Genomic DNA, 107668 nt, shown 5'->3' on the forward strand with positions numbered 1-107668 from the left:
GCCGCCGGCCACGTGGACGTACGCGATGGCCTCCACCGGCAGCTCGTCGAGGGCCGTGGCCGGGTCCTCGCCCCGGTTGACGTGGTTCGTATGCAGATTGGCCACGTCGATGAGCAGCCGCACCCCCGTGCGGTCGACCAGCTCGGCGAGGAACTGGCCCTCGGTCAGCTCCTCGTCCGGCCAGGAGATCAGCGCCGCGATGTTCTCCAGGGCCAGCGGCACCGGCAGCGAGTCCTGAGCGATCCGTACGTTCTCGCACAGCACGTCCAGTGCCGCCCATGTACGCGGGATGGGCAGCAGGTGTCCCGCCTCCAGCACCGGTGAGCCGGTGCGCGCGCCGCCCGCCCGGACGAACGCGATGTGCTCGGTCACCAGGGGAGTGCCCAGCAGGGCGGCGCGAGTCGCGAGGCCTGCGAGTCGGCCGGGGTCGGGGCGGTCCGCCCCGCCCAGGCCCAGTGAGACCCCGTGCGGCACCACGGTGACGCCGCGCTCCCTCAGCCGGACCAGGGACGCGGGCAGATGGTCGGCGCAGAGGTTCTCCGCCACCGCTTCCACCCAGTCGATCCCCGGCAACGCCTCCACCGCATCGGCGATCTCCGGCCGCCAGCCGATCCCGATTCCCAGCTTCATGGTGTCCCCCTCCTCCGCTCCGTGCAGGGGTCATGGCCCCGCCGCGCAGCGGTGAACCCGAAGAGGGGGACGTTCAGAGCTCGATTTGAGGTTCCGGAGCTCCGGCGGCCGGGTGACCCGCCCTCGGGGTCTTCAGGGCATCGGCGCCGTGGAGGGACGCGAGGTGAAGGACTGGTCCCCGGTCGGCGCCGCGGGAACCGGCTGCGGCAGGACGGAGCCGTTCGGCGCCACCGGGGGTCCCGTCGGACTGGCCGTGGCCGCCCCGGCCGCCTCGCGGGCGAGGGCGTCGAAGTCCACGAAGCTCGTGCTCTCCAGCATGGTGATGTGGTCGAGCACGGTCTGGTTGGCGTCGGTGGCCAGCTGCCGGATCAGCGTGTTGCGGGTGGTGTGCCGGACCTGGGCGATCAGCGCGAAGACCTTGCCGTGCGCGTTGCGCAGCAGATTGGCGAACTTCCGCTCGTACTCCTCGCCGCTCGCCGCGGTCAGCTCCCGCAGCCAGCCCTGCTGCTGCTCGGTCGGCTGGTTCGGCAGCTCCACACCGAGCTTGGCGGCCACGTCCCTGGCCCGGCGGTCGAGATCGGTGTGTCCGACGACCAGATGGTCCCCGGTGGCCTTGATCGCTTCGGTCGGTGCCCGCTCGATGGCCTGCTGCCCGGCGGGCAGCTCCCAGAGCCCGGCCAGGCGCACCTTCACCAGGAAGTCCCGGTCGGTCGCGGAGAGCGGACCCCACTGGGTGGCGGTCGACGACGCGTCGAGGTTCGCCTGACCGGTGCCGGAGCGGTCGGCGTACGACCAGACCGGGTAGGCCAGTGCGCCGAGCGTGGCGACGAGCGCAGCGATGATGAGGGCCGTTCCGTTGATGCGTCGCACAGAGGTCTCTCCCGGGCCGAGGCGTGACGGCGTCCAAGCAACCGCCGGTCGCAACGGCCGTGGACTGACCGGCCGTTCAACCTACCGGGCAGTATTGCCAGTGCGGCGGCATCAGGGGATACGTATCGGCGGACCGGACCATTCAACGGTCGGAACCATTCAGCGGACCGAACGATTGCGTCGGACCGGACCATTGCGTCGGACCGGACCATTGCGTCGGACCGGACCTCTCAACGGTCCGGGCAGAGACCTGTGTACGGGTGCGGACGGATCAGCGGCGCAGTGCCGGATGGTCGGCGACCACAGTGCACGACCCGGGGGCGATCTCGGTGAACCCGGCGTCCTGCACCACCGGCAGCCCGCTCACCGTGAGTTCCTGCCAGCGGTCCGCTCCCGGGGTCGCGACCGAGAGCGGGAAGCCCGCCTCGCGCCACGCCTTGCGTTCCGTGTCCGACAGCTCCCACCAGGCGAGCTGGGCCCCGTGCCCCGCCTGCGCCATCTCCTTGCCCGCCGACATGTCGAGCTCCGGGTTCAGCCAGAGGACCGGCCCGGCGAGGTCGGGCGCGGCGGGCGGCTCGGGGTCGTCCAGGTCCGTTCCGGAGACCTGGAGCTTGGCGAGCTCCTTCGGCCAGCCGTCGAGCGGCACCGGCGGGTAGACCCGCACTTCGGCCTCGTCGCCCGTGACCGTGATCCCGGGCAGCGCGCAGGCCTTGCGCCACTCCGCGCCGCGCGCCCGCCGCACCACCTTGCGGATCCGGGCGTCCTGCCAGTCGCGCATCACCTGCGCCCACTCGCCCTCGCCCGTCGACCGCTCGTCGGAGAGCATCACCAGCACCGCCCGGGCGGCCGTGCGCAGCGCGTCGGTGCGGGCCGGCGGAGCGCTCTTCTCGATGTGCACCACCAACGGCAGTACATACTGAGTTGCTTCGTCCCGGTTCGTCCGCTCGGAACGGAAGGGGCTGTCCGACGGCAGGGCTGCGGGAACGGACGGGGACTCGGGGGTGTCGTTGCTGCTCACTCGTCCAGTCTGCCAGGCGCCCCGGAACCCGTTCTTGGCGGAATGAAACCCTCCGGGTGAGGATGCACCGCATGAAGAGCGATCTCTTTTCCAGCGAGCACATGGCGCAGCAGGCCACCGCCCCCGGAATGACCCTGCAGAACGCCAAATCCATCAAGTACGCGGTCAACGGCGAGATGCACGCCCGCCAGGGGTCGATGATCGCCTTCCGCGGCGATCTCCAGTTCGAGCGCAAGGGTCAGGGCCTCGGCGGCATGCTCAAGCGTGCCGTCACCGGTGAGGGTCTGCCGCTGATGGCGGTGCGCGGCCAGGGTGAGGCGTGGTTCGCGCACGAGGCGGCCAACTGCTTCATCGTGGAGATGGAGCAGGGCGACGTCCTCACCATCAACGGCCGTAACGTCCTGTGCTTCGACGCCACACTCGCGTACGAGATCAAGACCGTGAAGGGGGCCGGGATGACCGGTGGCGGACTCTTCAACAGTGTCTTCACCGGCTACGGGAAGCTCGGCCTGATGTGTGAGGGGAACCCCATAGTGATCCCCGTCACGCCCCAGCAGCCGGTGTGTGTGGACACGGACGCGGTCGTCGGCTGGAGCGCCCACCTGAACACGTCGCTGCACCGTTCGCAGAGCGTCGGCTCGATGCTGCGCGGCGGCTCGGGCGAGGCGGTCCAGCTGCGCCTGGACGGCGAGGGGTTCGTGATCGTACGTCCCAGCGAGCTCAAGACCGAGAAGGCGTCGTCCAACTGAGTGCAGGACAACCGGGTGCCGAAGTCCTGCGGCTGAGCGGGGTCGGCCGACGGTACGGCCTCGCCGGACCATGGGTGTTGCGCGGGGTCGACCTCGGTCTCCCCGCGCGCTCCCTCGTCCGCGTCGAAGGGGCCAACGGCACCGGAAAGTCCACCCTGTTGAGGCTCCTCGCCGGGGTCGACGCCCCCACCGAGGGCCGGATCACCGGCGGTCGGCCGCGCACGGCGTACGTCCCCGAGCGGTTCCCGGCGGCGCTGCCCTTCACCGCCGCCGGCTACCTCGTCCACCTGGGCCGGATCCACGGGCTGCGCCCGGCCGAGGCGGCCGAGCGGGCGCGGCAGTGGCTGAGCCGCTTCGGGGCCGCCGGGCACGCGCGCACACCGCTCGCGGAGCTCTCCAAGGGCACCAGCCAGAAGGTCGCGGTCGCCCAGGCTCTCCTGGCCGAACCGGAGTTGCTGGTGCTCGACGAGGCCTGGACCGGCCTGGACGCCGCGGCCCGGGACGAACTGGACCGGGCCGTCGCGGCACGCGTGGCCGCGGGCTCCACCGTCGTGTTCGTCGACCATGACGCGCGACGGCTCGCGGGCGCGGTCGGCATGGTCCTGCGCGTCGAGGGGACCGGGCTGGTCGCAGCACCCCTTGCCCCTGCCGGGACGACGGCCGGCCCCCGGGTACGGATCGAGGTCACGGGCCCGCCCGGCACGACACTCCCCGCAGGACTGCCCGGCGCCCCCGTGCGGGCGGCCGCCGGGGACGGAGCGCTGCGGCTCACCGTCGCGGCCGTGCACTCCGATGCCCTGTTGGGCGCCCTGCTCGCCGCCCGTCCGCCCTGGCACATCAGCCACCTCTCGACTCTTCCCGGCAACCCCGACGAGACGGCATGACCGCACTGATCCGCTACCAGGCCGCCCTTCTGCTGCGCTCCCAGCGCTGGCTCGCGCCCGTGCTCCTGTACGTGGTCTCCCTCGGCGTCGGGGTCCGCCCGGGACAGCCGGTGCTGGACTCGCTCGGCTACACGGCGGCAGGGCTGCTGCCCGTCACGGCGTGGCTCGTGCAGGTCTGCGCCACCCAGGAGCCGGCCGCCGCCCGGACGGTCGTCGCCGCGGCGGTGGGCGGGCAGCCGAGAGCCCACCTGGCGGCCCTGCTCACCGCGCTGGGGTGCGCCGGGCTGCTCGGCGCGGCCGCCACCCTGTTCGTGCTGCTGATCAGCGAGCCGGCCAGTACGGACCACGCGGTCGAGGTCCCACTGCCGTCCGCCGGGCTCGCCGGGCTGCTCGCCACCGCCTGTTGCGTCCTGCTCGGGGCGGCGGTCGGCGCGTTGTGCACCCGGCCGCTGCTGCACCGGCGCGGCTGGTCGATCGCGGCGACCGTGCTCGCGTCGCTGCTGGCCCTGGTGACCAGCGGATCGCCCGCGAACTACGCGGTGGCGGGGTTGGTCACCGGTTCGCTCACCGGCACCGTCCCTGTGCCGGTCCTGCCGCTGCCCGGCGCGGCGGCCGTGGCGGCCGCGGCCGCCACGCTCGCCTGCAGACTCACGTCGGTGCGCGGCTGAGTAGGCTCGTACACATGGATGAGAGCAGGGACGAGCCCGCGAACGAGACCTACTGCGAGACTCCGGCCGCCTCCCCGGACAGGGCCGCAGGCCCCCCGTACGCCGAGTGCGTGCTGTGCCGGAAGCCGACCGAGTACGCCGAGTCTGTCAAGGGCATCACGCTCTGCCCGGTCTGCGAATGGCAGGAGGCCCAGCGCACGGCCTGCTCCGGCTGAGGTGCGTCAGCCGGACATCAGCTCCGACACCTTCACGAAGCGGTATCCGCGCTTCCGCAGCTCCGGAACCACCTGGTCCACTGCCTCATCAGTGACCGGTGCCGCACTGCGGGTGCAGTGCATGACGACCAGCGATCCGGGCTTCACCCCGTCCAGCACCTGCTGCGCCACCGCGTCCGCGTCCGTCGCGAACGCGTCACCGCTGACGACGTCCCACTGCACCGCCGTCACCTTCTCCGGCGCGAGCGCGCGCAGCGAGGCGTCGTCGTAGCAGCCGCCGGGGAAGCGGAAGTACGGCACCACATGGCGGGCGCCGGTCTTCCGGATCGCACCGAAGGCCCGTTCCACCTCGCCGCGCATCGCGTCGTCCTCCACGGTCGGCAACCCGTAGCAGGGCGAGGTGAAGGCGTAATGGCTGTAGGAGTGGTTGGCGATCTCGAAGAGCGGGTCCGTGCCGATGGAGCGGGCCTGGGCCGGGTACTCCTCGGCCCACCGGCCGGTCATGAAGACCGTCGCCGGCACCTTCAGCCGGCGCAGCAGGGCGATCAGTTCCGGATTGTCGAAGCGCTCACCCTCGGCCGCGCGCGGCCCTTCGTCCGCCGTCATGTCGGCGTCGAAGGTGAGCGCCACGACCTTCCCGGTACTCCTGAGGCCGCGCTTGAACACGGGTGTCAGCCCGGCGGGGCCGGGCGCCATGGTGGGCGGCTTCGCGGCCGGGGGTGCTGCCGGGGGTGTTGAGGACGGGGGGTGGGCCGGTGCGTGGGCGGCGACCGGTGTGCGCCCGGCCGAGGGCGTCTTCCCCCGGGAGTCGCCCGAGCTCCCGCAACCGACGAGGCCACCGCCGAGCACCGCGCCCAGAACGGTCATAATCGTCAGTGTCCTTACATAATTGGTCACTCTCGGAAGCTAACCGATCAATCCGCAGGGCCCCGTCTGCGGCACCTCCTCTGCCGGGAAGCGCCCCCCGGATTCACTCGGTCGTCGGGGACCGGCTCAGTCGTCGAGCAGATGCTCCGCGGTGAAGCCGAACAGCCGCACGGCCGCCGTGGTGTCGACCGGGGCGGTGCGCCCGGGCAGCGGACGCAGCAGCTGAGTCGTCGGGTGGTAGCGGCGCATCAGCTCCTCCGTCGGGAACGGCACGAGGGTCTCGGGAGCGCAGACATGGACGGCGTGGGCGCCCGGGCCCCGGACGCCGAGGGCCTGCAGAGCGGCCCGTGCCGCGTCCCGCACCTCCAGATAGGTCCACAGGTCCCGGGCGCCCGCGGCCGGTTCGGCGGTGAGCCGCGCCGCGTGCGCGCGCAGCCGTTCGTCGAATCCGCCGACGAACGGATAGCGCAGAGAGATCACGCTCATCGCATGCCGCCGCGCCATCGTCGCGGCCGTCAGCTCGTCGACCTGTTTGGACAGTCCGTAGGCGTCCGCCACCTGGGACTCCATCGCCTCGTCCACCGGGACGTACGCGGGGTGCGGCGACGGCTGCGCCGTCCAGGGCAGACCGGTGATCCCCCAGGAGCTGGCGACCACGGCGTGCCGCACACCGGCCGACCCCGCCTCCTCCAGGACGGTGAAGGTGGTGAGTGTGTTGGTGGCGAAGACCTCCTGCGCGCTGTTGCGCTCCGGCGTGGGGATCGCCGCCAGATGGATCACCCCGTCGGCGCCGTCCAGCGCCGCCCGCACCGTCGCCGGGTCGGCGGCGTCCCCGGCGACGACCAGCCGGGCGGTCAGGTCGCCCGGGTCCTCCAGGACGAGTGCGTTCGCATCGACGGAGCGCTCGGCGAGCAGTGCGAGGACCGCCCGGCCGATCCGCCCGGCCGCCCCGGTGACCAGGACTCGTGTGACCACGCTCTGCTCCTATGCGTATGCGCGTACGGCGACGATGTGCGCCGACGCGGCTCCGTTGGTCGACTCGACGACGATCCTCACCGCTGCGGTGGTGACCGGCTCGTCCGGAGTGTGCACCTGGCGGCGGCGCCGGTTGTCCGAGGTGCGCGACAGGACGTGCCAGCTGCCGTCCGGCCTGCGCGCCTCGACGCGGTAGTCGCGCAGCAGGGTGGGCAGCGTGTCGAAAGGTGTCCTGTGGTGGTGCAGATTGATCAGGTCCTCGTTGACGTCGTCGTCGGCGAGTACATCGATCCGCGACAGGGTGACCGGCCGGGGCCAGGACAGCTGCAGCCACTCCTCCTCGCCCTCCCGCAGAGGCTCGGAGACCCACATGTGCGGTCCCGCGTACGGGCGGGCGTACCCGTCCACGGCCTTGGCGGGGGCGTACGCCGAGGTCTCTCCCGTACGGAGGCAGAAGGTGCGGCGCTGCAGTCCCGCGTCGGTCCATTCCCGCAGCGGCTGCGGCGACTCGTCCTGTGGGCGCAGCGGCACCCGGGTGAGACACAGGACGCCCGGGGCCGGTCCGCCGGCGCTGTACAGGGCGAGGTCCTCGTTGGCGCGGACGACGACGAAGGCATTGCGGGCGGTGGGAGGCGACCAGCGCAGCCCGGTGCGAACCCACTGCTTCGGCCCGGCGGCCACCGGGACGGTGACGGAGGTGACGAGGCGCCGCGGGACGTAGTTCTGGCCGAGCTCGGGGTCGTACAGCTCGACCACGAGTTCCGTGTCCCGGTCGGCGTCGACGAGCAGGTCCAGCCCGGTCAGTTCCGGGTCGACGGGCAGCAGAAGACCCGCGTCGGCGGTCAGCGGCCACCGCTCCCCGGGCGTCGGCGCATCCGGCCCCGCCAGCGCCGACGACGCGGTGGCCTCGGCTTTCAGGGCGAGGTCTTCCGGGTCGGCGGAGGGCAGGCCGATCACCGAGGCGTCCTCGCGCAACAGCGTCCGCTGCAGCTCGGCGGCCTCCAGCGCGCGCGGCGCGACACCGCCCGCGGCGCACAACGCGGCGGCCGTGCCCGCGGCCTGCCCGATCGTGGCGCAGGTCGCCATCACCCGGGTCGAGCCGAAGGCGACATGGCTGGCGGAGATGTTGCGCCCGGCGAACAGCAGATTCGTCGTGTTCACCGAATAGAGGCTGCGGTACGGAATGTGGTAGATCCCGTCCGCGTACCGCTGCTTGGCCCCGTCCTCGGTGGCGTACACACCCTTCGGCGGATGCAGGTCGATGGACCAGCCGCCGAAGGCCACCCGGTCGGCGAACTCGGTCTGGCCGAGGATGTCGCCCTGGTGGAGGACGTAGTCACCGAGGAAGCGCCGGTACTCGCGCTTGCCGGGCACCGAGCCCACCCACTCCAGCGTCATGGTCCCGGCGTCGAACTCGCCGGAGTTCTTGATGTGGTCCCAGATGCCGTAGATGACCGCCCACAGTTCGTCGCGGATGCGCTCGTTGTCGTGCACCGTGTCGAGCTCGCCGCCGAACTCGATCCACCAGTAGGCGCAGCCGTTGTCACCGGACTTGATGATGCGGCGCTGCGGGATGGACGTCTCCGCGATGTTCCTGGCGAAGTCGGGCGGCACGAACTTGACGGGGCGTCCGGCGTCCTTCGTGTAGAAGAGCAGCGTCGAGCCGAGCGTGAGCGAGTCGGCGGTCACGGGTGCCCACGGCTCGTCGTACTCCGCCCGGGACTCCCGCCCGATACGGTGCCGGGCGCCGGCGAGATATCCGATGAGCCCGTCCCCCGAACAGTCCAGGAACACGTCGCTCTCGAAGCGGATCCGCCGTTCGGAACCCATCATCCAGCCGGTGACGGCGGTGATGTGCCGGGCGTCCTCGGGACCGTCCGCGTCCACTTCGCGCACATCGGTGTTGAGGTAGAGGGTGATGCCCGGTTCGGCGCGGACCGCGTCCAGCACCACGGTGTCCCAGTAGTACGGGTTGCCGTCAGGGTTGCGGAACTGGTTCTCGACGAACAGCTCGCCCATGATGCCGCCCTCACGGGCGTAGTGGTTCTTCCCGTGCCCGGTCGCGCCGCACACCCAGACGCGGACCTCGCTGCTCGCGTTGCCGCCGAGGACGGGCCGGTTGTTGATCAGGGCGACGGTGCGGCCCAGCCGGGCGGCGGCGATGGCCGCGCTGACCCCGGCCAGGCCGCCGCCGACGACGGTGATGTCGTGCCGTGCGGTTTCGTTCCTCATGGGAGGCTCTTACTTCCAGTCGGGGTTGGCGGCGAGGCCGTAGTAGATGCGCGGGGCGCCGTCGAGGGTGAGAGTGACCTTGCCGCCGGACGCGGTGAGGGTGCGTTCCTGCCCGATGCAGTTCAGCTCCTTCACCGTGCCGCCGACCGCCGCGGAGTGGGCGACGACGGCGGTCCTGGTCGTCCAGGTGTCGGTCCACGGCTCGGGCGAGGCGTACCAGGGGTCCTCGCCGTGATCGGCGTTGAGGATGTAGCCGTCCTTCCGGCTCCACAGGATCGAGACCGGGCCGTCCGGGGTGGTGAAGAGCAGGCCCTTGACGTCCGGGTCGGCGAAGACGAGCGGCCGGACGTAAGCGGCGCGGTCCAGTACGCGTGCGGCCGTGGCGAAGGCGAGCAGCGAGGGCTTGGGGCTCGTGTCGCGGTTCATCAGGCCGTAGTGGTACTCGGGGTTCGCCGGGTCCGCCTCCTGCGGGTGCAGGACGGTGGAGTCGTGCAGCTGGTACCAGTTGACGCCCCGGACGCCTTCGGCCTTGGCCAGGGCGAGCGTCAGCAGCACGTTCTCCGCCGCGTGCCGGTAGGTGTCGGCCCACCAGGCGTTGGGCTTCGTCGGGGCGTACGCCTCGGTGAGCCACAGCTCCTTGTTCCCGCCGTACTCGGCGATGAGCGCGTTGGCCTTGCGGACCGCGCCCAGGAAGTTCCAGTACGTGCCGGACGATCCCTGGGTCCACTCGGCGGGGTCCGGTGCGTAGTCGGGTGTGAAGTTCCCGCGGCCCGGATGGACGGCGAAGGCGTCGATGAGGTCCCAGCCGCCCGCCGCCCGGAAGTTCTCGGTCCAGACGTAGTCCATGCCGCCGAGGCCCGCGTTCATCACCTTCATGTCCGAACCGGCCGCGGCCAGCCGGTCGGTGACCTGCTTCAGACCGTCGCGTACGTACAGGTCGGCGCCCCTGCCGGACATCCACGGCTGGTTGACCTCGTTGCTGACCTCGAAGTACCGGGCCTGCGCTGCCAGGGCCTTGGCGACATTGGTGTCCGCCCAGGCGGCGATCTGCTCCGCCGTGCCGCCGGTGGGAATGCCGCTGAGCTCGACGTTGTGCGCGATGCCGTTGGCGTCCAGGGTCGCGATGTCGATGCCCGGGGCGCCGGCGTACGCGATCCGCACCCATTTGACGCCGAGCGTCTTCAGCAGGCCGAGAACCGCCTCCTTGCCCGGCTTCAGCAACCAGGGGTAATTGGCGATCCCGAACATCGACTCCGTACCGGCCTTGTAGGCGAAGTCGGGGAGCACGGCGAGGTTGGTGCGGGCGAGCGCGCTGTCGCTGCCCGAGACGACCTCCACCTCGGTGAAGACGATGCCCTGGGACGGCGCGGTGACCGGGAAGGACACATCCCAGGAGCCGCCCGCCGCCACCGTTCTGCGGACCGTGGAGCAGCCGAGCTTCGTGCCCGCGAAGTCGCGCGCCCACCACTTCAGGGTCACCGGCTTCGGCGCGGCGCCGCCGTTGACCACCTGGGCCTTGAGCAGCATGGACTGCCCGGCCGCCCGGTACAGGTTGAACGGCTGGTCGGTCCACACCTCGACGCCCAGCGGACGGCCCGCCGCCAGCGCCCCGGCGGCCCGCGGCCGCAGCTCGCCGAGCACGAACTCGGCCTCGGTGACGGCGGTGTCCGCGCCGGTCGACGTACCGGGGGAGTGGATCCAGGTCGCGTTGGTGTAGGCCGGGTTGGTGGACGTGAGGCAGAAGAATCCCTTGGTGCCGGTCCAGGTGCCGGCGTAGACACCGCCCGCGTTCCGCTCGTACGGGATGCCGCCGCGCGCGTCCCGCTCCCAGACGGTCAGCGCCTCGTACGACTCCGGGGCACTCGCCCCCTGGAGCGTACGGGCGAACATGAAGCCGGTCGGCGTCAGCGTGCCGGAGCCACCGGCCTCCCACTTCATGTGCACCGTGCGTGCGGTGACGTCGAACGTGCCGCGCACGGTGATACCCGGCGCGTCACTGCCCATGGCGTACGTGACCTGGAGTGCGGGCCGGCCGTCGGGCAGCGTGATCTGCGCGGGTGTGCCGCCGAAGGTGCGCTTCTGGCCCAGCACACTGTCCTTGATCATGAAGTGACTGAGCAGGACGTGGCCGGTGCCCGAGCCGTCCTGGACGAGCACGTTGCCGTCGCTCTGACCGACGATCGTGACGCCCTCGGCGGAGAGGGTCACCGGGGCCGCGGCGTGCGCGGCCCCCGTGGGGAGCAGGGCCGCGCCGGTGGCGGCGGCCGTGCCCTGGAGGAATCTGCGGCGGTGTACGGACATGGTGGTGCCTTTCTCTTGTCCCGAAGAGAAGGTGCGGGGGGCAGGGCGGAGTTCAGCCCTTGACGCCGGTGAAGCCGAGTCCGGCGACGATGTACTTCTGACAGACGGCGAAGACGAGCACGGGCGGCGCGACGGCCAGCACCATCGCGGCGATGAGCTGGTCCTGCGGGGCCTGGGTGGCGAGCTGGGCGAGCGCGACGCTGATCGGCTGCTTCTCCGGGTCGGTGATCGCGACCAGCGGCCAGATGAAGTCCTTCCAGCTGTGCATGACCGCCAGCAGGCTGATCACGGCGATCACCGGCCGGCTCATCGGCAGGACGATCTTCGTCAGCAACTGGCGGGTACTGACGCCGTCGACCCGCGCGGCGTCGAACAGCTCCCTGGGCAGCGCGTCGAAGAACTGCTTGGCGAGCAGCACCGTGAAGGCGTTCGTTCCTGCGGGGAGCCAGATCGCCCAGTAGGTGTCACCGAGGTTGAGATGGAGGAACGGCACATCGATCACTGTCATGAAGAGGCTGACCATGTTCACGGTGTACGGCACGAACATCGTCGCGAGGATCGCCCCGTAGACGACCTTGCCGAACCGGGGCTTGAGCACGGAGAGCGCGAAGCCCGCGGTGGCCGAGACGAAGAGCTGGACCAGCCACGAACCGCCGACCACCAGGAAGGTGTTCATCAGGTAGTGGCCGACACCCAGGTCGGTGTACGCGGTGGAGAAGTTGCCGGGCACCGGCCGGTCGGGCCAGAGGGCGAGCGGCTGTGTCGTGAGCTCGGTCGGCGGCGACACCGCGCCCTTGACCATCCAGTAGAGCGGCCCGATGCCGATGAGCAGCAGCAGGATCAGCGTGAGGACCTGGACGGAACGCACCGCCGCCCGGACGGCGGGCCGCTGCCGGTCGTTGGTGGAGACGAAGGTGGTGAGGGAGGTCATGTCTTGCTCCAGCTGCGGGTGGCCCGCAGATAGACCGCGGAGAGCAGGGCGAGGGCGAGCACCATCAGGAAGGAGAGCGCGGCCGCCTGGCCGTACGCGCCGTCCTGGAAGGCGTACCGGAAGATCAGCAGCAGCACAGTGAGGGTGGAGTTCTCCGGACCGCCGCCGGTGAAGACGTACGGCTCGGTGAAGACCTGCACCGTGTTGATCAGCTGCACGAGCAGCAGCAGCCCGATGACCGGCCTCAGCTGCGGAAGCATGATGTGCCAGAGCCGGCGCCAGATCCCGGCTCCGTCGACCTCGGCGGCCTCGTACAGTTCGCCCGGGATGCCGACCATGGCCGCGAGATAGATCAGGACGGCGCCGCCCATGCCCGCCCAGGTCGCCTCCAGGACGAGCGACAGCATCGCGCTGTCGGAGGATTCGAGCCAGGGGTACGGGCCGAGCCCCACCTTGCCGAGGGCGCTGTTGAAGAGTCCGCTGCCCGGGTCGTAGAACCACTTCCACAGCAGGATGGCGACCACCGGCGGGATGACCACGGGCAGATAGACGAGGAAGCGGTACACCCCGGCGCCGCGCCGGACCGTGGACATGATGGCGGCCAGCACCAGAGGTGCGGGGAAGCCGATCAGGATGCCGAGGCCGACGAAGAGCAGCGTGTTCTGGACGGCGGTGCCCAGCAGCGGATCGTCGAAGACCGCCCGGAAGTTGTCGAGCCCCACCCAGACGGCGGGATCGACGAGATTGGTCCGCTGGAAGCTGATCAGCAGGCTGCGGAGGATCGGCCACCAGGCGAAGAGACCGAAGATCAGCAGCGTCGGGACCAGGAACAGCCACGCGGTGACCTGCTTGCGCAGGGCCCCGGTGCGTGGACCGGAACGGCCGGCGGACGCCGCGGGCGGCTCCTTGTGCACGGCGGCGGGGCGCCGGGAAGAGGTGAGCAGGCTCATGGCGGGCTACTTCTGACCGGCGGAGAGCTTGGTGTTGACGTCCTTCTCGGCGGCGGCCAGCAGAGCGTCGACATCGGCGTCCCGCTTGGTCAGCACCGACTGGACGACCGAGTCGAGCGCTGTGTAGAGCTGCTGCGCCTGGTACGGCGGCTCGGGCTTGAGGTCGAGCTTCGACAGGCCCTCGGTGTACGGCCGGAAGTTCTCCGGCTTCACGTTGACGTACGGCTCGATGGCCGCGTTGATCCTCTTCTGCCGCTCGGCGTCGAACACCGGGAGGGTCGGAACGCCCACCGCGGACTTGGGATCGGCGGACAGCGCCTTGGCCTGCTGCGCCGCGATCTCGGTGCTGTACTGCGGCTGCGCGTACGCGAAGGTCAGCCACTTGACCGCGGCCGCCGCGTGCTTCGCGTCGGCCGACTTCGGGACCATGTAGATGTCGCCGCCGGTCAGCGTGGCATTGCCGCCGGACTGCGGCATGGCGCCGACTCCGAAGGCGTCGGTGTCCTCCATGCCGAACTGCATCTTGGCGAGCCGGTAGGTGCCCGGGCTGCCCATGAACATCCCGACCTGCCCCGCCGCGAACTGCTTGACGACATCGTTCTGGTTGTTGAGGAGGTTGCGGCCCAGCGAGTCGTCCTTCCAGCGCATGTCCTTCAGCAGACCGAGCGCCTTCTTCGTCTCCGGGCCGGTGAGGGTGGCGGTGTACGTGCCGCCCTGCCGCGTCTGCAGCTCGCCGCCGAACGCGTACGACAGCATCGTCAGCTGCCAGCCGCCCTGGTTGTCCTTGGACTCGTGGACGAAGCCCGCCTTGCCGGTCTTCTCGCTGATCTTCTTCGCGGCCGTCCGGACCTCCTCCCACGTCGTCGGCGGCTTGTCGGGGTCGAGACCGGCCTTCTCGAACAGGTCCCGGTTGTAGACCAGGCCCTGGGCGTACGGATTCTGCGGTACGCCGAAGACGTCGCCGGAGCTGTCGCTGACAGGCTTGAGGACCTGCGGGTTGAACTCCTTGAAGTGGTCCCACTCCTGGAGCTGCCCGGTGATCGGCTGGACCTGCTTCTGCTGGATGAGCCGCTGCGGCTCGGTCAGCGGCACCTTGATGACGTCCTCGACGTTGCCGCCCGACAGCTTGGCGGAGAAGGTCAGCGGGTCGAAGACGGTGGTGGACCCCTTGACCCGGATCCCCGGGTTGGCCTTCTCGAAGTCGGTGATCTGCTGCTTGAACAGAGCCAGGGCCGGCTTGTCGGTGGCCGGGGGCATGCCCTGGACCCGCAGGACGAGATCGCCGCCCGAGCCCGCCTTGCCCGGGGTGACGGAGGAACAGCCGGTGAGGGTCACGGCCACGGCTATGCAGCCGAGTACGGCCGCACGTCGGGAGGTTCTGGACATTTCTTCTCCAAGGAGGGCGGGGGAGGGTAGGGAGAGGGCTCGGGAGAGCTCAGAGGTCTCGGCGGCCGGAGATGTTCAGTGGGCGGGCGCGGGGCCGGTGGAGGCGCGCGGGACCAGGCGGGAGCCGATCTCCACGCAGGGCGCGTCGCCGTCGCCCGTACGGCCGGCGATCGTCTCGATGAGCAGATCGCCGGCCCGGGTGGCGATCTCCTCGGGGTCGATCCTGATGGTGGTCAGGCCGGGCGTGGAGACGGAGGCCAGCAGGGTGTCGTCGATGCCGACGACGCTGACGTCTCCCGGGACGCTGATGCCCAGGTTCGACAACTGGTGCAGCACGCCGAGGGCGACCAGGTCGTTGTGGGCGATCACCGCGGTGGCGCCGTGCGCGCCGACGAGTGTGGCCGCGTGTACGCCGGTTTCGAACCGCGGTTCGTACGGGCCGAGTTCCACGAGTGAGATGTCCAGGGCCTCGAAGGACTCCTGGATGGACTTGCCGCGGCTGAGCTCGGCGCGCGAGGCGTTGATGAACACGCAGCGGCGGTGGCCGTAGGCGCGCAGATGCTCGACGGTCTGCGCGATTCCGGCCGACAGGTCGATCCGCACCTCGGGGATGCCCGGCACATGGCGGTTCACCACGACCACCGGCATCCGGTCCGACAGTTCCCGCAGCCGGTCCTCGGTGAGCGTGGAGGCCCACAGCACCAGGCCGTCGACCCGCTTGGACACCGCCGCGATCGCCTCCAGCTCATCGGCCTCGCGCTCGTCGCTGTCGGCGACCAGGACCGTGTACCCCAGCCGCCGGGCCCGCGCCTGCATCGCCTTGACGATCGGCGGGAAGAACGGGTTCGCGATGTCCGGCACGATCAGCCCGAGCGTCCCCGTGCCGCCGCCCCGCAGGCTGCGCGCCGCAGGGTTCGGGGAGTAGCCCAGCTTGGCCGCGGCGTCCAGGATGCGCTGCCGGGTCCTCGGCTGGACCTGGTCGGGTGCGGTGAACGCACGGGACACCGTCGACACCGAGACGCCCGCGGCGCTCGCCACCTCCCGGATTGTGACTGCCACGGACGGCCTCCTCGTTGATTCCTGCTGGATGCGGTGGATCCTTGCGAACGTTCCCGGACGTGTCAAGGGTGTTTCCACAAGGAAAATCTGCTGTCTGCAAGGGGCTTGTGCAGGGCGGTTCCCAGTGCGGATGATGCGTTCTCATCAATGATGCTGAAATTGCGGGAACGTTTTCATAGAGGAGTGGCATGAAGATCACCGGCCTGGAAGTGCTGACTCTGCCCGACCACGGCGACAGCATGATGCTCGTGGTGGTCGACACCGACGAGGGCATCCACGGCCTGGGCGAAGTCGGCATCAGGTCCCGGCAGAAGGCGGTCGCCGGGGGGCTCGAGCATCTGGCCGAGCTGATCACCGGTGAGGATCCGCGGCGCATCGAGCACCTGTGGCAGGTGATGTTCCGCCGCGGCTTCTTCCCCGCCGACCGGATACTGGGCGCCGCCATCGCCGCGGTGGACGTGGCGCTGTGGGACATCCGCGGCAAGGCGCTCGGCGTACCGGTGCACGAGCTCCTCGGCGGCCGGGTGCGCGACCACGTACCCGCTTACGTGCACGTAGGCGACGGCTACCACGACCGCGAGTGGTTCCTCGACCGCTGCCGCGACCTCGTCGGGGCCGGCTGGCGCCATCTGCGCTTCGCCGCTCCGCACGACGCCGACGACGTGCTCGACGCCCGCCGCTGCCTGCGCGACACCGTCGAGCTCTTCCACCAGGTACGGGACGCGGTGGGCCACGAGGTGGAGCTCATCCTGGACGTGCACACACGGCTCGATCCGCCCGAGGCGCTGACCCTGTGCCGGGAGATCGAGGCGGCCCGCCCGTACTTCGTCGAGGACCCGTTGCGCTGCGAGAACACCGACAGCTACCGCATGCTCCGTGCGCGCACCGGCGTCCCGCTGGCCGCGGGGGAGCAGTTCGGATCCAAATGGGAGTTCAGGTCCCTGATCGAGGACGAACTCATCGACTACGCCCGGGTCGACGTGGGCGTCGCCGCCGGTCTGACCGAGGCGAAGAAGATCGCGGCCATGGCGGAGGCCCACCACATCAAGCTCGCCACCCACAACCCGCTCGGCCCGGTCACCGCGGCCTCCTCGCTCCAACTCAACCTGGCCTGCCCGAACGTGGCGATCCAGGAGCACCAGACCGACCCCGAACCTGCCATCGCCGCGCTCTTCACCCACCGCCCGGTGGTCGCGCCGGGCCGGATCGAGCTCAGCGAACTGCCCGGGATCGGGGTCGACATCGACCGTGAAGAGGCCCGCAAGTACCAGGCCACCGCCGCCGAGCGCCCCCATCTGCGCACGGCGGACGGGGCGTTCACCAACTGGTAGGAACCGCTGCGGCGGAGGCGGGGGCGGAGGCGGGCCGGTGCCGCACGCCCCCGCCCCCCGCCCCTCGCTCAGCCGGTCAGCGCCACGGTCCCGTCACCGCGAACGTCGTCCCCGGCGTGTAGCAGTTGACGAACATCGTCTCCTGGTCCGGTGCGAAGGTGACCCCGGCGAACTCGCCCCACTCCGGCTCCTCGGCCGTGCCGATGTTCTGCCGGCCGCGGGCCATCGCGTACACCTCGCCGCGCCGTGTCAGACCGAACACGTGCTGGGCCCCGCCGCCGTCCTCGCACACCATCAGCCCTCCGTCGGAGGCCAGACAGATGTTGTCCGGGGACTCGCCGGGCAGCTGGATGTCGGTGTCCGGACCGAAGACGACGACCAGCGTCAGCCGGCGCCGCGTCGGCTCGTACCGCCACACCTGCCCGAAGTGGTCGGCGGCCGATCCCTCCGCGCTGTGCGCGAAGCTGGAGACGAAGTAGACGGAGGAGCCGCCCCAGTAGCAGCCCTCCAGCTTCTGGCCGTGGGTGATGCCCCTCGGCCCGAAGTCCTGGAAGCGGATGGGCGTCTCGGCGGCCAGTGGATCCGGCACGCGGACCCACTCGATGCCCTCGAAGACCGTCCCGGTCTCCTGGACGGCGGAGAGGTCGGGGACGCCCGGCACCCGCATGGCCTCCAGCCGGCCGCCGGCCCGGAGCGAGCCCGTGCCGCCGAGCGGCTTCTCAGGCAGGAAGCGGTAGAAGAGCCCGAACGGCTTGTCGAACGCGTCCTCGGTCTCGTACACGATCCCGTTCCGCGGATCGATCGCGACCGCCTCGTGCTGGAAGCGGCCCATCGCGGTCAGCGGTACGGCGCCGGTACGGTGCGGATTCGCGCCGTCCACTTCGAAGATGAAGCCGTGGTCCTTGGTGTAGCCGTTGGTGCCGGCCTTGTCCTCGGTCTCCTCGCAGGTCAGCCAGGTGTCCCAAGGGGTGCGCCCACCGGCGCAGTTCACCGCGGTTCCGGCGATGGCGACGCGTTCCCCGAGGACGTTGTTACGGCCGTCGAGCTCCAGGGCTGTGCAGCCGCCCTTGCCCATCGGGTCGTACGTGAGCCCCTCGACGGTCGGCACGGAGATCGCCGCGTCGACCCGGTTCTCATGGTTGCGTACCAGCTGGACGTGTCCGCGCCGGCCGGCGAAGGCGGCCATGCCGTCGCAGTGGCTGGGGACCGGGCCCTCGCCGGAGCGGAGCGGGTCGCCCTCCCGGGACAGCACCCGGTAGCGGAAGCCCCTCGGGAGGTCGAGGAGTCCGTCGGGATCGGGCAACAGAGGGCCGTAGCCCGCGTGGCCGCGGGCGGCAGAGGTGCCTGCGAAGAGTTCGGTGAAGGCGCCGGTGAAGGCGATCGTGGCGGCGGCGCCGCTCGTGGCCAGGACTTGGCGTCGTGTCGCGAGGCGTCGAGGTGCGGTTGACATGAGGCAACTCCCTGTTGGCGGACAGGTGACATGGCATCGTCAAAAGCAGGCCTGCCCGTTCGAGGCCTTCGGTGAACGTTGTCATGCAGGACCGGCCGGTTCCGCTCCGACGCTCCGGGGCAGCAGCAGCCGGAATACGGACCCGGAGCCCGGCCGGGTATCGACTTCGAGCCGCCCGTGGTGTGCCTCGGCGATGGTGGAGGCGATGGACAGACCGAGACCCGAACCGGGCTCGGGGCCGCCCGGGTTCGTCGAGGGCCCGCGGTAGAAGCGTTCGAACGCCTGCCGTGCGGTGTCGGCCGTCAGCCCCGGACCGTCGTCGGCGACCTCGACCACGCACGCCGGGGTGCCCGGGGGCAGCGGCGCCGTGGCGCCGCTGCGGCCGGGCCGGTCGGTTCCCCCGGTGTCCGGCCCGGTGCGCACCGTTCCCACCCGCACCTCGACGCGTGCGCCGGGCGGCGTGTGGACGCAGGCGTTGGCCAGCAGGTTGGCGATCACCTGGGCGAGCTGATGAGGGTCACCGAGTGTCTCGACCACGTCGAGCGCCTCCCGGGAACGGTCCGGGCCCCCATCGCCCAGCGGCGCCAGCCGCACGTCCCGCCCAGGGTGCGCGACGACGGCCGCGGCGACCCCGTCGGCAGCCAGCGAGAGCAGGTCCACCGTCTCCTGGTGCGCCACGGGCGCGTAGCCCAGTTTGGCCAGCAGGAAGAGATCGTCGACGAGGCGGCTCATCCGCTCCGCGTTCCGGGCGATCAGTTCATGAGCCTCGCGCCGGCGCGCCGCCGGGGTGCGGGGATGCGCGACGAGCAGTTCGGCGAACCCCTGGATGGAGGTGAGCGGTGTACGCAGTTCATGGCCGGCGTCGGCCATGAAGCGGCGCAGCCGTTGCTCGGAGGCGTCCTTGCGGTGCAGCGCCGCCCGCACCTGGTCGAGCATCGTGTTGAAGGCGATGCCGAGCCTCCCGGTCTCCGTACGCGGATCGGTGTCGGTGACGCTCAGGTCCGCTTCACCACCGGTGATGCGCAGTGCCGTGCGTTCCATCCGGTCCAGGGGACGCAGTCCCAGGCGTACGGCCGCGCTTCCCAGCAGTCCGACACCCACGGCGGCGGCGGCACCGATGCCGATGCCGACCCACAGCAGTTTGGACGTGGCCCCCTCGACGGTGTCCAGGGGGAGGGCGACGACGACGCGCAGTCCGTCGGGGCCCGTCTCGGCGATCACCCGCCAGTCCGAGGACCCGCGGCCGGCGGGAACGGTGGTGGGCCTCCCGTCCTCCAGCGTGAGGGAGGACACGGCCGCGGGAAGCAGCGGCCGGCCGTCGCCGCTGCCCAGTGAATCCGGTCGGAGCCGTCCGTCGGCCCCGTAGAAATAGACCCGGTAGTCCGAGGGCAGGGCGTCCTCGCGGGGAAGCGGTCCGGGCCCTTCGGACGCCCTCGTGTGGTCCGGCCCGGAGAGGGGTGGGGGCCGCAGGCCGAAGTGGGTGAGGCGGTGGTCGATCTGGCCGGTGAGCCACGCGCGCATGACCGCCAGCCCGGCGGCCTGGGAGGCCAGCACGGCGACCGTGGCCAGCACCGTGGAGATGAGCACCAGGCGGGTACGCATCGACCGGGGCCGCAGCCGGAGGATCACGGCGCGTCCTCGCGGGGCAACCGCAGGCAGTAGCCCACACCGCGCACGGTGTGGATCAGCGGGGGTCCGGTGTGATCGGTCTTGCGGCGCAGGTTCTTGATGTACGTGTCGACGATCCGGGTGTCCCCGGCGAAGCCGTACTGCCACACCTCCTGGAGGATCTCCTGCTTCTCCAGCACCTTCTCCGGACGGGACACCAGGCACACGAGGAGCCGGAACTCGGTCGGGGACAGCTGCACGGCCCGCCCGGCACGGTGCACGGTGTGCCGGTCGCGGTCGACCCGCAGGTCCGCGTACCGCAGCGGGGGCCGTTCGGCCGGCGGCCTGGGCGATCCGGCGGTGCGGCGCAGGATGGCGCGGATGCGCAGCAGGATCTCCTGGATGTGGAAGGGCTTGGTCACGTAGTCGTCACCGCCGGAGCTGAGCCCGATGATGCGGTCCTCGATGTCGGTGCGGGCGGTGAGGAACAGCACCGGGGTGTAGTCGCCCCGGGAACGGAGTTCGCGCGTCACGGCGAAACCGTCGGTGTCCGGAAGCGTCACGTCCAGCACGATCAGGTCCGGCCGGCAGCGGCCCGTCTCGCCCATGGCCTCCCGCCCGTCCGCCGCCGAGGCGACGCTGTACCCGGCCGCGGTCAGGGCCGAGGTGAGAAGGGTGCGGATGCTCGGATCGTCCTCGACGAGCAGGACGGTGTGCCGGGCTGACTGCGAGCCCATCGGTCGGATCACCTCGCGCGGTACGGACGGAACGCACGCCGGGCGAGGCGGCGCTGTGCGGTGCGCGAGATGGTAGTCGGCGAACATGTGCGGGTTCACAGGAACCGGAGCCGCGGGCACGGCTGCGGCGCGCCCGGGCGCGGAAGGAGGGCTTCCTGCCGGGGCGCGCCGTCGGTCAGCCGGTGACCTCCTTGTTCTTCGCCAGGGCCGTGGTCCGCGAGGTGACGGTGGTGCGCAGCGTGCCCACCACGGTTTCGACGTCCTTGGCGGGGACGCCGGCCCGCTCGGCCTGCGCCGCGAGGTCCTTCAACGTCTTCGTGGCCTTGCCGGAGGCGAAGAACTTCTCGTACAGGTCCTGGTACGCCTTCTTGTAGACCGCGTCGAAGGCGTCGAGCCCGAGGAAGCGTTCCTTGAGCGCGTGCCCGGACATCCCGCCGCCCTGGCCTCCACGGCCCGCGGTGGGGTCCTCGTCGCCGCCGGCCGCACCGGGTCCGCCCGCCATGCCGGGCGGACCCGGCATCCCCTGAGGCGCTTCCCCGGTCTGCCCGGGCTCTTCGGTCTGACCGCCCGGGCGGCCGCCCCCGCCCATGCTCATCTCGTCGTCCGGCCCGGCGGTCGCGTCACCGCTGAAGGTGAGGTTGTAGTCCCAGCCGAGCACCGAGAACCTCTTGGTGTTCAGGTCGTACCCGAGCAGGTAGTTCTTCCCCGGGCCCGCCATGTCGTCGAAGTTCATCAGCAGGTTCTGCGTCGCGACGTAATGGGCGAACGAGTCGACGTCGACGTACGTGTCGAGGTTCGCGGCGAACTCCTTGTCCGAGGAGTTCTCCACCCACTTGGTCAGCTTCATCACGGGTTCGAGGTCCTGGCTGCCGACCTTGTTCAGCTGACGGAAGGACGTCTCGTACTTCGAGGGGTCGTCCCCCTGGTAGGCGAACGTGCCACCCGCCCTGGCCTTGTAGACCACCGACTCGCCCTCGACGGCCTCGGCGTACTCGGTGTCGGGGTTCTCGACCATCAGACGCACCGCGACCGGCCGGTTGTTGACCTTCAGGGTCGAGAAGCTGTACCGCTCGGCCGGCTCCCCGGTCCCGTCGATCAGCGAGAGCGCCAGCGCCTCGTTTACGGGCACCTGGGCGTTGCTGCCCGGACGGAGCGAGATCTCCCGCTCACCCTGGTAGGCGCGCCCCTCCACGTACTCGTCGATCTTGATGAGCCAGGGGAGTTCCTCGGGCTTGTCGGCGGAGAGGTCGTACTGCGTCATCCCGCCACCGGCCCGCCCACCACCGGCTGCCTGACCGCCGGGCGCCTGACCACCACCGGATGCCTGCCCGCCGCCGGGCGGCTGCGCGCCCTGGCTCGCTTCGCCGGCGCCCTGCGGGCCGGGCTGCCCGCCGTCCTGCCCGCCGGCCGCCGCGCCGCCCCGGCCGCCTCCGGGCATCCCTCCGCCGCCCTGCAGGGAACGCAGGGTGGAGTTCCCCTTGAGCCGGATGCCGACGTCCTGGAGGTAGACCCCGTCGATGGTGAGGTCGGCCGGGATCGAGTCCTTGGTCCCGTCCTCCTTGAACTCCTTCATCATCTTGTCGAAGTCCGTCTGGTTGTACTCCAGCTGGACCGAGTGACTCACCGACGTGTCGTAAAGCCCGACCGTGCCCCTGACGTTCTCGGTGATCGTGTCGGCCTCGACCCGGGATGCGGAGGTCACGTACGGGGAGATGCGCGCGTCGCCGAACGCGTACAGCATCACCGCGAGCCCCGTGCACAGGGCGCCGGCCGGCTTCCAGTGGTGCCGCAGCCGGACGGGCACGCGGTCGCGCAGCCGTCGCCTTCGGGGCGTGCCGTCGCCGGGCATCACAGGTCGGTCGTGTCGTAACCGGTCAGCACCGTCACCCGCTGGCCGGAGGTGCGTTCCTGCAACGCGGTGACCAGGTCGCCGGGTTCGGTGCCCTTCTTCATGCGGACCGTGTAGAACACCTCGTTCAGGGCTCCGCCACGGATCGTCTCGGTGCTCACCAGCTCGAACTCGGTGGTGTACTTGATCAGGACGTCACGTATGCCCGGGGTGTAGTCCTCGCCCGCCGGGACCTGGACCTTGACGACCTGCCGCTGGACGTTCAGGGCGAACCAGTCGAACTTGTGCATGATGACGACCACGACGCAGATGACGACGGCGCCGACCGCGGCCAGCGTGTAGAAGCGCGCACCGCAGGCCATACCGATCGCCATGGCCAGGAAGATGAAGCCGACGTCCCGGGTCTCCTTGACCGCGTTGCGGAACCGGACCACGGACAACGCGCCGACCAGCGAGAAAGCCCGGGCCAGGTTGGACCCGACGACGAGCATGATCAGTGCGACGATCATGCCGACGATGACCAGGGTCTGTACGTACGACTGGCTGTAGGAGACGTTCCGGTGGGTGTACCGGTAGACGTACCCGATCACCGTGCTCAGGACGAAGGACAGCACCATCGCCGCGACGACGTCGGTGACGCTGAACGTCCCGCTGAGTTCCTGCAGATCGAAATTCACTGTGCTCCTGCCTTCACCGGCGACTCGTGCGCCGGCAGCTGCCTGTCGAGGGGGATGGCGGGCGGCGGGAAGTCCGCCTCGTCGAGATGGAAGACGGACCGGGGTGCCAGCCCGAACGCCTCGATCGACTGGACGTACTTGGACACCCGCACGAGGCTGAGATTGCGGCGTGCGGCCAGGTCGGTGATCCAGTGGGGGGTGCGCTCGTTGACCTTGATCTCCATCACCGACATGTGCGGCGGGATGGTGAAGCGGTTCTCCGGATTCGTCCGTCCGAGGTGGAAGTCCCGGTCACGGCCCCGGACGCGCCGGTCGAAGGTCACGCGCAGGCCGGTGTCCGAGCCACGCCCGACCAGCGCCTCACGCTGGTAGCCGGTGATCGCGGTCGGCCGCAGATTCAGCCGCACCACCAGGTCGAGCACCTCGTGGATGAAGGCGCGCTCCTTCGGTGTGTGCTCCACCATCTCCCGCCCGTCGCAGAGTTGACGGGCCGTGCCGTACGGGAGGGTGATGCGGCGCTTCTGCGTGACCCGGTTGACACGCTGCTTGATCTCGACGCACACGGGTGAGGTGTCCGTGACACCGTCCGGTTCGCCGTAGTGCCGGATGCGCAGCTTGCGACGGAACTTGAGACCTTCGATCTTCTCCCAGTAGAACCGCAGCTGCGGTGAGTCGTAGTACAGGCTCCACACGCCGTAGCCGCCGGCCGGACTGTTCAGGTCACGGTCCATCCGCTCCGCGAGTTCGTCGCGGAGTTCTGCGGCCAGGTCCACCGGGACCAGGTATTTGAGCTCGTATCTGTTGAACGCGTGCAGCCTGCTCGCGACATGCAGCGGTGGGGGGTCCTCGTCGTCCTCGGGACGCCCCTGGGCGGGCTCCCGGAACGGAGCCATGTCGGGTTGCGACACCGCGCGCCTCCTTCGTCGTCCGTGCCGGACCGGCCGGCACGCGTCACGCAACCAACGACGGATGAGGAAGCGATGAGAATCCCGGGTGTATTGCAGGAGGATTCAAGATGGCTGGAAGGTGGACACGGCCAGGCCCCGGGGCGGACAGCACTGTCCCCGGGCGGCAGGTGCCGGCCCGGGGACAGTGGGGAGAGGGTCAGGCGAGCGAGGCGCTCAGCGTGATCGTCGTGCCCGTCAGCGCCTGGCTGACCGGGCAGTTCGCCTTCGCGTCCTCGGCGGCCTTGACGAAGCCCGCCTCGTCGAGACCCGGCACCTCGCCCTCGACGGTGAGGTGGATGCCCGTGATGCCGGTGCCGGGCTGGAAGGTGACCTCGGCCTGGGTGTTCAGCCGGGTCGGCGGGGTGCCGGCCGTGGCGAGACCGTTGGAGAGCGCCATCGAGAAGCAGCTGGAGTGGGCCGCGGCGATCAGCTCCTCCGGGCTGGTCTTGCCGTTCGCCTTCTCCGCGCGGGACGGCCAGGAGACCGGGTACTCCCCGATTCCGGAGGAGTCGAGGGTGACGACACCCTTGCCCTCGATCAGGTTGCCTTCCCAGACCGTGTGCGCCTGACGCGTGGTAGCCATGCTGGTTCCCTTCAAACGGAATGCGCGGTTGTACGGGGGTGGTGAGGCACTCCGTCGTGTCTCACCGTTGTCACGTCCCCGAACCTACTGCGCCACCAGCCCGTTTGCGTCGCGCGCCAGCGCTGTCAGCCGGGAGATTGCCCGGAAGTACTTCTTCCGGTACCCGCCGTTCAGCATCTCCTCGCTGAACAGCCGGTCGAACGGCATCCCGGACGCGAGCACCGGAACCTCCCGGTCGTACAGCCGGTCCGCGAGTACCACGAGCCGCAGCGCGGTCGACTGGTCGGGCACCGCCTGCACCTCGGTGAGGCACACCGCCCGGATGCCGTCCGTCAGCGCGCCGTACCGGCTCGGATGGACGCGGGCCAGATGGTCGAGCAGCGCCGGGAAGTCGTCGAGGCTGGCGCCCTCGGTCGCGTACGCGGCCCTGGTGACCTGCTCCTCGGAGTACGGCGGCGGGGCGTCGGGCAGTCCGCGGTGGCGGTAGTCCTCGCCGTCGATGCGCAGCGGGCGGAAGTGCGAGGACAGCCCCTGGATCTCCCGCAGGAAGTCGGCCGAGGCGAACCGGCCCTCGCCGAGCTTGCCCGGCAGCGTGTTGGAGGTCGCGGCGAGCGCGACCCCCGCCTCGACCAGCCGGCTCAGCAGCGAGGAGACCAGCACGGTGTCGCCCGGGTCGTCGAGCTCGAACTCGTCGATGCACAGCAGCCGGTGCCCGCTCAGCGTCTGCACGGTCTGCTGGAAGCCCAGCGCGCCCACCAGGTTCGTCAGCTCCACGAAGGTGCCGAACGCCTTCAGCGAGGGCGCGGCGGGCGTGGCGTGCCAGAGGGAGGCGAGCAGGTGGGTCTTGCCGACGCCGTAGCCGCCGTCGAGGTAGACCCCGCGCGGGCCGCTGGGCGCCACGGCCTTCTTGCCGCCGAACCGCCCACCCGTCGCCCGCCACCACCCCTCAAGGGATGCGCTTCGCGCTCTTCCGGATTTGCCCGCGCCCGTCGCGTGCGCCCCGCCGAGCCCGGTCGCGAAGTCGGCGAGGACCTTGACGGCCTCGATCTGGCTCGGCTGGTCGGGGTCGGGGACGTACGTGTCGAAACGCACCGAGTCGAAGCGCGGCGGCGGCACCATCTCGGCGACCAGACGGTCGGCGGGGACGTGCGGCTCAAGGGCGCACAGGGACAGCGGGGCCGTTTCGGCTATGGGGCTGGACCCCGGCACGGCGGTGGAGGAGGACACAACTCCCCAGCTTAGAGCGTGTCAGACTGCGGAACATGCGACGCCTGTTCCCTGTGACCGACCTGACAGCGGCCGATGACCTGGGCGAGTGGAGTCTGGACTCCCTCGCCGACGCCTACGCCTACCCCGAGACCGACGGCCCCTGGCTGCGCGCCAACATGGTGTCGACCCTCGACGGCGCCGCCCAGCACGAGGGCCGCTCGCAGCCGATCTCCTGCGAGAGCGACATGCGGATCTTCGGCACTCTGCGGGGTCTGGCCGATGTGGTGATCGCGGGTGCGGAGACCGTACGGCTGGAGGGCTACCGCCCCGCCCGGGCCCGGGAGGCCTTCGCCGCGCGGCGGGCGGCGGCCGGCCAGGGGCCCGCGCCGGCCGTCGCCGTGGTGAGCGGCAGCCTGGACCTGGACTTCTCGCTGCCGCTGTTCGTCTCGCCGCTGGTCCCGACACTCGTGCTCACCGGTGCGGGGGCGCCGCCCGACCGGATCGAGACGGCCCGGAAGGCGGGCGCCGATGTGGTGATCGCGGGGGAGGGCTCCCGGGTGGATCCCGCCCGAGCCGTGCGGGAACTGGCCGACCGCGGGCACCGGCGACTGCTGACGGAGGGCGGGCCCCGACTGCTCGGTCAGTTCGTGGCCGCGGGCGTGCTGGACGAGATGTGCCTGACCCTGGCGCCCATGCTCACGGCCGGCGACGCGCAGCGGATCGCGGGTGGCCCTTCGGTGGCTGTGCCGGAACGATTCGCCCTGGCCTCGCTGCTGGAGGAGGCCGGGTTCCTCTTCTCTCGGTACCGTCGGATCTGACAATCAGCGGAATATTCCGTTCCGGTTAGCGTTCGGTGGGCAGAATGGATCTCGCAGACCCCGTGCGAGCACGGGGAAGGATGGTTTCAGCAGTGATCGACGACGGTCACTGAAGCAGAAGGGCCTGTGGTGTTCACCAGCGTTTTGATGATCGAGAAGCCCCTCACTTCCGAGGACGTCGAGTTCGTCACCACCCTGCACGGGGAGGAGCAGACCTCCTTCGTCGTACTCATGCAGCCGCGTGGTGACCAGGCGGATGTGCTGTTGCGGGCCATCGACGACCTGGCGATGGGCGAACTGAAGGAAGCGGCCCGCGAGAGCGAGGAGCCGGAGGGCAAGAACGCCAGACAGTCCGCCGAACTCGCACTGGAGGTGTCCCTGGAGGCCCTGCGCCAGGCAGGCTGCGAAGCCGTCGGACAGGTGATCGAGGACCACCCCCTGGACAAGCTCACGTCCGTCGTCGACGAGGCGGAGGCCGACGAGGTCATCGTCCTGACCGCCCCGCACTACGTGGAGGAGTTCTTCCACCGCGACTGGGCGTCCCGCGCCCGCCACAAGGTCGGCGTACCTGTGCTCAAGCTCTTCGCGCACAGCGAATAGGCTGGGAGGCCCTACCCGTACGCACCCTGGGAGACACACGCATGGCACCCGGTATTCCTGCCGCCATGGAACGGCCGCACTTCATCGGCATCGGCGGCGCCGGAATGTCGGGCATCGCGAAGGTCCTCACCCAGCGGGGTGCGCAGGTCGCGGGCAGTGACTCCAGGGAGTCCGCCACGGCCGAGGCGCTGCGTGCGCTGGGGGCGACCGTCCACATCGGACACGCCGCCGGCCACCTGGCCGACGACGCCACGTGCGTGGTCGTCTCCAGCGCCATCCGCGACGACAACCCGGAGCTGGTGCGCGCCGGGGAGCTCTCGATCCCCGTCGTGCACCGCTCCGACGCCCTCGCCTCGCTGATGCAGGGGCTGCGGTCCATCGCCGTCGCGGGCACCCACGGCAAGACGACCACCACGTCGATGCTGGCCGTCGCCCTCACCGAGCTGGGCCTCGACCCCTCGTACGCGATCGGCGGCGACCTGGCCGGACCCGGCACCAACGCCACCCACGGCGAGGGCGCGATCTTCGTCGCCGAGGCCGACGAGAGCGACCGGAGCTTCCAGAAGTACGACCCCGAGGTCGCGATCGTCCTCAACGTCGAGCTGGACCACCACGCGAACTACGCCTCGATGGACGAGATCTACGACTCCTTCGAGACCTTCACCGGCAAGATCGTCCCCGACGGCACCCTGGTCGTCTCCGCCGACCAGTCCGGCGCCGTCGAGCTGACCCGCCGGGTGCGTGACCTGTCCGCGCTCAAGGTCGTCACCTACGGAGAGTCCGGGACCGCGGACGTACGCGTCCACAAGATCACCCCGCGCGGTCTGACCAGCGAGGTAACGGTCGTCCTGAACGGGAAGTACCTCACCTTCACCGTCTCCGTCCCCGGCCGTCACTACGCGCTGAACGCGGTGGCGGCCCTCGCCGCGGGCGTCGCCCTCGGCATCCCCGCCCACAACCTTGCCTCGGCCCTCGGCAAGTACACCGGCGTCAAGCGCCGCCTCCAGCTCAAGGGCGAGGTGGCCGGTGTCCAGGTCATCGACAGCTACGCCCACCACCCCACCGAGATGACGGCCGACCTCGAAGCGATGCGTGGCGCCGCCACCGACGCCCGGATCCTGGTCGTCTTCCAGCCCCACCTCTTCTCCCGCACCCAGGAGCTCGGCACCGAGATGGGACATGCCCTCGCGCTGGCCGACGCCTCCGTGGTCCTCGACATCTACCCGGCCCGCGAGGACCCGATCCCCGGCATCACCAGCACCCTGATCATCGACGCCGCACAGGCCGCCGGCGCCGACGTCACCGCCGTGCACGACAAGGCGACGGTCCCCGAGGTCATCGCGGGAATGGCGAAGCCCGGCGACCTCGTTCTCACCATGGGGGCGGGCGATGTCACGGACCTCGGCCCGCAGATCCTGGACCACCTGTCGAGCTGAGGGAGCCACCGTGCCGTACGACATCGAGAAGCCGGACGAGCAGTGGCGGGAGGAGCTCACCCCCGCCGAGTACGCCGTCCTGCGCAAGGCGGGCACCGAGCCGGCCTTCGTCGGCGAGTACACCGACACCAAGACCACGGGCGTCTACTCCTGCCGCGCCTGTGACGCGGAGCTGTTCCGCTCCGACACCAAGTTCGAGTCGCACTGCGGCTGGCCGTCCTTCTTCGACCCGAAGGACACGGACGCGGTCGAACTGATCCAGGACCGCAGCCACGGCATGGTCCGCACCGAGGTCCGCTGCGCACGCTGCGGCTCGCACCTGGGCCATGTCTTCGAGGGCGAGGGCTACCCGACCCCGACGGACCAGCGGTACTGCATCAACTCGATCTCACTGCGGCTGACGCCGGACGCCTGAGAACCGGCCCCAGGAGGACTGACGCGACGCGTCAGTCCTCCTGGGGCGTCTCGGGCTTCAGCAGCGGGTGCACCACACCGGGGAAGACCCGGGCGCGCACGACCTCCTCGGCCGAACCGCCCTGGATCACGGTCTCCGCGACACCCCAGGGCCGGCCCGGCAGCTGGACGATCAGCGTGTACGAGGCGGAGCAGCCGGTGCACTCGTAGCGGTCGACCCACGTCTCCACGTCCGTGGCACTGCCCGGGTACCGCGCCACGTGCCGGTGCCGGGCGTGGCACCGCTCGCACGTCTCGCCGGGCTCGCACGTGCCGCCGCAGGGGCAGGGCACGTCGAGGGTTTCGGCCGGGCGCCAACGCTGCGTGAGGACGGCGTCACGCGTGGCGCCCATGTCCTTCATCGCCTTGAGATTGCGGGCGGCCACGTTGTACGACTCACCGGTCGCCGCCATCCGGTCGCGGATCACGTCCTTGCGCCCACGGTTCGTCGTCATCTGTTCCTCCTGGGGTTCACGCAGCCCGCCAGGAGCCCACGAGATCGTTGTGCCCCAAAGGTACCCGGCGGATGGTGCCCCCGACGACTCGCGCGTTCAGCCCCGGCGCACCCGCCCCGCTATCCGCCGCCCGATCCGCCCCAGGGTGCCCCGGCCCCGGCGGTTCCAGTCGTGGAAGGCCTCCGCCCGGCCACTGCTCCCCGAGCGCCCCACGGCCTCCTCCACCGCCGCGACCCCGTCGGCGGAGAGCGCGCGCACGGCGGGGCGCAGCACCTCCTCCAGCAGGGCGTCCGCGGTCCGGCTCCACTCCGCTCCGGCGTGCGGATGTGCGGTCCAGACACCGAAGCAGTCCGCGGCGTACGCCGGTTCCGCCTTCAGACGGGAAAGGACACCGGCCTCGCGCGCGGCCCGGTCGTACGCGGCGACGAGATCCGGGTCGCCGCTGTGCACGAGCGCGTACAGCTCGGCCTCGGGCCGGTCCGGCGCGAGCAGCCGCTCGGCGAGCGCCCCGAAGGCATGGCTGAGCACCTCCGCCTCCACCGGCTCGGCGTCCCTGCGCAGCGCCCGGACCCGTTCCGCCCACTCCGGAGCCGCCGCGTCCGACCGGATCTCGCGGGCGAACTCCAGGAGCAGCAGCGCACCGCGTTCCCGGCCCGTGACTTCCTCCGGGAAGCCGCGCAACAGGTCGTGGGCGAGCTCCGGTGCCTCCTCGTCGGCGGCGGGCGCACCGAGCGCCGCGGCCACCAGGTGCGACCAGGTGCCGGCCGTCCGGTGGGCGTCCGAGGTGGCGGCCTCCAGCAGCAGCCGGCCCTCGCCCGCCGTCACCGTGCCCTCCTCCCACACCAGCCCCACGGCCGTACGCAGCACCAGCGGCTCCGCGAACGGCGACATCCCGGCGGCCCGCAGCACCCGGTGCACCGCGCCCACCCGGTCCGGTCCGCAGGCCGCCTTGGCCTCCGGCGCCTCGGCGCACATCCGCAGATGCGGCAGCAGCTGGGTGCCGGTGAACGGCAGCGGCACCCGCCCCAGCAGCCGCTCCACACCCGACGGGTCCTGCGGAGCGATCCGGTCGAGCGCGCCGAGCAGGGCCGTACGTACGTCGAACTGCTCGTCCATCAGCTCCAGCAGCGCGGGCGCCCAGCCCGGCTCGCCGTCCCCGGCCTCCAGCAGGGCGGGCGCGAGCCGGCGGAGGACCGAGGGCAGCAGGTCCGCACAGTCCACGCCGAGCAGCCGGGCCACCCGCAGCAGCTGCACCGTCCTGGCGACGTCGAGGCCGACGCCCGCGCTGCTCAGCTCGGTCAGGATCTCCGGACCGAGCACCGAGGCGACGGCCGAGCCTTCGGGACCGCTGAATGCGGTGCGGCCCGGCAGTTCCACGGAGCCGTTGCCGCCCCGGACCGCCTCGGTGACCAGCATCGCGGCCAGCGGGGCCGTGGTCGTCGCGGGGGAGCGGCCGTCGAGCGCGGCGAAGAGCCGTCCCGCGGCGTCGAACTCGGGGCCGGTGCGGTCGTCGACCCCCGGCGCGGTCAGCGCGTCGACGAGCTGCCGGGTCCGCTTCGCGTCCAGCGCGTAGGGCCGCTCGGCGGCCCAGCCGGCCGCGGCGGCGCGTCCGGTCGTCCCCAGCGCGATGCCCGCGCACAGGGCCGTCACGGCCACCGGTCCTGCCGCGAACGGCTCCCCTGGCAGCTCCGCGGCCTCCCGGAACAGCTCCGGCGCGCGGCTCCGCCAGATCCGGGCGGCCGTCTCGGCCCAGGCGTCCTCGGGCCCGGAACCCTCCGGGCGCGGACCGGTGCACGTGTGCACGCGGAAGCCGGGACCCGTCAGCTCGTGCGCGTCCTGCGGCAGCACTCCGACGACCTGTTGCGGGGCCCGCTGCGGGTGACGGGTGTACGTGGTGAACGTCAGCCGCTCGGCGAGCCCGTCGGGCAGCGCTACGCAGGCCAGGGCGATCCACCGGGCCACGTCCGCGCTCTGCCGCTCGACGAGCACGACCCGGCCGGCGTCCTCCTGCCCGCACAGCCGGCGCAGATCGGCCAGGACCCCGGCGAGCCAGGGGCCCCGGGAGACGGCGAAGTCGTTGAGCCCCTCGCGGTCCCGGGCGTGACCGGTGGCGGGCGGGGCGGCGAGCGGGCCGGGCAGCGTACGGTCCGGTGTCGTGGCGGCCCAGCGGGCGGACCGGCAGGCGGTGATCGGGAGCGCGTTGCCGGGCAGCCGGGTGCCGGCCGGGAGATGGACCGCGTGTGCGTGGAAACCCACGGTGGAGTCCGGCGCGGGCTGTACCGCCACCGTCCGGGCCAGCAGATGACTGCCGTCGGAGAGGACGCTGAAGCTGAGCGCCTCGGGCAGCGCGCGCAGCGAGGTGTCCGGGAGCCGGGGGGCGGTACCGGCGGGTGTCTCGTACGCCAGGAGCGGTCCCGCCTCGGTGAGTACGGACGCGGGTATCGCGGCGTCAACTGCGGTGAATCGGGCCCGTATCGGCTCGGCCTCGCCGGTGCCGGGGCCGTCCCCGCCGGTTGCGGAGGTGTAGTGCAACTGCGCGAGGCTCATGCGTCGGCTCTCTTCGTTCCTGCCGTGGAAGTCCCCTGCCACCCGCACCCGCCGTCCCGTGGTGGCAGCGCCGTCCCGGCAGAGCGACGACCCCGGCGGGGAGTGTTCCGCAGTCGCTGGGGCGACGCTATCAAGGACCGGGGACCCCGAGGTCGCGAAGGAGGGGCCGGGGCTGTGTGCCCCGGCCCCTCGACGGTGCGCCCGGCATCAGTCCAGCGTGCGCACGCCCGGAGCGGTCGGCACCGGGATGTCGTCCATCCCCTTGTCGGCCGAGCCCGCAGGGGCGTCGGAGCCGACCGGTGTGGTGGTCATCGGCCGCGCCGCGGCACAACGCTGCTTCTCCGACTCGGACATGGGCCCCGTGCGCTGAAGAATGCGGTCGGGTACGGCGCGTGACGGCCCGTCGATCACCGCGTGGAGCCGGTAGTCGTCCTTGTTGCTGAGGAACCAGCCCTCGACCCGCTCACGGCTCGGCTGGATCTCCACCCAGCTCACCTCGCCGGGCTGGATCCGCTCCACGACCTCCCGCCGGTCGCTGCTGAACCACTGCCAGGGCCGCTGCCAGCCCTTCTCGTAGGCGAGGGCGAACTGGGCCGCCATCGGACGCTCCTTGATCCGCTTCCTGTCCTCGTCGCGGTCCCCGGTGGTGGGCAGCCGTGCGACCTCGGTGAGGGCGAGCCCGGCATCGGCGTAGGTCTGCGCGATGCTGTCGTGGCTGCGCTCGGCGTAGTCGAGCACCCGGGTGTGCTCCAGCGGGTTGCGGGTGCAGTTGATGAACGCCTCGCCGACGACCCGCGCCCGGTCGTAGTAGCGGAAGGACATCCGGGTGTCGGGCCGGAAGGTGCAGGCGTTCTCGCCGTTGCACGCGGCGGCCGCGTTGTGCAGCGTCTTCTCCCGCTCGTTGCCCTTGTACGCCTCCGAGCGCCCCAGGGCGGACTTGTCGACCGTCTTGTCCAGCGCCGGCGGCACCTCCACCGCCCGGACCCTCGCGACCATCGGTGAACAGGTCACGTGGGTACGGGAGTCGGTGACCTTGGAGGTGAAGGTGAGCAGCGGCTCGTTCTCGGATGCGGTGAACTCGTAGCTCCGCCCGGTCCAACGGCCCGTCCCCGCCTTCCCCTTGACGCGGTCCGGATCACCGGCCGTGGTGACGTCGCGGACCGCGCCGCCCGAACCCTCCACGGTGTAGGGCTGGCCGCCCGCCACCTGCTCCGGGGTGCACTCCTTGGAGACCGCGGGGCTGTCCTCGTAACTGACCGTCACCTTCGCGCCGGTGCGGACCCCGCGCAGCCGCTGCTGGAGGGTGTTGCCGTCCTTCTGGAGCGCGACGGCGTGGGACGTGTCCGTGCGGCCGGCGGCGGACGGCGAATAGCGCTGGTTGGCGCCGGTCCAGAAGTCGAGGTTGACGGTCGTGGGGCCGTCGCCCTTCATGGCGGGATCGGCGAAGTCGCCGTTGAGAACCGGAACGGTCTGCGCGGGGGCGGCCGCACCGGCGGGGGCGGCGCCCAGCGCGGCGGGCAGCGCGAGCCCGGCGACGCCGAGCGCGGCCAGGGTGCGGAGTCGGACGGGGAGGTGCATGGGGCGGGCTCCAGGGCGGGATACGGGAGGGACCGGGCAGGGGACAGCAGACTTGTGAGGGGGGAAGCGGTCAGCCCTGGGCGGGCAGAAGTGCTTCCTCGCGCTTGGGCAGTTCGCCGGCCGGTACGAGGCCCTGGGACGGGACCTCCTGCAGCCGCCCGGCCGACGCCGGCTTGTTGTCGTCGTCGCCCGTCGTGTTCGGGGCGGGCCGCGTACGGCCGCAGAGGTTGTCCGGAACGGCGTAGGTCTGTGCCACGAAGGTGCTGCTGTTGACCATGGACGGGCTGTCGACCGCGATCCCGGTGACCTTGCCGCCCTGGTCGGTGGTGAGCGTGCCGACCACCCTGCGCATCGCCGAACTCGCCCCGAACACCAGCATGTCGTAGGGCTTCACGACGGTCTTGTACGTGGTCGTCTCGGTGTTGTCGACGGTCCAGGACTTGGAGTACGTCGCCTTGAAGGCGGCCTCGAACGCCAGCTTGGCGCTCATCGAGCCGGAGGCCTTCGCCCCGCCGGAGACATTGGTCTTGTTGCCGTTCTCCGAGGTCGGGCCGTCCTTCAGGTTCGGCGTCTTGTTGTTGCTGCTCGTCTCGTTGCTGAGGTTGGTGGTGACCTCGCCGCTGGCGGAGACGGTGCCCTCTGCGGTGACCTTGCCGGAGATCTCACCGCCGATGTTGTCGGTGCTGCTGGTGCGCAGCGTCACCGTACGGTCCACCGACATCGGGTCCACGGTGCAGTTGACGACCGCGTTGCCGAGCGACTTGACGGCCGTCGCGTACTCGCGGCTCTTGCTCGGGTCGATCGCGAACCGGCAGGCGGACCGCTTGGTGTCGCAGTACTTCAGGACCTCCCCGACCTTCGCGGCACGGCTGTCCGCGGTGAACGCGCGGGCGACGGGGACGTCCCGGGGGGCTTCGCCGGAGTCGGCGAGCGCGGGGGCGAGCGGCGCGGCCAGGCCGAGGGCGAGGAGCGGGAGGAGCAGTGAACTGCGGCGGAGGGTACGCGTGGACATCGTGAGTCCCTTCAGGTGTACGGAGGGGGGCGGGGGTGCGGCTCAGGAACCCAGCAGCGAGCACAGCTGCGAGACCGGGAAGGCCGACTGGCTGTCGTCGCTTCCGCCCGGCAGGGAGGCGGGGAAGCCGGTGCAGGTGGAATCGACGGCCGCTGCGGCGTTGTCCGCGGGGTCCGGCTGGAAGGAGTCGATGGTCCCGGTCATGTCCGAGATGCCGCCCTCCTCGCGCTCACCCTTGCCGGTGAGCTTCTCCATGCAGGACGCCGAGCCGGGCGGGCATTCCTTCAGCTTCTCGCCCTCCGCCTTGATGTCCTTGTCGGCCTGACCGGCCGCCTCCTGGGTCTTCTGCTGCTCCTTCTCGATCTCCGCAGCCTCCTTGTCATTGGCCTCGCGGTCCTTGCAGGCCTGGTCCTCCGGCTCGCATTCGGCACCGGGCCGCAGGTGGGCGCCCGCGGAGTGTGCGGCGGGGGACTGCGCGTACGCGGCGGACAGGGAGCCGGTCACCGGCAGGGCGGCGGCGATGGCGAAGGCGGACAGGACGGTGGCGGCGCGCAGGGCGCGGTGGGCGGTCGGCAGGGGGCGCACGGGGACTCCAGACAGCTGGGGGCAGGGGAGGGGGAGGCGCACGGGACGCGGCGGACCGGGGGCCGCCACCAAGATCATCAAGCGCAGGGAGAACGTACATAAGCCGGGCTCACGGCAGCTCGGGACACACGGGTGCGGCGGGGCGGAGGGCAAGCTCACCGCATCGGCGTAGCGGCTCCCAACTCGCCCGGAAGGCAAGCCTCCAGAGTGGCGACAACCGGTGCCCGTACCGGTTCCGCGCGGGGCCGGCAGTGGCCGTCCGCACCGCCGCGTACCCCGGACGGCGGCGGGTCGGGCGGGTGGATTCCGCGTCCCCGGGTCGCGTTAACGATCTTGGAAGGGAAGCCTTCAGGAGAGCGCGGCGGCCGTGACCCGGTCCGCCGGGCAGTGCCGCGGGCACCCACGCTTGTCGGCCCGTCATGCCCCGGACCCGCCCCCGCGCCCAGTCCCCTTCCCCCACGTCTAAGGACGCCGATGTCCCGTACATCCCGCAGTGCCGCACGCCTGCGCACCCTGGCCGCCGCCGCGGCGACGGCCGCCGCCCTGGCCGCCGCACCGGCCCTCGCTCCCGCCGCCCACGCGGACGAGGGCAATCCGACGGTGCTCGCCTGGGGCGCCGGCCGCACCGGTCAGCTCGGCAACGGCACCGCCACCGACAGCCTCAGCCCGGCCTCCGTCACCAGCCTCTTCCGCGGCGACGTCGACCAGATCTCGGCGGGCGGCACCTCCTCGTCCGACTCGTTCGTCCTCGCCCGCACGGCCAAGACCGTCAAGTCCTGGGGCAACAACTCCATGGGCCAGCTCGGCAACGGCGGCTCCACCAACCAGCCGGTGCCCACCACCGTCCCCCGGCTGACGAACATCAAGGACATCGCGGCGGGCGGCGGTCACGCCCTGGCTCTCGACACCAGCGGCCAGGTCTACTCCTGGGGCGACAACTCCTACGGCCAGCTCGGCAACAACCGCACGGGCGACTACCGCACGGTCCCCGACCGGGTCCAGGGCATGCCCAAGGTCAAGCAGATCTCGGCCGGCTGCGACTTCAGCCTCGCCCTGCTGGAGAACGGCAAGGTGTACGCCTGGGGCCGCGGCGTCTACGGCCAGCTCGGCAACGGCAGCCGTGCCGTCTCCTCCGTACCCCGGCAGGTCACCGGCCTGGAGAACATCACGGAGGTCGACGCGGGCTGCCACCACGCGCTCGCGCTGACCGCCGACAGCACCGTCAAGTCCTGGGGCTACAACCTCTACGGCCAGCTGGGCAACTCCTCCACCAAGTCCGCCGTCACGCCGGTCGACGTGGACTGGCTGGAGGACGTCTCCGAGATCGACGCGGGCGCCAACCACAACTACGTGATCACCAGTGACAGCCACGTCTGGGGCTGGGGCAACAACCAGTACGGCCAGCTGCTGGAGTCCGACGAGGCGTACGACTACAACGTCTCGCGCACCAACCGCACCGCGCCCGTCGAGATCCCACGGCTGGAGGGCGTCCAGCACATCGCCGCCGGTTCGCGCCACGGCGTCGCCGTCACCGCCGACGACGTCTTCACCTGGGGCCACAACGGCGAGGGCCAGCTCGGCAACGGCACCACGGTCGCCCGCTACGAGTCCGTGAAGATCCTCGACGAGGGCTCCGCGATCAAGGACGTCGCCGCCTCCCTGGGCGGCAACACGACGTACGCGTACTGACCCGTACCCCTTTCCAAGGAGACCTCATGCCCACCCTGCGCACCACCCTCACCGCGGCGTTCACCCTCGCCGCCCTCACCGCCCCGTGCCTCCCCGCGCACGCCGCCCCCAGCGACCCCTGGGTCCGCGGCTGGGGCAACAACAACCTCGGCCAGCTCGGCAACGGCAGCCTCGTCCTCCAGCCCACCCCGGCCGACGTCCAGGGCCTCGCCCGCGAAGACGTGAAGGAGCTGTCCGGCGGCGGCGACATCGACAAGAACACCTTCGCCGTCGCGCTCCTCAAGGACGGCACGGTCAGGTCCTGGGGCGCCAACCTCACCGGCCAGCTCGGCAACGGCACCCTCACCGGCCAGGCCTTTCCCGCGACGGTCGCCGGCCTCTCCGGAGTCAGCGAGGTCTCCGCGGGCGCCAACCACGCCCTCGCCGTGCGCTCCGGCCGCGTCCTCGCCTGGGGCAGCAACGCCAAGGGCCAGCTCGGCAACGGCCTGACCGCGGCCGACCCGGGCGGGGTTCAGAAGACCCCCGTCGAGGTGCAGTCCCTCAACAAGGTCAAGGACGTCGGCGCCGGCTGCGACTTCAGCGTCGCCCTGCGCCAGGACGGCACCGTCTGGTCCTGGGGCGAGGGCGCCAACGGCCGCCTCGGCACCGGCGACAACACCGTCCGCAACACGCCCCAGAAGGTCAAGGACGTCGCCGACATCGTCGCCATCTCCGTCGGCTGCGCCCATGTTCTCGCCCTCACCGCGGACGGCACGGTCAAGTCCTGGGGCAAGAACACGGAGGGCGAACTCGGCAACGACTCCGTCGCGGACAGCAATGTCGCGGTCGACGTCGCCCACCTCGAAGGCGTGGCCCAGATCTCCGCCGACCAGTACAGCAACTTCGCCGTCCTGGACGACGGAAGCGTGAGCGCGTGGGGCTGGAACGGGTACGGCCAGCTCGGCGACAACACGAAGACCAACCGCACCACGCCGGTCCCCGTGGACGTGTTGCGGGGCGTCACGGACATCGTGGGCGGCCAGGACTACACGGTGGCGGCCCTGGATGACGGCTCGGTCGTCAGCTGGGGCAACAACGCCACCGGACAGCTGGGTGACGGCACGTTCACCTCGGCGGCCGCACCCGTGACGGTGCTCCCGGCCGGCAGCGGCATCGCCCATGTCGCGACCGCGAAAGCAGGCCGGTCCAGCTTCGCGTACTGAGCCCGATCCCCGTCCGCTAAGTTCCCGTCCGCTCGATCCTCGTCCGCTCGGTTCCCGTCCGCCCGGTGCCGGTTGTCTCCGGCGCCGGGCGGACGGGAGGACGCGGCCCGGCCGCCGTGGGGCGATCGCCCCACGGGCGCCGACCGAGCCGTCCGGCAGTCGGCACGGCCGACCCGCCCCGCGCCGGCCGCCCATGCGCAGGGAAACGGTCAGTCATTGGAGCCAGACGACGACGGTGTCCCCCGCGCGGTCTGCGGCCTGGAAGAAGGGCACCAGTGCCTGGTACCGACTGGTCACGTACTCCAGCGATTCACCGCGCTCCCACATCTCGACGGGGTAGATGCCGGCCAGGGCAAGATCCGCCGGGGTGACATCCCGGACCAATGCGTCGACAGAGAGGGCCGCGAGAGCCTCGGCTGCAACGCGGACCGCCTTCGGGGAGAGCATGCAAGGAGGGCTGTGTCCCCAGTCCTCAGCCCCGGGGATGTCCTCTTCGCCATGGACGATGTCGACGGGGAACCCGATCCGGCCGAGCAGGAAGTCGAGAGCGTGCCACGCCTTCTCCGTGCCGTGGCATCGTGCCGCGGACGCCTCTCGTTGCTCGTCCCAGTCCGCAACCGCCAGCTCGTTGACGAACTCCTCGCCCCAGCCCGGTTCGCGGAGCGTGCGCTCGACTTCGGCGGGCGTGAGACGGGCGTATCTGCCGTTCATGCTCATGGGCGGATACTAAAGGGCTGTCCCCGACAAGGCCGTCCCCGTGCAGGGGCGGTCGGCTCGACCTCGATGTCACGACGGCGGGGGCCGCGCAGTGCGAGGACTGGATCAGGAAGCAGGGAATCCGAGCCGAGGGCCCTCTTCGGCCCTTGGCGTCGCGTAACGGAATATACGAGGCACCTCCTGCGATGTATCGACAGTCAGTGCACCGATTACCGCAGGGAGGCGACGGAGCCGATGAGCCTTCGTCAGTTCGAGTACGCCCTGGCCGTTGCCGAGGAGGGCTCGGTGACGGCGGCGGCGGAGCGGCTGCACGTTGCCCAGCCGTCGGTGTCCCAGCAGATCCGTGGTCTGGAGCGGGAGCTCGGCGTGGAACTGTTCGACCGCACGCCGACCGGACTCGTGGCCACCGCGGTCGGCCGCGCGTTCCTGCGCGAGGCGGAGGTCGCGGTGAGCGCGGCCCGGAAGGCGAGGGCGACCGCGCGGGCCGGTGCCGATGAGCTGGTGGGGGAGCTGGTGGTCGCGGCGCAGATGGGTTTCGGTACGCGGCAGTGGCCGGGCGCTCTGGACGCGCTGCGCCGCCGCTTCCCGCGGCTGGAGGTGACCGTCTTCGAGGAGCCCAGCTCCGCGGAGCTGGAGCGGCTGTGCCGCCGGGGCGTGCTGGACCTCGCGCTGATGGCGGCGTGCGAGCGGAGCCCCGCCGACGCCCACCGCCTCGGCGAGGAGGATTTCGTCGTGGTGCTCGGTGAAGGGCACCCGCAGCTCGCCGCGGACGACCGGGTCGACCTGCGTGAGCTGGCGGGGGAGTCGTGGGTGCGGTTCGACCGCGACAGCGCGCTCGACGGCGTCCTGCTGAGCGTGCTGCGGGACAACGACCTGACCCCGGCGACGGCCGCCCGTGTGTCCCAGACCGCGACGGCCGTGCGCTGGGCCGCCCAGGGGCTGGGGGTGACGCTCGTCCCGGCCTCCGCGGTGCCCTACGGTTACGAGCACCTCGCCCGCCCGGTGTTCCCGGCCGTGTCCCAGCCCGTCATCGCCGTGCTCCGGCAGGGTGCGGGTCCGGGGGAGACGGCTCTGCTCGACCTGCTGCGCCGGGAGACCTGGACCGAGTCCGCTTCCTTCGCGCCGGTGTCCTGACGGGCGAGGAGGGGAGCGGACTGCCGGTGAGCTCCTGGCGTGACGGGGCCGAGCCCTGTCACACCCAGCCCCGCTCCCGCGCCTTCACCCCGGCCTGAAACCGCGTCCCCGCATCCAGCCTGCGCATCAACGCCGCGACCCGGCGCGTCGCCGTGCGCACGCTGACCCCCAACTGCCGTGCGATCGCCTGGTCCTTGTACCCGGCGTGCAGTAACCGCACGAGCATCAGCTCCTCCTCGCTGGGTCCCTCCACCACACCCAGCCTGTCGGAGAGCAACGGCTCGGCCCGCTCCCAGTACGCCTCGAACAGCTCCATCAACCCGTCCAGCAGCCCCGACGGATGCACCACCACGATCGAGTCCTTGCTGCCCCCGGTCAACGGCACCACCGCGACCTGCCGGTCCACGATCCGCGCCTTGAACGGCAGGTGCGGCAACAGGCGCGACTGCTCCCCGAGCGCCGCCAGGTTCAGGATGGACTCCAGCCGCCCGGGCGGCTCGATCGATTCCAGGCAGTACACGCCCCGGATGTCGACGCCGCGCTCCAGCCACTCCCGAGTCGTGGCCGTCTCCTGCTCGTTGTGGTGCGGCTCGCCCACCGGCTCCAGATACGGCGGCTTGTCCAGCGTCCACAGATGCGTCGTGACGGACCGGCTCAGTTCCTCGACCTTTCGGGCCATCACCTCCTGACCCGTCAGCACCTCAACCAGGGCGCCCGGATCCGACCGCAGCTGTCCGGCCCGGTGCAGTCGGTGCAGGTCGGCGAACTCCGTCTCCACGCCCGCGAACACCGTCTCCGTCTCCGACCGGCGCCGATGCAGCAGCGCCGACAGGGCCGAGCGCGGACTCACCGCCTCCCACCGGCCCCGTCCCACCCGCCGCACCAGGCCCAGAGCGGCGAGGCGCTTCAACGCCTGTCCTGTGCGCGCCGATCCGGCCCCCACATTCTCCGCGAGATCGCGCACCGCGCCCTGTGGTCCCGTCAGTACCGCCCGGTACACACCCTCGTCGAACGCGCTCACCCCCACTGCTTCCAGCACAACCAGCCTCTCCTATCACATGCGTCGGCTCGCCCCGGACAGGCACGGGCAGGCAGCGAACCGGCCGATGGTCCCCTCGCAGGTGGCGCGTTTGGTCACCGCGCCAAACACGCCATCAGATTATCTGGACACCAAGTGATCGCACAGCGTTCACTTCTCTCGAATCGCCTATCGATCACCCCGCATCGATCACCCCGCATCGACGGCGGTTCGTCGTCACCAAGTCGCCGACTCACACCCCGGGCGAGTACCCCCGCTCGTCTCTCCGGCATGCCCGAACACCTGTGAGGAAATCCGTGACACCTCAGCCACGAAGAGCGTCCCGCATCCGCCGCGGCACCATCGGCGCCCTGCTCACCACCACCCTCGCCGCCGTCAGCCTGCCCCTCGCCACCCCTGCGGCGGCCACCGGTCCCGCAAAGCCCCTCGCCGCCGGAACCTACCTGATCACCCTCGCCGACCAGCCCCTCGTCACCTACGACGGCAGTGTTGGCGACCTCCCCGCCACCAAGCCCACCGAGGGCGAGAAGCTCGACGTCACCAGCGCCGATGCCAAGCGCTACCGCTCCCATCTGACGGACGAGCAGAACCACGTGGCCAAGAAGGTCGGCGCCACGGTCCGCCAGCACTACGCCGTCACCACCAACACCTTCAGCGCCCAGCTCAACGCCGTCCAGCTCGTCCAGCTGGCCCGCACCAAGGGCGTCACCAACATCGCCCCCGACCGGCTCCACCACGCCACCGACGAAAAGAACTCCACCGACTTCCTGGGTCTCTCCGGCCGCAAGGGACTGTGGGCCGCGCTCGGCGGCACGGCCAAGGCCGGCAAGGGCATCGTCATCGGCGACATCGACACCGGCATCTGGCCCGAGAGCGCCTCGTTCAAGGCCCCCGCGCTCACGACCAGGAAGCCCACCGGCAACCACGGCAAGAAGCCCGACAAGAACGACCTCTACCGGCCCTACCTCGACGGCACCACCACCGTCATGCACAAGGCCGACGGCACCACCTTCACCGGCACCTGCCAGACCGGCGACAGCTTCACCGCCGCCGACTGCAACCAGAAGATCATCAGCGCGCGCTACTTCGGCGAGGGCTGGCTCCGCTACGTCCCCGAATCCAACCGGGGCGGCTACATCTCCCCCCGGGACAGCGAAGGTCACGGCACCCACACCGCATCGACCGCGGCCGGCAACGCCGGGGTCCACGCCACCGCTGACGGCAACGACCTCGGCACCATCTCCGGCGTCGCCCCCGCCGCCACCATCTCCGTCTACAAAGCCCTCTGGCAGAGCAAGGACGGCAAGCAGGACGGCGGTCTGACCAGCGACCTCGTCGCGGCCATCGACCAGGCAGTCGCCGACGGTGTGGACGTCATCAACTACTCCCTCGGCGCCATGTTCGAGAGCGACTACGACGACCCGTCGCAGACCGCGCTCCGTAACGCCGCAGCCGCCGGCGTCTTCGTCGCCACCGCCGGGGGCAACGCCGGCCCCGAGGCCTCCAGCCTCGACAACACGGCTCCCTGGACGACCACCGTCGCCGCCGGAACCGTCGCCCCCTACACCGGAACCGTCACCCTCGGCAACGGCAAGAGCTACACCGGAATCAGCACCAGCGTGCACGGCACCGTCGGCTCCGCACCCCTCGTCCGCGCCGCCGCCGTCAAGACCGCCGACGCCGAAACCGCCGACGCCGACCTCTGCATGGCGGGCACCCTCGACCCCGCGCTCACCACCGGAAAGACCGTGGTCTGCGACCGAGGCACCGTCGCCCGTATCGATAAATCAGCCGAGGTCAAGAGGGCCGGCGGCATCGGCATGATCCTCGTCAACATCGGCAACGAAAGCACCGACGGCGACCTGCACTCCATACCGACCGTCCACCTGGGCGGCCCCGACGCCACGGCCGTACGCGACTACGCGGCCACGGACAACGCCGCCGCCACCCTCACCAGCGGCGGTAAGGGTGACACGTACCCACAGGTCGCCGGCTTCTCCTCCCGCGGTCCGTCCTCCGCGAGCAACGGCGATCTCCTCAAGCCCGACATCACCGCGCCTGGCGCCACCATCCTCGCCGCCGTCGCCCCGCCCGGTAACCAGGGCCGTGACTTCGACTTCTACTCCGGCACCTCCATGGCCACGCCGCACATCGCCGGCCTCGCCGCTCTCTACCTCTCCGAGCACCCCACATGGTCCCCGATGAGCATCAAGTCGGCCATGATGACCACCGCTTCTCCCACCAAGACGGCTGACGGCAAGAAGAGCGACGACGCCTTCGCCCAGGGCGCCGGCGAGGTCGAGGCCCGGGCGATGCTCAAGCCGGGGCTCGTCTACGACTCCAACGAGCAGGACTGGCTGGCCTACCTCGAAGGTGTCGGTGTCGACACCGGGACCGGCACCAAGGCCATCGACCCCAGCGATCTCAACTACCCCTCCATCGCGATCGGCGAACTCTTCGGTACCCAGACGGTCACCCGCACCGTCACCGCCACCTCGGCCGGCACCTACCGAGCCAAGGTCGACCTCCCCGGCATCAAGGCCACCGTGTCCCCGTCCGTCCTGCGCTTCAGCCACCCCGGGCAGAAGCGCACCTTCACGGTCAAGCTCGACGTGACCACCGCGCCGGCGGGAGCCATCGACACCGGCTCGCTCACCTGGACCTCCGGCCGGACCACCGTCCGCAGCCCGATCGTCGTCACCCCGCAGGTCATCCACGCCCCCGCCGAGATCAAGGGCACCGGCACCAGCGGCGAGGCCACCTACTCCGTCACCCCGGCGACCAGCACCCTCCAGGCCACCGCCCGCGGCCCGGTCTCCTCGCCCCTCACCAAGGGCTCCCTGACCGGAACGGCCGAGATCTACCACGAGGCCGCCATCCCGGTCGGCGCCAAGGCAACTCAGATCACGGTCCACTTCGACGTGGCCGAAGGCAACGTCGGCGGCGTCGTCTGGGGGCCCATGGTCGGCGGCGTCCTGCAGGGAGGCGCGTTCGGCGACCCTGACAGCAACGGCACCGTCACCATCAACGTGCCGCAGACGAAGGCCGACACGATCTTCGTGGCCGTGGTCGCCCTCGACTACACCGGCAACGGCGAAAGCGTCACCCCGTACACCTTCCAGGTGAACCACATCACCGACGACAGCCCGGTCACCGGCAAGGTCACCGTCACGCCCGACCACGGCCGTGTCACCCCCGGCACCCCGATCGACCTGACCGCCGCCTGGTCCGGCGTTCCGGCGGCAGCCCGGTCCACCGTCTGGATCGAATACCCGAACGGCGCGGGAACCTTCCTGACGCTCAACTGATAACAGCTGTGCGGAAACGGTGGCGGCGCCTTCCTCGGCGCCGCCACCATTCTTCTTCCTGCGCTTCTTTCTGCGTAACGGATTGCGGAGGGATCAGCTTCTGGGGAATTCTCCGCCGTCCACGGTGAGAATGTTCCCGGTCACCCAGCTCGCCCGGTCGGAAACGAGGAACAGCACCGCGTCGGCGATGTCATCGGGCCGGCCCACACGCCCCAGCGGCACGCCGCTGTTGTCCGCGCCCGACCCCGGGACCATGCGCGCCCACTCCTCCCGCGTCGCTTCGCCGCCTGGGGTCTCGGTCCTTCCGGGGCTGACGGTGTTGACCCGGATGCCGAACGGTGCCAGCTCCAGGGCCAGCCCCCGGCTGTAGTTCTCCAACGCGGCCTTCGCTGCCGTGTAGTGGAGGAACGGCGGGGGAGCGAACGGGGTCGCGGCCGACGACACGTGCACGATCGCCCCCGAACCCCGCTCCCGCATCCCCGGCGCCAGCAGTGCGTCCAGCCGCACCGACGCGAGGTAGTTCAGGTCCAGTTGGTCCTGCCACTCCTCGTCGGGGATGTCCGCGGTCTGCCGGAACGGTCCCGCCCCACCCGCGTTGTTGACCAGGATGTCCACCCCGCCGAGCACCTCCTGCGCGGCTGCTGCGAGCGTCTCCGCGCCGGCCCGTGTCCGCACGTCGGCCTCAATGAAGGTGACACCCTCCGGAACCGTGCTCATCGCCGACCGGGCGGTCGTGAGCACCTCGGCGCCCGCGTCGCGGAGTTGGCGCACGACAGCCGCTCCGATTCCGCGAGAGCCGCCTGTGACCAGGGCCCGCTTTCCGGCGAGTTCCTGCGTCCTCGGTCCATTCTCCGTCGTGGTCATGCCGCTGGTCCTCTCAGGAAATTCGTATGCGTCCGCTCGACGGAAGTGGAATTCTGCGTCGTCGAGCTGTTCTGACGGTACGTTCGGAAGAGAACGAGAGGCAAAGACGAAATATCAGCAGGTGCCATAGGGGATTCCTATGGCATCCCGGGCTGCGTTCCCGGGACCCTGGGGTCCGCGTACGCGGGGTGCGCGCTCAGCCCTGAATCGCGGTTCCGGTCGATCCGGCCCGCCACCCGAATGGCGGATTGCCGCGAGCTCCCCTGCCCTCCTGGTGTCAGGCTGGTTGTTTGGGTACGCGGGTCGGTCCACCGGCCGGAAACGCGGGTTCCACATGCCACCGGCTCCCACGCCGGACCCACATCGGGTCAGAAAGGTGGATCAGGTGGAAGGCACCAGCACACGAACACGGGCGATGGTCCTGCTCGCCGCCTCCCTCGCGATCGCATCCGTCACGGGCTGTACATCCGGCACCGAGAGCGCCGCGCACGGGCGCACGGTCCAGGCCGCGCCGACCGCGCCACCGACAGGGAGCCCGGTCGGAGACGCCGCGCTGCCGCGGAAGACCACTCCTGCTCCTCAGGGCACCGGCGAACTCGTTGTCACCTATGAGGCCGGCGCGACCCGGGAGGACCAGCAGGCCCAGCAGTTCCTCCAGGCGAACGAAGTCCTGGAAGGTGTCGCGGCGCACGCCAATTCCCGGATCGCCCTGCCCCAGGACGTGCCCCTGACGGGGCGCAGCTGCGGTGAGGTCAACGCCTTCTGGGACCCCGAGACGCAGAGCATCACTCTCTGCTACGAACTCATCTCCCAGTTCGCCCCCGTCTTCAGTGCGCAGAACACCACGGGCACCGAGGCCCAGCAGACGCGGGCCACCGAGGACGACCTCATCGGCTTCACCAACAGTTCCGTCCTCCACGAACTTGGCCACGGACTGATCGACGTCTACGGCCTGGCCATCACCGGCAAGGAGGAGGACGCGGCCGACCAGCTCGCCACCCTGCTGCTCGTGGGTGACTCCCTGCACCGCGAGTACGCGGTGAGCGCCATCGACGCGTGGGGCGCGCTCGCCGCGGCGGACGAACAGGGGGACATCACCGGAAAGTTCTCCGACGAGCACTCGCTGAGTGCCCAGCGCTTCTACAACGAGATCTGCTGGCTGTACGGCTCCGACCCCAGCTCCTTCCAGGGCGTTGTGCAAACCGCGGAGAACCCGGACGGCGTGCTGCCCGAGGCCCGGGCGGCCAGGTGCCCCGCGGAGTTCGAGCAGATGAACAACGCGTGGAGCACTCTGCTTCAGTCGTACCTCAAGAGCTGAGGACCTCCGAGCTGCCGTCCGTCGCCGTGTCAGGAGCGCGTACCACCGAGGAGGCCGGGGAAGACGGTTCGCGCGGAGCTGGACCCGCTGTTCCGACCCGACCCGACCCGACCCGGCCGGGCCTTTCGGCCCGGCCTCGCGTCCGGTTACTCGAATTACTCGAAGCGGGAGGGGTCGCCGGCTCCGCGTCGTACGATCTCCAGCTCGCCGCTGGAGAAGTCGATGACGGTGGTCGGCTCCGTGCCGCAGTCGCCTGAGTCGACGACGACGTCCACCTCGTGGTCGAGGCGTTCCTTGATCTCCCAGCCCTGGGTCATCGGCTCCTCCTCGTCGGGCAGGAGCAGGGTGCTGGAGAGCAGCGGCTCGCCGAGTTCCTCCAACAGGGCCTGGACGACGGCGTGGTCGGGGATGCGGACGCCGACGGTCTTCTTCTTCGGGTGCAGCAGCTGACGCGGCACCTCCTTCGTCGCCGGAAGGATGAACGTGTACTGGCCGGGGGTCGCTGCCTTGATGGCGCGGAACACGTCGTTGTCGATCTGCACGAACTGCCCGAGCTGGGCGAAGTTCTGGCACATGAGCGTGAAGTGATGACGGTCGTCGAGGTTACGGATCGTGCGGATGCGGGAGATGCCGTCACGGCTGCCGAGCTGACACCCGAGTGCGTAGCAGGAGTCCGTCGGATACGCGACGAGTGACCCGGAGCGGATGCTTTCGGCCACACCGGTGATGGTGCGCCGCTGGGGATTTTCGGGATGTACGTCGAAATACTTCGCCATCCGGCGAGTCTACGGCCGGGGCGGCGAGTGGTTCGAGGGGAAAGCGGGTTGTCCTGCCCCCGGGAGGGACAGGACAACCTTTTCGGGTGGTGAGGCTCCGCTCAAACCTTTTCGGCCAAGTCAGGCCTTGGCAGCGGTGACCTCGGGCGGCGCCGGCACCGTTTCGAGGGGCCCTTTGTTGTTCGCCGATGCCCGTACGGGGATGAGGACGGCGAGGACCGCGGCGGCGAGGGCGACGCCGCAGCCGATCAGCATGGCGGCGCGGAAGCCGCCCGCCGACGTCAGGGCGTGGCCGCCGAAGTCGGTGGTCATCTGGGCCATCACGACACCGATGACGGCGGCGGACAGCGAGCTGCCGATCGAGCGCAGCGGGACCAGGGAGGCGAGCAGGGTCGCGGTGATGACCCAGGACGCGTTCGACGTGGAGGTGCCGAGCAGTTCGGGGAGTTCCGCGATCAGCGGCACCACCAGGGTCTGCGTGATCGCGGCCACGATGCCCGCGAAGGCGAGGATGCAGACAACGCCGCCGGAGCGGGCTGTGGGCCGGATTGTTTTCACGGGTACTCCTGTAGCTCTGCCGGGCCATGGCGGATCGCACCACGCAGTCGCTATGCACGACACACGGCAAGTGCATCATGCACATCACGTGCACGATGCATATCTGTGGTATATATGTACAAAAGAGGTCGCCCGCCCCGAGGGGAGGCGAGCCCGGCAGTCGAAGGAAGCCTTGCGTGGACATGCCTGTGGACCGGATCGAATTCGAGACGATGCTGCTCGGCAGGCATATGAGCCTGCTGACCTCGCGGGGCGGCGGGCGGCTCGACCGGAGCGCCTACATCCTCCTCAGCCGCATCCGGGCCCAGGGCCCGATGTCCATCGGTCAGCTGCACGAGGCCTTCGGCCTCGACACCTCCACGCTGAACCGGCAGACCGCTGCGATGCTCCGTGTCGGTGTCGTCGAGCGTATCGCCGACCCGGACGGCGGGATCGCCCGGAAGTTCGCCATCACGGCCGAGGGTGAGCACCGGCTGGACAAGGACCGGGCCGAGAACCGGGACGGCCTGCAGCGCGTGCTGGCCGACTGGACCCCGGAGGAGGCCGCTCAGCTCGCGGACAGCCTCGCCCGTCTCAACCGCGACATCGAGCGCCTCGACGGGCGGCCCTGGCCGCGGGACTGAGCGTGGTGCCGGCCACGGGAACGGGGCCGGGCACCCATTCAGGTACCCGGCCCCGCCCGGTCTGCCGCGGTCCGGTCAGGACAGCTTGGTGAAGGCCCAGGTCTGGACCGCGGTGGTGGAGGCCGCCTGCTGGGTGAGCAGCGCCCCGTTCGTGGTGGTGGAGGCGGTGAGCAGCAGCCCGCTGGACTTGCTCGTCAGCTTGTAGCCCCCGGTCGCGGGAGTGGCGGTCCAGCGCTGGTTCGCGTCGCCGCTGCACGCCCACTGGTCGATGGCGGCCCCCGCCGCCCTGGAGTTCTTGTAGACCTCGGCGCACAGGCCGTTCTGCACGTTCTTCAGGGTGTACGTGCCGTCGGTGTTGGCCGTGACGTTCCACTGCTGGTTGGTGCCGCCGTTCCAGAGCCAGCCGACCAGCTGGGTCCCCTGGACCGTGGAGTGCGCCGGTACGTCGATCGCCTGGGTGCCGGCGGAGATCCGGTTGATGCCGGCCTCCGGTCCCGTCGGCCGGATGCAGGCCGTGGACGACTGGTGCGCGCCGCGGTCGGGTACGCAGCCGGCGGTGACGGTGCTGCCGAAGTAGTCACGCGTGCCCGCATTCGCCACGACCGCGCCGTTGGCGAGGGCGGAGGAACCCGCCTGGAGGCGGTAGCCGTCGGCGTCCGTACGCGAGGTGGCCGTGCCGGGGGCCGTCAGCTTCGGGTCGGTCGTCACCTTGTGGGCGTCGGCCGGCTCACCGGCCGGGTGGGTGCCGGAGAAGACGTTCGAGTCGTACCCGAGGCCGGCGGCGTTGACGTAGCTCGCCCCGTCCGTCGCCACGTGGAAGATGTTGTTGGTGAACGTGGCGTTCGCCGCAGCCGAGCCGTTCGAGTTGCTGATGATCTCGACCGGCTCGGCGAGGTAGAAGGTGTTGTTGTAGATCTGCGTGTTGGTCGTCCTGGCGCAGACCATGTCGAAGAGCTGGCCGCCGTCGTTCTGGCTGATGTTGTACCGGACGATGTTGTCGGCGGTGGTCGACCCGGAGCCGTTGCACAGGAGGATGAAGCCACCCTCGTTGTCGTGGCTGTAGTTGTACTGGTAAATGGTGCGGATATTGGCCTCGTCGAGGTCGAGTCCCTGCCCGTCGCAGGTGCTCTTGCCGCCGCTCACCTCGTTGAACTGGTACAGCGCGTCCTGGGTGTTCCACGCCCAGATGCCTGCCGCGCAGTGCGCGGGCTCGCGCTCACGGAAGCCGTCGACCTTGTTGTACTCGACGAGCGCGCCCTCGGTGTGGTGGGGGACGATCGCGTCGCCGCCGATGTCGCTGACGGTGTTCCCGCGGATGACGACGCGCGTCTGCGGTGTCCACGCCCCGCAGGTCGTACCGCAGTTGGCGTTGTTCAGCTCGGGGCGCTGCATCCATCGGGTCCAGAAGTGGATCCCGTAACGGTCCACGGCCCGCACCGTGTTGCCCGTGAGGGCGACGTCGTCGAACTTCGTGGGCGTCGTGTTCCCCAGGACCTCGAAGAAGATTCCGGCGCTGGCGTCGTCGTCCTTCCTGGTCTGGTTCCCGTTGACGTCATGGACGTCGAGACCCGTGAGCCGGTAGTAGGTTCCGGTGCCCGAGTCGGTCCTGGTGATGTGGACGCCGCGTCGGGTCGCCGCGGCCGCGCCCTTGTTGGAGATGTCCAGGTTGCGGACCTCCCAGTACTGCTGGTCCGCGAGCTGTACGACATCGGTGACCTGCCCGGCACCGGCCAGTGCGGGCTTGGCGCCCGTGCCGTACGCGTCGACCACGATCGGAGCTCCGGCCACGCCCGAGCCCTTGGGGAAGAGTGTCCGGCCGGTGCAGGTCGAGCCGCGCTTGAGGAGGATCGAGTCACCCGGCTGGAACGTGTGGGCGTTCACCGGTGTCAGCGAGTTCCAGGGCGTGGCCTGGGTCCCGTCGCCGGCGGCGGTGGCGCCGCAGTCGACGTAGAAGGACTGTGAGGCGGCCGGTGCCTCGGCCTGTGCTGCTGAGGTGGGGGCCGTGGCCAGAAGCGATGCCAGCGGTAGCGACAGGGCGGAGAGGAGAAGGGTTCGTCTTCCGGGCATGGAACAACTCCATATTCTGAAAACGGACAGCAGACGTCTGATGCCTGATCACATTAGGGAGCCGCGACTTCGGTGGTCAAGACCTGTTCATGTCAATCGGCGGGATGGGTGGCCGTTCGCTCAACGTCCGGATGGCGCAACAGTTTTGGCGTCCCCCGCCCCCGGGCAGCCCGCGATCATAGGATCGGTGCGGCCTTCGGGGGAGAGGGGTGGTCGATCGTGGCGTGCGCGAGGACGATGCGCGGATACGGAGCGCTGGTACTGGCTCCACTGGTGCTGGTGGCCTGTTCGGGCGGAGGCGGAAGTCCCGGCGGGGAGGGGAAGAGCGCCTCCGCGACCGGAAGCGCTCGTGCGGAACCCGGCGCGAGAACCAGCGAGAAACCCGACGACACCGGCGTCATCGACGCGGACCCGGCCAGACTGCCGACGTCCCCCGAAGAAGCCCTCGACCTCATCGGCCGCGTCATCGCGGAACCCGCCACCTTCGGCCCCGGCGTCGTCAAGCGGAGCCCGTACGAGAGTGATCCGGCCACCTGGCCCGTCCTCGGCACCGACTGCATCTGGCGACAGCAGAAGCCGGCGAGCAGTGTCCTCGCCACCCTGAGCCGCTCCTTCGAGGTGCCCGCCGCCGGCGGCAAGGGGCCGATGCGGCTCTCCGCCGTCGTCACCGTCCACCGCACCCGCGACGACGCCCGCTGGGAGATGGCCGAATCGGTGGAGGAGACGATGCGGTGCCCCACACAGCAACTGCGGCAGGGCGAGCTGATCGGGTCGATGATCGCGTCCTCGCTGGGGCAGGAGAAGGGCGTCATGGACAGTGCCGAGGACTTCCTGCTGGAGTCCGGGGAGTACCAGAACGCGGAGCTCGGCGGCGGTCCGTACCCGTACTCCTGGTACCTGTCGCAGAGCCTCCAGTTCACCGTCGCCGTGACGGGCAAGGGGGCCAAGGGCTGGAGCCAGCAGGAGATCGACGTGCTGGCGAACCAGGCCCACTCCACCATGCTGCTGCGGCTCGGGGCCGCAGTCGAGAAGCAGAGCTGAGAGAGCGGAGAGCGTGATGGAGAAGCTGCGCCCCTCCGACCCCCCACGGATCGGCGGACACCGGCTGCTCGGGCGGCTCGGCGCCGGCGGCATGGGAGTCGTCTATCTGGGCCGCACGGACGCCGGGGCCCTCGCCGCGATCAAGGTCATTCTGCCCGAGTACGCCTCCGACGACGATTTCCGGACCCGCTTCCGGCGCGAGGTCGAGGCCGCCCGACGTGTGGACAGCCCCTGGGCCGTGCCGGTCACCGGCGCGGACACGGAGGGCGAACAGCCCTGGCTGGCAACCGCGTTCGTGCCCGGACCCGCCCTGTCCGAAGCCGTCGCCCGGTGCGGACCCCTGCCCGCACGCAGCGTCCGGGTGCTCGGTCGTCTGCTGGCCCGCGCCCTCACCGCCGTACACACGGCAGGACTTGTCCACCGCGACGTCAAGCCTGGCAACGTACTGCTCACCGTCGACGGGCCGCGCCTGATCGACTTCGGTATCGCGCGGGCCGCCGACGCCACCGCGCTCACCGCCACCGATCTCGTCGTCGGCACCCCCGGCTTCCTCTCCCCGGAGCAGGCCACCGGGGGCGGCACGGAGGCCGGGCCCGCGAGCGATGTCTTCTCCCTCGGCTGCCTCCTCGCGTACGCCGCGACGGGGCGCCCTCCGTTCGGCAGCGGGGCCGTCGACGCGCTGCTCTACCGCACCGTCCACGACGAGCCCGACCTCGCGGGGGCCGGCGATCCCGAACTCCAGGCCCTGCTCGCCGCGATGCTGTCCAAGGACGCCGGTGCGCGGCCCACGGCGGAGGACCTCGACACGCGGATCACCGAGGACGCGCCCCACGGCACCGTCGACTGGCTGCCCAGGGACGTCGTGGCGCTGATCGCCGAACGGTCCGCCGCCATGCTGGAGCTGCCCGACATCGACCCGACGGTCGCCGGGACCACGCCGGCGCCCGGACCCGGGCGGCGCAGAGCGCTGCTGATCGCCGGCGCCGGTCTGGTGGTCGCAGCCGGCGGCGGATTCGCAGTCCGGGAGTGGCTGACCGACGACAACGACGGCTCCGCCGTCACATCCGCCGAGCGGGCCTGGATCATCGGCGTCCAGGCCGATCTGTCGGGGCCGCGGAAAGCAGCGGGACAGGCCCAGGAGCGCGGGGTCAGGCTGGCCGTCGAGGAGTTCAACGCCCGTAGGAGCAAGCCCTTCACCCTGACCGTCAAGGTCCTCGACGACGGGGGTGACACCGGCCGTGCGGCGAAGGCCGCCGATCAGTTCGCCCGCGACCGGGACGTGCTCGCCGTCGTCGGCCCGACCGGTGACGCCGCCACGGAAGCCGTCCTCGGCGCGTACGACGAGGCGATGCTGCCGCTCATCACCGTGTCCTCGCTCCAGCTCACCTACGCAGCCCGGTCCAGGAAGTCCTTCTTCCAGGCGGCCCCCGCCGACGCCGTGCTGGCCCAGCCGATCGTCAGACGACTGGTGCTGCGGCCCGATGTCGAACGGCTCGGGGTGCTGCTCGACCGGGTCGGCGGCCAGTCCGCCTACCAGGTCGGCTACCTCACCAATATGGTGACGGGCCAGATCACCACCGGGACCACCTATCCCCGCGTGATCCCGGCCGGCACGCAGGACCTGGCACCCGTGGTCGAGGACATGCTCGCGCACGCCAGCGACGCCTTCTTCTACGCCGGTGACGCGGCGGGCGCCGCCCGCACCGCACGCGCGCTCGCGGCCACTCCGTTCAAAGGTCCCCGGATGGCCATGCACACGGCCATGGACGCGCGCTTCATCGAGGACGCCGGACCGGCCGCCGAACGCTGGGAGTTCACCGCGCCCTACATCGACCCGGCGACGCCCGCGGCCAAGAAGTTCGCCGCGGCCCACCGCGCCGCCTTCGACACAGCACCCGCGCACTGGGCCGCCGAGGCGTACGACGCGGCCGGAATGGTGATCGCCGCCGTGACCGCTCTCGCCAAGGGAACCGCGGCCCGCCCGAAGCGCCCGTCGCGCAGCGCACTCGTCGCGAAGATCGCCGCGTCGACGTACCAGGGCGTCTCCCGCACGTACACCTTCGACGAGGACCACCGGACCGGGGGCGATGACGCCTACCTCTACGGTGTGCGGAACGGGCGCTTTGTCTACCTGGGCGCCGCGCCGAAGGCCACGGCCTGATCCGGCATGCACCCGCTCACCTCGGATGACCCGCGCACCATCGGCGAGTACCGCACCCTCGTCCGGCTCGGCGCGGGCGGCATGGGCGTCGTCTATCTGGGCCGCTCCTCCGGCGGCACACTCGCCGCCGTGAAGGTGATCCGCTCCGAGCACGCCGCGGACCCCGGATTCCGGGCCCGGTTCCGTCGCGAGGCCGAGGCGGCGGCACGGATCACCGGGCCGTGGGTGGTCCCGGTGACCGGGGCGGACACCGGGGTCCCGGAGCCCTGGCTCGCCACCGCGTTCGTGCCCGGCCCCTCGCTGGGCGAAGTCGTGGAGGAGCAGGGGATGTTGCCCGCGCCCACGGTCCGGGCGCTCGGCTCCCGCCTGGCCGAAGCGCTCACCGCCGTGCACGACGCGGGCCTCCTGCACCGCGACGTCAAGCCCGGCAACGTACTCCTCGCGCTGGACGGCCCCCGGCTCATCGACTTCGGCATCGCCCGTCACGAGGGCGCCACCGCGCTCACCGCGACCGACTCGGTGATCGGCACGCCCGGCTACCTGGCCCCCGAACAGGCTTCGGCGGGGCCGCTCGGGCCGGAATGCGACGTGTTCTCCCTGGGCTGCGTGCTCGTGTACGCGGCGACCGGGCGGCGCCCGTTCGGCCAGGGCCCCCCGGCCGTGGTCCTCTTCCGTACGGTGCACGAGGAGCCGGACCTGGCGGGGGTGCCGGCTGCGCTGCTGCCCCTGATCACGGCCTGCCTGGCCAAGGACCCGGCGGACCGGCCGGGCGCCAGGGCGGTCGCGCGGGAACTCGCCGGGAGCGGTGAGGGCTGGGAGGTGCCGGGCCTCGCCGCCGCGGTCGCCGCCCGCTCGGCCGCCGCACTGGCCCTCCCCGACCCCGAACCACCCACGGTCGTCCAGGACTCCGGGCCGCCGCGCCCGACCCGGCGGCGCGTGCTCACCGCCGGAGCCGCCGGAGCCGCCGGAGCCGTGCTCCTCGCCGGCGGAGGGACGGCCGCGTGGGTGGCCGCCGCCCGGCGCGGCGGCACGGGAACGGCACCCCGCACCCTTCCCGCCTACCGGATCGCCCTGCACGCGGACCTGACCGGACCGGGGAAAGCCGTCGGCGTCGCCCATGAGCGCGGGGCCCGGCTGGCGATCGACGACCACAACGCCCGTACGGACAAAGCGTTCACGCTCACGTTGCGTACCGAGGACGACGCGGGTGACGCCGAGCGAGCCCTCGACGTCGCGGACCGGATTGCCGCCGACCCTTCGGTTCTCGCCGTCATCGGGCCCACTGCGGAGGTCGCGGACGGAAGCGTGGTCAGCCGGTACGAGGACAGGGGCCTGGCCCAGGTCGTGGTCGCGGCCCGTTCCACCACCGCCGAGTGGGCGGATGCCAAGTCCTTCTGCGTACTGCGGCCGTTCGACGCGTCACTGTCCATCGGGCTGACCCACTACCTCTCCCACGTCGAGCCGGTCGAGCACGCCTTCCTCATCGAGGACCGCGCGGAAGCGCAGTACAGCTGGGCCATCACGAACGCCATGCGGGACGTCGCGATCGACGGGACCACGCTCACCGTGCACAGCGTCGAGGCCACCGCCCGCGACTTCGCCCCCGCCGCCGGGGCCGCGGTCGCAGCCCGAGCAGGGGCGGTCATCTACGTCGGATCGTCCGTAGCCCGGGGCGCCCGTTGCGCCAAGGACCTCGCCGCCGCCGGCTTCACGGGTACGGGCCTGTCGATCGGCCCCGTTCTCGCCCCCGCCTTCCTCCGGGAAGCGGGCAAGGCTGCCGAGGGCTGGGTCTTCGCCGAGGCGTACACCGACCCGTCGGCCCTGTCCTCCGCCAAGGCGTTCACCGCCGCGCACCGCGAACGGTTCGGGTCGCCACCCGCCACGTGGGCGGCGGAGGCGTACGACGCGGTGGGGCTGATCGCGCAGGCCGGCCGCACCACCAGCGCCACCGCCCCGCGCGAGGGGGTGGCCGCGAGGATTCTGCGCACCGACTACCAGGGCATCACGCGGAGGCTGTCCTTCTACCGCACCCGCCAGGTGCTCTACGCGACTGGCATCTTCCTCTACCGGGTCGACAAGGGACGGGCCCGCTTCCTGGGGCCGTACGCATCGGTATGAGCCAGAGGTTCCCCGCCCGCCCTGGGTACCGTGGGAGGACGAGTACGGGACCCACCGAAGAGGAGTACCGAATGGCCGAGTTGGAGCTTTCCGCAGGTGTCGTGGAGTACGAGGACACCGGCGGGGACGGGCCGGTCGTGGTCCTGCTCCACGGCGTGGCGATGGACGGCTCGCTGTGGCGGCACGTCGTCGCGGAACTGCGGGACGGCCACCGGTGCATCGTGCCGACGCTGCCGCTCGGCGGCCACCGGAGGCCGATGCGGCCCGACGCCGACCTGTCGGTCCTCGGCGTCGCTCGGCTGGTCGCGGAGTTCCTCGAAGCGCTCGACCTCACCGACGTCACCCTGGTCATGAACGACTGGGGCGGTGCCCAGGCCCTGGTCGCGGACGGCCGGGACCAGCGGATCGGCAAGCTGGTCATCACCTCTTGCGAGGCCTTCGACAACTTCCCGCCCGGCCTGCCCGGCAACAACCTGTACGCCTCCGCCAAGATGCCCGGCGGCCTGAACGTGGCCTTCACCCTGCTGAAGATCGCGCCGATGCGGCGGCTGCCGATGACGTGGGGACGGATGAGCAAGCGGCCGGTACCGGACGCGGTGATGGACGCCTGGTTCCGGCCGCTGTGGACATCCAAGGAGATCCGCCGGGACCTGCGGAAGTACGTCCTGGGCGTGCCGCCGAAGGCCGAGCTTCTGCGCTGGGCGGAGGCCCTGCGCACCTTCGACCGGCCGGCGCTCGTCGCCTGGGCATCGGAGGACAAGGTCATGCCGCCGGAACACGGCCGCCGGCTGGCCGGACTGCTGCCCAAGGGTGAGCTGGTGGAGATCGCGGACAGCTACACCCTGATCCCGGAGGACCAGCCGGAAGAACTTGCCCGGCATCTGCGGGAGTTCCTTCGGAAGGGCTGAGGGCGCCCTACCGGGTGAGCACCTCGTCCATCGACTTCTCCCGCCAGCGGCGGAGGAGTTCGTGGAAGGCGGTGGCGCCGTGCGGATAGGCGTTCGGGCCGTTCGGGCGACCGCGCCCTTCACGGTTGTAGTAGCCGGGAGTGCACTCGGCGTGGAACCACTCGTGGTCCGGGGCACCCTGCGTCATGGTGGCGAGCCAGGCGTCCTCGGCCTTGCGGGAGGGTTCGAGGAGCGCGCCCCTGTCTTCGGCGGAAGCGACGAGGGCGGCGGCGTGCACGGCCTGCTCGTCGAGAATGTGTGTGTAGTTGACGCTGCTCGCGTTCTGCAGTGAACCCATCTGGATCAGATTCGGGAAGCCGTTGCAGGTGAAGCCGTGGAGGCTGCGGATGCCGTGTTGCCCCCAGGCGTCGAGCAGTTGGGTGCCTCCCCGGCCGTGGACAGGGAGCCTGCCGGAGAGGACGCCGGAGACGCCCACGGAGAATCCGGTGGCGAAGATCAGGCAGTCGAGTGGGTACGCGGTGCCGCCCACGACGACGCCGTCCTCGGTGATGCGCTCGATGCCGTGGGTGTCCGCGGTGTCGACCAGGGTGACGTTGCTGCGGTTGAACGCCGGGTAGTACAGGTCGGAGAAGGTGGGACGCTTGCAGGCATACCGGTACCAGGGCTTGAGCGCCTCGGCCGTCGCCGGGTCCGTGACCGTGCGCTCGACACGGGTCCGTACCTCGTTCATCTTCGCCGCGTCGGCGATCTCGTAGGCGGCTTCGAATTCCTCCCGGTCGCCGGGGCGGCGAAAGCTCGGCAGCAGCTTCTCCAGCAGACCCGCCGATGACGTCCATCCGTCCGCCACGAGATCCTCGCCGAACGCCTCGCCCGAAACGATGCGCAGGAAGTTCTCGCGCCGGGCGCCGGCCCAGCCCTCACGGTCCGCGCCGACGTCATCGGCCGTGGTGCGGTGGTTGGCGCGCACGTCCACCGTGGAGGGGGTGCGCTGGAAGACGTAGACGTGCCCGGCGTCCTCGGCCAGCATCGGAATGACCTGCACACCGGTGGCGCCGGTGCCGACGACACCCACGCTCCTGCCCGCAAGCCCCGTCAGGCCGCCTTCGGGGGAGCCGCCGGTGTAGGCGTAGTCCCACCGGGAGGTGTGGAAGGTGTGCCCCGTGAAGTCCTCGATGCCGGGTATCCCCGGCAGCTTCGGATCGGACAGGGTGCCGGTGGCGGTGACGACATACGTCGCCCGGAACGTGTCGCCGCGGTCGGTGGTCACGATCCAGGTGCGGGAACTCTCCTCCCAGGTCAGAGCGGTGACGGTGGTGGAGAACAGGGCGTCCGCGCGGAGGTCGAACCTCTCCGCGATCCGGACGGCGTGACGCCGGATCTCCTCTCCCGGGGAGTACTTCCACCGCGGTACGTACCCGGTCTCGTCGAGCATCGGCAGGTATACGTGGGACTCGATGTCGCAGTGGATGCCGGGGTACCGGTTCCAGTACCAGGTGCCGCCGAAGTCGCCCCCCTCGTCGATGACGCGGACGCGTTCCACGCCCTGCTGACGGAGGCGTGCTCCGGCGAGGATGCCGCCGAACCCGCCGCCCACGACGGCGACGTCCACGGTGTCGTGCAGCGGCTCGCGTTCGGCCGGCTCCTCCACGTACGGGTCGGCGGCGTAGAAGCCGAACTCGGCGTCGGTGCCCCGGTACTGGCGGGGGCCGTCGGGCCGCACGCGGCGCTCCCGCTCGCGGCGGTAGCGGCGGCGCAGCGCGGAAAGCTCGTCGGGGGTCGGTGTCTGAGGCGGCGTCATGTGGGGGGCCTCGATTTTCTCTTCGTCGTCTGTGCGTCTGTCAGTTGTGGGCCGAACCGTCCATGGGCTGCCGAACTGCCTTGGAAGCGGGCGGCCTTCCCCACCGTAACAACAACCGGACAGTGCTGTCCGGTTAGAGTGCGGGGGCACGTCGATCTTCGGACAGAAAGAGGGACCCCTCATGCGACGACTCCGGAACCGCTCGCTGACCGTGCTCGCCACGCTCGGCACGTTGGCCCTGACCGGGTGCGGCACCGAGATGTACGCCCCCGGCGAGGCGGCGGACTCCGCGGCTTCGGGCAGGACCGTCACCGCCCGTGAACACATGCGGCTGACCACGGTGCACGAGGAGACCGGGATGACTCTGCTGGAGGGCCCGGTCTTCGGCGAGGACGGCGAGCTGAACGTCGTCGACGTCACCGCACCCGCCGGGAAGCCGAAGGTGCTGCGCGTGGATGTCCGGAAGAAGACGGTGCGCAAGGTCTTCACCGACAGCCGGGGGACGTACACCTCGGCCCAGTTCAGCCCGTACGACGGGCGGCTCTACCTGTCCGACATCACCCACGGCGAGATCGTCTCCCTGGCGCCGGACGGAAGCGACAAGCGCATCTTCTTCACCGGCGAGGTCGACGGCGCCCGGATGCAGCCCGACGACATCGCCTTCGGCCCGGACGGCAGTCTGTACGTCAGCGACGCCCTCGGCATGTCCGAGGGCGAGGCACGCGGGCGCGTGGTGCGCATCGGCCGTGACGGCGGGAACGCCACCGTGCTGGCCGGTGGCCTCTCGGCGACGAACGGCATCTCGTTCGACGTGGACTACCGCGGGCTGTGGATCAGCGAGCTGACGGAGAACCGGATCTCCTACCTCCCCGTCGAGCAGCGCCCAGGAATGGCGGGCAGGCACACCGCCGTCCGCGTCGACGGAGGCATCGCCCAGACCGACTCGATCGCCGTGGACGCCGACGGCAACCTGTACCAGGCACTGCACGGCCGGCCCGCGATGGCCGTGTACAGCCAGTACGGTGAGCGCCTCGCGACGGTGGAGGTCCCGGCCCGCACCGAAGGGCTGGAGTCGGCGACCAATGTGGCGATCACACCCGGCGGGACCAAGGCGTACATGACCGTCAGCGGACCCGCCGGCGGCTACCTGTACACCTTCGACGCGCTCGCCGACGGCATCCGGCAGTCCAACGGCGGCTGACCCCGCCCGGCCCCTTGTCCCCTCACCCCTCGAAGGGGCGCACCGGTCCCATCACCCTTCGAAGGGGCGCACCGGTCCCACCGTGACGCCGAGCAGGCCCCAGGCCGCCAGCGCCCGGTGTTCACGCTTTTCGCGGGTGGGGCCGGTGACGGCTCCGGAGACCATGGAGACGGCGAGCATCAGGTCGTCCGGCGTCCCCAGCCGGTGGCCTTCGGGCAGGCGCCCCCGAAGGGCGCGCTCGACCCGGTCGTGCATGTCCCGGGCGAACGTGCGGGTGTGCGGGTGGCCACTCGCCTCGTCGGCGTGCAGGAGGCTGATGAAGGCCGCCGACTGTGTCAGGTGCCAGGTCAGCACTCCCAGGACCTCGGCAAGGGCCGTATCCTCGCCGGCCGCCTGCTCGATCTGACGCACGTTCTCCTCCAGGACCGCGGCCGCGATGGCGTCCCGGTCGGGGAAGTGCCGGTACAGAACGGCCTGCCCGACCCCGGCCCTGCGCGCGATCCCGGACAGCGGGGCGTCCAGACCGTGCGCCGCGTAGATCTCCCGGGCGGCGGAGATCAGGGCGGCCCGGTTGCCGGCGGCGGCCTTCGGCCCCCGGTTCGCGGGCCTCCGCCCGGCCGCTGTGGGGTGCTGGGTCATCCGGTCAGGGTAACGGGCAGGTGCCTGGTCTCCGCCGCGCCGGTTCCGCCCCTTCCGGCTCCACCGGGCGGTCCTACCTGACCCCTTCCGCGGCGGCGGCGAGGGCCTGACGCAGGGTCGCCTCCAGCTCGCGTTCCGCCGTTGCGTGCCCGGTCTGCTCGCCGTGCGGACTGACCAAGAACCTCGTGGTGATGTACCGCAAGCAGGGCATCCGCACGAACGCCATCGCTCCGGGAGGCACCGCCACCGGCATCGTCGCGAACGCGGACCCGGCCGCGCACGGCCCGGCGGCGCTGGGCCCCCACTTCGTCAACCTCGGCCGCCCGGTCCGGCCCGAGGAGCAGGCCGCGGCCATCCTGTTCCTCGCCTCGGACGCGGCGAGCAACATCAACGGGGCGATCCTGCCCGTGGACGACGGCTGGGCGGCGGTGTGAGCCGGCACCCGGGCAGTACCCCTGCCCCGGTGTTCGTCCCCCGGACGGAGCAAGTGCCCCCATGCCCGTACAGCAGGGCGTGAAGCCAAGCTGCGGGCGCGCTTAAGAAAACCTCGATGGACCTGGGGCGCGGGGTACGGCAGATTTCTCCGTGACGGCGGAGGATGGTGCGCGGCAGCCGGTCGAGCGCGCTGTCACCGTCCCTCTCACACTTCCCCGGGCCGCAGGCTTCCTCTGGCATGCCCCCGGCCCGGGGACATCAACGCCGTACCAGGTACAGGGAGCCGCAGCCGTGAAGGCACTCGTGAAGCAGAAGGCCGAGCCGGGACTCTGGCTGATGGACGTGCCGGAGCCGGAGACCGGTCCCTCGGACGTGCTGATCAAGGTGCTCCGTACCGGCATCTGCGGCACCGACCTGCACATCCGTAACTACGACGGCTGGGCCCAGCAGTCGATCAGGACCCCGCTGGTCCTCGGCCACGAGTTCGTCGGCGAGGTCGCCGCGATCGGCTCCGACGTCGTCGACATCGCCGTCGGTGACCTGGTCAGCGGCGAGGGCCACCTGGTCTGCGGCAAGTGCCGCAACTGCCTGGCCGGACGCCGTCACCTCTGCCGCTCCACGCTGGGACTCGGCGTCGGACGCGACGGGGCCTTCGCCGAGTACGTCGCGCTGCCCGCGTCCAACGTGTGGGTGCACCGGGTCCCCGTCGACCTGGACATCGCCGCGATCTTCGACCCCTTCGGCAACGCCGTGCACACCGCGCTGTCGTTCCCGCTGGTCGGCGAGGACGTCCTGATCACCGGCGCCGGCCCGATCGGCATCATGGCCGCCGCCGTCGCCAGGCACGCCGGAGCCCGCAAGGTCATGATCACCGACGTCAGCGAGGCCCGCCTGGAGCTGGCCCGCAAGGTCGGCGTGAGCCTCGCCCTCAACGTCGGCGAGCAGACCATCGCCGACGGGCAGCGGGAGCTCGGACTGCGCGAGGGCTTCGACATCGGGCTGGAGATGTCCGGCCGCCCCGAGGCGATGCGCGACATGATCGCGAACATGACGCACGGCGGCCGGATCGCCATGCTCGGACTGCCGTCGGAGGACTTCGCCGTCGACTGGTCCCGGATCGTCACCTCCATGATCACGATCAAGGGCATCTACGGCCGCGAGATGTACGAGACCTGGTACGCCATGTCCGTCCTGCTGGAGGGAGGCCTCGACCTCGCCCCCGTGATCACGGGCCGGTACGGCTACCGCGACTTCGAGGCGGCCTTCGACGACGCGGCGAGCGGACGCGGCGGCAAGGTCATCCTCGACTGGACCGTCTGACCTGCTGCTGTCCGGCCTCCTGCCACCCGCTCCTGCCGCCCGACCTCCTGCCGCTTCCGTCCGGCCGCTTCCGTACCCAGCTGGGAGACATCCATATGTTCGACTCCGTACGCGACGACATGCGCACCACCCTCGCCGAGATCGAGGCCGCCGGGCTGCACAAGCCCGAGCGCGTCATCGGCACCCCGCAGTCCGCGACCGTGGCCGTCACCGCGGGCGGCCGCCCCGGTGAGGTGCTGAACTTCTGCGCCAACAACTACCTGGGCCTCGCCGACCACCCCGACGTGATCGCCGCCGCGCACGAGGCGCTGGACCGCTGGGGCTACGGCATGGCCTCCGTCCGCTTCATCTGCGGCACCCAGGAGGTCCACAAGGAGCTGGAGCAGCGGCTCTCCTCCTTCTTGGGCCAGGAGGACACGATCCTCTACTCCTCCTGCTTCGACGCCAACGGCGGAGTCTTCGAGACGGTCCTCGGCCCGGAGGACGCGGTCATCTCCGACGCCCTCAACCACGCCTCGATCATCGACGGCATCCGGCTGTGCAAGGCCAAGCGATTCCGCTACGCCAACCGCGACATGGCCGATCTGGAGAAGCAGCTCAAGGAGGCGTCCGGGGCGCGTCGCCGCCTCGTCGTCACCGACGGCGTCTTCTCCATGGACGGGTACGTCGCCCCGCTGCGCGAGATCTGCGACCTCGCCGAGCGCTACGACGCCATGGTCATGGTCGACGACTCGCACGCCGTCGGCTTCGTCGGCCCCGGTGGCCGCGGCACCCCCGAACTGCACGACGTGATGGACCGCGTCGACATCATCACCGGCACGCTCGGCAAGGCGCTCGGCGGTGCCTCCGGCGGTTACGTGGCCGCCCGCGCCGAGATCGTCGCCCTGCTGCGCCAGCGCTCGCGCCCGTACCTCTTCTCCAACTCGCTCGCCCCGGTCATCGCGGCGGCCTCGCTGAAGGTCATCGACCTGCTGGAGTCCGCCGGCGACCTGCGCGAGCAGCTCAACGCCAACACCGCGCTCTTCCGTACCCGGATGACCGAGGAAGGCTTCGACGTCCTGCCCGGCGACCACGCCATCGCCCCCGTGATGATCGGGGACGCGGCGAAGGCAGGCCGGATGGCGGAGCTGCTCCTCGAGCGCGGTGTGTACGTGATCGGGTTCTCGTACCCGGTCGTCCCGCAGGGCGCGGCCCGTATCCGCGTCCAGCTGTCCGCCGCCCACTCCACGGCGGACGTGAACCGTGCGGTGGACGCCTTCGTCGACGCGCGGGCGGCACTGGGGGAGTAGTTCCCGAGCGTTCGCGGGGGCGTCCGGGACGCCCCCGCGACCTGGGACAATAGGTCACATGATCGATGCACGGCGGCTGCGCATCCTGCGTGCGGTGGCGGACCACCGCACGGTGACCGCTGCGGCCGCCGCGCTGTATCTGACCCCCTCCGCCGTCTCCCAGCAGCTAGCCGCGCTGGAGCAGGAGACCGGACACCGGCTGGTGGAGCGGGGCGCCCGCGGCGCCCGGCTCACCCCCGCCGGGGAGATCCTGCTGACCCACACCAACGCGGTGCTGGCCCAGCTGGAGCGGGCGGAGGCGGAACTGGCCGCTTACAGCTCGGGCGACGCCGGTACGGTCACCGTCGCCGCGTTCGCCACCGGCATCGGCCTGGTCCTCGCCCCCGCGATCGCCGCCCTGGCCCGGACCGCACCCGGCATCAAGGTCCGCGTGCAGGACGCCGAGGGGGACGCGAGCGTCCCCAAGGTGCTGGACCGGCAGGTCGATGTGGCGGTCGCCGTCGAGTACCGGGGCGCACCGGGGGAGGACGACCGGCGGCTGACCCGCGTACCGCTGTACTCGGAGCCGTTCGACGCGGTGCTCCCGGTCGGGCACCGGCTGGCCGGCCAGGAACAGGTGGCGGTCGCCGACCTGGCGAAGGACGCGTGGATCGGGCCCTACCCGGGCAACCCCTGCCACGACGTGGTCGTCCTGGCGTGCGAGTACGCCGGCTTCGCACCGAACCTCGAACACTCCTCGGACGACTTCCACGCGGTGGTCGCGCTGGCGGGCGCAGGCGCCGGGGTGGCGCTCGTGCCGCGATCGGCGCTGCGCGGGATGACCCTGACCGGAGTGGTGGTCCGCCCGGTGCAGGGCAGCGCACCGACGCGCCGGGTCTTCGCGGCGGTACGCCGGGGCACCGAGGCCCATCCGTTGATCGCCCCGGTGCTGGAGGCGCTGGCGGGGGCGGCGGGGGACGACGTCCTCAGGACGGGCTGAGGTCCGGGGTCCGCCGCGGATCTCCGGAATCCGCACCGCGTTCCCGGCCGACCGGCCAGACTTGCTCCTGCTTCCCGCTTCCCGGTGACGAGAGGACAGCAGGCATGGCGAAGAGCGCGCTCCTTGTGATGGACGTCCAGCGTGACATCGTGGACATCACCGGTGCCGATAGCGGCTATCTGTCGCGTCTGAACCGGGCGATCGAGGGTGCCCGGGCGGCGGACATCCCCGTGATCTACGTGGCCATCGCGTTGCCGTCCGGAGATCCGGAGGTCAGCCCGCGCAACCGGGTGATCACGAACGCCGTGCGGGCCGGCTGGTTCACCGAGGGCGAGGCCGGCACCGCAATCCATCCCGCCGTCGCGCCCCGGCCGGGCGACGCCGTCGTCACCAAGAGGCGGGGCAGTGCGTTCTCGGGCAGCGACTTCGACCTGGTGCTCAGGGCCCGCGACATCGACAGCCTCGTGGTCACCGGTATCGCCACCAGCGGTGTGGTGCTGTCCACCCTGTGCCACGCCGTCGACCTGGACCTCGGCCTCACCGTCCTGGTGGACGCCTGCCACGACACCGAGACGGAGTTGCACCAGGCGCTCACCGAGACCCTGTTCCCGCGCTGGGGGGACGTCATCACGGTCGAGGACTGGCTGAAGGCCGTCGCACCGCACCTCAGCCCGTCCCGGGGCCGCGCCGGCCGCCCCGCGCCCCCGGCAGCAGCGTGCCCAGGGCCGCCGCTGCCGTGACGGCCAGCGCCAGGAGCCCGTACTGCGCCGGCGGCAGGTAGGGCAGCCCGCCCGTCGCCGGGAGGGCGAACGCGAGCAGGGGGATCGCCGCGACCACGGTCCCGATGGTCAGACCGGCCACCGTCACCAGACCCGTCTCCAGGACCCGCATCCGCAACAGCTGCCCACGCCCCGTGCCGACCAGTCGCAGCAGGTGGAACTCCGGGCGGCGGCCGACCGAGATCAGCGCGAGGGTGCTGACCACGGCGAGCAGCGCGAATCCGCCGATCACTCCGACGCCGATGATGATGAGGGCGTCGCCCTGGTCCGAGGACGACGGGCTGATACGCACGTCGTCCGCGGTCGCCGGGCGGACATGGAGACCCTTGTACGATGCCAGGGCACGCCGTACGGCCGACGTGGCGTCCCCGTCATCCGCCGAGCGCACCAGGATCTGCTGGTCACGCGGAGCCGAGACGTGCCCGGCCAGCGCCTCGCGGGGCAGCATGAACTCACCCAGGCCCAGGGAACGTTCGTAGAGCGCCACCACCTTGAGGCGTACCTGCGTACCGTCCCCGAGACGCAGCTCCACCGTGTCCCCGACACCGGCGCCCAGGTCGTCGGCCCGGTCCTCGCCGACGGCGACCGTGCCCCGGCCCGTGAGTGCGGCCGCGTCGCCCGACGTGACCCGGGCATCGAGCGTGCCGGACAACTGGTCCGCCGTGACGCCCAGCACCGGGAAGCGGTCCAGCGCCGGGTCGCCGGCCTCGCGGTGGGCAAGGACGACGGCCGACCGCAGCAGCCCCGTCGCCGCCGCCACCCCGGGTGCCCCGCGCACGGCCCCGGCTGCCTCCGCCGGGATACCCGCCGCGGGGCCCGTCACCACCAGATCCGCCCGCAGCGCGTCCGCGGCCTGCCTGTCGGCGGCCCGCTCCAGCGTCGTGCCGGCCGCCAACTGGACGCAGACGAACGCGACGACCAGCACGATCGGAGTGAGCGCCGCACCCAGCCGGCGGTTGTGCGCGGCGGCGGACCGGGCGGCCAGGAATCCGGAGACCCCGCCCGCACGCCGGACCGGTGCGCCGAGGACCCGCATCGAGATCCGGGCGATCCACGGACCGAGCAGCGCCACCGCGATGATCAACGAGGTCGCCGCACCCGACGCGGCGAGCGCCGTTGCCTGGCCGCTCTGCGTGGCCGCCGTACCCGCCGAACCGAGCCCCGCGACCGCGAGCAGCACTCCGGCGCCCGTGCGCAGCCGCCCAGGTTCGCCGGGCTCCGGCGCCCGCGCCGCGCTCAGGGCGGCGGCAGGGCGCATCCGGGTGACCGACCTGGCCGCCGACAGCGCCACCGGGCGGGCGGCCAGTGCCACGAGCGACGCGCCCACGGCGCCTGCCGCGAACGGCAGCCACACCGGGACGGGCAGCGGCAACGGGTCCGTGGTCAGCAGCGACCGCATCAGCAGCCCGAGCGGCACGGACCCGATCGCGCCCAGCACCGCGGCGGCGCCTGCCACCCGGCCCGCCTCACGGCCGATCGCCGACCTGAGCTGCCGGGGCGTCGCCCCGACCGCCCGCAGCAGCGCCAGTTCACCGGAGCGCTGGTGAACCGCCTGGGAGACCGTAGTGGCGATCACGAGCAGGGCCACCATGACGACCGTTCCGGCGATCGACGCCAGCATCGCCAGCAGATCCCCCCGTCCGCCGAGTGCGTCGACGTGCTCCGCCTCGCCGCGCTCGGCCCCCGTCAGCACGCGCTCGCCTCCGTCGTGCCCTGCCACTGCCTCGCCCAGGGACGCCCGCAGCGCATCGGCGGACACGCCCCGCTCGGCCACGACGGCGACCGCGTCCACCGTGCCGGGGTGGCCCGCCAGTGCGGTGAGCCGGGGCTCGGTGAAGAACACGGCGGGTGCGCCGCCCCGGTGGCCGGTGGCGGCCACCCCGCTGACGGTGTACTGCCGGGCCACGCCGTCCACTTGAAGCATGACGTGTCCGCCCGGTTCGCCGCCCTCGGTGACCAGCGCCGCGTCCACGACCACCTCGGACGCCGACCTCGGGGCGCGGCCCTCGGACAGTTCGTGCGCGGTCAGCGCGGCGGACGGCCATGAGCGGCCGACCGCGGGTGCCCCTTCGCCCACCGTCACCGGAACCGAGTCGTCCGCAACGGCCCGTGCCACGCCCTCCGCAGCTGCCGCCCGCGCCACCACCGAACGATCCAGCCGCACCCGTTCCGACAGATGGGCGGTGACCGTCTGCGGCTCGCTGCCCCACGGCTTCGCCGTGTACGAGACCCGCTGATCGGCCACCACCACCGCATCGGCCCCGGCATAGCGTTCCACCGGCGGCCGCGCCAGCAGCAGCGAGCCGAGCACCAGCGAGAAGGCGCCGAGCAGCGCGGCGGCGGCCGCTACCGCCGCGAACACCGCGGTCCATGCCCGGCGATGGGCCGTCAGCGAGCGGCTGGCCAAAAACGCCGAGGCCCGCCGGCTCCTGGCCCGCGCGGTCGCGCGAACCGGCTTCTTGCGTGCTTGGGTGAGCGTCATCGCAGCCGGCCGCCGTCCATCGTCATGACCGTGTCCGCCCAGCTCGCCGCCACCGGGTCATGGGTGACCATGACCACCGTGCGGCCGTCGATCCGCACCGCGTCCCGCAGCAGACCGAGCACCAGCATCGCCGCCTCCGGGTCCAGGGACGCCGTCGGCTCGTCCGCGAAGACCACATCGGGTCCGGTCACCAGCGCCCGTGCCACCGCGACGCGTTGCTGCTCACCGCCCGACAGGGCCGCCGGCCCGCCGCCGCCCCGGCCGCTCAGCCCGACCCGCTCCAGCAGCCGCCGCCCGCGGTCCAGTACTCCGGCGGCCTCGGGATCGGCCCCGGCCAGGACCAGCGGCAGCACGACGTTCTCCTCGATGCTCAGCGACGACACCAGGTTCAGCGCGTGAGACTGGAACACGAAGCCGATCCGGTCCCGGCGCAGCCGGGTCAGCGCGGCCTCGGAGAGCTTGCCGAGATCGGTCCCGGCGATCCGTACCGTCCCCGACGACGGACGGTCCAGGCCCGCGGCGCACTGAAGGAACGTGCTCTTGCCCGACCCCGAAGGGCCGACCACCGCGGTGAAGCTCCCCACGGGGACCGCGCAGCTCACCGCGTCGAGGGCGACCACCTCCCGGCCGCTGCCGCGCCGTCCGTGGCGCCGGCTCACCGACTCCAGCTCCAGCGCCGCCGTGCGCACTGCCGTGGTTGTCTCCACCGTGGACCTCTCACTTCTTCCGTACCGTCTGACCTGCATAAACGGTAGAAGTGGCAGGGTGCCCGGACGAGGGTGCGCACTCCCGGACCGGGGTGCAGCCAGCACCACCATCGGCCGGGGTGACCGCTCCACTCCGGTGGTGGGCGAGCCCCCGTAACGTGGGGCGGCATGAGTACCACCCCCGCCCCGCTGACGGTCGCAGTGCAACGCTCCTGGCACGCCTCGCGCTATGTCTTCATCGGCATCCCGATCGCGCTGTTCGCGTACGTCGCCACGTTTCTGGTGGTGGCGGCACTGCTGTTCGCCGTCGTGGTCATCGGGCTGCCGGCGCTCCCCGAGGCGGCCAAGGCGCTGCACCGGTTCGCGGAGTTCGAGCGGCGCAGGGCGGCGGCGTACCTCGGCGTCCCCTTCCGGCCGACGCCGCATCTGCCGCTCGACGGCGATGAGCTCGCCGAGCGGGTCAGGTATGTGCTCACCGATCCCATCGTCCGGCGCGAGGCCCTGTGGCTGCCGTTCCAGGCGGTGGCAGGCAATGTCGTCGGCTACCTCGCGATGGTGCTGTGGCCGGTCGGGCTGCTGGTGGACGGGATCGCGCTGACCGTCGTGCACCTGCTGGACCGGCGGGCCACCGACGAGTACGGCACGACACCCCCCGAGCGCCGCGGCCTGGCCCTGCGCTGGCACCCCGTGCTCGCCGCACTGTCGGCGAGCTGGACCAGGTCCCTGCTGACCACCCCGCCCTCTGCCGAGCTCGCCGAAAGAGTCGCCCAACTGACGGAGAGCCGGGCCGGAGCGGTCGAGGCGCACGGTGCCGAACTCCGCCGTATCGAACGGGACCTGCACGACGGCGCGCAGGCCCGCATCGTCGCCCTGTCGATGCGCATCGGCCTGGCCAAGCAGGTCCTGGACCAGGACCCCGCCGCCGCGCGGCAGCGTCTGGAGGAGGCCCAGGACGGCGTCGACGCGGCGCTCGCGGAGCTGCGGCACGTGGTCCGCGGCATCCACCCGCCGATCCTGACGGACCGCGGACTGGCGGGCGCGGTCCGGGCCTTGGCCGCCGACTCGGCCGTCCCCGTCGCGGTGGAACTCGACGGCGTCGACGACGGGCTCCGGCTGCCGGCCGCCATCGAGGCCGCCGCTTACTTCGTGATAGCCGAGGCACTCACCAACATCGGCAAGCACAGCGGCGCGACGGCCGCGCGGGTACGGATCGGCCGGGCCCCGGGCGCCCTGCTCGTGGCCATCGGCGACGATGGGCACGGCGGCGCGGACGAACGCGGCGGCAGCGGGCTGGTCGGGATCAGGCGGCGGATCGCTGCCCTGGACGGGACCACCCGCATCAGCAGCCCCACCGGGGGGCCGACGGACATCGAAGTGGAGCTGCCGTGCGGATCGTGATCGCCGAGGACAACGCCCTGTTGCGGGAGGGCCTGATCCTGCTGCTCTCCAGCTCGGGCCACGAGGTGGTGGCGGACGCCGCGGCCGGCCCCGAGGTGCTGCCCGCCCTGCTGGAGCACCGCCCGGACGCGGCCGTACTCGACGTACGGCTGCCGCCCACATTCCGCGACGAGGGGCTGCGCGCCGCCATCGCCGCGCGCAAGGAAATGCCCGACCTGCCGATCCTGGTCCTCTCCCAGTACGTCGAGGAGACGTACGCCGCCGAGCTGCTCGCCCAGGGCGCGCAGGGCATCGGCTACCTGCTCAAGGACCGGGTGGGCCGCGTCGACCAGTTCCTCCAGGCCCTGGACCGGGTGGCGTCCGGCGGCACCGCACTCGACCCGGAGGTGGTCAGCCAGCTGCTGACCCGCAAGGCGTCCGCGAAGCCGTTGCTGAGTCTCACCCCCCGGGAGCGGGAGGTCCTGGAACTGATGGCTCAGGGCAAGGCGAACGGAACCATCGCCACCGAGCTCGTCGTCACCGAGAGGGCGGTGAGCAAGCACATCGGCTCCATCTTCGCCAAGCTCGGCCTCGAACCGGACGACGGCTCGGTCCACCGCCGGGTCCTGGCGGTGCTCGCGTACCTGGAGGGCAAGGGGGCGCGCTGAGGGACAGCGGAGCCGTTGGGCGTGCGCCGCCGGGCTTCCGGGGGCGCACGTACCTCCCGGCGTGGGCGTGGCGGATCGCAGGTATCCCTGACGGGTTCATGATTGGTCAACCCCTTAGGGTTGGGATTCGCGGTCGGTACCGGGGGACATCACGCATGGGTGACGGCAAGGACAGTGGCAAGGTCCTGGACATCAAGACGGCGGACGTCAAGGCGATAGCGCCGGTTTTCCACACGCAGGGCAAGAATCTGAGCACGGCGCTCACGACGCTCGTCACCACCCTGGACGGGCTGGGTGCGCCGTGGGGCGATGACGAGCAGGGCAAGGCGTTCGGCGACGCCTACCGCAGAAGGCACGGTCGGCGGACGCCGAAGGCGACACAAGGGTGCCAAGTGAGCGTTGAGGACAAGGCCAAGGATCTTCTGCTCAAGCTGGGCCTGTGGTGGCCGGATGCCAACTCCGGTTCGTTGCGCAGCGTGGCCGACGCGTGGCGGGCCTTCGCGGACTCGGTCGACGATGTCCGTACGCCGGTCAACAACGCGGCCACCTCGCTGATCAGCAACAACACAGGTGAGGCGATCGAGGCGTTCTCGGTTTTCTGGGGGGTCGAAGTCGGCCCGGCGGCCCGGCCGTGCAAGAGCACTCCCTGCGTGGGGGAGCCGATCGACGTGGCGACCGGTGCCATGCTGATGACGCAGACCGACCTGACTCTCCCGGCCGGACTCCCGCTGGTCTTCGAGCGCACCCAGGAGCCCCAGATGGGTGGAGTGATGAAAGAAGAAGCGCGGGCAGTCCACGTTGCTCCATGGATGCATATTATTACGAAAGGTGGCGGCCTGGATCTCGATGAGCTCTTGCCCGCCTCGGGCGATGTGCACGTGGCACGTCTTAATGGCCACGATATGCCTGACGAGGAGTCGGTATTTCTAAAGTTTTGGGAAACTCTGAAGTTTCCTGAATACTTCGGATGGAACTGGCATGCTTTCTATGATTGTCTCCGGGACCTCCAATGGCTTTCATCGGATTACCACGTCCTGATCATCGAATCCGCCGAAAGTGTCCTTTCCGAGGATGACGTGGCTCGCGAGGAGTTTTTCGGATCCCTCTGGCGTGCGGGCCAACGGTGGTCCTACACCAAGCGGCCGGAGGGCTTGACCCTCAGTAAGTTCTCCGTTGTCCTGTCATGTGGCGAGGAGGATGCGGCGGGGCTCGCGAGCCGCCTTGCAGAATTTCAGGACCAACGCCACGCCTGAGAGTGATGTCGCTTCTCCTGTCCGTGATCGACAAGAGTCACTGGCCGGCGTCCAGCCAAGGGCTGTCCCGCAATTCCTGGTGGGTGCACGATGACAGCGACGGAACCTCCCCCGCAGCCTCAATGGCACGGGGCCCCTCCGTTGTCGGAGCGCCCGAATGCATGCGGTATTCGAGCGTTCCTCCGCCCCCGTCCTGCAGTGGAAGGTCGTCAATGAAATTCGTGAAAGCGGAGTGGGACGCGGCGATGCACGGGTTCGACCTGGACCCGAGTGCCTATCTTGCCGAGCTGCCGAAGATGCGGGACGCGTTGCCTTCCGGTGCCTGGGCCTACGCATCCGACGCGGAGCACTACAGTATGCGCAGCAGTCGTTGCGTGAAGGATCTCGAACTGGCGCACATCTCAGTGCCGACGGGTAATCGCGGCACCCTGGCGATCGAGTTTGCCGCCAACCGGTGGAGGCACGAATCCGGTCTTCGGATTCGGTACTCTGCGGTCTCGCGCTTCTCGATCGAATACCACCGTTCAATTGACTGGATGCAGGCCGATACTGTGCTGCTCGACGAAATCCTTCCTCGGGAGGATGGCTGTCTTCATGAAATCGCACTGACAGACGCGACGATCACCATTCACTGTCAGGAAATCGAAGCTCTGTGGGGTGGCGAGGAGTGAAAAGGCCTTGGATGTCCGGGCGACCGACACGGTCGACGGCCCGGTCGTGAGCTGCACCAGCCTGGTCGGCACGAGGGACTGATCCGAAACGTCGTTGCCGGTTCGCGCCATCGGACCCAGCAGTCCACCCCATCGACCCGGTAGCGGTCCCCGCCGCCGAATCGCCACTCGGCAACCAGCAACTTCGCGGCCGTCGGTGCTTGCCGGTGCGGCCTGAGCAGCGCCGTCAGCTCGTCATACCGGGGGTCGATCCCTCCATGACCAGGATGGCGCTCGATCCCGGCGGATCCCGCTTCGTAGCAGTGGTTCCACGCGACGAAGATCGCCCACTGCTCGCGCTCCAGCGCGACCAGGGCCTCATCCGCCGGCCACACGAAGTACTCATCCCGGGCAACGGAGAGGCGGACCGCGACGCCACCGACGCCGTCGCCGTCTCCGACCTGCGCCGCGCCACCGGCCGCTTCTCCCCAGGACAATCGCTTGGCCGCGCTGATCCGCGACCTGAACACGGGCAACAGGAGGTTCGCCCATCTGTGGGCGACCGGAGAGGTGGCCGCACACCGCGAGGACCACAAGATGATCGGCCACTCGTCGGTGGGCCCGGTCACGGTGGACTGCGACGTGGTGGCCGACGGAGACTCCGAGCTCATGGCCGCCGTGCCCGGCAGCGAGGACGAGACCAAGCTCCGGGCTCACCGCCATCGCCGGCCCACCGGCCACGACGCACAACTGATCCGATATCACGCCGGCTGGAGCAGGTCCCAGCGGTTGCCGTACAGGTCCTCGAAGACCGCGACCGAGCCGTAGACCTCGTGCCGCGGCTCCTCCAGGAACCGGACGCCGGCCGCCAGCATGCGGGCGTGGTCGCCGGCGAAGTCCTCCGTGTGCAGGAAGAAGCCGACCCGGCCGCCGGTCTGGGCGCCGACACTGGCCGCCTGCACCTCGTCCTTGGCCCGGGCCAGCAGCAGCCCCGTGCCCTCGGTGCCCCGCGGACGCACCACGACCCAGCGGGTGCCGTCGCCCCGGCCGGTGTCCTCCACCAGCTCGAAACCGAGGGCGCCGGTGTAGAAGGCGAGCGCCTCGTCGTAGTCGCGGACGACCAGGGTGACCAGGGCGATGTGGGACATGGGTGCCTCGCGAGACAGTCGGGACAGTACGGGGAACGAAGGCCGGACACCGGCCCCCTGGCGGGACAATATCCGCCATGGACACCAGCGACCTCACCGGACTGACGGCCCGCGCCCACCGCCTCGCCCTGGCCGGGGGCCGTCGCATCCTCGGAATCGCCGGGCCGCCCGGGGCCGGCAAGTCCACCCTGGCGGAGCAGCTCGTCGGCGCGCTGGGCCCGCTCGCCGTCCTCGTGCCGATGGACGGCTTCCACCTTGCCCAGGCCGAACTGGAACGGCTCGGCCGGGCGGAGCGCAAGGGCGCGCCCGACACCTTCGACGCCGCCGGGTACGCGGCCCTGCTCCGGCGGTTGCGGGCGCCCGAACCAGGGACCGTCGTGTACGCCCCCGCCTTCGACCGGTCCCTGGAACAGCCGGTCGCGGGCGCCCTCCCCGTATCGCCGGACGTCCCGCTGGTCGTCACGGAGGGGAACTACCTTCTGTACGGGAGCGGGCCCTGGGCGCAGGTGCGGGGACTGCTCGACGAGGCGTGGTTCCTGGAGCTCGACGACGGCGTACGGGTCCGCAGGCTTGTCGACCGGCATGTGCGGTTCGGCAAGGAGCGGGCGTACGCGGAGCGCTGGGTGGCCCGTTCCGACGAGGCCAACGCGCGGCTCGTCGCCGCCGGCCGCGACCGCGCCGACCTCGTCGTACGGCTCGCTCCCGGCTCGCGGTCCTGACCGCTCGCGCACCACCGTCCGGGCGGGCAGGATGCAGAGAGCCGTTCCGCGCCGCCAGGAGGTCCCGCATGTCCAGCCCGAACCAGCCCGTACCGTTCACCGCCGACGACTACCGGACGAGGATGACGCGGGCCGCGGAGAGCGCCGCAGCCGCCGGACTCGCGGGCGTGCTGGTCGCACCCGGGCCCGACCTGGTGTACCTGACCGGCTACCAGCCCACCGCGATCACCGAGCGCCTGACCGTCCTCGTCCTGACCGCGGGCCAGGACCCGGTGCTGGTCGTGCCGACCCTGGAGGCCCCGGACGCGGAGAAGGCCGTCGGCGCGCCCGCGCTGACCCTGCGCGACTGGACCGACGGCAAGGACCCGTACGCCGTCACCGCGCCGCTGCTCGACGCCAAGGGCCGGTTCGGCATCAGCGACAATGCCTGGGCGATGCACCTGCTCGGCCTCCAGCAGCTGCTGCCCGGGACGTCGTACGCCTCCCTCACCGAGGCGCTGCCCATGCTGCGCGCCGTGAAGGACGGCCCCGAGCTGGAACGGCTCGCCGCCGCCGGGGCCGCCGCCGACGCCACGTACGAGGAGATCCTCAAGGTCCGGTTCTCCGGCCGCAAGGAGACCGAGGTGGCGGCCGACCTGGCCCGGCTGCTCACCGAGTTCGGCCACTCCCAGGTCGACTTCACCGTGGTCGGCTCCGGGCCGAACGGTGCCAACCCGCACCACGAGGCGGGTGACCGCACCATCGAGCAGGGCGACATGGTGGTGCTCGACTTCGGCGGACTCAAGCACGGCTACGGCTCCGACACCTCCCGCACCGTCCACGTCGGCGAGCCCACCCCCGAGGAGCAGCGCGTCCACGACATCGTGCGGGAGGCGCAGGCGGCGGGCTGCAACGCGGTGCGGCCCGGTGTCGCCTGCCAGGAGATCGACCGGGCGGCCCGCGCCGTCGTCACCGAGTTCGGCTACGGCGAACGCTTCATCCACCGCACCGGCCACGGCATCGGCGTCACCACCCACGAACCCCCGTACATGATCGAGGGCGAGGAGCTGCCGCTCGTCCCCGGCATGTGCTTCTCCGTGGAGCCCGGCATCTATCTGCCGGGCCGGTTCGGCGTCCGGATCGAGGACATCGTGACCGTCACCGAGGACGGCGGCCGGCGCCTCAACGCCACCGCGCGCGAACTGGCGATCGTCGAGTAGAGGCGGCCGGCCGCCGATCAGTCGTCGGCCAGCACCACGCACGACTCCGGCGGCAGATGCAGCGCCCCGTCCGCGCCGGGTGCGTCGACGGGCAGCCAGGCGGCCAACACCCGGCCCCCGCCGCTGCGGTGCCGGCCGCCGCCCAGCGGGATGGTGGCCGGCTTCTCGTCGAGGTTGACCGCGATCCGCAGATCGCCCCGGCGAAACGCCAGCCAGCGGGCCTCGTCGTCGTATGCCGTCCGCACCGTCGCCAGGTCCGGGTCGCAGAGGTCGGGCAGGGCGCGGCGCAGCGCGATCAGTTCGCGGTTCCAGGCGTGCAGGCGGGCGTGCGGTTCACGCTGCGGTTCGCTCCAGTCCAGGCAGGAACGGTCGCGGGTGGCCGGGTCCTGAGGGTCGGGGATGTCCTCCTCGGCCCAGCCGTGCGCGCCGAACTCCCGCCGCCTGCCGGTGCGTACGGCCTCGGCCAGCTCAGGATCGGTGTGATCGGTGAAGAACTGCCAGGGCGTACGGGCGCCCCACTCCTCACCCATGAACAGCATCGGGGTGAAGGGACCGGTCAGCACGAGTGCCGCCGCGCAGGCCAGCAGGCCGGGGGAGAGGGAGGCGGCGAGCCGGTCGCCGAGCGCCCGGTTTCCGATCTGGTCGTGCGTCTGGGCGTAGCCGACGAAGCGGTGCGCGGCGCTGCGGGTGACGTCGACGGGACGGCCGTGCGTACGTCCCCGGAAGGTGGAGTACGTGCCGTCGTGGAAGAAGGCGCTCGTCACGGTCTTGGCGAGCCCGGCCAGCGGGGCGGCGGCGAAGTCCGCGTAGTAGCCCTGGGCCTCACCGGTCAGCGCGGTGTGCAGACAGTGGTGGAAGTCGTCGTTCCACTGGGCGTGCAGACCGATGCCGCCCGACTCGCGCGGAGCCGTCGTGCGCGGGTCGCAGAGGTCGGACTCGGCGATCAGCGCGAGCGGGCGGCCCAGCTCGGCCGAGAGCGCGTCGGTGGCCGCGGACAGTTCCTCCAGGAACGTCAGCGCCCGGGTGTCGGCCAGCGCGTGGACCGCGTCGAGGCGCAGCCCGTCCAGCCGGTAGTCGCGCAACCAGGCGAGCGCGCTGCCCAGCAGGAAGGCCCGCACCTCGTCGGAGCCCGGCGCGTCCAGATTGACCGCAGCGCCCCACGGGGTGTGGTGCGTCTCGGTGAAGTACGGACCGAAGACGGGGAGGTAGTTGCCGGAGGGACCGAGGTGGTTGTGGACCACGTCCAGGACGACCGCGAGCCCCAGCCCGTGCGCCGTGTCGACAAAGCGCTTCAGTCCCTCGGGGCCGCCGTACGGTTCGTGCACGGCCCACAGCGACACCCCCTCGTACCCCCACCCGTGGACGCCGGGAAACGGGCAGACCGGCATCAGTGACACATGGGTGACGCCCAGCTCGGCGAGATGCCCCAGCCTGTCCGCCGCCGCGTCGAAGGTGCCCTCGGCGGTGTACGTACCGATGTGCAGCTCGTACAGGACCGCGCCCGGCAGCCCGCGCCCCGCCCAGTCGTCGGTGCGCCAGGTGTACGCGTCGTGGTCGACGACGGCGCTCTCGCCGTCCGGCCCGTCCGGCTGGCGGCGTGAGCGGGGATCGGGGCGCGCCGGGCCGCTGTCGAGGGCGAATCCGTAGCGGTCGCCGGCCGCGGCCTCCGCCTCGGTCCTCCACCAGCCGGCCCGGTCCGGATCACGCTCCATCGTCCGCAGCTCACCCGACAGCCGCAGAGCGGCCGATTCCGCGTCCGGTGCCCATACCTGGAACAACATGCAGCGCTCCCTCGTTTCCGGCTACCGGCCCATGGTCGGCAGACGGCGCGATCTTCGACCCGCGACACTGGATCGAGTCCGTAACTGGCGATTAAGGTCTGGATCTGGTTCTGGTTCTGATCATTGCCCTGCCGGGTTCTGACCTACGCACTCCCACTTACGGCTGTGGAGGCCGAGATGACTGTGCCGCTCTTCCCGCCCGGTTTCCTGTGGGGAGCCTCCGCCTCCGCCTTCCAGACCGAGGGCGCCGCCGACACCGACGGAAAGGGACCCTCCGGCTGGGACGCCTTCGCCGCGCAGCCCGGACGGATCAAGGACGGCACCGACACCACCCGCGGCACCGGCTTCCACCGGCACTACCGCGAGGACGTCGCCCTGCTGGCCGGACTCGGCGCCGACGCCTTCCGGTTCTCGGTGAGCTGGCCGCGCGTCGTCCCCGGCGGCAGCGGACCGGTCAACCCACAGGGGCTCGACTTCTACGACCGCCTGGTCGACGAACTCTGCGCCCACGGCATCACCCCGGCCCCCACCCTGTACCACTGGGACACCCCGCTCCCGCTGGACGAGGCCGGCGGCTGGCTGAACCGGGACACGGCCTACCGTTTCGCCGAGTACGCGGGCATCGTCGCCGAGCGGCTCGCCGATCGCGTACCCATGTGGATCACCCTCAACGAACCCGCCGAAGTGACCATGCTGGGCTACGCACTCGGCGAGCACGCCCCCGGCCGCTCCCTTCTCTTCGACGCGCTGCCCGCGGCCCACCACCAGCTGCTCGCCCACGGCCTGGCCGTACGCGCACTGCGGGCCGCCGGAGCCGAGAACATCGGCATCGCCGTCTCGCACTCCCCGGTCTGGACCGCCGGCGAGTCCGAGGAGGACCGCTTCGGCGCCGAGCTGTACGACACCCTCACCAACTGGCTGTTCGCCGACCCGCTCCTCACCGGCCGCTACCCGGACGAGAACTTCGCCGCGCTGATGCCGGGCCCCGTCGAGGACGACCTGCGGACCATCTCCACCCCGCTCGACTGGTACGGCGTCAACTACTACAACCCGACCCTGGTCGGCGCCCCCAGGGCCGACGCCCTCGACACCTTCGCCGGCTTCGGCATGCCCGCCGAACTCCCCTTCGGCATAAGGGAGATCGAGGGCTACGAGACGACGGACTTCGGCTGGCCCGTCGTCCCCGACGGCCTGCGCGAGACCCTGGTCCAGCTGCGGGACCGCTATGGGGACCGGCTCCCTCCGCTCTACATCACCGAGAACGGCTGCGCCGTCGACGAACCCACCGCGGACACCCGCCGGATCGCCTTCATCGACGGTCACCTGGGCGCCCTGCGGGAGGCCATCGACGCGGGCGTCGACGTACGCGGCTACTTCACCTGGTCGCTCACCGACAACATCGAGTGGACCGAAGGGGTCAGCAAGCGCTTCGGCCTGGTCCACATCGACTACGAGACGCTGCGCCGCACCCCCAAGGACTCGTACGCCTGGTACCGCGACGTCATCAGGGAACAGCGCGGGCACGGGGGCTGACGCGCGTCCACGCACCGGCCCCCGCTCCAGCCGTCGCCCACCAGGCGGCCCTCGCGATGGCGGTGTCGTCGCGCAGGGCGATCCAGGTCCACTCGTGCCGGTACTCCCCGCCGTCGCCCACTGTGGTGCAGCGGTGCCCGAAAGTGGCACGGCCGACGAGTGAGGCACGCCGAGAGCACGCACCTGACGCCGCTCCTGTGCGGGCGAACCTTGACGGACGCGGCACCAGCCCGTCGAACGGGCCGTCCAAGGGATTCGGACGGCCCGCACACCGACCCCGTCAGTCGTCCCACACCATGTCGAAGGCGCGCTCGAAGTTCACGTATCCCAGACGCGCGAAGGACTTCGCCATCGGCACGTTGCCGAGGTCCGTCGCGGCCCGGATGCGCTCCACACCGTCCTGTCCGGCGAGAACCCGGGTGCCCTCGGCAAGGAGTTCGTCGATGTAACCGTGACCGCGCTGCGCAGGCACGACACCGATGTACGCGATGATCGGGTTGTAGCTGTTGCGGGCTGGGACGACGAAACCGACCGGCTCGCCGTCCGGGAGTTCGGCGACGCGCCACCACTCCTGCGGGGTGGAGTAGTGGGCGAACTCCTCGTCGTAATGCTTCTCCGCGGCCTCGCGCGCCGACAGCCCGGACGCCAGGTCCTGCTGTCCGTGGGCGTCGAGGGTGCCCTCCAGCACCGGCGCCATCAACGCGAGAAGGTCCTCGCGCCCGGCGACCGGGCGGAACCGCAGCCGGCCACTGTCGGCCGGTACGGGGGTGCCCGCCCGCCACTCCAGGCGCAGCCGCTCCACGAGCATCCGGGCGCCGGTGCGTTCCATGACCCGGATGCGGGCCTCGACGACGTCACGGGCGGCCGGGTCCTCGCGCCAGTCGGGCGGCACGAACCGCCCGTAGTCGGGGCGCGCGGCGCCGGCCGGAACGACGGCGGCGGTCGCCGTCTCCAGCAGCCGCAGCCCCACCTCTCCACGCTCGGGCTCGGGCAGCGTGTCGTCCAGGTCGAAGAAGTCGAGGAAGAGCGGCTCCTTGCCGTCCTTGCTCCACCAGGCGATCCGCGCCACCACCCGGTCGCCCCGCAGGGCCACCCACATCCACTCCGGACGGCGTCGGCCCGTCGCGAGATCGTCCGCGAGTTCGTGGTCGAGGACGTAGGACAGCCGGCAGAAGAGGTCCAGCTCCTCCGGGCCGCACATCGGACGGATGGTCAGGCCGAGTGGTGCGTCGAGCACGAATCCCCCAGAGGTGTACGGCCTCGCCCCGGCGGTTGCCGGGACGGCGCGGCGGCCGACAGTAGCAACGTCCGGCGCGCACGCCCCCTGAATATTCAGGGGGCGTGCAGGTCAGGAGGGCGGGAATCGTGGTTGTTCTGGACACTCCGGGGCCGTCGGGCCGACAATTGGCTCTGTGACGTCCTCCTTCGAGTCCCACACGTATCCCGCGCGGCTGTCCGACGCCCAGCGCGACCGTGTTCTCGGTGTGCTCAGAGAGGGCGCGGCACAGGGCAAGCTCTCCCACGACACCTTCATGCGACGCATGGAACTGGCTCTGACCGCCGGCCGTTCCGAGGAACTGGAGGCCCTCACCGCCGACCTGGAGCGCAACGGCCGATGGTCGCGGCACCTGTTCCGGGCCGTCGGCGGGGTCTCCGGCTTCCCCGAGCGGGTGCGCAGGGCGTGGTGGGCCGAGCGGCTGCCCAAGCTGCTGCTCCCGGCGCCGAGTCCGCACCCCCTGCGGATCGGCCGCGACCCGGGCAACGGACTCCGCCTCAGCCACGAGACGGTGTCCCGGATGCACGCCGAACTCACCGCGCACGGCGGCCGGTGGGTGCTGCGCGACCTCGGCTCGACCAACGGCACCTGCGTCAACGGCCAGCGCGTCACGGGGACGGTGTCGGTGCGCGAGGGGGACCAGGTGAGCTTCGGCAGGATGACCTTCCGGCTCTCCGCGCCCGCGCTCCGGCCGCCGGCATGAACGCAGGCGTTCACGCCTGCTGGTGCAGCCCGCGGCCCGCCAGGGTGAGGAAGGCCTCGCCGACCGCCTCCGAGAGCGTCGGGTGCGGGTGGATGTGCTGGGCCACGTCGGACGGTTCGGCGTCCCAGCCGACGATCAGCTGACTCTCGGCGATCATCTCCGAGACGTGCGGCCCGACCAGGTGCACCCCGAGGACCCGGCCGCCGCGCTCCGCGACCACCTTCACCATGCCGCCCTGTCCGTGCACCATGCCCTTGGCAACGGCCGCCAGCGGCATCGTGTTGACCGCGACATCGTGCCCGGCGTCACGGGCCTGTGCTTCGGAGAGCCCCACGGACGCGGTCTGCGGTGCGGAGTACGTGACCCTGGGCACCGCCGCGTAGTCCACCGGCGCCGGCCGCAGACCGGCCAGCGTCTCGGCGACCAGCAGCCCCTCGGCGAAGGATGCGTGGGCCAGCCCGAGGGACGGCGGCGGCAGCAGGTCCCCCACGACGTGGATCCCCGGCACGGCGGTCTCCAGCCGCGACCAGTCCGCGGGCGCCACATGCCCGCGCTCATCGGTGGCGAGGCCCGCCGCCGCGAGACCCAGACCGTCCGTCACCGGGGCCCGGCCGACCGCTACGAGCAGCCGCTCCGCCTCCACCGTCCGGTTCTCGCCGCGCGAAGTGCGGACCGTGGCCTCCACCCCGTTGTCGAGGACGGCCGCGTCCAGCAGCCGCGCCCCCGTCAACACATCGATTCCGCGCTTCTTCAGACCACGCGTCAGATGACGTGACACCTCGGCGTCCTCCAGCGGAACAAGCCGGTCGGCGGCCTCCACCAGAGTGACTCTCGCCCCCATCGACCGGTGCAGCGAGGCGTATTCGACCCCGATCGCCCCGCCGCCCAGCACCAGGACCGACTCCGGCAGGCCGGGCGCGAACAGTGCGTCGTCACTGGTGACCACGCGCCTCCCGTCGGCTGTCAGGCCGGGCAGCATCCGCGGCCGCGAGCCGGTCGCGAGCACGATGCCGCGGCGGGCGGCGACTTCCCCGTACCCCTCGATCCGGACGCTGCGCGTACCGGTCAACTCGGCACTGCCGTGCAACACTTCGACCGCCGCATGGGCCAGATGTCCCTCCACGCCCCGGTGGTTGCGGGCCACGATGTCGTCGCGGGTGGCGACGAGCGCCGGCCAGTCCACCGACTCCAGGGTCGCCTTCACACCCCAGCGTTCCCGGGCCTCCACGATGCCGTCGACCAGTTCGGCGGCGTGCAGCATCGCCTTGCTGGGGATACAGCCCCGGTGCAGGCAGGTGCCTCCCACCTTGTCCCGTTCGGTGAGGACCACCTCCAGACCGAGCGCGGCCGCCCGCAGCGCGGTGGAGTAGCCGCCCGTCCCCCCGCCGATGACCACGACGTCGGTCTCGTTCACGTACTGCTGCTGTGTCATGTCCCCACCTTCCGCCCGGCCCTTACCATGAGTCCAAGGCAAGGTTTATGTGGATTCGATAGACGATGTTTATGGCTGAGGGCAGGGGACGGGCGCGATGAGTCTGCGGCAGATGGAGTACTTCCTCACAGTCGTCGAGGAGTCCTCCTTCACCCGGGCCGCCGAGCTCCTCCACGTCACCCAGCCGGCGTTGTCCCACCAGATCAAGGCCCTGGAGAAGGCCATCGGCGGCGCCCTGCTCGAAAGGCTGCCGCGTGGTGTCCGGCTGACCTCGATGGGCCGCGCCTTCCTGCCCCATGCCGAACGGTCCGTGCGCAGTGCCGCCCAGGCCAGGCGCGCGGCGCGGGCGGCGGCGGGCGTGGAGGGCGGCGAACTGCACATCGCCACCGTGCACCCGATCGCCGTCGGCATCCTCCCCGACGTCTTCGCCCGCTGGCGGTCCACCCACCCCGGGGTCGGCCTCGTGCTGCACGAGTACGCCACCACGGAGGCCCTGGAGGAACAGATCGAACGCGGCACCGCCGACCTCGCCGTCGGCCCGCCGCCCCCGCACTGGTCCGGCCCGGTGGTCCCTATCGGGGCGGAGGACATCGTCCTGGTCGTCCCGTTCGACGACCCCCTCGCCGGGCGGGCTTCGGTCCGGCTGCGCGAACTCGCCGACCGTCCGTGGGTGCGCTGCGCGATGGAAGCGGTCGTGGAGGGCCGCCCGTTCCTCGACTGGGCCTGTGCCCGGGACGGATTCGAGCCCCGTACGGCGGTGCGCACCGAGCACACGTCGACCGCGGTGCGTATGGCGGCGGCCGGGGTCGGTGTCGCGACGGCTCCCGCACACGTCGTACGGGGTGCGGTCGGGGAGGACTGCGCGGTGCTCACCGTGGACCCGCCGTGGCGCCGGGAGCTCGCGGCCTTCTCCCGAGTGGAACCGACCGGTGCGGCCGCCGCGTTCATCGAACTCCTGGTTTCGTCCTGGCCGCCGGGTCCACGGACCGGCAAGTGACCCGGACGGGGATCCGGCGCTGCCCCGCACCCCGATTCCCTTGGCCCGGGTACCGGGCCAAGGGCGGTGCTGGGCCGGTTGTCTATGCTGCCCCGATGACTGCAGTGGACATGAAGAAGGCACACAGTCCGCATGTGGACCGGGGAGGGTACTTTCTGTTCACACTCGCTGTGGTGGTACTGGGCTGGATCATCGCCGCGGTCAACACGGGCATCTCCTACCTCGCGTTGGGCATGGAGGCCGTCCCGATCGTCACCGGCGTCATCGGCTGTTTCGTCCTCGTGATCGTCCTGCGTTTCCTCCATCACGCATGGTGGCTCGCCGCCCTCTCCGTTCTGCCGGCGGTGTTCGTGCTCGTGGGCTCGGTCCAGTACGCGCCCGAAGCGGCGCTCGACGGCCGGGGTGTGCGCGAGACCGTCCGCGTCACCGCAGACAGCGCCGCCGCGAACGGCGGGTCGAATCACCGCTTCACCCTTGAGGGCCGGCTCGGGGAGCTTGAGGAGACCCTGAACTACAACGGGGACAACCCGGACTGGGAGGTGGGCGACCGGATCGAGGTCATCAGCGACCCGAAGAGGGTCGTCCCGCTGGAAGCCGCCTCCGACGTCGATTCGGGTGGCCGGCTCAGCATGCTTGTCATGGGCGTCGTCGGCTGGACGTGCATCACCCTCCTCGCCGGCCGGCGCGGATTCGTACGGCGCCGCGCGGGCCGGCGTCCCGCGTTCGAGGACCTCGACTGAGCCGCGTCCGACCGGTGGGACATGCCGGACGCAGGGCGGCGCATCACCCGGACGGCCGCACGCCGACTGCGGCAGGCCCGTTCAGGTGATCCCCTGAGAGGGATCGCGCCGCGCACCGGCGCACCGAACGCCCCGGGGGGTACGTCATGCAGGCAGACACGTCCGGAGACATACCGGCCCCCACGCCCTCGCCCGAAGGCCGCACCGTCCGGCGCCCGTCCACGCTGCCCCGCCGCGCGGCCCGGGCCGGCGGCGGTCCCAGTCTTCTCGCGCCGGGTGCGGCGCACGACCCGTACCGGCTCTACCGGGTGCTCCGCGAGGAGTACCCGCTCACTTACGACGCGCCGTTGGGCGCCTGGCTCGTCAGCCGGCACGACGACGTGGCCACCGCCCTCACGGACCCGAGGTTCGCGGGCTTCCCGCACGACGGGGCACCCAGGGGCGGCCCGGCCCCGCTCGGGCTCTGCCACGGCAGTGCCCGCTGTCTGCCCCGCGACCGGTACGCGGTGGCGGCCGGCTCCGTTCCCGCACATCTGGCGTCTCGCGTCGAGCGGACCGCCTATGTGCTGGCCCGGCGCATCGCCGGACGCCCGCAGGCCGATCTCGTCGAGGAGTTCTGCCGCTGGCTGCCCGTCGGAGCCGGGGCGGGCGCGGGCACCCGCGCGGCCGCCGACGCCGGCCCCTGCACCAGGCACACCGGACTGCGCGAGACCGCCCTCGCCTCCCTGCTCGCCAATCTGCTGGACGACCCCGACCTGCTGGCCGCCCTGCGCATCGAACCCGCGCTCACCGGCCGGGCCTGGACCGAGTCGCTGCGCCGCGACCCGCCTGTCCAGGTCGTGCTGCGCCGCACCGTCGCCGAGGTCACCCTCAGCGGCGGCACCCTGCCGGCCGGGGCGCCCGTCGCCTGCCTGATCGGCTCGGCGGGGCGCGACCCGGAACGGTTCGCCGCACCGGACGTCTTCGACCCCTTCCGTCGCGACCAGGACCGCGGCACGCCCGGCCCCGCGGGCTGTCCCGCCGTGCTGCTGGGCCGGATGGAGGCCGAACAGGGGCTGCGCGCCCTGCTCGACGCGATGCCCGCCCTGCGCTGGGCGGACGGATTCCGCCCGGCCGCCACCGGCCTGCTCACGCGGGGCCCGCGCTCCCTTCTCGTCCAGCCCGGGTAAGAAGAGCCACCGGCCGCGCGGCGAACAGCTCCGCCACCGGGACCGTGCCGCCGGAGAACTTCCGGCCCGGCGTCAGCAGATCGCTCCACACCCCGTCGTCCGGCAGCGCCAGCTCCGTTCCGCGCCAGCCGCCCGACTCCGCCAGCCGCAGCGACAGCCGGGTCACCGCGGTCACGACCTCGCCCGAGCGGCCGAAGGCCAGGCAGTGCGCCGCCGCCGGACCGGAAGCGGCGAGGGGGGCATACGTACCCGACTCGCCGAACACCTCGGGCCGCTCCCGTCGCAGCCGCAGCGCCGCCGAGGTGAGCGCCTCCTTCTCGTCTGTGGGCGCGTCGTCGGCGGGCGGTGCGAAGGGCCGCCGGTTGTCCGGGTCGACCAGCGCCAGATACTCCCGCTCCGTGCCCTGGTAGAGATCCGGCACCCCCGGCATCGTCAGGTGCACCAGCGCCGCGCCCAGCACATTGGCCCGCACATGCGGGGCGAGAGTCCCGGCGAACCGTTCCAGCAGCGCCCGCACCGGACCGGTGTCGGCGGCCGGACCGGCGGCCACGAAGTCCGTAGCCACCCGCTCGTACAGCGGATCGGGTTCGGTCCAGCTCGTGAACAGGCCCGACTCGCGCACCGCCTTCAGCAGCGCCGGCTCCAGCCGGGCGGCCTGCTCCCCGGGCGGGAACCCCACACAGCCGATCGCGGTCTGCCATGCCTGCCAGGCGAGCTGCGGATCGGGGGCGGCGGGGGCCGTCCGCGTCAGCTCGGCGACCAGCTCCGTCCACTGCCCGGGGCACTGCGACAGCACCGCGATACCCGCCCGGACGTCGGCGCTGCGCTTGGTGTCGTGCGTCGTCAGGGCCGTGCCGGTGGCGGGCCAGTCGCGGGCGAGCCGTGCACAGAAGGTGTGGAACGCCTCCGGCGCCACCGCCGGCTGCCCCGGATCACCGCCCACCTCGTTGGCCGAGATCAGCGGCACGTACCGGTAATACGCCGTGTCCTCGACCGCCTTGGCGCGCAGCGCGGAAGCGGTCTGGGCGAAGCGGGCACAGAACGCCGCCCGGTCCTCGCCCCCGCCGAGCCGCCCCAGGGCCAGCTCCCGCACCACGTCGACGGCCGCCGCCTCCTCCCGCACCGCGAACGCCGCCTTGGCATCGCTCACCGCGACCGGGTCGAGCGTCGCCCCGGCCGTCTCCGTGCAGGGGCCGCCCGCCGTCACATAGGGGCGGTACACCGGGACCCGGACCAGCAGTTCGCGCACGGCGGTGTGCAGGGCCCAGGGGGCGTGGTCGCGCAGCGCGGGGTCCTGGGCGCAGATGCGTGACGCGAGCCGGGTCAGCAGCTCGGTCTCGGCGGCCAGTTCATGGGTGACGACGCGGTACGCGGCCCGGCGCACGGTCGCCGTCCAGTAGCCTCCCCGGTCGCCCGCCGGGGAGGCGTACTCCCGGTAGCCGCCGAGCAGCTCGGCCGCGCCCGCCCGGTCGACGAAGAGCCCGTCGATCCGGTGAAGCGCGTCGTACCCCGTCGTCCCGGCCACGGCCCAGCCCGCCGGCAGGGGCTCGGGCCCGGTGAGGATCTTCTCCACCACCGTCCACGCCCCGCCGCTCGCCTCGGAGAGCCGCTCCAGATAGCCGGCCGGGTCGGCGAGCCCGTCCGGGTGGTCGATCCGCAGGCCGTCGACGACCTCGTCCCGTACCAGCTCCAGGATCTTGGCGTGGGAGGCGGCGAACACCTCGGGGTCCTCCACCCGCACCCCGATCAGCTCGGAGATGGTGAAGAACCGCCGGTAGTTCAGCTCGGTGCGGGCCAGCCGCCACCAGCCGAGCCGGTAGTGCTGGGCGTCCAGCAGTTCGGGCAGATCGAGGTGGGCGGTGCCGGCCCGCAGCGGGAACTCCTGCTCGCCGTAGCGCAGCACGTCCCCGTCGACCCGCAGCCGGTCCGTCTCCTCGCCGATGCGTCCGGCGAGGACGGGCAGCAGGATCCGCCCGTCGCCCGCCGCCCAGTCGATGTCGAACCAGCGGGCGTACGGGGAGCCGGGCCCCTCGCGCAGGACCTCGCGCAGTGCGTGGTTGTGCCGGGGGTCGGCGGCCATGTGGTTCGGCACGATGTCCAGGACGAGCCCGAGCCCGTGTTCCCGTGCGGTGCGGGCCAGCCGGCGCAGCCCCTCCTCGCCGCCCAGCTCGGCGCGTACCCGGCTGTGGTCGACGACGTCGTAGCCGTGCCGTGAGCCGGGCACGGCCTCGAGCACCGGTGACAGGTGCAGATGGGAGACGCCGAGGGAGGCGAGATACGGCACGGCGTCCTCGGCGGCCGAGAACGGGAACTCCGGCTGGAGCTGGAGCCGGTACGTGGCGGAAGGCGTCATGGGAACGTTCGTACCCAGATCCGGGCCGCCTGTGTCACCCGGGCACGGACGAGTGCACGAGCGGCGGCCCCGCGACGGCGGGCTTCCTTCCACGCGGGCCCGGCCTTTCCCTTTACGCCGGTCGCTGGAGCACCACCATGCTCCGTCCCACCAGCGTCACCCGATCGCCCGCCGCCACCTTCGGCCCCGCACCGGTCAGCACACCGTCCGGGCGGGCGGTGTCGACGACAGCCAGCCACTGCCGCCCGTGGTTGACGGGAACGGCGAATTCGAGCGTTTCGGCTCCGGCGTTGAACATCAGCAGGAACGAGTCGTCGGAGATCCGCTCCCCGCGCGGTCCCGGTTCCGAGATGGCGTGCCCGTTCAGGAAGACCGTCAGCGCCTTGGCATGCGCCGCCTGCCAGTCCCGCTGGGTCATCTCCTCGCCCTCGGGCGTGAACCAGGCGATGTCGGAGAGCTCGTCGTGGGTGCCTTCCACGGGGCGCCCGTGGAAGAACCGCCGGCGCCGGAAGACGGGATGGTCGCGGCGCAGCCACACCATCGCCCGGGTGAACTCCAGCAGACTGCTGCCGAGGCCGTCGCCGCCGTCCTGCCCGTCGCCCTCCGCATCGTCGTCGCCCGCCGCCCCGGCCGGTTCCGGCCAGTGCACCCACGACAGCTCGCTGTCCTGGCAGTAACCGTTGTTGTTGCCCCGCTGCGTACGGCCGAACTCGTCGCCGTGACTCAGCATCGGCACGCCCTGGGACAGCATCAGCGTGGCGATGAAGTTGCGCATCTGCCGCTCGCGCAGCTCCAGCACCTCGGGGCGGTCCGTCTCACCCTCCACACCGCAGTTCCAGGACCGGTTGTGACTCTCGCCGTCCCGGTTGCCCTCGCCGTTGGCCTCGTTGTGCTTGTCGTTGTACGAGACCAGGTCGTGCAGGGTGAATCCGTCGTGGCAGGTGGTGAAGTTGATCGAGGCGAGCGGCCGCCGCCCGTCGTCCTGGTACAGGTCGGAGGAGCCCGTCAGCCGGCCGGCGAACTCGGCCAGGGTCCGGGGCTCACCGCGCCACAGGTCGCGCACCGTGTCCCGGTACTTCCCGTTCCACTCGGTCCACAGCGGCGGGAAGTTCCCCACCTGGTAGCCGCCCTCGCCCACGTCCCACGGCTCGGCGATCAGCTTCACCTGGCTGACCACCGGGTCCTGCTGCACCAGGTCGAAGAACGACGACAGCCGGTCCACCTCGTGGAACTGCCGGGCCAGCGTGGCCGCCAGATCGAAGCGGAAGCCGTCCACATGCATCTCGGTCACCCAGTAGCGCAGCGAGTCCATGATCAGCTGGAGCACGTGCGGGGAGCGCATCAGCAGGGAGTTCCCGGTCCCCGTGGTGTCCATGTAGTACCGCTGGTCGTCGGCGAGCCGGTAGTACGAGGCGTTGTCCAGCCCCCGGAAGGAGAGCGTCGGCCCCAGGTGGTTTCCCTCCGCCGTGTGGTTGTAGACCACGTCGAGGATCACCTCGATGCCGGCCTGGTGCAGGGCGCGCACGGCCTGCTTGAACTCCAGTACCTGCTCGCCCCGGTCGCCCCAGGAGGCGTAGGCGTTGTGCGGGGCGAAGAAACCGATGGTGTTGTAGCCCCAGTAGTTGGCGAGGCCCGCGTCCGCCAGCCGGTGGTCCTGGACGAACTGGTGCACCGGCATTAATTCGATCGCCGTGACCCCGAGCTCCGTCAGATGCGCGATGACCTCCGGATGGGCCAGTCCCGCGTACGTACCCCGCAACTCCTTCGGCAGCCCCGGGTGAAGCATCGTCAGACCCTTCACATGGGCCTCGTAGATCACCGTGCGGTGGTAGTCCGTACGGGGCCGCCGGTCGTCGCCCCAGTCGAAGTAGGGGTTCACCACGACCGAGGTCATGGTGTGCGGCGCGGAGTCGAGGTCGTTGCGCGCGTCGGGCCGGCCGAACGGATAGCCGTACACCGCCTCGCCCCACTGGATCTGTCCGGCGACCGCCCGCGCGTACGGATCCAGGAGCAGCTTGGCGGAGTTGCAGCGGGCCCCGCGCTGCGGTTCGTACGGCCCGTGCACCCTGAATCCGTATCGCTGACCGGGCATCACCCCGGGCAGGTAGGCATGGCGGACGAAGGCGTCGGTCTCCCTCAGCTCCACCGCCGTCTCGGAACCGTCGTCGTGCAGCAGGCACAACTCGATTCGGTGGGCGGCCTCCGAGAAGACCGCGAAGTTGGTCCCGGCGCCGTCGTACGTGGCACCGAGGGGGTACGCCTGTCCCGGCCAGACCTGCATAGGTTCGACTCTTCCACTTCTGATGCGGTTGCCTGGGGAATGCGGGCTCCCTGGGGCAGATCTTCCCCGAAAGAGCGGCCCTTACCTAGGACCGGTCGGCAAATGGGGGCGGCGTCGCCCGGTCCGGTCAACATCGGGCCTCTCCGTGCAGCCCGGAACCGGAATCCGGCACCCGTGCCCGGCCGGTTGTCCGGAATGCGGCTTGGGGTGGGGTGTTTAATCACTATGAATCCGCTCACTCCGGCAGATCTCGCCGCACGGAACGCGCGTTCACCGCAGGGGAGTTGGTAAAGGAGCCTGCGCATCCGGCTGCACCGGCTCCCGCTCCCGGAGTACCCTTCCTTGATCGTTGGTGGGGGAGTGGAAGGCGGTGCGCGGGTGAGCTCGGGAGGGTTCGAGCTGCCCCCAGGTGACACGGGTCACGAGGGGGATTCGGCTGATGTCCCGCCCGGGGCGGTTTCGCTTGCGCAGCCCCTGGAGATCGGTGCGGAACTGGACTGGGGCGCGGAGGCCTGGAGCGAGGTGCGCACCCGTGCGCAGCGGGCCGGGCGCGCCTACATCTGGCTGAATCTCGTGGAGCAGCGGCTGCGTGCCGTCGTCGCCGCGGTGCTCCGGCCCATCTACGAACCGGTCCACGGCGAGGAATGGGTGGTGGCCGCGGCGGGACCCGCCGGGCAGGAGTGGGTGCAGCGCGCCGTCGCCGTGCGTGAGGTGTCCCGCCGCAAGGGCTATCTGCTGGACCCGGCCGACGACAACGTCCTGAGCTTCCTCACGCTTCCGCAGCTGCGTGAGCTGATGGTCCAGCACTGGCCCTGCTTCGAGCCGTACTTCGACGACCGGCGCGACGTCGAGCTGGCCCTGGACGAGCTGGAGGTCGCCCGCAACGTGGTCTCCCGCAACCGCGCCCTCAACGAGGCGGTGCTGGCACAGGCCGAGCGGGCCTCCGCCCGGCTGCTGGAGATCCTGGGCAGCGGCGCGGCCGTCCCGTCCGCCGACCGTCTTCCGGTCGACGCCGTGGAGGAGCTCGTCGGAGACCGGTACGCGGATGTGGTGTCCGTCCATCCCGACCGGGTGCGGCTCCAGCGCCAGCTGCCCGCCGAGGACCTCTTCGGTGGTTCGCGCCGGCTGGACGCGATCGGGATAGGGCTCAATCTGCTGGTCCAGAACTTCTCCGGCCGGCGGCTGATCCGGCTGGCGGAGTCGGGCTGCCGGATCCGGCTGCTCTTCATCAACCCGGCCAGCAGCGCGGTCAAGCGCCGGGAGCGGGAGCTCGGCCTCAAGAAGGGCGAGTTGAGCCGCTCGGTGGAGATGAACATCCTCCACATGCGCCGGGTCCGCTCCAAGCTCCGCGACCCGGGCGCCTTCGAGATCCATGTCTTCGACGAGACACCGCGCTTCACGGCGTACCTGGTGGACGGCGACGGCGCCGACGCCGTGGGGGTCGTCCAGACCTACCTGCGCAGGGCGCGCGGCATGGAGGCGCCGGTGCTGGTTCTGCGGGGCGGCGGACGGGCGGTCGTCCGGGCCGGCCAGGACAGCGAGCACGGGCTGTTCGAGACGTACCGCGAGGAGTTCGAATCCGTGTGGACGGACTCCCGGCCGGTCTCCTGAGGGACCGCTCCTCAGGAGGGGCCCTGCTCGTTGTCAGTGCCCCGTGCGAGGGTGGTCGTCATCTGGGGGAGCACCACGAAGGAGGTACGGGATGAGCTGGCACCGGCAGGCGCTGGTCGGATTCGACCTGGAGACGACGGGTACGGAACCGCTGGAGGCCCGGATCGTGACAGCCGCGGTCGTCCGTGTCGACGGCAGCGAAGGTGATCCGGTGAGCCGGCACGCCTGGCTGGCCGATCCGGGGATCCGGATCCCCGCGCAGGCGTCCGCGATCCACGGCATCAGCAGCGAGCGGGCGGCGGCGGAGGGCCGGCCGGTGCGTGAGGTGGCCGACGAGATCGCCGACACCCTGACCGGGTACTGGCGCCAGGGCGTCCCGGTGGTCGCGTACAACGCGGCCTTCGACCTGACGCTGCTGACGGCCGAGTTGCGCCGCCACGGGCTGCCCTCGCTCAGCGACCGGCTCGACGGGGCGGGGATCGGGCCGGTGATCGACCCGTACACGATCGACCGGGCCGTCGACCGCTACCGCAAGGGCAAGCGCAACCTCGAAGCGGTCTGCGTCGAGTACGGCGTGGTCCACGGGGGAGCACACGACGCGGGGGCGGACGCGCTTGCGGCGGTGCGGGTGGCGTACGCGATAGCCGCCCGGCACGACTCGGTGGCCGCGATGTCGGCGCCTGAGCTTCATGAGCGCCAGATCACCTGGTACGCGGAGTGGGCCGCCGACTTCCAGCAGTTCCTGCGTCGCAAGGGCACGGCGGACGCGGTCATCGACAGCCGCTGGCCGGTGCGGGAGCCGGCGCGGAGCCATCAGGACCGTTCGGCTATCGAGAACAGTTCCTTGAGCCGGTCCGGCGATTGAGAACTGTTTCCTGAGCCGGTCCGGCGATCGAGGCCCGTGCTCACCGGTGCGCGCCCGGTGAGCCGCCTCAGAACGGGAACCACCGCACCCCCGCGTCCCCGTCCCGCAGGGATGCCACGCGGCGGCGGAACTCCACGAGTGCCTTCGGGTTGGCCGGGGCGTGCTGGGCGACCCAGGCGCAGCTCGCCGTCTCCCGGGCCCCGCGCAGCACCGCGCAACCGTCCCATTCCCGTACGTCCCACCCGTACGCCGAGGTGAAGGCGTCATAGGCCCCGGCCGCCAGCCCGTACCGGTCGCGGGACAGGGCGAGCACCACCAGATCGTGCTCGCGCAGATCCCTGGAGAAGGTCTCCAGGTCCACCAGGACCGGCCCGGACGGACCGACATGGACGTTGCGCGCGAGCGCGTCGCCGTGGATCGGGCCCGGGGGCAGATGGGGGACCAGTGCGGCGGCCGCCACCGCGAATCCGTCGCGGCGCTCACGCAGGTACGCCGCGTCCGCCGGATCGATCGCCTCGCCGGCCAGGCGCAGCCACCGCTCGACGCCGCCCAGCAGCTCCCGGCGGGGCAGGGTGAGGCCCTCCGGGGCCGGCAGCGCATGCACCGCGCTCAGCAGCGGTGCCAGATCCCGCGGCTCGGCGGGCCGCACCGCGTCGGGCAGCCGGTGCCACAGCGTCAGGGGGTGGCCCTCGACCAGCCGCGCTCCGGGCTCGGCGGCCCGCACGGCGGGGACACCGGACGCGGTGAGCCACTGTGCCACGGCCACCTCGCGTTCGGCCCGTTCCAGCAGTTCCGGGCTCCGTACGGCGTCCCGGCCGATCTTGACGACCAGGTCGCCCACGCCGAACACCGCGTTCTCGCCCAGCGCGATCAGCTCCGCGTCGCCGGGCAGTCCGGCGGCGGTCAGCACCTCGCGCGCTCGCATCTCATTCATGGTTCCGATTTTCGCATCCGTGCAGGCCGCCTTGACGAACCGACGGTCCGTCAGCACGATGGCGGAGGCCACCTGAGCGGCCAGAACGGTATAGAGCCGGTCGAATGACGCAAGGGGGTCGCATCCATGACATTGGCGAATGCAACCGTGCAGTCCGGACGGCACGGTCCACCGGGCGGTCCGCGTGGCAAGAGGCCCGGACAGATCAACCGCAACGCCGGGACCTGGTTCCTGGTGTTGCCCGCGCTGATCCCGATCCTCGTCCTCAGCGTCGGGCCGCTGCTCTACGGCATCGCGCTGGCGTTCACCGACTCCCAGTCCGGCCGCACCCGGTCCACGCAGTGGGTCGGCGTACTGAACTTCCAGGACCTGCTCCACGACGGACTGTTCTGGGAGTCGTTCCGGATCGGTCTGGTCTGGGCGCTCGGCGTCACCGTCCCGCAGTTCGTGCTGGCTCTGGGCCTCGCTCTGCTGCTCAACGAGAACCTGCGGATGCGCTGGCTGGCCCGCGCCCTGGCGATCATTCCGTGGGCGATGCCCGAGGTCGTCGTCGGCATCATGTGGCGCCTCGTCTACAACCCGGACGCCGGAATCCTCAACGAGACCATCCGCGACCTGGGGCTCGGTGACGGCCGGGACTGGCTGACCGGCCTCGCGACCGCACTGCCCGCGGTGATCGTCGTCGGCATCTGGGCCGGCATGCCGCAGACCACGGTCGCCCTGCTGGCGGGGCTGCAGAACACCCCGCACGAGCTCCACGAGGCTGCCGCCCTGGACGGCGCGGGCGCCTGGCGCCGGTTCCGTACCGTCACCTGGCCCGCGCTCCGGCCGGTCGCCCTCTCCATCACCGCGCTCAACTTCATCTGGAACTTCAACGCCTTCGCCCTGGTCTACGTGCTGACCAACGGAGGCCCCGGCGGCCGCACCCGGCTGCCGATGCTCTTCGCCTACGAAGAGGCTTTCCGGTACGGACAGTTCGGCTACGCCGCGGCCATGGGCTGTGTGATGGTCGCGGTGATCTCCGTGATCCTCGCCGTGTACCTCGCCGGACGGCTCAGGGGAGGCGAGGACCGATGAGTCTGCGTACCAGCAGGCCCGCACGCGCCGGACAGTACGCCGCGCTGCTCTGTTATCTGGTCTTCCTGGCCTTCCCGTTCCTGTGGCTGATCTCCACCGCCTTCAAGCCCGCACCCGAACTGGGCTCCCTGCACCCCACCTGGATCCCCGAGCACCCGACGCTGGACAACTTCCGGCAGGCCTTCGACGAACAGCCACTGCTGCGGGCCGCCGGCAACTCACTGATCGCCGCGCTCTCCGCCGGTGTCATCGCCGTCGTCATCGCGACTCCGATGGCCTATGTGATGGCCCGCCACCGCTCGCGCCTCTCCACGGCCGCCACCGGCTGGGTCGTGGTCAGTCAGGCGTTCCCCTTCGTCCTGCTGATCATTCCGCTCTTCCTGGTCCTCAAGCACCTGCATCTGATCAACACCCTGTGGGGGCTGATCATGGTGTACGTGGTGTGGGCGCTGCCGTTCGCGCTGTGGATGCTGGTCGGCTATGTACGGGCCGTGCCGCCAGAACTGGAGGAGGCGGCGGCGGTCGACGGGGCGGGCCGGCTGCGGACGCTCGTCTCGGTCACCGTCCCGCTGCTGGGACCCGGGATCGTCGCCACCGCACTCTTCGCGTTCGTCACCGCGTGGAACGAGTTCTTCTTCGCGCTCGTTCTGCTCAAGACACCGGAGAAGCAGACCCTGCCGGTCGTACTGACCCACTTCCTCGGCGCGGAGGGTGCGAGCGACCTCGGCCCGCTCGCCGCCGCCGCGTTCCTCGCCACCCTTCCCTCGCTCGTCCTCTTCGCCGTCATTCAGCGGCGGATCACGGGCGGCATGCTCGCCGGGGCGGTGAAGAGCTGATGCGCGCACTCGTGCGAACGGCCGCCGCGGCGGCAACCGCGCTCGCCCTCCTGCTCACCGGTTGCGGCGGGGACGGCGACGGCGGGACGGACGGGAGGATCAAGCTCCGCTTCCAGTCGCTGGCCTGGCAGAAGGAGTCCGTCGACATCAACAGGCAGCTGGTGAAGGAGTGGAACGCGAGCCATCCCGATGTCGAGGTCCAGTACGTCCAGGGCAGTTGGGACAGCGTCCACGACCAGCTCCTCACGTCCTTCGAGGGCGGTGAGGCGCCGGACGTCATCCACGACGCGTCCGACGACCTCGCGGACTTCGCGTACGGCGGATACCTCGCCGATCTGCGAACCCTTCTTCCCGACCGGCTGACCGGCGACATCCCCGCGCAGAGCTGGCAGACGGCCACGTTCGACGGCGGGGTCTACGGGGTGCCCTTCCTCCAGGAGCCGCGGGTCCTGATCGCCAACACCAAGATCCTCAAGGCCTCCGGGGTCCGCATCCCGACTCCGGAGAGGCCCTGGAGCTGGCCGGAGTTCCGCCAGGTCACCAAGCAGCTGACGGGCAAGGGCCGTTACGGGATCGCGTGGCCGCTCAAGGAGCCGGTCTCCGTCACCCTGAACCTGGGCCTGTCGGCGGGCGGTGAGCTGTTCCACCGCGGCGCCGACGGAAAGGTGACCGTCGCCATGGGCGCCGGCGACCAGGTCGTCCCGGGCACCATCCACGACCAGGTCAACACCGACCACAGCGCCGCCCGTACCGCGCTGGGCATGGGCGGCGGTGACACGCTGCCCGGCCTCTTCGGCGGGAAGTACGCCATGGTGCCGCTTGGCTTCTCCTACCGCCAACAGGTGGTCGAACAGGCCCCGAAGGGGTTCGAGTGGACCGTGCTGCCCGCCCCGGCCGGCAGCGAGGGACTGGCCCAGGGCGTGAGCCCGCAGACCCTGTCCGTCGCCGAGGACAGCCCGCACAAGAAGGAGGCAGTGGAGTTCATCGACTTCCTGCTGCGACCCGCCAACATGGTGCGGCTGGCCAAGGGGGACTGGATGCTCCCGACGGGTACGGCCGCCCTGGCGGATCCCTCGCTGCACACCGCCGAGCGCGGCTGGGCGACGGGCGCCGCCCTCGCGACCGCACTGCGCTCCGCGCCGGCCCAGTCGGTACGCGGCTACCCCGAGTGGAAGGACAAGGTCGCCACGCCCGCGCTCCAGGAGTACTACAGCGGTGCGATCGACGCGGATGAGCTGAGGAAACGTCTGGTGGATGACGGCAACCGGGTTCTGGCCCGATATCAGCGATGACTTCGGACGGAACGGAAAGAGATTACCGACCGGTACGTATCTTTCCCGCGTCGGAGCGGGGCCGGTCCGGCCGCCGGATGCCCGCCCGGAGTCGCGGCAAGGCATTTCTGAACGACGGCGATTCAGACAGCCATCGGCTTGAATTTGCTTCTTCACGCCCTTGCCGGGACGTGCGCATACGAGTATGGCCGGGGAAACGCGCCGTTTCTCTTCGGTCCGTTGAATGCCGACTGAAACGGCATGCGCTGCCGCTTTTGGCCGAAAGGGAGATCATTGACAACGTCAATTGCTCTGGGCTGTACTCCTGTCGGCGGTCAGCAGCGGTGCGGAATTTCTGCCGAGGCGGGAAGTCCGTATCGCAATAACGGCCGAGCCATGCCCCGGAAAAGTAAATTCAGAGTCAAAGATGGAGGTGCTGTTATGAAGTTCCTTTTTCTGCTGAAGGACAAGATGACGCCGGAGAAGAGCCTGAAGGCCTACGCCTGGTACCACTGGTACTAAACCGGCGTCTGGTACTTAAACCGGCGTTCGAGCCCGCCCGGCCGGCGGACGCGGTCCGTCGGCCGGGCCCGTGCCCGGCGTGGCCTCACCGGCCCGCCGGGCACGGTCGCCTCTCGCTTCTTGGAGACCACGATGCAGATATCCGGTACCGGCAGCCGTGCCCGGGACGTCGTCTTCGCGCCGAGACTCCAGGCGCTCCTGACGGACCACCGGGGCGAGGAGACCTTCCGGCTGGACCCCGGCACCGTCGGCGTCGCCGGGGCCGGCCTGACCGACCGTATCCTCGCCGCCAGGCCGGCCACCGAGGATGAGCGCCCCACCTTCAAACCTCTCCACGGGCGGTCCATTCCCCGTGCCGAGGCCGCCACCGTCATGCAGGCCATCGGCCGCGACGTGCGGACGGCCCTGAAGAAGCCCGTTCCCGGGAACGCCGACCTCCGGGGTGAATGGCCGCATGTGGGCCACGTCTACCTGCGCGATCTGTTGCTCGGGGACGACCCCTACCGGCTGCGCATCCTCATGGACCGCGTCCTCGAACTGACGCCCAAACTCACCTGGTCGGTCATCGTCGCCGGAGCCGCGCTGCCCGGCAGGCTGCGCCCCGGCGCCCCCGTCTCCGCCATCGCGGGCCTGACCGCCGAGGCCAAGGGGTACGGCGACCGCCGCTACGCGATGGGTCTGTACCGCAGAGCCGCGGCCCCGGTCTGTTTCACCGTATCGACACTTGTCGCCAACGCGCTCTGGCTCGGATCACCGTTCGACGACGAGACCTCGAACCGGAACATCCTGTACGAGGCCATGCGGCTGCTGCCGCCCTCCTGGAACATTCTGCGAAGGGCGTCCCCGGAGTACCCCGCGCTCGACCCCCGGATCGGCGAGGGCGACGACGTCCTGCTCCTGCCGTTGCTGAGTCACCGGGACCCCGCGCTCTGGGAGGACCCCGATGCGTTCCGGCCCGAGCGATGGGACCGTCTCGACCCGGACAGCCTGCCCGGCTACCTGCCCTTCGGCCATGAATCCGAGCGCTGTTGGGGGCGGCACATGGTGCTGCCGCTCGCAGAGATGCTGCTCGACATGGTGCGCGGCGGCGGTCTGACGGTGGATCCCGAACAGACGGCCGCCGAAGTCCCCCTCGCCGGGCTGATGGGTGTGACAGGGGTGCGGATCACCCGACGCTGAACCACCCGGCTCCGCCCCGGCCGTGAGGATTCCTCACGGCCGGGGCGGATTGCTGTGTCCGTGGTGCGCACGCCGTAACGGGGCGGAAGTTGTGACCGAGTTGGGGACCACCGGTCGGCTTCTTGTGACGAAACCTTGTCGGGGAGGTCACAGGCGCAAGGGGGGTCTTGATCTGCGCGCGTCAATCGGCAAGGGTTTCGAACCAGCCCCCGGAGATCTTCCGGCCGAGGGCCAATCCCCCCACAAAGAATGACGAGGAGATCCCTCTTCATGGCAATTCACAAGCGTGCACGCCGGTTCAAGCTGACCGCCGCCATCACCGCGGTGGCCGCCGCAGCCGGAGTGACCCTGCTGGCCAGCCCCTTCGCCGGAGCGGCACCCGCTCCCGCGACGGGCAAGATCTACGGTGCCGACGCGGCGACCGCCGTCTCCGGCAGCTACATCGTGATGCTGGACCAGAAGGCGGACAAGGCGAAGCTCGCCAAGGAGTACGGCGGCAAACTGAAGCGCAACTACAGCTCCGCCATCAACGGCTTCTCCGCCAGCGGCCTTTCGGAGACCGAGGCCAAGCGGCTCGCCGCCGACCCGGCCGTCTCCAAGGTCGTCCAGAACAAGAAGTTCCACATCGACGCCACCCAGGACAACCCGCCGTCCTGGGGCCTGGACCGCATCGACCAGGCGGAGACCGCCGGGGACAACGCGTACACCTACCCGGACAGTGCGGGCGAGGGTGTCACCGCTTACGTCATCGACACCGGGGTCCGCACCACACACCAGGAGTTCGAGGGCCGGGCCAGCTCGGGCTTCGACGCCGTGGACAACGACGACAGTGCCGACGACGGCAACGGCCACGGCACCCACGTGGCCGGCACCATAGCCGGGGCGACGTACGGCGTCGCCAAGCAGGCCAAGATCGTCGCCGTCCGGGTTCTGGACGACTCGGGCTCGGGCACCACCGAGCAGGTCGTCGCCGGCATCGACTGGGTCACCGAGAACCACGAGGGCCCGTCCGTCGCCAACATGAGCCTCGGCGGCGGCGTGGACGAGGCACTCGACGCGGCGGTCCAGAAGGCCATCGCCTCCGGAGTCACCTTCGCGGTGGCCGCCGGGAACGAATCGGGCGACGCGAGCGAGGGCTCCCCGTCCCGTGTCCCGGAGGCGATCACCGTCGCCTCGTCCACGGTGGACGACGAGCAGTCGTCGTTCTCCAACTACGGCTCGGTCGTGGACATCTACGCCCCCGGCTCGGACATCACCTCGTCGTGGAACGACAGCGACGACGCCTCCAACACCATCTCCGGTACGTCCATGGCGACCCCGCACGTCGTCGGTGCCGCCGCCGTCTACCTGGCAGGGCACCCGGACGCCACCCCGGAGGAGGTCGCGACGGCGCTGACCGAGGGAGCCACCCCGGACGCCATCAGCAACGCCACCGAAGGGACGGCGAACAAGCTGCTGAAGGTCGTTGAGTAACACGGGCACCATCTGACCGGCGGCCACCGCGCCCTCCCCCACGGGGCGCGGCGGCCGCACGGCTCGGGAAGATCGTCCTATGGTGTGCCCATGATGATGTATGCGGTGCCGTTGCCCGGGACGAGCGGGAGCGGTCACCGGAGGCTCACCGCGGCCGGGCCCCGCGAGCTGCCCACCGGATCCGCCCGGACGGCCGGAGGCGGCACATGAGTGAGCCGACCCCGGGCGTGGCCGCGGCGGTCGAGGGTGAACTCCGCCTCCTCGACCCGGTGGTCCGGGCCTCCGCCGAACTCCTCGTCCAGGTCCTGCACCCCGACTTCCACGAGGTCGACACCACCGGCCGACGCTGGGACCGCGAGATGGTCATCACGTCGCTGGTCTCGGACACGGCCCCGCGGCCCGGTCAGCTCACCGCCTCACGGATGCGCGGGATCCAGCTGGCCGACGAGCTCGTCCACGTCACGTTCGACACCGAGGCCAGGGGCAAGCGCGCCCACCGCAGTTCGCTGTGGCGCCTCACCGGGACGGGTTGGCTGCTGTACTACCACCAGGCCACCCCCTTCGTCTTCGCGGCGGCCGTCGAAGGGTGAGGCGTCAGCGTCGGCCCGCCCGATGTGCCCGCGCCGACCACCGTCCGTCCGTGCGGGCGATCCGTACCGGATGGCCGAAGCAGTCGCTGACCTGATCGGTGGTCAGTACCTCGTCGGCCGGCCCCGAGGCCACACTCCGCCCGCCGCGCAGCAGCATCGCATGCGTGGTCGAGGCCGGCAGCTCCTCCAGATGGTGCGTGACCAGCACCGTCGCCAGCTCCGGAGTCTCCTCGCGCAGCGTGTCCAGACTGTCCAGCAACTGCTCCCGGGCGGCCAGATCCAGCCCGGTGGCCGGCTCGTCGAGCAGCAGCAGCCGGGGCTGCGGCATCAGCGCACGGGCGATGAGCGTGCGACCTCGCTCACCCTGCGACAGGGTCGGCCAGCGCGACCGCGTCCTGCCGCCCATGCCCAGCATCTTCAGCAGCCGCTCGGCACGCTCCCGCTGCTCCGCCCCGGGCGACCAGCGCGGCAGCGGCTCGACCGAGTTGGTCAGGCCGGTCAGCACCACCTGGCTCACCGTCAGCGGGGAACGCAGCGGATGACGCGGATCGACATGCCCCAGCAGGGTCCGCAGCTCCCGCAGATCGACCCGGCCGAGCGTGCGTCCCAGCACCTCCACCGAGCCCCGGGTGGGATGGGTGACCGCGCCGAGCAGCCCGAGCAGGGTGCTCTTGCCGGCACCGTTGGCGCCGAGCAGGGCCCAGTGCTCCCCGCTCCGTACGGTCATCGAGACCGAGTCGAGCAGGACGTTCCCGTCCCGTACGAGGCAGACGCGGTCGGCCCGGATCACCGGCACCGGGGCGGTCGGGGTGCTCCGGGCGGGAACGGCGTCGGTCGTGGTCACCTGCGGGTACTCCTTCATGCGGTTCCGAGCGCCTCCAGGCGGCTCATGTCCTCGGTCGTCAGCCGGATCTCCCGCGCTCCCAGGTTCTCCGCAAGGTGGACGGACGAACCGGTGCCCGGGGTCGGGCACAGCACGGGGGAGCGGTGCAGGAGCCAGGCGAGGGCGATCTGCCCGCGGGTGGCGTCGTGGCCCTCCGCGACAGCGTCGAGCGTGGCGGAGGCGTTGCCGGTCAGTGCGCCGTCGGCCAGCGGGAACCAGGGGAGGAACGCCAGGTCATGGGCTTCGCATACCTTCAGCACCGCGTCCGACGCGCGGTCGAGGAGGTTGAAGCGGTTCTGCACCGAGGCGATCCCGGTCAGGGAGAGCGCCTGCTCCAGCTGGTCGGCGGTGAGGGTGTCCAGACCGATGTACCGGATCTTACCTTCCTGCCGCAGCGCGTCCAGAGCGCCCAGCTGATCGGCCATCGGTACCTGCGGGTCCAGCCGGTGCAGCTGGTACAGGTCGATCCGGTCGGTCCGCAGCCTGCGCAGACTGGCCTCGCACATGGCGCGCAGATCCTCGGGCCGCCCCGCGATGTGCCAGGCGCTGTCGCCGGTGCGTACGACACCACCCTTGGTGGCGATCACGAGCTCGTCGCGGTACGGGTGCAGCGCTTCGGCCACCAGTTCCTCGGCCACCCCCGGGCCGTAGTTGTCGGCGGTGTCGACCAGGGTGACGCCCTGATCCACCGCTGACCGGAGCACGGTCAGCGCGTCCTGGCGGTCCCCGCGCGGGCCCCAGTACCCGGGGCCGGTCAGCTGGGCGGTGCCGTAGCCGAGACGGCGCACGGGCAGTTCGCCGCCGAGGAGGAACGAGGCGTCGGGGGAGGGGAGCGAAGCAGACATGAAGGAACAGTAGTACCGGGGTCCGGAGCTCCCTCCGCCGGCGCCTGTCGCCTTTCTTCAAGACCGGGAGCGGCGACCCTCCCTAGAGTGCTGTGTATGAAGACCGAGCACACCCATATGACCGAATGCGCCGCCGAAGCCGCCCGCGTGGCCCGCGGCATCCGCGCCGAACAGCTCGACGGCCCCGTCACTCCCTGCGCCGGCTGGGACGTCCGCGGGCTCATCAACCACTGGGTGCTCTACACCTCGCACGGCATGGAGCACCGCGCCCTGCGCACGGAGATCCCCGAGGAGCTCACCACGCGGGACTTCACGGCGGACGCCGACTGGGCCGAGCGGTACGCGGCCCAGCTGGACCGCGCCGTCGCCGCCTGGTCGGACCCGGCCGCCTGGGAGGGAGAGATCGGCACCGGTGAGTCGGCCACCCCGGCCGCGGACACCGCCGCGATGCTCATCGAGGAGACGGCCCTGCACGGCTGGGACGTGGCCCGGGCCACCGGCCAGGAGTTCCGGCTCTCGGACGAGGCGGCCGCCCACGTCCTGGGGATCGTCGAGAAGACCGCGGCGCTCTACCGTCAGTACGAGGGCTTCGCCGATGAGGTCACCGTCGATGAGGGGGCCGACGACTTCACGCGCGCCCTGGCCCTGAGCGGCCGTGATCCGCAGTGGACCGCGACCGCCGCATGAAAATGGCCCATCCCCGCGGGCACTGAATGGCCCGTGGGGATGAGCCACCGGCTGGCTAGGCTCATTCCATGACCACTCACCGCAGCCCGGACACGGGCAGGGCCGTCGTCGACTTCTTCTTCGACCCGGCCTGCCCGTTCGCATGGATCACCTCCCGCTGGATGCTGGAGGTGGAGCAGCAGCGCGACATCGAGCTCCGCTTCCACGTGATGAGCCTCTACCTGCACAACACGGGCAACGAACTCCCCGACTGGTACCGCACCCTGGTCGACAAGTCGATCGGGCCGGTGCGCGTCGCCGTCGCCGCGGCCGGACTGCGTGGCGAGGGCGTCCTGCGCGATCTGTACACGGCCTTCGGGGTCCGGATCCACCAGCAGAAGAACGAGGACTTCGACGAGGTGATCGCCCAGTCCCTCGACGAGCTCGGCCTGCCCGCCGAACTGGCCGCGGCCGCTCACGACCCGGCGTACGACGAGGCGCTGCGCCGCAGCCACGACGCCGGCAAGGACCCGGAGGCGGACGGATACGTGGGCACGCCCACGCTCCACGTCGACGGGACGGTCTGGTTCGGTCCTGTGCTGCGCGCCGTGCCGCGCGGCGAGGAGGCGGCGCGACTGTTCGACAGCTTCCGGGTGCTCGCCGGGTACGACGACTTCTTCGAGCTCAAGCGGACCCGCACGGGCAGCCTGGACGTGGGCTGAGAGAGTCCGGCAGGATTCCCGGGCGGGAGGCGCTACGCGCTGACCGGGGCGGACCGTGCCGCCCGGACGCGGGCCTCGTCGTACCGGTCCAGCAGCAGCCGCGCCAGCTCCGGCGACGGGCCCAGCACGCCGGCCAGCACATCCGCGCCGGCCTCGGCCGCCCCCGCCGCGATGCGGTCCGGGAGGCGGCCGGGTGCGATCACGTACGGGGCGACCGCCACCCGGCGCACACCGTCGGCCCGCAGGGCCCGTACCGCGTCCTCGGTACGGGGATGGGATGCGGAGGCGAACGCAGGCCGCACGGAACACCAACCGGTGTGCCGCAGCTCCCGCGCGATTTCAGCGATCACTGCGATCGCCTCCGGGTCTGTGGAGCCCGCCGAGGCCAGGACGAGCCCGGTCGAGCCTTTGTCGCCGGGGTGGACCCCGGCCTCGTACAGCCGCCGCTCCAGGGTGGAGTTCAGCAGCGGCGAGGGGCCGAGCACCTCGGCCTGCCGCACCCGCAGCCGCGGCAGCCGGGCGCGTGCCTCCCGCAGGACCGCCGGGATGTCGGACTTGGCGTGGAAGGCGCGGGTGAGCAGCAGCGGAAGCGCCACCACCTCACCCGCCCCCTGCGCGTCCAGCCGTTCCAGGACCCGCGGCACCGACGGTGCGTCGAAGTCCAGGAACCCGGTCTCCACCCGCAGCCCCGGCCGCAGCGCCCGTACCCGCGCGGTGAGCGCGTGCACGGTCGCCGCGTGCCGCGGATCGCGGCTGCCGTGGGCGATGACGAGAAGGACCGGAGATGTCATGACGTTCTCAGCTCTTGACGAGGAGGCCGCGGCTGCGCAGCACCCACCGCTCCAGCGGACTGAAGATGAGCAGGTCGATGGCGATGCCGACGAACAGGATCAGGATGATGGCGAGGAAGATCCCCGGCATGTCCGCGTTGTTGCGGCCGTTCTCCAGCAACTGCCCCAGGCCCAGACCGAGATCGGGCGACGAGGCGATGATCTCGGCGGCCATCAGTGAACGCCAGGAGAAGGCCCACCCCTGCTTCAGACCGGCCAGATAGCCCGGCAGGGCAGCCGGCATGACGATGAACCAGGTGCCCCGCAGCCCGGTCGCGCCCAGGGTCCGGCCCGCTCGGAGGAAGAGCGGCGGCACCTGGTCGACGCCGGACACCAGGCCGTTGGCGATCGACGGCACAGCGCCCAGCAGGATGACCGCGTACATCATCGAGTCGTTCAGGCCGAGCCAGATCACGGCCGGCGCCACCCATGCCACGGACGGCAGGGACTGCAGCCCGGACAGGATCGGGCCGATCGCGGCACGGACGAACTTCACCCGGGCCACCAGCAGTCCGAGCGGCGTGCCGATGGCGACCGAGAGCAGGAAGCCGAGCAGACCGCGCGAGACGCTGGTCCACACCACCTCCAGCAGGGTCCCCTGCCGCCACATGTCGCCGGCGCTGTCCCAGACCGCGGAGGGCGAGGGCAGCTTGTAGTCCTCCGTCACCTCGCCCCAGACGAGCAGCTGCCAGACGACGACGACCAGCGCCACCGCCACCAGCGGCGGCAGCACCTTGCGGAGCAGCACCTCGCGCACCGGTGTGCGGTGCACCTGTACGGCGTCCAGTGCGTCCAGACCGGCCTCCAGGCCGGCCAGGTCGTCCGGCTTCACCGCGTCGGGTCCGGTCCCGCCGGACCCCGGCGCGTCCGACTTGGTATCAGTGCTGGCCATGACGGCGGATCTCCCCACGCAGTTGTTCGGTGATCTCGACGGACAGTTCCGCCACCGCGGTGTCCTCGATACGGCGCGGCTGATCGATGTCGACCGTCCACTCGCGGGCGATCCGGCCGGGCCGGGACGAGAGCAGCACCACACGCTCCGCGAGCCGGACCGCCTCGCGCACGTTGTGTGTGACGAACAGGACGGAGACGTTCGTCTCGCGCCAGATCCGGGTCAGCTCGTCGTGCAGCACGTCCCGGGTGATGGCGTCGAGCGCGGCGAACGGCTCGTCCATCAGCAGCAGTTGACTGTCCTGGGCGAGCGCACGGGCCATCGCCACCCGCTGCCGCATCCCGCCCGACAGCTCGTGCACCCGCTTGCCGTACGCCCCGCCCAGGCGCACCAGCTCCAGGAGGCGCTCCGCCTCCGTGCGGCGTTCCGACTTCGGTACGCCGCGCAGCCGCAGCGCCAGTTCGATGTTCTTGCCCGCGGTCAGCCACGGGAACAGGGCGTGCTCCTGGAACATCAGGGCCGGCCGCCCGCCGGGGGTCTCGATGGACCCCCCGGTCGGGCGGTCGAGTCCGGCGACCAGGTTGAGCAGCGTCGACTTCCCGCACCCGGAGGCTCCCAGGAGGGTGACGAACTCGCCCGGGGCGACATCGAGCGTGATGTCGTCCAGGACCAGCTGCTGTCCCGTGGGTCCGGAGAAGGACTTCGAGACATGTGCGATACGGGCGGCGTGCCCGACCGAGACACGGTCCTCGGCCTTGGTGAGGGTGGTCGCCATGGTCGTCACCTCCTGGGGTCTGCGAGCGGCTGGTTACTTGACGCCGAGACCGGCGTCGGCGACCTCGGGCTTGCCCGCGGCCTTGAGGACCTTGTTCAGCGGCTTCAGGTCGTAGATGCCCTTGAGGTCGGTCTCGTCCAGCAGACCGGCCTTCACCGCGTGCTCGGCCTGCGCGTCGAGCGTTGCGGCCAGCGGGTCGTCGGTGATCTGGATCGACTTCCAGGCCGGGTCGATGACCTCGGCCGGCAGCTCCTTGCCGGTGAGCTTCTTCAGCGCGGCGTTCGCGGAGGCCTTCGCCTTGTCGGGGTTGGCGTTGATCCACGCGTTCGTGGTCACCGAACCGCGCAGCACCGCGGCGACGACGTCCGGGTGCTCCTTGAGGAACTTCTGCGACACGATGATGTTCGTGATCACGAACTTGTTGTCGGGCCAGAGTGTCGACTCGTCCAGCAGCTCCTTGGCGCCCTCGGCGACCAGCTTGGAGGCGGTCGGCTCGGGGACCCAGGCGCCGTCGATGGAACCGGACTTGTAGGCGTCCGGAGTCACCTTGTTGTCCGTACGGACGACGGAGACGTCACCCTTGCCGCTCTGGGCGTCGACCTTCCAGCCCTTCTCGGAGATCCAGTTGAGGAAGGCCACGTCCTGGGTGTTGCCGAGCTGCGGGGTGGCGATCTTCTTGCCCTTGAGGTCGTCCAGGGTCTTGATCTTCTTCGGGTTGACGACGAGCTTCACGCCACCGGAGGCGGAGCCGCCGATGATCCGCAGGTTCTTGCCCTGGGACTTGGTGTAGCCGTTGATCGACGGCGAGGGGCCGATGAAGCCGATGTCGATCGAGTCGGCGTTCAGCGCCTCGATCTCGGACGGGCCCGCGTTGAACGTCGAGGTCTTGAGCTGGGTGCCGCCGAGTGCCTTCTGGAACAGACCCTCCTGGTCGCCCACCAGCGCGGTGGCGTGCGTGAGGTTCGGGAAGTACCCGATCCGCACGGTGTCGGCGGAGAGCTTCTTTCCGTCGGCGGAGACCTTCGCCTTCTCGGCGTCGTCGTCCTTCGCGTCGGAGCCGTAGCCGCAGGCGGTGAGCGCAACGGCGAGCAGCGGCAGGGCGGCGGCAGCGGCGAGGCTGCGGCGAAGCGTGGTACGGGGGGCAGACACGGGAGGTCTTCCTCTCGGAGGCCCGGTTCTCACGTCCCTCGGAAGTCCGGGGACGTGGCCGGGAAGTCGGCAGGTCTTCGTCTGAACTGGCGGTGCAGGTGGTGCTGCCGGGCGCGCAGGCAGTGCGCGTACGTCATCGCGCACATCGGGCAACCCCGCCCTGGCCGCTGCCGAGGGCGCCGCTGCCGACGCGGCCGCCCTCCTTCGCGAAGGTCGAGAAGATGTCGGTGTTCATCAGAAGTCCCACTCCGCGTCGTCGTCCGCCGGAGCCCCGGTCTCCGCGTCGGCGGTGAAGGAGGCGCCTGCCATGCCGGCCGAGAGTGTGGTGCCGTCGGCCGGGTCTATCAGCAGGAAGGAGCCGGTGCGGCGGGAGTCGGCGTAGGCGTCGAGTGCGAGGGGTTCGGCGGTGCGCACGACGACCCGGCCGATGTCGTTGGCGACGAGCTGCCCGGGCGCCGGGTGCTGGGAGAGGTCGTCCAGGGTCAGCCGCGAGGGGATGTCCTTGAC

At 71.1% G+C, this 107668-nt stretch carries 94 protein-coding genes and 2 pseudogenes (1 of these 96 running past the window's edge); 48 read left to right on the forward strand and 48 right to left on the reverse strand.

The annotated features are described in order from the left end of the window. From ACIOEW_RS30560 to ACIOEW_RS30570, 3 genes are all read right to left on the reverse strand, one after another. Positions 1-630, reverse strand: partial view of a DUF692 domain-containing protein gene (locus tag ACIOEW_RS30560; protein ID WP_401967641.1) — the beginning only. The gene continues 741 nt to the left of window position 1, outside the view; the window shows 630 of its 1371 coding nt (coding positions 1-630); it begins with the start codon at positions 628-630; the stop codon falls past the left edge of the window. 132 nt (positions 631-762) lie between these two features. Further along, positions 763-1500 carry a DUF4142 domain-containing protein gene (locus ACIOEW_RS30565; protein ID WP_362548148.1) on the reverse strand — a complete coding sequence of 246 codons (738 nt, stop codon included), beginning with the start codon at positions 1498-1500 and terminating at the stop codon, positions 763-765. 271 nt (positions 1501-1771) lie between these two features. Continuing rightward, complete coding sequence (locus ACIOEW_RS30570) at positions 1772-2518, reverse strand: peptidyl-tRNA hydrolase (RefSeq protein ID WP_401967643.1); 747 nt, start codon at positions 2516-2518, stop codon at positions 1772-1774. A 71-nt stretch (positions 2519-2589) separates the two neighbouring features. Here ACIOEW_RS30570 and ACIOEW_RS30575 point away from each other — a divergent pair, with 71 nt between their 5' ends. From ACIOEW_RS30575 to ACIOEW_RS30590, 4 genes are all read left to right on the forward strand, one after another. Continuing rightward, positions 2590-3267: an AIM24 family protein gene (locus ACIOEW_RS30575; RefSeq protein ID WP_362548154.1), complete on the forward strand. Its 678-nt coding sequence runs from the start codon at positions 2590-2592 to the stop codon at positions 3265-3267. A gap of 74 nt (positions 3268-3341) precedes the next feature. Continuing rightward, the gene (locus tag ACIOEW_RS30580; protein ID WP_401967646.1) at positions 3342-4151 is read left to right on the forward strand and encodes an ATP-binding cassette domain-containing protein; all 810 of its coding nucleotides are present in this window, start codon (positions 3342-3344) and stop codon (positions 4149-4151) included. Next, a complete protein-coding gene (locus tag ACIOEW_RS30585; protein ID WP_401967649.1) occupies positions 4148-4819 on the forward strand; it encodes an ABC transporter in 672 nt (223 codons plus the stop codon). The genes ACIOEW_RS30580 and ACIOEW_RS30585 overlap by 4 nt, the downstream gene beginning before the upstream one ends. Positions 4820-4833: 14 nt before the next feature. Then, entirely contained in the window at positions 4834-5034 is a 201-nt protein-coding gene (locus tag ACIOEW_RS30590; protein WP_362548163.1) for a hypothetical protein, read from the forward strand. A 6-nt stretch (positions 5035-5040) separates the two neighbouring features. Here the strand turns inward: ACIOEW_RS30590 and ACIOEW_RS30595 are convergent, their stop codons facing one another. From ACIOEW_RS30595 to ACIOEW_RS30630, 8 genes are all read right to left on the reverse strand, one after another. Beyond that, on the reverse strand, positions 5041-5901 hold the full coding sequence (locus ACIOEW_RS30595; RefSeq protein WP_401967651.1) for a polysaccharide deacetylase family protein: 861 nt from the start codon (positions 5899-5901) through the stop codon (positions 5041-5043). Positions 5902-6027: 126 nt separating this feature from the next. Then, positions 6028-6876, reverse strand: coding sequence for an NAD-dependent epimerase/dehydratase family protein (locus tag ACIOEW_RS30600; protein WP_401967653.1), 849 nt, complete (start codon positions 6874-6876; stop codon positions 6028-6030). A 9-nt stretch (positions 6877-6885) separates the two neighbouring features. Further along, the gene (locus ACIOEW_RS30605; protein ID WP_362548172.1) at positions 6886-9108 is read right to left on the reverse strand and encodes an FAD-dependent oxidoreductase; all 2223 of its coding nucleotides are present in this window, start codon (positions 9106-9108) and stop codon (positions 6886-6888) included. Positions 9109-9117: 9 nt separating this feature from the next. Then, positions 9118-11409 carry a hypothetical protein gene (locus ACIOEW_RS30610; protein ID WP_401967655.1) on the reverse strand — a complete coding sequence of 764 codons (2292 nt, stop codon included), beginning with the start codon at positions 11407-11409 and terminating at the stop codon, positions 9118-9120. Positions 11410-11461: 52 nt separating this feature from the next. Then, a complete protein-coding gene (locus ACIOEW_RS30615) occupies positions 11462-12340 on the reverse strand; it encodes a carbohydrate ABC transporter permease (RefSeq protein ID WP_362548176.1) in 879 nt (292 codons plus the stop codon). Beyond that, positions 12337-13290, reverse strand: a complete 954-nt coding sequence (locus ACIOEW_RS30620) for a sugar ABC transporter permease (protein ID WP_362548179.1) — start codon at positions 13288-13290, stop codon at positions 12337-12339. Before ACIOEW_RS30620 ends, ACIOEW_RS30615 begins: the two co-directional genes overlap by 4 nt. 6 nt (positions 13291-13296) lie before the next feature. Next, the gene (locus tag ACIOEW_RS30625) at positions 13297-14676 is read right to left on the reverse strand and encodes an ABC transporter substrate-binding protein (RefSeq protein WP_401967658.1); all 1380 of its coding nucleotides are present in this window, start codon (positions 14674-14676) and stop codon (positions 13297-13299) included. Between the two features lie 75 nt (positions 14677-14751). Beyond that, positions 14752-15735, reverse strand: coding sequence for a LacI family DNA-binding transcriptional regulator (locus ACIOEW_RS30630; protein WP_362548183.1), 984 nt, complete (start codon positions 15733-15735; stop codon positions 14752-14754). 188 nt (positions 15736-15923) lie between these two features. Between ACIOEW_RS30630 and ACIOEW_RS30635 the strand changes: the two genes are divergently transcribed. Further along, a complete protein-coding gene (locus tag ACIOEW_RS30635; RefSeq protein ID WP_401967660.1) occupies positions 15924-17066 on the forward strand; it encodes a mandelate racemase/muconate lactonizing enzyme family protein in 1143 nt (380 codons plus the stop codon). Positions 17067-17142: 76 nt separating this feature from the next. Here ACIOEW_RS30635 and ACIOEW_RS30640 read toward each other — a convergent pair whose 3' ends face one another. The 8 genes from ACIOEW_RS30640 to zapE all read right to left on the reverse strand — a co-directional run bounded on the left by ACIOEW_RS30640 (position 17143) and on the right by zapE (position 26144). Then, the gene (locus tag ACIOEW_RS30640; RefSeq protein WP_401967662.1) at positions 17143-18516 is read right to left on the reverse strand and encodes an alkaline phosphatase PhoX; all 1374 of its coding nucleotides are present in this window, start codon (positions 18514-18516) and stop codon (positions 17143-17145) included. 81 nt (positions 18517-18597) lie between these two features. Beyond that, entirely contained in the window at positions 18598-20118 is a 1521-nt protein-coding gene (locus tag ACIOEW_RS30645) for a sensor histidine kinase (RefSeq protein ID WP_401967781.1), read from the reverse strand. Between the two features lie 23 nt (positions 20119-20141). Then, on the reverse strand, positions 20142-20861 hold the full coding sequence (locus ACIOEW_RS30650) for a response regulator transcription factor (RefSeq protein WP_401967663.1): 720 nt from the start codon (positions 20859-20861) through the stop codon (positions 20142-20144). Between the two features lie 175 nt (positions 20862-21036). Continuing rightward, complete coding sequence (locus ACIOEW_RS30655; protein WP_401967664.1) at positions 21037-22710, reverse strand: CotH kinase family protein; 1674 nt, start codon at positions 22708-22710, stop codon at positions 21037-21039. Then, positions 22710-23387: a DUF4956 domain-containing protein gene (locus ACIOEW_RS30660; protein ID WP_147969506.1), complete on the reverse strand. Its 678-nt coding sequence runs from the start codon at positions 23385-23387 to the stop codon at positions 22710-22712. The genes ACIOEW_RS30655 and ACIOEW_RS30660 overlap by 1 nt, the downstream gene beginning before the upstream one ends. Beyond that, entirely contained in the window at positions 23384-24280 is an 897-nt protein-coding gene (locus ACIOEW_RS30665; protein ID WP_362548405.1) for a polyphosphate polymerase domain-containing protein, read from the reverse strand. Before ACIOEW_RS30665 ends, ACIOEW_RS30660 begins: the two co-directional genes overlap by 4 nt. 211 nt (positions 24281-24491) lie before the next feature. Next, positions 24492-24917: an OsmC family protein gene (locus ACIOEW_RS30670; RefSeq protein WP_073734893.1), complete on the reverse strand. Its 426-nt coding sequence runs from the start codon at positions 24915-24917 to the stop codon at positions 24492-24494. Between the two features lie 84 nt (positions 24918-25001). Next, positions 25002-26144, reverse strand: a complete 1143-nt coding sequence (gene zapE, locus ACIOEW_RS30675; protein WP_401967667.1) for a cell division protein ZapE — start codon at positions 26142-26144, stop codon at positions 25002-25004. A 35-nt stretch (positions 26145-26179) separates the two neighbouring features. Here zapE and ACIOEW_RS30680 point away from each other — a divergent pair, with 35 nt between their 5' ends. From ACIOEW_RS30680 to msrB, 4 genes are all read left to right on the forward strand, one after another. Beyond that, complete coding sequence (locus ACIOEW_RS30680; RefSeq protein ID WP_362548201.1) at positions 26180-26944, forward strand: pyrimidine reductase family protein; 765 nt, start codon at positions 26180-26182, stop codon at positions 26942-26944. Positions 26945-27091: 147 nt separating this feature from the next. After that, positions 27092-27544, forward strand: a complete 453-nt coding sequence (locus ACIOEW_RS30685) for an indole-3-glycerol phosphate synthase (RefSeq protein ID WP_362548408.1) — start codon at positions 27092-27094, stop codon at positions 27542-27544. A 41-nt stretch (positions 27545-27585) separates the two neighbouring features. Then, entirely contained in the window at positions 27586-28980 is a 1395-nt protein-coding gene (gene murC / locus ACIOEW_RS30690; protein ID WP_401967668.1) for a UDP-N-acetylmuramate--L-alanine ligase, read from the forward strand. Between the two features lie 10 nt (positions 28981-28990). After that, complete coding sequence (gene msrB, locus ACIOEW_RS30695; protein ID WP_362548207.1) at positions 28991-29395, forward strand: peptide-methionine (R)-S-oxide reductase MsrB; 405 nt, start codon at positions 28991-28993, stop codon at positions 29393-29395. Positions 29396-29426: 31 nt separating this feature from the next. Here the strand turns inward: msrB and ACIOEW_RS30700 are convergent, their stop codons facing one another. From ACIOEW_RS30700 to ACIOEW_RS30720, 5 genes are all read right to left on the reverse strand, one after another. After that, positions 29427-29888, reverse strand: a complete 462-nt coding sequence (locus ACIOEW_RS30700; RefSeq protein ID WP_401967670.1) for a hypothetical protein — start codon at positions 29886-29888, stop codon at positions 29427-29429. 96 nt (positions 29889-29984) lie between these two features. Next, positions 29985-32435 (reverse strand): GTPase-associated protein 1-related protein, encoded by a 2451-nt coding sequence (locus ACIOEW_RS30705; RefSeq protein WP_401967671.1) that lies wholly within the window; start codon positions 32433-32435, stop codon positions 29985-29987. A gap of 207 nt (positions 32436-32642) precedes the next feature. After that, positions 32643-34013, reverse strand: coding sequence for a hypothetical protein (locus tag ACIOEW_RS30710; RefSeq protein WP_401967673.1), 1371 nt, complete (start codon positions 34011-34013; stop codon positions 32643-32645). A 70-nt stretch (positions 34014-34083) separates the two neighbouring features. Further along, the gene (locus ACIOEW_RS30715) at positions 34084-35025 is read right to left on the reverse strand and encodes a hypothetical protein (RefSeq protein WP_362548218.1); all 942 of its coding nucleotides are present in this window, start codon (positions 35023-35025) and stop codon (positions 34084-34086) included. A gap of 42 nt (positions 35026-35067) precedes the next feature. Then, positions 35068-35610, reverse strand: coding sequence for a hypothetical protein (locus tag ACIOEW_RS30720; RefSeq protein ID WP_362548221.1), 543 nt, complete (start codon positions 35608-35610; stop codon positions 35068-35070). 474 nt (positions 35611-36084) lie between these two features. On the opposite strand from ACIOEW_RS30720, the gene ACIOEW_RS30725 reads away from it, so the two are divergent. After that, positions 36085-37299, forward strand: a complete 1215-nt coding sequence (locus ACIOEW_RS30725) for an RCC1-like domain-containing protein (RefSeq protein WP_401967675.1) — start codon at positions 36085-36087, stop codon at positions 37297-37299. Positions 37300-37325: 26 nt separating this feature from the next. Beyond that, positions 37326-38501: an RCC1 domain-containing protein gene (locus ACIOEW_RS30730; RefSeq protein ID WP_401967677.1), complete on the forward strand. Its 1176-nt coding sequence runs from the start codon at positions 37326-37328 to the stop codon at positions 38499-38501. 213 nt (positions 38502-38714) lie between these two features. Here ACIOEW_RS30730 and ACIOEW_RS30735 read toward each other — a convergent pair whose 3' ends face one another. After that, complete coding sequence (locus tag ACIOEW_RS30735; protein WP_401967678.1) at positions 38715-39218, reverse strand: YfbM family protein; 504 nt, start codon at positions 39216-39218, stop codon at positions 38715-38717. Between the two features lie 234 nt (positions 39219-39452). Between ACIOEW_RS30735 and ACIOEW_RS30740 the strand changes: the two genes are divergently transcribed. Beyond that, complete coding sequence (locus ACIOEW_RS30740) at positions 39453-40352, forward strand: LysR family transcriptional regulator (RefSeq protein ID WP_401967680.1); 900 nt, start codon at positions 39453-39455, stop codon at positions 40350-40352. A gap of 58 nt (positions 40353-40410) precedes the next feature. On the opposite strand, the gene ACIOEW_RS30745 is transcribed toward ACIOEW_RS30740, so the two are convergent. After that, the gene (locus ACIOEW_RS30745; protein WP_362548236.1) at positions 40411-41391 is read right to left on the reverse strand and encodes a transcriptional regulator; all 981 of its coding nucleotides are present in this window, start codon (positions 41389-41391) and stop codon (positions 40411-40413) included. 296 nt (positions 41392-41687) lie between these two features. Between ACIOEW_RS30745 and ACIOEW_RS30750 the strand changes: the two genes are divergently transcribed. Beyond that, on the forward strand, positions 41688-44699 hold the full coding sequence (locus ACIOEW_RS30750) for a S8 family serine peptidase (protein ID WP_401967683.1): 3012 nt from the start codon (positions 41688-41690) through the stop codon (positions 44697-44699). A gap of 93 nt (positions 44700-44792) precedes the next feature. On the opposite strand, the gene ACIOEW_RS30755 is transcribed toward ACIOEW_RS30750, so the two are convergent. Further along, on the reverse strand, positions 44793-45563 hold the full coding sequence (locus tag ACIOEW_RS30755; RefSeq protein ID WP_401967685.1) for an SDR family oxidoreductase: 771 nt from the start codon (positions 45561-45563) through the stop codon (positions 44793-44795). 385 nt (positions 45564-45948) lie between these two features. Between ACIOEW_RS30755 and ACIOEW_RS30760 the strand changes: the two genes are divergently transcribed. Beyond that, positions 45949-46881, forward strand: a complete 933-nt coding sequence (locus ACIOEW_RS30760; RefSeq protein WP_362548245.1) for a DUF4344 domain-containing metallopeptidase — start codon at positions 45949-45951, stop codon at positions 46879-46881. A 155-nt stretch (positions 46882-47036) separates the two neighbouring features. Here the strand turns inward: ACIOEW_RS30760 and ACIOEW_RS30765 are convergent, their stop codons facing one another. After that, positions 47037-47657, reverse strand: coding sequence for an L-threonylcarbamoyladenylate synthase (locus tag ACIOEW_RS30765; protein ID WP_362548248.1), 621 nt, complete (start codon positions 47655-47657; stop codon positions 47037-47039). A gap of 120 nt (positions 47658-47777) precedes the next feature. After that, positions 47778-48215 (reverse strand): hypothetical protein, encoded by a 438-nt coding sequence (locus ACIOEW_RS30770; protein ID WP_401967689.1) that lies wholly within the window; start codon positions 48213-48215, stop codon positions 47778-47780. Between the two features lie 176 nt (positions 48216-48391). Here ACIOEW_RS30770 and ACIOEW_RS30775 point away from each other — a divergent pair, with 176 nt between their 5' ends. Then, positions 48392-48838, forward strand: coding sequence for a MarR family transcriptional regulator (locus ACIOEW_RS30775; RefSeq protein WP_362548251.1), 447 nt, complete (start codon positions 48392-48394; stop codon positions 48836-48838). A gap of 75 nt (positions 48839-48913) precedes the next feature. On the opposite strand, the gene ACIOEW_RS30780 is transcribed toward ACIOEW_RS30775, so the two are convergent. Then, complete coding sequence (locus ACIOEW_RS30780; RefSeq protein ID WP_401967691.1) at positions 48914-50905, reverse strand: RICIN domain-containing protein; 1992 nt, start codon at positions 50903-50905, stop codon at positions 48914-48916. Between the two features lie 237 nt (positions 50906-51142). Here ACIOEW_RS30780 and ACIOEW_RS30785 point away from each other — a divergent pair, with 237 nt between their 5' ends. From ACIOEW_RS30785 to ACIOEW_RS30800, 4 genes are all read left to right on the forward strand, one after another. Then, entirely contained in the window at positions 51143-51946 is an 804-nt protein-coding gene (locus tag ACIOEW_RS30785) for a hypothetical protein (RefSeq protein WP_401967784.1), read from the forward strand. Between the two features lie 16 nt (positions 51947-51962). Beyond that, a complete protein-coding gene (locus tag ACIOEW_RS30790; protein ID WP_401967692.1) occupies positions 51963-54107 on the forward strand; it encodes a bifunctional serine/threonine-protein kinase/ABC transporter substrate-binding protein in 2145 nt (714 codons plus the stop codon). Positions 54108-54113: 6 nt separating this feature from the next. After that, the gene (locus ACIOEW_RS30795; RefSeq protein WP_401967694.1) at positions 54114-56225 is read left to right on the forward strand and encodes a bifunctional serine/threonine-protein kinase/ABC transporter substrate-binding protein; all 2112 of its coding nucleotides are present in this window, start codon (positions 54114-54116) and stop codon (positions 56223-56225) included. Positions 56226-56296: 71 nt separating this feature from the next. Continuing rightward, entirely contained in the window at positions 56297-57133 is an 837-nt protein-coding gene (locus ACIOEW_RS30800; RefSeq protein WP_401967697.1) for an alpha/beta fold hydrolase, read from the forward strand. A gap of 7 nt (positions 57134-57140) precedes the next feature. On the opposite strand, the gene ACIOEW_RS30805 is transcribed toward ACIOEW_RS30800, so the two are convergent. Continuing rightward, positions 57141-58931, reverse strand: coding sequence for a flavin-containing monooxygenase (locus tag ACIOEW_RS30805; RefSeq protein ID WP_401967699.1), 1791 nt, complete (start codon positions 58929-58931; stop codon positions 57141-57143). 181 nt (positions 58932-59112) lie between these two features. On the opposite strand from ACIOEW_RS30805, the gene ACIOEW_RS30810 reads away from it, so the two are divergent. Continuing rightward, positions 59113-60132, forward strand: coding sequence for an SMP-30/gluconolactonase/LRE family protein (locus ACIOEW_RS30810; protein ID WP_401967702.1), 1020 nt, complete (start codon positions 59113-59115; stop codon positions 60130-60132). Between the two features lie 51 nt (positions 60133-60183). Here the strand turns inward: ACIOEW_RS30810 and ACIOEW_RS30815 are convergent, their stop codons facing one another. Then, a complete protein-coding gene (locus tag ACIOEW_RS30815; protein WP_362548271.1) occupies positions 60184-60771 on the reverse strand; it encodes a helix-turn-helix domain-containing protein in 588 nt (195 codons plus the stop codon). A gap of 167 nt (positions 60772-60938) precedes the next feature. On the opposite strand from ACIOEW_RS30815, the pseudogene ACIOEW_RS30820 reads away from it, so the two are divergent. The 5 genes and pseudogenes from ACIOEW_RS30820 to ACIOEW_RS30840 form a co-directional block, all read left to right on the forward strand. Further along, positions 60939-61205 (forward strand): annotated as a pseudogene (locus ACIOEW_RS30820) (SDR family oxidoreductase); the annotation flags it as partial. Between the two features lie 292 nt (positions 61206-61497). Then, positions 61498-62526 carry an L-threonine 3-dehydrogenase gene (gene tdh, locus ACIOEW_RS30825; RefSeq protein WP_362548274.1) on the forward strand — a complete coding sequence of 343 codons (1029 nt, stop codon included), beginning with the start codon at positions 61498-61500 and terminating at the stop codon, positions 62524-62526. 95 nt (positions 62527-62621) lie between these two features. Continuing rightward, complete coding sequence (locus tag ACIOEW_RS30830) at positions 62622-63815, forward strand: glycine C-acetyltransferase (protein ID WP_350991266.1); 1194 nt, start codon at positions 62622-62624, stop codon at positions 63813-63815. Between the two features lie 58 nt (positions 63816-63873). Beyond that, complete coding sequence (locus tag ACIOEW_RS30835; protein WP_362548277.1) at positions 63874-64794, forward strand: LysR family transcriptional regulator; 921 nt, start codon at positions 63874-63876, stop codon at positions 64792-64794. 104 nt (positions 64795-64898) lie between these two features. Beyond that, entirely contained in the window at positions 64899-65534 is a 636-nt protein-coding gene (locus ACIOEW_RS30840; protein ID WP_401967704.1) for a cysteine hydrolase family protein, read from the forward strand. Here the strand turns inward: ACIOEW_RS30840 and ACIOEW_RS30845 are convergent. Both ACIOEW_RS30845 and ACIOEW_RS30850 read right to left on the reverse strand, forming a co-directional pair. Next, complete coding sequence (locus tag ACIOEW_RS30845; RefSeq protein WP_401967705.1) at positions 65461-68055, reverse strand: FtsX-like permease family protein; 2595 nt, start codon at positions 68053-68055, stop codon at positions 65461-65463. The two genes, ACIOEW_RS30840 and ACIOEW_RS30845, sit on opposite strands and share 74 nt — an antisense overlap. Further along, positions 68052-68801, reverse strand: coding sequence for an ABC transporter ATP-binding protein (locus ACIOEW_RS30850; protein WP_401967706.1), 750 nt, complete (start codon positions 68799-68801; stop codon positions 68052-68054). The genes ACIOEW_RS30845 and ACIOEW_RS30850 overlap by 4 nt, the downstream gene beginning before the upstream one ends. Before the next feature lie 129 nt (positions 68802-68930). Between ACIOEW_RS30850 and ACIOEW_RS30855 the strand changes: the two genes are divergently transcribed. The 5 genes from ACIOEW_RS30855 to ACIOEW_RS30875 all read left to right on the forward strand — a co-directional run bounded on the left by ACIOEW_RS30855 (position 68931) and on the right by ACIOEW_RS30875 (position 73538). After that, positions 68931-70160 carry a sensor histidine kinase gene (locus ACIOEW_RS30855; RefSeq protein ID WP_401967708.1) on the forward strand — a complete coding sequence of 410 codons (1230 nt, stop codon included), beginning with the start codon at positions 68931-68933 and terminating at the stop codon, positions 70158-70160. After that, positions 70148-70807, forward strand: coding sequence for a response regulator transcription factor (locus tag ACIOEW_RS30860; protein WP_362548291.1), 660 nt, complete (start codon positions 70148-70150; stop codon positions 70805-70807). Before ACIOEW_RS30855 ends, ACIOEW_RS30860 begins: the two co-directional genes overlap by 13 nt. A 155-nt stretch (positions 70808-70962) precedes the next feature. Beyond that, complete coding sequence (locus tag ACIOEW_RS30865; protein WP_401967711.1) at positions 70963-72060, forward strand: barstar family protein; 1098 nt, start codon at positions 70963-70965, stop codon at positions 72058-72060. A gap of 212 nt (positions 72061-72272) precedes the next feature. Next, positions 72273-72731 (forward strand): hypothetical protein, encoded by a 459-nt coding sequence (locus ACIOEW_RS30870; RefSeq protein ID WP_401967713.1) that lies wholly within the window; start codon positions 72273-72275, stop codon positions 72729-72731. A 480-nt stretch (positions 72732-73211) separates the two neighbouring features. Further along, positions 73212-73538 (forward strand): hypothetical protein, encoded by a 327-nt coding sequence (locus tag ACIOEW_RS30875; RefSeq protein ID WP_401967715.1) that lies wholly within the window; start codon positions 73212-73214, stop codon positions 73536-73538. Here the strand turns inward: ACIOEW_RS30875 and ACIOEW_RS30880 are convergent. Further along, positions 73472-73858: a VOC family protein gene (locus tag ACIOEW_RS30880; protein ID WP_401967717.1), complete on the reverse strand. Its 387-nt coding sequence runs from the start codon at positions 73856-73858 to the stop codon at positions 73472-73474. The genes ACIOEW_RS30875 and ACIOEW_RS30880 overlap by 67 nt on opposite strands. A 77-nt stretch (positions 73859-73935) precedes the next feature. On the opposite strand from ACIOEW_RS30880, the gene ACIOEW_RS30885 reads away from it, so the two are divergent. Together ACIOEW_RS30885 and ACIOEW_RS30890 are read left to right on the forward strand one after the other, a co-directional pair. Further along, positions 73936-74577: a nucleoside/nucleotide kinase family protein gene (locus ACIOEW_RS30885; protein ID WP_401967719.1), complete on the forward strand. Its 642-nt coding sequence runs from the start codon at positions 73936-73938 to the stop codon at positions 74575-74577. A gap of 68 nt (positions 74578-74645) precedes the next feature. Beyond that, positions 74646-75776 carry a M24 family metallopeptidase gene (locus ACIOEW_RS30890; protein WP_401967722.1) on the forward strand — a complete coding sequence of 377 codons (1131 nt, stop codon included), beginning with the start codon at positions 74646-74648 and terminating at the stop codon, positions 75774-75776. Between the two features lie 17 nt (positions 75777-75793). On the opposite strand, the gene treZ is transcribed toward ACIOEW_RS30890, so the two are convergent. Beyond that, the gene (gene treZ / locus ACIOEW_RS30895; protein ID WP_401967724.1) at positions 75794-77557 is read right to left on the reverse strand and encodes a malto-oligosyltrehalose trehalohydrolase; all 1764 of its coding nucleotides are present in this window, start codon (positions 77555-77557) and stop codon (positions 75794-75796) included. A 177-nt stretch (positions 77558-77734) separates the two neighbouring features. Here treZ and ACIOEW_RS30900 point away from each other — a divergent pair, with 177 nt between their 5' ends. Further along, positions 77735-79090 (forward strand): GH1 family beta-glucosidase, encoded by a 1356-nt coding sequence (locus tag ACIOEW_RS30900; protein WP_401967726.1) that lies wholly within the window; start codon positions 77735-77737, stop codon positions 79088-79090. A 280-nt stretch (positions 79091-79370) separates the two neighbouring features. On the opposite strand, the gene ACIOEW_RS30905 is transcribed toward ACIOEW_RS30900, so the two are convergent. Further along, on the reverse strand, positions 79371-80291 hold the full coding sequence (locus tag ACIOEW_RS30905; protein WP_401967785.1) for a GNAT family N-acetyltransferase: 921 nt from the start codon (positions 80289-80291) through the stop codon (positions 79371-79373). Between the two features lie 211 nt (positions 80292-80502). Between ACIOEW_RS30905 and ACIOEW_RS30910 the strand changes: the two genes are divergently transcribed. Then, positions 80503-81069 (forward strand): FHA domain-containing protein, encoded by a 567-nt coding sequence (locus ACIOEW_RS30910; protein WP_362548319.1) that lies wholly within the window; start codon positions 80503-80505, stop codon positions 81067-81069. A 10-nt stretch (positions 81070-81079) separates the two neighbouring features. On the opposite strand, the gene lpdA is transcribed toward ACIOEW_RS30910, so the two are convergent. Beyond that, complete coding sequence (gene lpdA / locus ACIOEW_RS30915) at positions 81080-82501, reverse strand: dihydrolipoyl dehydrogenase (RefSeq protein ID WP_401967729.1); 1422 nt, start codon at positions 82499-82501, stop codon at positions 81080-81082. A gap of 97 nt (positions 82502-82598) precedes the next feature. Here lpdA and ACIOEW_RS30920 point away from each other — a divergent pair, with 97 nt between their 5' ends. The 3 genes from ACIOEW_RS30920 (at position 82599) to ACIOEW_RS30930 (ending at position 85407) form a co-directional block, all read left to right on the forward strand. After that, positions 82599-83498, forward strand: coding sequence for a LysR family transcriptional regulator (locus tag ACIOEW_RS30920; protein ID WP_401967731.1), 900 nt, complete (start codon positions 82599-82601; stop codon positions 83496-83498). Positions 83499-83593: 95 nt separating this feature from the next. After that, positions 83594-84238 carry a hypothetical protein gene (locus ACIOEW_RS30925; protein ID WP_401967733.1) on the forward strand — a complete coding sequence of 215 codons (645 nt, stop codon included), beginning with the start codon at positions 83594-83596 and terminating at the stop codon, positions 84236-84238. A 146-nt stretch (positions 84239-84384) separates the two neighbouring features. Next, positions 84385-85407, forward strand: coding sequence for a cytochrome P450 (locus ACIOEW_RS30930; RefSeq protein ID WP_401967735.1), 1023 nt, complete (start codon positions 84385-84387; stop codon positions 85405-85407). Here ACIOEW_RS30930 and treY read toward each other — a convergent pair. Further along, entirely contained in the window at positions 85367-87760 is a 2394-nt protein-coding gene (gene treY, locus ACIOEW_RS30935; RefSeq protein ID WP_401967737.1) for a malto-oligosyltrehalose synthase, read from the reverse strand. The two genes, ACIOEW_RS30930 and treY, sit on opposite strands and share 41 nt — an antisense overlap. 112 nt (positions 87761-87872) lie before the next feature. Then, entirely contained in the window at positions 87873-90041 is a 2169-nt protein-coding gene (glgX, locus tag ACIOEW_RS30940) for a glycogen debranching protein GlgX (protein ID WP_362548336.1), read from the reverse strand. 378 nt (positions 90042-90419) lie between these two features. Between glgX and ACIOEW_RS30945 the strand changes: the two genes are divergently transcribed. Next, a complete protein-coding gene (locus tag ACIOEW_RS30945) occupies positions 90420-91652 on the forward strand; it encodes an SAV2148 family HEPN domain-containing protein (protein WP_362548339.1) in 1233 nt (410 codons plus the stop codon). Between the two features lie 91 nt (positions 91653-91743). Then, positions 91744-92517 carry a 3'-5' exonuclease gene (locus tag ACIOEW_RS30950; RefSeq protein WP_401967739.1) on the forward strand — a complete coding sequence of 258 codons (774 nt, stop codon included), beginning with the start codon at positions 91744-91746 and terminating at the stop codon, positions 92515-92517. 67 nt (positions 92518-92584) lie between these two features. Here ACIOEW_RS30950 and ACIOEW_RS30955 read toward each other — a convergent pair whose 3' ends face one another. Then, complete coding sequence (locus ACIOEW_RS30955) at positions 92585-93451, reverse strand: phosphotransferase enzyme family protein (protein WP_401967742.1); 867 nt, start codon at positions 93449-93451, stop codon at positions 92585-92587. Between the two features lie 126 nt (positions 93452-93577). On the opposite strand from ACIOEW_RS30955, the gene ACIOEW_RS30960 reads away from it, so the two are divergent. The 7 genes from ACIOEW_RS30960 to ACIOEW_RS30990 all read left to right on the forward strand — a co-directional run bounded on the left by ACIOEW_RS30960 (position 93578) and on the right by ACIOEW_RS30990 (position 100399). Beyond that, positions 93578-94528 carry a sugar ABC transporter permease gene (locus ACIOEW_RS30960; protein ID WP_362548348.1) on the forward strand — a complete coding sequence of 317 codons (951 nt, stop codon included), beginning with the start codon at positions 93578-93580 and terminating at the stop codon, positions 94526-94528. Further along, a complete protein-coding gene (locus tag ACIOEW_RS30965; RefSeq protein ID WP_362548351.1) occupies positions 94525-95364 on the forward strand; it encodes a carbohydrate ABC transporter permease in 840 nt (279 codons plus the stop codon). The genes ACIOEW_RS30960 and ACIOEW_RS30965 overlap by 4 nt, the downstream gene beginning before the upstream one ends. Further along, positions 95364-96656 carry an ABC transporter substrate-binding protein gene (locus tag ACIOEW_RS30970; protein ID WP_401967745.1) on the forward strand — a complete coding sequence of 431 codons (1293 nt, stop codon included), beginning with the start codon at positions 95364-95366 and terminating at the stop codon, positions 96654-96656. Before ACIOEW_RS30965 ends, ACIOEW_RS30970 begins: the two co-directional genes overlap by 1 nt. Positions 96657-97076: 420 nt before the next feature. After that, on the forward strand, positions 97077-97157 hold the full coding sequence (locus ACIOEW_RS30975) for a tryptorubin family RiPP precursor (RefSeq protein ID WP_350985409.1): 81 nt from the start codon (positions 97077-97079) through the stop codon (positions 97155-97157). 132 nt (positions 97158-97289) lie between these two features. After that, the gene (locus ACIOEW_RS30980; RefSeq protein WP_401967747.1) at positions 97290-98336 is read left to right on the forward strand and encodes a cytochrome P450; all 1047 of its coding nucleotides are present in this window, start codon (positions 97290-97292) and stop codon (positions 98334-98336) included. Positions 98337-98606: 270 nt separating this feature from the next. Further along, on the forward strand, positions 98607-99809 hold the full coding sequence (locus tag ACIOEW_RS30985; protein ID WP_401967749.1) for a S8 family peptidase: 1203 nt from the start codon (positions 98607-98609) through the stop codon (positions 99807-99809). A 206-nt stretch (positions 99810-100015) separates the two neighbouring features. After that, a complete protein-coding gene (locus tag ACIOEW_RS30990; protein ID WP_401967751.1) occupies positions 100016-100399 on the forward strand; it encodes a DUF4440 domain-containing protein in 384 nt (127 codons plus the stop codon). A gap of 4 nt (positions 100400-100403) precedes the next feature. On the opposite strand, the gene ACIOEW_RS30995 is transcribed toward ACIOEW_RS30990, so the two are convergent. Both ACIOEW_RS30995 and ACIOEW_RS31000 read right to left on the reverse strand, forming a co-directional pair. Then, complete coding sequence (locus ACIOEW_RS30995) at positions 100404-101243, reverse strand: ABC transporter ATP-binding protein (protein WP_401967753.1); 840 nt, start codon at positions 101241-101243, stop codon at positions 100404-100406. 14 nt (positions 101244-101257) lie between these two features. Next, a complete protein-coding gene (locus tag ACIOEW_RS31000; RefSeq protein ID WP_401967755.1) occupies positions 101258-102127 on the reverse strand; it encodes an aldo/keto reductase in 870 nt (289 codons plus the stop codon). A 96-nt stretch (positions 102128-102223) separates the two neighbouring features. Between ACIOEW_RS31000 and ACIOEW_RS31005 the strand changes: the two genes are divergently transcribed. Further along, positions 102224-102814 (forward strand): TIGR03086 family metal-binding protein, encoded by a 591-nt coding sequence (locus ACIOEW_RS31005; RefSeq protein WP_401967757.1) that lies wholly within the window; start codon positions 102224-102226, stop codon positions 102812-102814. A gap of 68 nt (positions 102815-102882) precedes the next feature. Beyond that, the gene (locus tag ACIOEW_RS31010) at positions 102883-103515 is read left to right on the forward strand and encodes a DsbA family protein (protein WP_362548375.1); all 633 of its coding nucleotides are present in this window, start codon (positions 102883-102885) and stop codon (positions 103513-103515) included. Positions 103516-103547: 32 nt separating this feature from the next. Here the strand turns inward: ACIOEW_RS31010 and ACIOEW_RS31015 are convergent, their stop codons facing one another. The 5 genes and pseudogenes from ACIOEW_RS31015 to ACIOEW_RS31035 all read right to left on the reverse strand — a co-directional run. Next, entirely contained in the window at positions 103548-104306 is a 759-nt protein-coding gene (locus ACIOEW_RS31015; protein WP_401967758.1) for a sirohydrochlorin chelatase, read from the reverse strand. A gap of 7 nt (positions 104307-104313) precedes the next feature. Next, positions 104314-105237 carry an ABC transporter permease gene (locus tag ACIOEW_RS31020; protein ID WP_362548381.1) on the reverse strand — a complete coding sequence of 308 codons (924 nt, stop codon included), beginning with the start codon at positions 105235-105237 and terminating at the stop codon, positions 104314-104316. After that, the gene (locus tag ACIOEW_RS31025; RefSeq protein WP_401967762.1) at positions 105224-106012 is read right to left on the reverse strand and encodes an ABC transporter ATP-binding protein; all 789 of its coding nucleotides are present in this window, start codon (positions 106010-106012) and stop codon (positions 105224-105226) included. The genes ACIOEW_RS31020 and ACIOEW_RS31025 overlap by 14 nt, the downstream gene beginning before the upstream one ends. 33 nt (positions 106013-106045) lie before the next feature. Beyond that, the gene (locus tag ACIOEW_RS31030; RefSeq protein WP_362548387.1) at positions 106046-107161 is read right to left on the reverse strand and encodes an aliphatic sulfonate ABC transporter substrate-binding protein; all 1116 of its coding nucleotides are present in this window, start codon (positions 107159-107161) and stop codon (positions 106046-106048) included. Positions 107162-107395: 234 nt separating this feature from the next. Then, positions 107396-107668, reverse strand: a pseudogene (locus ACIOEW_RS31035) (hypothetical protein); the annotation flags it as partial.

The sequence above is a fragment of the Streptomyces sp. NPDC087901 genome, from assembly GCF_044742205.1.
Classification (GTDB): Bacteria; Actinomycetota; Actinomycetes; order Streptomycetales; family Streptomycetaceae; genus Streptomyces.

Excerpts from the sequence above, each read along its gene's own strand:
- ACIOEW_RS30765 (WP_362548248.1), bottom strand. The coding sequence starts at position 47,657 with ATGGCGAAGTATTTCGACGTACATCCCGAAAATCCCCAGCGGCGCACC.
- ACIOEW_RS31025 (WP_401967762.1), bottom strand. The coding sequence starts at position 106,012 with ATGGCGACCACCCTCACCAAGGCCGAGGACCGTGTCTCGGTCGGGCAC.
- ACIOEW_RS30850 (WP_401967706.1), bottom strand. The coding sequence starts at position 68,801 with ATGCAGGTCAGACGGTACGGAAGAAGTGAGAGGTCCACGGTGGAGACA.
- ACIOEW_RS30965 (WP_362548351.1), top strand. The coding sequence starts at position 94,525 with ATGAGTCTGCGTACCAGCAGGCCCGCACGCGCCGGACAGTACGCCGCG.
- ACIOEW_RS30880 (WP_401967717.1), bottom strand. The coding sequence starts at position 73,858 with ATGTCCCACATCGCCCTGGTCACCCTGGTCGTCCGCGACTACGACGAG.
- ACIOEW_RS30920 (WP_401967731.1), top strand. The coding sequence starts at position 82,599 with ATGAGTCTGCGGCAGATGGAGTACTTCCTCACAGTCGTCGAGGAGTCC.
- ACIOEW_RS30645 (WP_401967781.1), bottom strand. The coding sequence starts at position 20,118 with ATGCGTACCCGCCTGGTGCTCATCTCCACGGTGCTGGCCACGGTCGCC.
- ACIOEW_RS30635 (WP_401967660.1), top strand. The coding sequence starts at position 15,924 with ATGAAGATCACCGGCCTGGAAGTGCTGACTCTGCCCGACCACGGCGAC.
- ACIOEW_RS30725 (WP_401967675.1), top strand. The coding sequence starts at position 36,085 with ATGTCCCGTACATCCCGCAGTGCCGCACGCCTGCGCACCCTGGCCGCC.
- ACIOEW_RS30830 (WP_350991266.1), top strand. The coding sequence starts at position 62,622 with ATGTTCGACTCCGTACGCGACGACATGCGCACCACCCTCGCCGAGATC.
- ACIOEW_RS30800 (WP_401967697.1), top strand. The coding sequence starts at position 56,297 with ATGGCCGAGTTGGAGCTTTCCGCAGGTGTCGTGGAGTACGAGGACACC.
- ACIOEW_RS30650 (WP_401967663.1), bottom strand. The coding sequence starts at position 20,861 with ATGGGCTCGCAGTCAGCCCGGCACACCGTCCTGCTCGTCGAGGACGAT.
- ACIOEW_RS30680 (WP_362548201.1), top strand. The coding sequence starts at position 26,180 with ATGCGACGCCTGTTCCCTGTGACCGACCTGACAGCGGCCGATGACCTG.
- ACIOEW_RS30740 (WP_401967680.1), top strand. The coding sequence starts at position 39,453 with ATGAGCCTTCGTCAGTTCGAGTACGCCCTGGCCGTTGCCGAGGAGGGC.
- ACIOEW_RS30655 (WP_401967664.1), bottom strand. The coding sequence starts at position 22,710 with ATGCCCGGCGACGGCACGCCCCGAAGGCGACGGCTGCGCGACCGCGTG.
- ACIOEW_RS30640 (WP_401967662.1), bottom strand. The coding sequence starts at position 18,516 with ATGTCAACCGCACCTCGACGCCTCGCGACACGACGCCAAGTCCTGGCC.
- ACIOEW_RS30795 (WP_401967694.1), top strand. The coding sequence starts at position 54,114 with ATGCACCCGCTCACCTCGGATGACCCGCGCACCATCGGCGAGTACCGC.
- ACIOEW_RS30930 (WP_401967735.1), top strand. The coding sequence starts at position 84,385 with ATGCAGGCAGACACGTCCGGAGACATACCGGCCCCCACGCCCTCGCCC.
- ACIOEW_RS30855 (WP_401967708.1), top strand. The coding sequence starts at position 68,931 with ATGAGTACCACCCCCGCCCCGCTGACGGTCGCAGTGCAACGCTCCTGG.
- treY (WP_401967737.1), bottom strand. The coding sequence starts at position 87,760 with ATGACGCCTTCCGCCACGTACCGGCTCCAGCTCCAGCCGGAGTTCCCG.
- ACIOEW_RS30950 (WP_401967739.1), top strand. The coding sequence starts at position 91,744 with ATGAGCTGGCACCGGCAGGCGCTGGTCGGATTCGACCTGGAGACGACG.
- ACIOEW_RS30575 (WP_362548154.1), top strand. The coding sequence starts at position 2,590 with ATGAAGAGCGATCTCTTTTCCAGCGAGCACATGGCGCAGCAGGCCACC.
- ACIOEW_RS30810 (WP_401967702.1), top strand. The coding sequence starts at position 59,113 with ATGCGACGACTCCGGAACCGCTCGCTGACCGTGCTCGCCACGCTCGGC.
- ACIOEW_RS30785 (WP_401967784.1), top strand. The coding sequence starts at position 51,143 with ATGCGCGGATACGGAGCGCTGGTACTGGCTCCACTGGTGCTGGTGGCC.
- ACIOEW_RS30590 (WP_362548163.1), top strand. The coding sequence starts at position 4,834 with ATGGATGAGAGCAGGGACGAGCCCGCGAACGAGACCTACTGCGAGACT.
- ACIOEW_RS30840 (WP_401967704.1), top strand. The coding sequence starts at position 64,899 with ATGGCGAAGAGCGCGCTCCTTGTGATGGACGTCCAGCGTGACATCGTG.
- ACIOEW_RS30975 (WP_350985409.1), top strand. The coding sequence starts at position 97,077 with ATGAAGTTCCTTTTTCTGCTGAAGGACAAGATGACGCCGGAGAAGAGC.
- ACIOEW_RS30605 (WP_362548172.1), bottom strand. The coding sequence starts at position 9,108 with ATGAGGAACGAAACCGCACGGCACGACATCACCGTCGTCGGCGGCGGC.
- treZ (WP_401967724.1), bottom strand. The coding sequence starts at position 77,557 with ATGTTGTTCCAGGTATGGGCACCGGACGCGGAATCGGCCGCTCTGCGG.
- ACIOEW_RS30735 (WP_401967678.1), bottom strand. The coding sequence starts at position 39,218 with ATGAGCATGAACGGCAGATACGCCCGTCTCACGCCCGCCGAAGTCGAG.
- ACIOEW_RS30905 (WP_401967785.1), bottom strand. The coding sequence starts at position 80,291 with ATGTGCGGCCCGGAGGAGCTGGACCTCTTCTGCCGGCTGTCCTACGTC.
- ACIOEW_RS30705 (WP_401967671.1), bottom strand. The coding sequence starts at position 32,435 with ATGAGCCTCGCGCAGTTGCACTACACCTCCGCAACCGGCGGGGACGGC.
- ACIOEW_RS30870 (WP_401967713.1), top strand. The coding sequence starts at position 72,273 with ATGAAATTCGTGAAAGCGGAGTGGGACGCGGCGATGCACGGGTTCGAC.
- ACIOEW_RS30845 (WP_401967705.1), bottom strand. The coding sequence starts at position 68,055 with ATGACGCTCACCCAAGCACGCAAGAAGCCGGTTCGCGCGACCGCGCGG.
- ACIOEW_RS30835 (WP_362548277.1), top strand. The coding sequence starts at position 63,874 with ATGATCGATGCACGGCGGCTGCGCATCCTGCGTGCGGTGGCGGACCAC.
- ACIOEW_RS30700 (WP_401967670.1), bottom strand. The coding sequence starts at position 29,888 with ATGACGACGAACCGTGGGCGCAAGGACGTGATCCGCGACCGGATGGCG.
- ACIOEW_RS30900 (WP_401967726.1), top strand. The coding sequence starts at position 77,735 with ATGACTGTGCCGCTCTTCCCGCCCGGTTTCCTGTGGGGAGCCTCCGCC.
- ACIOEW_RS30865 (WP_401967711.1), top strand. The coding sequence starts at position 70,963 with ATGGGTGACGGCAAGGACAGTGGCAAGGTCCTGGACATCAAGACGGCG.
- ACIOEW_RS30670 (WP_073734893.1), bottom strand. The coding sequence starts at position 24,917 with ATGGCTACCACGCGTCAGGCGCACACGGTCTGGGAAGGCAACCTGATC.
- ACIOEW_RS30990 (WP_401967751.1), top strand. The coding sequence starts at position 100,016 with ATGAGTGAGCCGACCCCGGGCGTGGCCGCGGCGGTCGAGGGTGAACTC.
- ACIOEW_RS30885 (WP_401967719.1), top strand. The coding sequence starts at position 73,936 with ATGGACACCAGCGACCTCACCGGACTGACGGCCCGCGCCCACCGCCTC.
- ACIOEW_RS30780 (WP_401967691.1), bottom strand. The coding sequence starts at position 50,905 with ATGCCCGGAAGACGAACCCTTCTCCTCTCCGCCCTGTCGCTACCGCTG.
- ACIOEW_RS30980 (WP_401967747.1), top strand. The coding sequence starts at position 97,290 with ATGCAGATATCCGGTACCGGCAGCCGTGCCCGGGACGTCGTCTTCGCG.
- ACIOEW_RS30610 (WP_401967655.1), bottom strand. The coding sequence starts at position 11,409 with ATGTCCGTACACCGCCGCAGATTCCTCCAGGGCACGGCCGCCGCCACC.
- ACIOEW_RS31020 (WP_362548381.1), bottom strand. The coding sequence starts at position 105,237 with ATGGCCAGCACTGATACCAAGTCGGACGCGCCGGGGTCCGGCGGGACC.
- ACIOEW_RS30755 (WP_401967685.1), bottom strand. The coding sequence starts at position 45,563 with ATGACCACGACGGAGAATGGACCGAGGACGCAGGAACTCGCCGGAAAG.
- ACIOEW_RS30805 (WP_401967699.1), bottom strand. The coding sequence starts at position 58,931 with ATGACGCCGCCTCAGACACCGACCCCCGACGAGCTTTCCGCGCTGCGC.
- ACIOEW_RS30960 (WP_362548348.1), top strand. The coding sequence starts at position 93,578 with ATGACATTGGCGAATGCAACCGTGCAGTCCGGACGGCACGGTCCACCG.
- ACIOEW_RS30790 (WP_401967692.1), top strand. The coding sequence starts at position 51,963 with ATGGAGAAGCTGCGCCCCTCCGACCCCCCACGGATCGGCGGACACCGG.
- ACIOEW_RS31005 (WP_401967757.1), top strand. The coding sequence starts at position 102,224 with ATGAAGACCGAGCACACCCATATGACCGAATGCGCCGCCGAAGCCGCC.
- ACIOEW_RS30925 (WP_401967733.1), top strand. The coding sequence starts at position 83,594 with ATGACTGCAGTGGACATGAAGAAGGCACACAGTCCGCATGTGGACCGG.
- glgX (WP_362548336.1), bottom strand. The coding sequence starts at position 90,041 with ATGCAGGTCTGGCCGGGACAGGCGTACCCCCTCGGTGCCACGTACGAC.
- ACIOEW_RS30585 (WP_401967649.1), top strand. The coding sequence starts at position 4,148 with ATGACCGCACTGATCCGCTACCAGGCCGCCCTTCTGCTGCGCTCCCAG.
- ACIOEW_RS30665 (WP_362548405.1), bottom strand. The coding sequence starts at position 24,280 with ATGGCTCCGTTCCGGGAGCCCGCCCAGGGGCGTCCCGAGGACGACGAG.
- ACIOEW_RS30890 (WP_401967722.1), top strand. The coding sequence starts at position 74,646 with ATGTCCAGCCCGAACCAGCCCGTACCGTTCACCGCCGACGACTACCGG.
- ACIOEW_RS30815 (WP_362548271.1), bottom strand. The coding sequence starts at position 60,771 with ATGACCCAGCACCCCACAGCGGCCGGGCGGAGGCCCGCGAACCGGGGG.
- ACIOEW_RS30615 (WP_362548176.1), bottom strand. The coding sequence starts at position 12,340 with ATGACCTCCCTCACCACCTTCGTCTCCACCAACGACCGGCAGCGGCCC.
- ACIOEW_RS30730 (WP_401967677.1), top strand. The coding sequence starts at position 37,326 with ATGCCCACCCTGCGCACCACCCTCACCGCGGCGTTCACCCTCGCCGCC.
- ACIOEW_RS31010 (WP_362548375.1), top strand. The coding sequence starts at position 102,883 with ATGACCACTCACCGCAGCCCGGACACGGGCAGGGCCGTCGTCGACTTC.
- ACIOEW_RS30710 (WP_401967673.1), bottom strand. The coding sequence starts at position 34,013 with ATGCACCTCCCCGTCCGACTCCGCACCCTGGCCGCGCTCGGCGTCGCC.
- ACIOEW_RS30625 (WP_401967658.1), bottom strand. The coding sequence starts at position 14,676 with ATGTCCAGAACCTCCCGACGTGCGGCCGTACTCGGCTGCATAGCCGTG.
- ACIOEW_RS30985 (WP_401967749.1), top strand. The coding sequence starts at position 98,607 with ATGGCAATTCACAAGCGTGCACGCCGGTTCAAGCTGACCGCCGCCATC.
- ACIOEW_RS30620 (WP_362548179.1), bottom strand. The coding sequence starts at position 13,290 with ATGAGCCTGCTCACCTCTTCCCGGCGCCCCGCCGCCGTGCACAAGGAG.
- ACIOEW_RS30685 (WP_362548408.1), top strand. The coding sequence starts at position 27,092 with ATGATCGAGAAGCCCCTCACTTCCGAGGACGTCGAGTTCGTCACCACC.
- ACIOEW_RS30955 (WP_401967742.1), bottom strand. The coding sequence starts at position 93,451 with ATGAATGAGATGCGAGCGCGCGAGGTGCTGACCGCCGCCGGACTGCCC.
- ACIOEW_RS30970 (WP_401967745.1), top strand. The coding sequence starts at position 95,364 with ATGCGCGCACTCGTGCGAACGGCCGCCGCGGCGGCAACCGCGCTCGCC.
- ACIOEW_RS31000 (WP_401967755.1), bottom strand. The coding sequence starts at position 102,127 with ATGTCTGCTTCGCTCCCCTCCCCCGACGCCTCGTTCCTCCTCGGCGGC.
- ACIOEW_RS30715 (WP_362548218.1), bottom strand. The coding sequence starts at position 35,025 with ATGTCCACGCGTACCCTCCGCCGCAGTTCACTGCTCCTCCCGCTCCTC.
- lpdA (WP_401967729.1), bottom strand. The coding sequence starts at position 82,501 with ATGACACAGCAGCAGTACGTGAACGAGACCGACGTCGTGGTCATCGGC.
- ACIOEW_RS30595 (WP_401967651.1), bottom strand. The coding sequence starts at position 5,901 with ATGACCGTTCTGGGCGCGGTGCTCGGCGGTGGCCTCGTCGGTTGCGGG.
- murC (WP_401967668.1), top strand. The coding sequence starts at position 27,586 with ATGGCACCCGGTATTCCTGCCGCCATGGAACGGCCGCACTTCATCGGC.
- ACIOEW_RS31015 (WP_401967758.1), bottom strand. The coding sequence starts at position 104,306 with ATGACATCTCCGGTCCTTCTCGTCATCGCCCACGGCAGCCGCGATCCG.